This window comes from Streptomyces sp. NPDC029164, from assembly GCF_055563995.1.
On record NZ_JBVHWW010000002.1, the window covers coordinates 155,297 to 266,259 of the forward strand.

Below are 110,963 nucleotides of genomic sequence, written 5' to 3' on the forward strand. Positions count from 1 at the left end.
CATCCCGGAGTCCCGGCTGGCCCAGTTCAACGGCAACGCCGAGATCGCCATCCAGGCCGGCACGCTCGCCTCGGCGGCCCTCGGCGGCTGGGTGATCGTCTGGGTCGGCACCACGTCGCTCTTCTACTTCAACGCGATCACGTTCCTGCTCTCCGCCGTGCTGCTGTTCTTCATCGGCCGTCGTCCGGCCGGCCAGGCCGTCACCGAGGCCGCGGCCAAGGCCGCGTCGGCCGCCGCCGCCAAGCTGTCCGCCTCCCGCCCGCCGCTGGCCCGTCTCGCGGTGCTCTACATCATCGGCAACATCGTCATCATCGTCGGCAACAGCATCATGCTGGTCCTGGTCATCGAGGGCTTCAAGTCCAACGCCGGCTACCTCGGCATCGTCGACGCCCTGTTCGGCATCGGTGCGCTGTTCGCGGCCTGGGCCTTCAAGAAGATCAGCTCCAAGGCCACCGTGCTGAAGACCGCCCTGATCGGCTACCTCGCCTTCGCGGTGCTCCTGTCCCTGGAGTCCATCCACCTCTACGCGATGATGGCCGTCATCCCCTTCGCCGCCATCGCCTTCTGCGTGGCCCGCATCTCGGCCCGCACCGCCCTGATGAGCGCGGCGCCCGAGGAGAAGACGGGCTTCGTCTTCGGTGCCACCAACGCCTTCGGCCTCGCGGCCGGCACCACCGCCGTCGTCCTGATCTCGCTCCTGGTCGACTCCACCAACGTGAAGAACGGCTTCTACGCCCTCTCCGCCCTGGTCGTCGTCATCGCCACCATCACCGTCATCTCGCTCAGCAAGCACGACCGTGAGGTCGCCGCCGCCGAGGCCGCCGCTGCCGCCGCCGAGACCGTGTCCGAGCCCGCCGCCGCTGCTTCCACCGTGTCCGAGCCCGTCGCCGAGGCCGTCCCGGCCGAAGCCGTGCCGGCCAAGGTCTGAGGGGGGTCGGCACAGATGAAGCTGCTCGCGATCGAAGCCAGCCAGAACGCCACCTACTACGTCTCGCGCTACCGGCAGATCGAGGCCCTCGGGGCCGAGGTCCACGTCCTCAACGGCATCGGCACGGAGGACTTCTGGGACGCGGACCGCTACCGGATCGCCGGCTCCAAGCACATCGAGGACATCGTCACCGCCGCCAAGGTCTGGCACGCGGAGGAGGAGTTCGAGGGGGTCCTGACCTTCTCGGAGTCCGGGGTCGTCACGGTGGCGGTCGTCGCCGAGGCGCTCGGCCTGCCGAGCATCGGCCTCGAAGCCGCCCGCACCAGCCGCAACAAGTACCTGATGCGCCAGGCCCACGAGCGCGGCAGCGCGGCGCACCCCGGTTACCGCTACGCCCCCGACGTCGAGGCCGCCCTGGCGGCCGGGGAGGCGCTCGGCTACCCGCTGATCCTGAAGCCCACCCTGGGCGCGGCCAGCAACTTCGTGTTCAAGGTCGACGACCCCGAGGAGATGCGGGCCCGCTTCGCGGACGCCACCTCGGGCATCGAGACCATGACCTGGGCCCTGATGGAGGCCGACGGACTGGACCTCGGCCCGAACGGGATCATCGTCGAGGGCTACCTCGACGGTCACGAGCACCTCATCGAGGCGCTGGCCTGGGACGAGGAGGTGTACCTCGGCTCCATCGTGGACCGGATCACCGTGGAGAGCGGGACCTTCGACGACGACGTCCACCACGCGCCGAGCTCGCTGACCCCCGAGCAGATCGCCGCGGTCCACGAGGTGGTCCGGGACGCGGCCCACGCCCAGGGACTGCGCCGGTCCGTGCTCCACGCCGAGGTGAGGTTCCACCAGGGCAAGCCCTTCATCCTGGAGATAGCGATCCGTCCCGGCGGCGGCGGACTCGACCACATGGCGCGGATCAGCGCCGGCCACGACCCCATCCAGTGCGTGGTGGACGTGGCCCGGGGCACCGAGCCGGACGTCTCGCACTACGCGCCGACGGGTGTGCACACCGCCGCGATGTGCCTGATCAGCGGGGCCGGAACGGTCGAGTCCATCGAGGTGCCGACCGAGGTCGCCGAGGACCCCGCGCTGTTCTTCCTCAAGGTCACGGCCACGGCGGGGACCGTCATCAAGCGCCCGCCGGCGGGCAACAACATCCTCGGTTTCATCGGCGCCACCGGCACCTCCCTGACGGATGCGCTGACCACCGCGCACGTCGCGGCCGGCCGCATCCGCACCGAGATGAGGCCGGAGCATGGCTGAGTCCCCGCGGCGCACGGCCACCAAGCGCCACTACCTGATGTGCCGGCCCACCCACTTCGAGGTGAGCTACGCGATCAACCCGTGGATGAACCCGGACAAGCCGATGGACGCCGAGCTGGCGCTGGCCCAGTGGGAGCGGATCCGGGACCTCTACCTCGGCTTCGGCCACGAGGTCTCCTTCATCGACCCGGTCCCGGGCCTGCCGGACATGGTGTTCTCCGCCAACGGCGCCACCGTGATCGACGACAAGGTGCTCATCGCGAGGTTCCGCCACCGGGAGCGGGCGGCCGAGGCCGACGCGTACCGGGCCTGGTTCGAAGGGAACGGCCACACCGAGGTCCTCGTACCGGAGCACGTCAACGAGGGCGAGGGGGACTTCGCCCCCGCCGGCCGGCGCGTCCTGGCCGGTGCGGGATTCCGCAGCGACCCCGTCGCGCACGAGGAGCTCCGCGCGTTCTTCGGCCTGCCGGTGGTCGGACTGGACCTGATCGACCCCCGCTTCTACCACCTGGACACCGCACTGTGCGTCCTCGACGACGACCTGGTGACGTACTACCCCGCCGCGTTCTCCGAAGAGAGCCGGGAGGTGCTGCGGGAGCTCTACCCGGACGCGATCCTCGCGACCCGGGACGATGCCGACGCCTTCGGTCTGAACGCGGTCAGCGACGGACTGAACGTGGTCCTGACGGAGACCGCCACGCACCTGATCGGTGAGCTGCGCGAGCGCGGCTTCGAGGTGCACGGCGTGGACATGTCGGAACTGCTGAAGGCCGGTGGCGCGGTCAAGTGCATCACTCAGGAGATACGACACCGGTGATCGACTACGACGGCAGAAGTTTCCGCAACACCGGTTATCCGGCGGGCGAGGACGCCCCCGTCGGCCACTACCGCCAGGAAGGCGACCTGCTCTGGGCCGACTTCGACGGCGGCCCCGTCCGCCGGGGCTCGCTGAACGGCCGGGTGGAGCCCGACGGCAACCTCGAATTCGCTTACACGATGGTCCTCGCGGACGGCGAGGTGATCGCCGGCAGGTGCTGGAGCACCCCCGAGTTCCTCGACGACGGACGGATCCGGCTCAACGAGCGCTGGGAGCGCTACGGAGCCCACTCGGACAGCGGTGAATCCGCACTGGAGGAGGTAAGGACATGACCCCGCCCACCACCCCGCTCCGCGGGGGCAGCGTGACCTGGGCCTGCACCAGCGGTTTCAGCCCGGTCTTCATCTTCCCGTTCACCCCCGGCGAGTACTACGGGGTGGCCAACCTGCACGAGTTCCAGACGCTCATGTACCGCCCGCTGTACTGGTACGGCACCGGCGGCCAGCCGACGGTGGACTACGAGCGCAGCCTCGCCGAGCCCCCCGAGTGGAGCGAGGACGGACTCACGGCGACGATCACCGTCAAGCCGTACGCGTGGTCGAACGGCGAGACGGTCAACGCCGACAACGTGATGCTGTGGATGCACCTCCTGGAGGCCGAGAAGGACAGCTTCGGCGGCTACACGCCGGGCTTCTTCCCGGACAACCTGGCCGGCTACGAGAAGGTCGCCGAGGACAAGGTCAGCTTCACCTTCGACCGCGCCTACTCGCACAACTGGGTGCTGATGAACCAGTTCAGCACCATCACCCCGCTGCCGAAGGCCTGGGACCGCACCGGCGACGACCGCCCGGCCGACGCCACCCACGACCCGGCCCAGGCCTCCGCGGTCTACGCCTACCTGCGGGCCTGCAACGACGAGCGCAAGGGCTGGGACACCAGCCCCGTCTGGAGCGTGGTCAACGGACCCTGGAAGCTCAGCAGTTACACCATCGACGGCACCTCGGGCGAATGCGTCCTGGTGCCCAACGAGCGCTACTCCGGCCCCAACAAGCCCTACCTGGACGAGTTCCGGCTGGTTCCCACCGACTCGGACACCGACCAGTACGAGATGCTCCGCCGGGGCCCCGAGGCCGTCGACGGCGTACAGATCGGCTTCCTGCCCTTCGACGAGGTCACCGAGCCGGCCGAGGACCCGCAGCTCGGCGGGCCCAACCCGCTGGGCGAGCACTACGACCTCGTGCCCCAGCTCACTTACAAGATCCATTACTTTCCGATCAACTTCAACAACCCGACCGTCGCCGGAAAGATCTTCAAGCAGCTCTACTTCCGCCAGGCACTCCAGTCCAGCCTCGACTCCCGGGGCGCCATCCGCGACGTCTACAAGGGCTACGGCTACCCGACCACCGGGCCCATCCCGGCCCTGCCGGACAGCCCGCTGCTCTCGCCCGCCGCGCACGAGGACCCGTACCCCTTCGACATCGACGCGGCCCGCCGCTTCCTGACCGAGAACGGCTGGGACACCGGCACCACCCCGGGCATCTGCGTCCGCGAGGGGACCGGACCCGGCGAGGCCGGAGAGGGCATCCCGGCGGGCACCGCGCTGCGCTTCTCGATGCGGTACGCCAAGGGCCACGAGACGCTGACCGCGGTCATGCGCAAGTTCGCCGCGGACGCCGCGCAGGCCGGCATCGAGATCGAACTCACCGAGGTCGAGGCGAGCGTCCTGGTCCTGGAGGACACCACCTGCACCCCGGGCCCCGACAGCCCGTGCCTGTGGGAGTTCAGCGACTGGAACGGCGGCTGGGGCTACGGTCCCGGGTTCTACCCCACCGGAGAAGCCCTCTACTCGACCGGCTCCTCGGTCAACTTCGGCAGCTACAGCGACCCGAAGGCCGACGAGCTGATCGCGCGCACCGTGGTCAGCGACGACCTGGAGGACCTCCACGCCTACCAGGACTACATCGCGCAGCAGGTCCCGGTCATCTGGATGCCCAACTTCCCCTTCCGTCTCCTGGAGGTCGCCAAGGACCTCCGCGGCGTGGCCCCGGTCAACCCCTTCGGGCTGATCAATCCCGAGGACTGGTACTACGTCGGCGAGGAGCTGTGATGTACCAGAGGCTGCTCGACCACCTCGACGGGCACCAGGCCCGCTACCGGCTGATCGACCACCCCGCCGAGGGCCGCACGGACCTGGCGAGCGTGCTGCGCGGCCACCCGCTGGAGCAGGCCGCGAAGTGCATCGTCGTCCGCGTGAGCATCACCAAACGGGTCGGCAAGTACGTGCTCGCGGTGGTGCCCGGTGACCGGCAGGTCGACCTGGAGGCGGTCGGCGCGCTGTTCGGCGGCGGCCGGACGGCCTTCGCGACGCCCGAGATCGCCGAGCGCCTGGCCGGCAGCGTCTGCGGCACGGTGATGCCGCTCAGCTTCCACCCCGATCTGCACCTCGTCGTCGACGAGGGACTGATCCTCACCGAAGAGATCTACTTCAACGCGGCCCGCCTGGACCGCTCCGTGGCCCTGTCCACCCCCGACTACCTGGCCATCGCCCAGCCCCAGCTGGCGGCGATCGCGACGGCCGGCGACCGGGTCCTGACCCACTCCGCGAGGTGACGAAGATGACGGAAGACGCCAAGACGACCGATGACGGCGTGGTGATCCTGGTCGGCAGCGGACAGCGCGCCTACCGCGAGTACCTGCTCGCGGGCGCCGCCCGCCGACGGCCGGTCTGGATCCTGGACGCGGTGGACCCGACCTGGCAGAAGGAGTACGTCATCGGCTCGACCACCGTCGGGCTGCTGGACGAGGCGCGCCTGGTGCCCGACCAGGAGGGGCTGATCAAGGCCGCCGAGGCGGTGGCCGCCGAGCACCGCGTGATCGGGGTGTTCAGCTACGACGAGACGCTCGTGGTGACCACCGCGCTCATAGCCGAGCGGCTGGGCCTGCCCGGGCTGACCTCGCGGGGCGCCGACAACTGCCGCAACAAGCACCACACCCGGCAGCTGCTGACCGCCGCCGGTCTGCCCCAGCCGCACTTCGCCTACGTGACCGACGCCGATCAGGCACTCGCGGCGGCCGACTCCTTCGGCTACCCGGTCGTGCTCAAGCCCCGCGGCATGGGGGCGAGCATCGGCGTCATCCGGGTCGACGGACCCGGCGCGGTCCGCGCGGCCTTCGAGGTCGCCGACGCCGCCGGCCGCGGCGGGAACAGCGACTACGAGGGCGGGGCGCTGGTCGAGGAGTGCGTGATCGGGCCCGAGATCAGCATCGACGGCGCGGTCTTCGACGGCGAGTGGACCCCGCTCTTCCTCGCGCACAAGGAAGTGGGCCTGGAGCCCTACTTCGAGGAGACCGGGCACGTCGTCAGCGCCACCGATCCGCTGCTGGCCGACGAGGAGCTGCTGGGCATCCTCCGGGACGCCCACCGGGAACTGGGAGTCGGCCACGGCATCACCCACACGGAGGTGAAGCTGACCTCCCGCGGGCCGGTGATCATCGAGGTGAACGCCCGCCTGGGCGGCGACCTCATCCCGTACCTCGGCAGTCTCGCCACCGGGATCGAGCCGGGCGAGGTGGCCGCGGAGCTGGCGACCGGCACCCGCCCCGAGTGGACCCCGACCAAGGCCCGCACCGTGGGCATCCGCTTCCTCTACCCGCCCCGGAACGGCACCGTCCGCTCGGTCGACGTGCCCGCCGCTTCCGATACCCCGGGGCTGCTGGAGGCGAACGTCATGGTCGGGCCCGGGACGACGCTGCTGCTTCCGCCGGACGGCTACCTCAGCCGGTACGCCAACGTGATCTGCGCCGGCGACGACCGGCCGGGCTGCGAGGAGCACCTCGCCAAGGCCGCCGCACTGACCACGATCGTCCTCGACAGCTGACTCGTCGGCACCGGAACACGGAAAGGAGGTGTGTGATGTCGGCGAGGGTGACGGTAGTGGGCGGCGGTGTGATCGCCCTGCTCACGGCAGTCGAATGCGTGCTCGACGGACACAAGGTCACGATCGTGGACCAAGGCCCCATCCCGCACAGCAGAGCCACCTCTTTCGACCAGCACCGGATCCTGCGGGCCCTGCACCCTTCGGATCCGCAGGCCACGGCGGCCGCGCTGCGCGCGCACCACCGCTGGGTCGAACTGGAAGAGCTCTTCCTGACCCGCTTCTACGAGCAGGTCGGCGCCCTCACCGTGCTGCCGCCCGCGGCGGCGGCGGAAGCGGCGGCGATGCTCGGCAACGCCGGAGGCAGCGTCAGGGAACTGACCGCGGCCGGCCTGTCCGACCGCTATCCGCACCTGCGCGTGGACGGCGGTCTCGGCGCGGTACTCGAGGACGAGGCGGGAGTCCTGCTCGCCGAACGGGTCCTCGCCGCGTGCGTCGGCTGGCTGAAGTGGCAGTCCGGCATCGAGCTCATCGAGCACCGGGCCGTGACCGCCGTCGACGGCGAGAGCGGCACCGTACGGCTGGTGGACGGGCGGGTGCTGCACGCCGACGCGGTCCTGGTCGCGGTGGGCCCCTGGTCCCGCGGGCTGATGCCGGAGGGCATCGCCGAACGGCTGACGCTGTTCCGCCAGTCCCTCCTCTACTGCCGGGTGCCCCGGCACCAGGCCCAGGCCTGGGCGTCCACCCCGGCCATCCCCGCGCTCGGTACCAAGGGGGGAGCCTGGCTGATCCCGCCGGTGGCGGGCACGGCCCTCAAGCTGACCTCGGCCACCGCCTGCCGGGTGGTGGACGAACTCACCGACCACGCCACCGATCCCTACTGGCATCGCCGGCTGGAGAAGGAGTTCGGGGACCTGCTGCCCGGCTTCGGCCCGGCCTGGGTCACCGCCGCCAAGGACGCCTACTACTCCTCCTTCTCCGAGACCGGCGGGCCGCTGGTGGTCGCCCTCGGCGGCGACGCGTACGCGTACGCGGCCTGCGGTGGCACATCCTTCAAGTTCGCGCCGCTCATCGCGCGGTCGCTGGCTGACCGGCTGACCGGCCGGATCCCGTCACTGATCGGGCTCGGCGCGCTCGACGGGCCGCCGCTCGACGCGCTCGCCCCGCAGCTGGCGGGCCGGTGAGCGGGCGGCCGAGGGGGAAGCCGAAGCGAAGGAGGAAACGGTGGTCACGACGGACGACGTACGCAGGCTCGCGGTCAGCCTGCCGAGGACCGAGGAGCACCTGATCCGGGACCGCGTGAAGTTCCGGATCGGGCAGATCGTCTATCTCGCGCTCTCCCGGGACGAGACCGAGCTGGGCTTCGCCTTCCCCAAGGAGGAGCGGGCGGCGCTCGTCGCCGCGGAACCGGCGAAGTTCTCCATGCCCCGTGAGTCCGATCTGCGCTTCAACTGGGTCGAGGCCAGGATGGCGGCCCTGGACCTGGAGGAGCTGACGGAACTGGTCACCGAGGCCTGGCGGATGGTGGTGCCGGCCAAGGTGGCGCGCGCGCACCTGGCTCCGGCCGCACCGCCGCCCCCGCCCGCTCCCACCCTGGCCGAACTGCGCGCCTCGGCCGAGGTGTTCAACGGCTTCCCCGGGGTGGACCGGAGCTGGCTGGCCCTGCGCGAGGAGACCGCGCCCGGTCTCGACCTCTCCGTCGCCACCCACCGCACCGCCCTGCACCGCTGGCTGAACTCCTGGGGCTGCCGGATCCGCTACCCGCGGGAGGGGGAACCCGACCTGTTCGGTGCGGGGCTCGCCGCCTGGTGGGGGCGCCACCCCCTGCCGGACGCGCCGCTGTCCCGGCTCACCCCCCGCGACGTCTCCCGCCTCGCGCGGGCCTACGAGGAACTGGCCGCGCTGCCGATCGGCCGCCGCAGCCTCGGCCCGACCGCCGCGTCCAAGGCGCTGTACGCCCTGCGCCCCGACTCGGTCATGCCCTGGGACGCGGCCATCGCCGACCGGCTCTACGGCGTACGGGACGGGGCCGCCTTCGCCCGCCACCTGGAGACCGGCCGGACCTGGGCGCGCGCGGCGCTCGCGGAGGGCGGCGGCGCGGACGAGCGGACCCTGTGCGCCGGCATCGGCCGCCCCGGGATCTCCCTCGCCAAGATCCTCGACGAACACCTCTACCTCACGATCACCCACGCGGCGGCCAGGCAGCGTCCCGGGGCCGATGCCCGAGACGCCTGAGGGGCGACGTACGACAGCGCCCCGCGGCCGGAGCTGCGGGGCGCCTGCGCACCAAGGCGCCGGGGGCTAGCGGGAGACCCGCGCGAGCACCTCGGAGCGCGCCGCGGGCACCTGCTCCTCCTCCGTCGGGTCGGGCTGGGCCAGCGCGAACGCCCTGGCCATCGGCGTCAGCCCGTACTGCCCCGGGAGATCGGAGTGTTCGACCAGGCCCGCGTCGAGGAGGCGTTCGAGGAGGTCCTCCACCGGCTGGGCGGAGCGCTCGACCAGGACGGCGAGCGCGTCCGCGGACTCGTACACGACGTTGTCCACGGAGGGCGGGTTCTCGGAGCCGGCGAACTGGCGCAGCATCAGGCGGGCCCACGGGGTCAGCAGCCGGTAGGCGCTGTCGAGTCGGCTGCCCAGGCTGTCGTCCCCGACCTGGAGCCGGCCCAGGAAACGGCCGGGTTCCGGCCGTCCGTCGCCGAGCAGCTCGGCCACGGAGTCCTGCAGCATCCACTCGGGCCGCGCCGCGATCCGCCGCCCGGCCAGGTTCAGCGCGAGCGGCAGGTCCCCGCACGCGTCGGCGAGCCGCAGGCAGGCGCGCGGTTCGGTGCCGACCCGGTCCCCGCCGATCAGCTGGGCGAGCAGCTCCATCGACTCGTCGCGGTCCAGGGCGGGCAGCCTTATTCGGCCAATTCCGTCGAGGCCCAGGAGCCTTGAGCGGCTGGTGACGAGGATGCGGCTCTCGGGCGCCGCGGTGAGCAGTTCCCGTACCTGCCGCTCGTGCTGCACACCGTCCAGCACCACGAGCAGCCGGCGCCGGTGGAGCAGCGACCGGTACAGGCCGATGCGCTGCCCGGGATCGTTCGGGATGCGGTCGGCGGGGATGCCGAGCGCCTCCAGGAATCCGCCCGCGATGCCCGCCGCGTCCTTGCGTCCGTCGGCGGCCGGGTCCAGGTTCGCGTAGAGCTGTCCGTCCGGCAGGCCGGGCGCCAGTTCGTGGGCGAGCCGCAGGGCGAAGGACGACTTGCCCGCTCCGACCTGACCGCTGATCAGCAGCGGGCCCGGCGGGCGCTGTTCGCCGTAGCAGGGAGCCGTCAGGGCGCGGGCCCGCTGGAGCAGTTCGGCCCGTCCCACCAGGGGATGAGCCTCCATGGGCAGCTGGGCGGGCGGCGGCAGGACGGCGCGCACGTCGGCGGCGCGCAGCTCGTTCTCCTGGTGCTGCTGCACGGCCTTGGCCGCCGGGCGGGCCGCGCCCTCGTCGCCGTCGGCGCGTGCCGCCTCGTGCCAGCGGCGCTCCCAGGTGGCGCGGTCCCCGCCGCAGGCTTCCGCGAAGGCGAGCGCCACCTGAAGGGTCGGGAGGCGGTAGCCGGCGGCCGCGTCGGAGAGCACCGAGGCGGAGAACATGGCCCGGGTGGCCATGTCGCGGTAACCGGGACTGCCGGCCGCGGTCCGCAGCCTGCGCAACTCCCGGGCGAACGCGGTGACTGGTCCGGCATCGGGGGCCAGTGGTCGCTCCAGTCTTCCCACACCTTGCTCCTTTGGCACTCGTTCTGTGTGCTGCCAGCTCGTCCGGCCTGCCCATGAACTGTCTGTGTCGCCCTTCCTGATCTGCTACCGGATGCTTACCGCGTGCTAGGGGGAACCCCTATGATCCGGGTGACGTGACCTGGCCAGGGGTCGTGTTCTTGGGGGGTGGATAGCCGATGCCGGGGGCGGATGCGGAATCCGGGGAGAGACGAAGCGCGGATCCTGTGGGGGGAAGACCGCGTTTCCATGTGCTCGGATCACTTGAGGGGTGGGACGGAGAAGTACGGCTGAGGCTGGGAGGAGCGATTCAGGAACGGGTCCTGTGCATGCTCCTTCTCGAGGCCGGCCGGGTGGTGCCCGTCGCCCGATTGGTCGAGGCGACCTGGGAGAAGGACCCGCCGGTGACCGCGGCGCACCAGGTCCGCAAGGCCGTCGCCGATCTGCGGCGGCGCATACCGGCCGGCAACGAGGTGATCGCGACCGACGGGCCCGGATACCGCGTGGTGGTGGCCGACGACCAGGTTGACCTCCTGGAGTTCGACGCGCTGACCAGGGCGGCGGGCCAGGCCGTGCGGGAGGGCCGGCAGTCCGAGGCCGCCGAGGCCCTGCGGGCCGCCCTCGCGCTGTGGCGGGGCTCGGTGCTGTCCGGCGCGGGCGGGCCGGTGATCGAGGCCGCGGCGACCGCGCTGGAAGAGCGCAGGCTGGCGGCGGCCGAGCAGCGCTTCGAGCTGTGCCTGGCCCTGGGCGAGAGCGGCGAGATCATCTCCGCGCTACGCGCGCTGATCACCCAGCATCCGCTGCGGGAGACGCTCCGCGGCCAGCTGATGCTCGCCCTGTACCGCTCGGGGCGCCAGGCCGAGGCGCTCAAGGAGTACGGAGAGGTCCGCGAGCTCCTCGTCGACGAGCTCGGGATCGATCCGGGACCGCGGCTGGCCCGGCTGTACGAGGCGATCCTGCGGGACAGTCCCGAGCTGGCCGCGCCCGAGCGGCCGCGGCCCGTACCCGTGGCGCCCGTACCGGCCGCGCCCGTACGGCCGGAACCGGCCGAGCCGGCCCCCGTACCGCCGGCGCCCGAGCCGGCCGTTCCCGTACGGACGGCTCCCGAGGCCGCGGCGGCCGGGACGCCGGAACCGGTTCCCGGGGAGCCGGCGGCGCAGGCCGGCACGGCCGATGCCCCGTGCACCCTGCCGTACGACCTGCCCGACTTCACCGGCCGCGCCAAGGAACTGGCCGAACTCTTCGACTACGTACAGGACGAGGGCCGGGGCGCCGAGCGGTACTCCCGGATCGTGGCCATCGACGGCATGGGCGGCATGGGCAAGACCACCCTGGCCGTACGCGCCGCACACCGCCTGGCCGGGGGGTATCCGGACGGGCAGCTCCACATCGACCTGCACGGATTCACCCCGGGCGGCCGGCCCGTGTCACCGGCCAGCGCGCTCGACAGCCTGTTGCGGACCGTCGGTACGCCGGGCGACCGGATCCCCGAGGACCTGGAGGGCCGCACGGCCCTGTGGCGCTCGAAGCTGGACGGCCGGCGGATGCTGCTGCTGTTCGACAACGCGGTCGACGCCGCGCAGATCCGGCCACTGCTGCCGGCCTCGCCCGGCTGTCTGGTCCTGATCACCAGCCGGGGGCGGCTGCTGGACCTCGACGGCGTCGAGTGGGTGTCGATCGGGATGATGGAGCCCGAGGACAGCACCAGCCTGATGACCGAGACGCTCGGCACCACTCGGGTGGCCGCCGAGCCGGAGGCCTCCGCCGAACTGGCCGAGCTGTGCGGCCACCTGCCGCTGGCCCTGCGGATCGCCACCGCCCGGCTGCGCAACAGGCCGCGCTGGACGGTGCGTTACCTGGTCGAGCGGCTGCGCGACGAGAAACGCCGGATGGACGAGCTGAGTTCGGGCGAGCGCAGCGTCGCGGCGACCCTGCGCCTGTCGTACCTGGCGATGGACGAGGAGTACCGCACGGCGTTCCGCATCCTGAGCCTGTACCCGTGCGCGGGAACCGACGTGTACTCGGCGGCGGCCTTGCTGGGCACCGCCGTCCGGGACGCCGAGGACGCCCTGGAGTTCCTGCTCGACGTCCACCTGGTGCAGCAGCCCGATATCGGCCTCTACACCTTCCACGACCTGGTGCGCAGCTTCGCGCAGAGCCTGCGGGGACCGGCGACGGCGGAGGACGACGCGGCGGCCGTCGAGCGGCTGCTCGGCTACTACCTGACGACCTCCAACGCGGCCTGCGAGGTGCTGTTCCCCGGACGCGAGCGCCGGCCCACCGGCATCCCGCCCTACCAGGGCGAACGGCCGGCCTTCACGCTGGCCGAACAGGCCGTGAGCTGGTTCGACCGGGAGCAGGCCGGGCTGCTGGCGGCCGTGTCCCTCGCCGAGCGGTCCGGCCACGACCGGTACGCGGCCTGCCTGAGCCGCAACGTCGGCTTCCATCTGCACGCGCGCGGACAGCTCGACGAGTTCTGGAGCGTCGGGCACCTCGCGGTCGCCGCCGCCCGCCGGCTCGACGACCCGGCGCTCCTCGGCATCAGCCTGGCCAATCTGGGCGCGGCCTGCTGGAAGCTCGGCCGCTTCGAGGAAGGACTGGAGGTGGCCAGGGAGGCGCGCGACACCGCGATGCGCGCCGGTGACCGGCACACCGAGGCGCACAGCGAATCGACCATCGGGCTGCTGCTGTCGATGCTCGGGCGGTACGGGGAGGCGCTGCCCCTTCTGGAGCGCTCTCTCGGCATGTCCAGGGAGCTGGGCAACCCGCGCGCGGAGGCCGAGAACCTGACCACCCTCAGCACGCTGTACGAGCGGTGGGGCCGCTACCCGGAAGCGGCCCAGGCCGCCCGCCGGGCGATCGGGATCGGCCGCGACCTCGGCTACCGCAGCAACGAGATCGTGGCCCTCGCCGATCTGGCCTTCGCCCAGGTGGGCCTCGGCGACTACACGGACGCGCACGAGACCCTCAAGCGCGCCCGCGACCTGTGCGACGAGACCAGGTCGTCGGGGGACGTGGCCCTGGTGCTCGCGGTGTCCGCCCAGGTGGCGGAGGAACGGGGGGACGGCACGCAGGCCCGTTCGTTCGCCGAGCGGGCCCTGCTCCTCGGCCGTACGAGCGGCGCCCCGATCCGGCTCGCCAAGGTCGAGAACGTCCTCGGGCGGCTCCACATGACGTGGGGGGAGTACGAGGAGGCGCTCACCCTGCACGCGCACGCCCACAAGATCGCGGCCCCGATGAGCTTCCGGGCCGAGGAGGCGTCCGCGCTGGTGGGCCTCGCCCGTGCGGCGGAGGCGCTCGGCGAGTCGCGAGAGGCGGCCGGACACCGTGCGGCCGCCGAGGAGCTGTTCGAGTTCATGGGGCTGCCCGAGCACCGCCGGACGTACTGAGCCCGCACGTGGACGTGCCCCGCACCGGAATCCGGTGCGGGGCACATCCGCGTGGTGCGCGGGGAAGCGGCCGGCTCAGCGGGTGGTGGGGCCCGGGGAGGGGGCGCCCGGGCCCTTGTCGTCCGCGAGGACCTCGTACCCGGAGGGCTGACCGGCGTCCGCGGACTGGACCGTCACACCGACGCCGATCACGAGGGCCGCCGCGAAGATCCCGATCAGTCCGGCCAGCTTGCTGCGCATGTGTGGAACCCCCAGGTTGTGTACCGGTGCGGCTCCCGTGTGGTGCGGTGGCCGCTCTCGACAAGACACAGACTGGCCGAGGCCCTTACCGGTCCGTTCCCCTCTCGATACCGCTCGTGGCCGCGGAGCGGGAACGGCCGTTACCGGCCTGTTCCCGGTCCGGCTCGGTGGCGGCCGCGATCCGCGATCCCCGCGCGCTGACCAGCACGTCCGTCCGCGTGGTGCCCGATTCGTAGCCGGCGAGATCCAGCAGGGCCCGTACCGTCGCGCGGATCCCGGCCTGCTCCGTCTCGTGCAGCGCTACGGCGTTCCCCTCGGGGGTGATGCCGGCGACGAGGTGCATTCCGTCGACCGTGAGCGTCTCCACCCGGAACTTGGCTCCCGTCAAGAGCTCTTCGACGAGATAGGGGGCCGAATGCCGGGCGGTGACGGCCTGTTCGGCCCACCGGTCGAGCGCGGGCCGGTCGTGCACCGGCACGGTCCACCAACAGCCCGCCTTGTCGGCCGACTTGATGACCACCGGCAGCGGGAAGTCCTCCGCCAGCGAGCGCGCCTCGGCGACGGACCTCGCCTCCTCGGCGCGTACGGCCGAGGTCCGGCTCTCGTTGAGGATGCGCCGGATCGTCACCACGTCCGGCAGCCGCCCCGCGGGGGTCTCCCGGCACGCGGACAGTTCCCGCAGCACTTCCTCGGCGGCGGCCGCCGCCCCGCGGCCGAGACCCTTGCCGAGATCGCTCGCGAGGTACAGGACGTGCCCGATGCCGTGTTCGATGACCGTGTCCGTCAACAGGGCGCGCAGCGCGGCCGTGTCGTCGAAGTCCACCCGGAGGAGTCGCCGCGGGGGCAGCTCGGCGGGCAGCCGTGCCCGGGGTGGACACGGTCGGGTGTCCGACACCACCCAGACGTCCAGGCCCGCCACGACCGCGGCGCTTACGAGTCCTGGTCCGGGCCTGACGAGCACGACCCGTTCCGCGGACTGGTTGATGATCACAGAAATCTCCTCCATCGTGTCCCACGATGCTCGCGCCGGGCGTTCCCGGTCCCTTCCCGCCGCGTTCCCGGCCGCCGTCCGGAGCGCCGCCGGAGCGCCGCCGGAGCGCCGCCGGAGCGCCGCCGGAGCGCCGTCGGAGTGCCGTCGGAGGTCGCCCGGATGGCCCCGTCACAGGGCCGCCCGGCGCCCCGTGTCCGACAGTGGGGGAAGGCACCGAGCCCAGGGGGGCACCACACGCCGGAGGCGTACACACATGGGACTCTTCGACTTCCTGAAGTCCGACAAGAAGAAGGAACACGAGGCCGCCGAGAAGGCGAAGGAGCAGGTGGAGCAGCAGTCGGCCGGGCGGGCGACCCCTTCCGCGAGCTCGGCCGCCGACGCCGCCGCGGCCACCAGGGCCGCCGCCGAGCGGATGGCGGCCGCCGCACCGCCCAAGTCCAAGCCCGCCCCCGCGACGCCGAGCCCCTCGTCCGCCGCGCACAAGGCCGTGCCGGCCCCGCCCAAGCCGACCGCGATGCCGAAGCCCGGTCCCGCGCCCGCCGCGGCGGCGGGCGCCGCGCACACCCCCTCCCCCGCGTCGGCCGCGCACAAGGCCGTGCCCGCGGCACCGACGCCCAAGCCGGGGGCCACCGCGAAGAAGCGGACGTACACGGTCGGGCCCGGCGACTCGCTCTCCGCGATCGCCCGCCGCGAGCTGGGCAACGAGGCCCGCTGGCGCGAGCTCTACGCCATGAACAAGGGCGTCATCGGCTCCAATCCGGACCTGATCCGCCCGGGCATGGTCCTCACCCTCCCCGGCTGAGTCCCGCGCGCGCCGCGGCCGCACGCGGAAGGGGCCCGGATCCAGCGGGATCCGGGCCCCTTCCGCGTGTCCGAGCGTTCAGCGCTGCGTGTCGTCCGCAGCCGGACCGGACTCGCGTTCCTTGGCCGCGAGCTCGTCGTCGAAGCTCGCCGGAGCGGCGTCCTGCGTCGAGAGCTCCGTGGCGGCCGGCGGCTCGACGAGCCAGTCCGGGTTCGACTGCTGGTCCCACCACTTCCACGCGGCGAAGGCGGCGCCGGCCAGCACGCCGACCACGACGGCACCCTTGAGCAGGCCCTTGTAGCGCGCCCGCCGCTCATGGCGCCGCACCAGCTTCTGCACTTCCTTGGCCGACACCTGGCCGCGCAGTGCCGCGAAGGCCGCCGCCGACCGCGAGGCGGCCTCCTCGGCCACCGGCGTGGCGGCCGCGATCGCGCTCTCGAGCCGCGGCTGGGTGTAGTCGGCGGCCTGCCGCGCCGCGACGCGGGTCTGGTGCACCGCCTTCGTCGCCGCCCGGTCCACGTGCGGCGGCACGTGCGCGCGCGCCGCCTTGAGCCGGGGATGCAGATGGCTGTCGTAGGTCGTACGCGCTTGCCGGGCGGCCGCGTCGGCCGCGTACGACACCTTGGGTGCCAGCAGTTCGTTGGCCTCTTGGGCGTAGTGCACCGCGGCGTCCCTGGCGGATTCCGCGTACGGTGCCACCACTTCCGCCGCGTGCAGGAAACTCTCCCTGGCGCTCTCGGCTGCCAGGCGCACGCTGTCCTTGCGGGTCACGGGATCCTCCTCCTCGGTGGCGGACACAGTTCACCTTTCCACCCTTTGTCGGATCATGCCTCTCCTATCGCCGACCGGCATGCGTGACAGGGCATACGGGTGGACGATTTCAGTGCTGCGGAGCGCTCCGTGCGACCATCTGGACCGACAGTGATGACTATGGAAGGCAGATCCGTGGCCGAGAAGCTCTACGCCACCCTGAAGACGACCCACGGCGACATCGAGATCGAGCTGCTGGAGAACTTCGCTCCGAAGACCGTCCGGAACTTCGTGGAGCTCGCCACCGGCGCCCGGGAGTGGACCCGCCCCACCGACGGCCAGAAGACCACGGACCCGCTGTACGACGGCACCGTCTTCCACCGTGTCATCAGCGGCTTCATGATCCAGGGCGGCGACCCGCTCGGCAACGGCACCGGCGGCCCCGGCTACCAGTTCGCCGACGAGTTCCACCCCGACCTGGCCTTCACCAAGCCGTACCTGCTCGCCATGGCCAACGCGGGCCCGGGCACCAACGGCTCGCAGTTCTTCATCACCGTGGCGCCCACCGCCTGGCTGACGCGCAAGCACACCATCTTCGGCGAGGTCACCGACCCGGCCAGCCAGAAGGTCGTCGACGCCATCGCCGGCAGCGCCACGAACCCGCGCACCGAGCGCCCCCTGGACGACGTGATCATCCAGTCCGTGGTCGTCGAGAAGCGCTGACGGCCCCCGGGAACCTTTCCGCCCCGCCCGTCCGTCCTGCATGCGTATGAAGTGATGGGGCATACCGGACCGGCGGGGCGCACCCCTGCCTCGCCGCTGATCGAGGGAACCGATGGACACCGACCGTCTGCCGGGCTGCTACCGCCACCCGGACCGCGACACGGGGATCAGCTGCACCCGCTGCGAGCGCCCCATCTGCCCCGAATGCATGATCAGCGCGTCGGTCGGGTTCCAGTGCCCCGAGTGCGTCCGTGAGGGTTCCGGCACCGGGCACCGGCCGGCCGCCAACGCGCCGCGGACCATCGCGGGCGGGGTGGTCGCCTCCGATCCGCACCTCGTCACCAAGATCCTCATCGGGATCAACGTCCTGGTGTTCCTGGTGGGCGCGATCCATCCGGCCCTGGCGGTCCAGCTGGAGCTGATCGGCCGCTACCGGGAGTTCGCGTACGTCCCCGGCCCCATCGAGGGCGTGTCCACCGGTGAGTACCACCGGCTGCTGACCTCGGTGTTCCTGCACACCGAGCTGTGGCACATCGCGGGCAACATGATCGGCCTGTGGGTGATCGGCGGCCCGCTGGAGGCGGCGCTGGGCCGGGCCCGCTACCTGACGGCCTACCTGCTGTCGGGCCTGGGCGGCAGCGCCCTCGTCTATCTGCTGACCGCGCCGAACACCCCGACCCTCGGTGCGTCCGGCGCCGTCTTCGGCCTGCTGGGCGCCACGGTCGTGCTGGTGCGCCGGCTGCGGTACGAGATGCGCCCGGTGCTCGTGATGGTCGCGCTGATGCTGCTGCTGACCTTCGTCCCGCTCGGCACCGGCCTCAGTGTGTCCTGGCAGGCGCACGTGGGCGGCCTGGTCACCGGCGCCCTGGTGGCGCTGGGCATGCTCACGCCCGCCGTCGGCAGGACGCGCGCACTCGTCCAGTGGGGGACGTGCGCGGGGGTGTTCCTGCTGGTCACGGCCTTGGTCCTGGTCCGCACGGCGGAACTCACCTGATCACACCGGCGTCAACTCTCCACAGAGTTATCCACAGATCTTCTGTCTTTTCCTCAGGTGTGGATGACGCTGTGGATAACTCATGGGGAGAGCTTCCGTCAGCGGTCGAGAGGTGCTACTTCCACTGCGTGGACACGCCGAATCCCGCGGCGATGAAGCCGAAACCGACCACGATGTTCCAATTGCCCAGCGCCTCGATCGGCAGCTGGGTCTCGGTCACGTAGAAGACGACGATCCATGCGAGTCCGATCAGGAAGAACGCCAGCATGACCGGGGCGACCCAGCTGCGGTTCGTCAGCCGGATGCTCTGCGGCTGCCGCGTGGGCGGCGGCGTGTAGTCGTCCTTCTTGCGGATACGTGACTTCGGCACGAGGGGCTCTCCTGTCGATGCGCTGGGGACCTTGCCTGCCCCGGGCGTCCGTTAGCGTAGTGGACCTGTGGCGTTGAAGGAGAAGGGTACGTTGAGCAATTCCGACGACTCCTCCGCGGGTCCCCGTCGCCGGGCCAGACCGGTCCGGCTGCTGACGGCCGCCGTCTTCGCCCTGGCCGGGCTGCTCTTCGTCACCAGTTTCAACACCTCCAAGGGTACGAACATCCGGACGGACGCATCGCTCCTGAAGCTGTCGGACCTCATCAAGGAGCGCAGCCAGGACAATGCGGAGCTGGAGCAGAGCACCGGCGCGGCCCGCCGCCGGGTGGACGCCCTCGCCGACCGCGACGACGGCAGCACCAAGGCCGAGGACGCCAAGCTGGCCGCCCTCCGCGCGGTCTCGGGCACCGAGGAGCTGTCCGGCAAGGGGCTGACGGTCACCCTCAACGACGCCCCGCCGAACGCCACCGCCCGCATCCCCAACGTGCCCGAGCCGCAGCCCAACGACCTGGTGATCCACCAGCAGGACCTGCAGGCCGTGGTGAACGCCCTCTGGCAGGGTGGCGCCCAGGGCATCCAGGTCATGGACCAGCGGCTCATCTCCACCAGCGCGGTGCGCTGCGTGGGCAACACCCTGATCCTCCAGGGCCGCGTCTACTCGCCCCCGTACAAGATCTCGGCGGTCGGCGACCCGAACGCGCTGAAGAAGGCGCTGGCCGCCTCGCCGGCCCTGCAGAACTACCAGCTGTACGTGAACGCGTACGGGCTCGGCTGGAAAGTGGACGAGCACAGGGCGCTGACACTTCCCGGCTACTCCGGCACAGTGGACCTCCACTATGCGAAGCCGGTGGCTCCCACCCCGTGAGCGGGTCCGTCCCGACGTCGTACTGCGCCTGGTGGTACGGACGTTCAGCGAGGTGTGCCTGACGGCGGGCACGCTGATCGTGCTCTTCGTCGCGTACGTCCTGCTGTGGACCGGGGTGAAGGCCGACCGGGCCATGGACGGGGAGAGGGCCGGGCTGCGCGACCGCTGGGCGGCGGCGGCCGCGCCGCAGCCCGCGCCGTCCGTGCCGTCGGCGGCCCCCGCCGAACCGGCCGAACCGGCCGAACCGCCGCCCTACCCCGCCGGCCGGGCCTTCGCCGAGATGTACGTCCCGCGCTTCGGCCCGGACTGGGTCAAGCCCGTCCTGGAGGGCACGGACACCGGGCTGCTGAAGAAGGGCCTCGGCCACTACGCCGGCACCGCCCGCCTCGGCGCCACCGGGAACTTCTCGGTGGCCGGCCACCGGCGCACCTACGGTGATCCCTTCAAGGACTTCCCGGAGCTGCGCACGGGGGACGAGGTGATCCTCAAGGACGAGAGCACCTGGTACACGTACACCGTGCGGGGCGGGCCCCTGCGCACGCTGCCGACCCAGGTCGGGGTGGTCGCCCCGGTCCCGGAGAAGTCGCCGTTCACCACGCCCGGCCGCTACCTGACCCTCACGACCTGCGATCCGGAGTGGGGCCACAGCCACCGGCTGGTCGTCTGGGCGGAGCTGACCGGCACCCGCGCCGTGGCGCAGGGCCGGCCGGAGGGTTTGTCCGGGTGACCCTTCCGGGTGACCCACCCCGTCGGGCCGCTGCCTTTAGTCTGTTCGCGTACCGCCCCCGCGGTGCGTTGAACGAATGTGGACGAAAAGGAAACAGGCGGCATGTACGGCTGGATCTGGCGGCACCTGCCGGGCAACGCGTGGGTCCGCGCGCTGATCTCACTCGTACTGATCCTCGCGGTGGTCTTCGTGCTGTTCCAGTACGTCTTCCCGTGGGCCGAGCCGCTCCTGCCGTTCAACGATGTGACGGTGGACGAGGGATCGGGAGCCACTCCGTGAGCGCGCGCATTCTGGTTGTCGACAACTACGACAGCTTTGTCTTCAACCTGGTCCAGTACCTCTACCAGCTCGGCGCCGAATGCGAGGTGCTGCGCAACGACGAGGTCGGGCTCGCGCACGCGCAGGACGGTTTCGACGGGGTCCTGCTGTCCCCCGGGCCGGGCACGCCCGAGGAAGCGGGCGTCTGCGTCGACATGGTCCGGCACTGCGCGCGGACGGCCGTTCCCGTCTTCGGCGTGTGCCTCGGCATGCAGTCGATGGCGGTCGCCTACGGCGGCGTCGTCGGCCGGGCGCCCGAGCTGCTGCACGGCAAGACCTCGCCCGTGATCCACGAGGGGCTGGGCGTCTTCCAGGGCCTGCCCTCGCCGTTCACCGCGACCCGCTACCACTCCCTCGCCGCCGAGCCCGCCACCCTGCCCGACGCGCTGGAGGTCACGGCGCGCACCGAGGACGGGATCATCATGGGCCTGCGCCACCGGGAGCACGACGTCGAGGGCGTGCAGTTCCACCCCGAGTCCGTGCTGACCGAGTGGGGTCACCGGATGCTCGCGAACTGGCTGGTGCGGTGCGGCGACGCGGGTGCCGTGGAGCGCTCGGTGGGGCTGGCCCCGGTGGTGGGCAAGGCCGTCGCGTGACGACGGTCGCGCCGTCCGCGCCCACGGAGGGCCGGGCCGCGCGACGCAGGGCAGCTCAGGAGGCCGCGAAGCGGGCCGCCAGACGCACCCGCAGGCGGGGCGGACGGCGGCGCAGGCGGCCGGCGTCGGGCGGCCCGGTGGTCATCGCGAGCCGGCTGGGCGGAGAGCTGTTCATCACGATGGGGCTCGTGATGCTGCTGTTCGTCGCCTACCAGCTCTGGTACACGAACGTCGTGGCGGAGCGGGCGGCGAACGGGGCCGCCGGCTCGCTGCGCCAGACCTGGGCGCACCCGCCCGGCGGTGACGGGGCCGAGGCGCCGCCGGTGACGGCCTTCGAGCCCGGCCAGGGCTTCGCCATCCTCCACATCCCGAAGCTCGACGTGAAGGTGCCGGTGGCGGAGGGCATCAGCAAGCCCAAGGTGCTGGACCGGGGCATGGTCGGGCACTACGGCGAGGGCGCCCTGAAGACGGCGATGCCCTCGGACGAGCAGGGCAACTTCGCGGTGGCCGGCCACCGCAACACCCACGGAGAGCCCTTCCGCTACATCAACCGGCTGGTGCCCGGGGATCCCGTCGTGGTCGAGACCCGGGACGCGTACTACACGTACGAGATGACCTCGGCGCTGGCGCAGACACCGCCGACGAACGTGGCGGTGATCAAGCCCGTGCCGGAGGGATCGGGATTCACGTCCCCGGGCCGGTACATCACGCTGACCACCTGCACCCCCGAGTTCACCAGCACCTACCGGATGATCGTATGGGGCAGGATGACCGGGGAACGGCCCCGCAGCCAGGGCCCGCCGCCCGCGCTGACCAGTTAAGGACGAAACAAGCAGTGTCACGAGCCCGCCGCCGCGCCGCGGCCCCGCCCGCCGGCAACCGCAGTGTGCTCGCCGGGTTCCTGAGCCTGCTGGGCGAGGTCCTGATCACGGTGGGCCTGGTGCTGGGCCTGTTCGTCGCCTACTCGCTGTGGTGGACGAACGTCCTCGCGGACCGGCAGGCCTCCGCGAAGGGCGACGAGGTCCGCCAGCAGTGGCAGACACCGGACCGGCCCGCGGAGCCCGGGGCGCTGGACACCAAGGACGGCGTCGGCTTCCTGCACGTGCCGGCGATGAACAACGGCGAGGTGCTCGTCAAGCCGGGCACGGCGCCGGACATCCTCGACGACGGCGTGGCCGGGTACTACACGGAACCGGTGAAGTCGGCGCTGCCGTGGGACGAGAAGGGGAACTTCTCGCTCGCCGCGCACCGCGACGGGCACGGGGCGAAGTTCCACAACATCGACAAGGTGCGCAGCGGCGACGCGATCGTCTTCGAGACCCGGGACACCTGGTACGTCTACAAGGTCTTCGGGGAGCTGCGCCAGACGTCGAAGTACAACACCGACGTGATCAACCCGGTTCCGAAGGAGTCGGGGAAGACCGCCCCGGGCCGGTACATCACCCTCACCACCTGCACGCCGGTCTACACCTCGAAGTACCGGTACATCGTGTGGGGCGAGCTGGTCCGCACGGAGAAGGTGGACGCGAAGCGGACGCTGCCGGCCGAGCTGCGCTGAGGAAGGCCCCTGCGGGCCCCTGGGGCGCCTCCTGAGGCCCACGGGCCCCTCGGGGCCACCCGGGCCCCGCCCGGTCCCGCGCGGGGCGCAGACGCCCGCTCAGCGGCGGGGCGCGGAAGGGCGGGGTACGGAAGGCGGGTACGGAAAAGGTCCGGCCCTCCTCCCCGTCGTCGGGGGGAGGAGGGCCGGACCCTTCGTGCCGGGCTTCCGCGCTACCTGCGGCCGTTGCCGCCGGTCAGGCCGGAGATGATGCCGCCGCCGTCCTGCTGGCCCTGCGTGGTGGCGATGTTGACGGCCTGGCCCGAGGCGAGCGGGGTACCGGGCTGCGGGTTGGTGCCCACCACGATCGCGTTGTCGTCCGTCGGGCCGCCGACGATGCCGACCCTCAGGTTGGCGCGCTGCAGATCTTCCTTGTACTGGCCCAGCGTCCGGTTGGCGAAGTTCGGCACCACGGTCGCCGTCGCGGCCTTGACGATGGTGATGTTCACCGTCTTGCCCACCTCGAGCTGCTGCCCCGCCGCGAACTGCTGGAAGACCACCGTTCCCGGAGCGGCTCCGGGCTGCTCGTTCTCCGTCACGCTGCCGAGCTTGAGCTTGACGTCCTTGAGCGCCTTCTCCGCGTCGTCCCTGGTCTTGCCCTTGAGGTCGGGAACCACGGCCTTGGCCAGCTCCTTGGAGACCGTCAGCTTGATGACGGAGTTCTTCTCCGCCTCGCCGCCCTTCGGGTCCTGCTCCAGCACGATCCCGGGGGTCTGGTCGGACTCCTCGGTCTTGCGCTCGACCTGGAAGCCCCTGTCCTTCAGGGTCTTCTCGGCCTCCTCGTACGTGAGCCGCAGCACGTTGGGGACCTGCACCTTGGGCGCGCCCGAGGAGATCGTCACCGTGACCGTGGAACCCTTGTCGACCTTGACGTCGGCCGCCGGGTCCTGCTTGCAGACGTTGCCCTTGGGCTGGTCGTCGCAGGGCGCTTCGCCGCCCTTGACCACGTTCAGGCCGACGTTGGTGCCGCTTCTCTGCGCCAGTTCGAGGGTCTGGCCGACGAGCTTGGGCACGGCGGGCCGGTTGTCGGCCGTCTCGCTGAAGAGGGAGCGGCCGATGAGGATCGCGCCGACGAGGACGAGGACGCCGGCCAGCACGAGCAGGACCGTGGAGGCCTTGCTCTTCTTCTGCTGGCGGCGGTTCGGGCCCTGGTCGTAGCCGCCCTGGTCGCCGTAGCCGTAGCCGCCGTCGCCCGGGGGCGTCGGCGCCATCATCGCGGTCTGGCCGCCTTCGGTGGCGCGCAGGGCGGTGGTGGGCTGGTCGTAGCCGGGCTGCCCGTATCCGTGGCCCTGGTCGGGGTAGCCGTAGCCGGCCACGCCCATGGAGGCGGTGGCGGCGACGGGCTGCCCGTCGAGGCACGCCTCGATGTCGGCGCGCATCTCGTCGGCCGACTGGTAGCGGTAATCGGGGTCCTTGACCAGGGCCTTGAGGACGATGGCGTCCATCTCGGGCGTGATCTCGGGGTCGAAGTTCGACGGCGGCTGCGGCTCTTCCCGTACGTGCTGGTAGGCGACGGCCACGGGGGAGTCGCCGACGAACGGGGGCCGCACGCTGAGCAGCTCGTAGAGCAGGCAGCCCGCGGAGTAGAGGTCGGAGCGCGCGTCGACCTGCTCGCCCTTGGCCTGCTCCGGGGAGAGGTACTGGGCGGTGCCGATGACGGCGGCCGTCTGCGTCATGGTCATGCCGGAGTCGCCCATGGCGCGGGCGATGCCGAAGTCCATGACCTTGACCTGGCCCGTGCGCGTCAGCATCACGTTCGCGGGCTTGATGTCGCGGTGCACGATGCCGGCCCGGTGCGAGTACTCCAGGGCCTGGAGGATGCCGATGCACATCTCCAGGGTGCGTTCGGGCAGCAGCTTGCGGCCCGAGTGCAGCAGCTCGCGCAGGGTGGAGCCGTCGACGTACTCCATCACGATGTACGGGATGGAGATGTTGTCGACGTAGTCCTCGCCGGTGTCGTAGACGGCGACGATCGCGGGATGGTTCAGCGACGCGGCCGACTGGGCCTCGCGCCGGAACCGGGCCTGGAAGGACGGGTCACGGGCGAGGTCGGCACGCAGGGTCTTGACGGCGACGGTACGGCCGAGCCGGGTGTCGTGGGCGAGGTAGACCTCGGCCATGCCACCACGGCCGAGCACGTGGCTCAGCTCGTACCGGCCGCCGAGGCGACGCGGCTCTTCCATAACGTTGCAGCCCTCTCCGTCAGTCCCGACCGCACCTGTGTGTGGTCCGGCGGTGTGCTGTTCGCGCAAAGGCTACCGGCCGATCGTCCGTGATCGGTTCGTGGCCACAGGCTGATACTGGACCGGTACCGTACGCTCGGATCCGGGCGGAATTCAGTGAGGTGCGTCACTCCGCTCCGGCCCGTCATTGCTTGGTCACTTCTGGCTGTTGAGCACTGCCTTCATGACCGCCTGGGCGACGGGGGCGGCGAGACCGCCACCGCTGATGTCGTCGCGGGCGGTGCCCTCGCTGTCCTCGATGACGACGGCGACGGCGACGGGCGAGGTGCCGTCCGCGTTCTCCGCGTAGGAGATGAACCAGGCGTAGGGGCGCTTCTTGTTGCCCTCGCCGTGCTGCGCCGTACCGGTCTTGCCGCCGACCTTCACGTCCTTGATCTTGGCGTTGGAGCCGGTGCCCTTCTCGACGACGTTGACCATCATCTCCTGGACCTTCTGCGCGTTGGCGGCGGAGAGGGGCCGGCTCATCTCCTGCGGCTCGTGCTTCTCGATGACGTCCAGGTTGGGGGCCGTGAGCATGTCGACCATGTACGGCTTCATCAGCTTGCCGTCGTTGGCGATCGCGGCGGTGACCATGGCCATCTGCAGCGGGGTGGCCGCCGTGTTGAACTGGCCGATGGCGCTCTGGGCGTTGCCGTCCTTGCCCATCTTCTTGTCGTAGATGCTGGCGAAGGCGCGGACCGGAATGTCGATCTTGTCGTTGTTGAAGCCGAACTTCTCCGCGGTCTCCACCATGTTGTCGCGGGTGACCTTGTCGCCCATGTTGGCGAAGACGGAGTTGCAGGAGATGCGCAGGGCCTCGTTGAGGCTGGCCTTCTCACAACCGGTGTGGGAGTTGGGCAGCTTGGTCTGGGTGCCGGGCAGGATGTACGGCTCGGGGGTGTCCGTCGGGTCGTCGATGTTCTTGACGACGCCGTGCTCCAGGGCCGCGGCCGCGGTGACCACCTTGAAGGTGGAGCCCGGCGGATACGTCTCGCGCAGGGCGCGGTTGACGAGCTTCTTGTCCTCGCTGTCCTTCAGCTCGACCCAGGCCTTCTCGTCGGCCTTGGAGTTGCCCGCGAAGCTGGAGGGGTCGTACGAGGGGGTGGAGACCAGGGCGAGGATGGCGCCGGTGCGCGGGTCGATGGCGGCGACCGCGCCCTTCTTGTCGCCGAGCTCCTTGAAGGCGGCCCGCTGCGCGTCGGGGTTGAGCGTGGTGACGACGTTGCCGCCCTGCTTCTTCTCCCCGGTGAACATGCCGATGGTGCGGTCGAAGAACAGCCGGTCGTCGTTGCCGGTGAGGATGCCGTCCTCGAGCGATTCGAGCTGGGTGGAGCCGAAGGCCTGCGAGGCGTACCCGGTGACGGGCGACCACAGCGCGCCGTCCTTGTAGGTGCGCTTGAACTTGTAGTCGCTGCCGTCGGTGACCGCGGAGCCGGTGATCGGCTCGCCCCGGACGATGATGTTGCCGCGCTCGGTCGCGTACTGGGCGATCTGGACCCGGCGGTTCTCCTTGCGCGTGCTGAGTTCCTCGGCCTGGACGTACTGCAGCCAGTTCGTACGGATCAGCAGGGCGAGGACGAGCAGCCCGCAGAACAGCGAGATGCGGCGCAGGGGCTTGTTCATGACGGGCGGACCACCTGGGTCATCTCGGAGTCGGGGGACGGGGCGGGGGCCGGTGCGGGGCGGCGTGCGGTGTCGCTGATCCGGATGAGGACGGCGATGAGGATCCAGTTGGCCAGGACGGATGAACCGCCGGACGCGAGGAAGGGCATCGTCATGCCGGTGAGGGGGATGAGGCCCATGACTCCGCCGGCGACCACGAAGATCTGGAGCGCGAAGGCGCCGGAGAGGCCGATGGCGAAGAGCTTGCCGAAGGGGTCGCGGGCGGCGAGGGCGGTGCGGACGCCCCGCTCGATGATCAGGCCGTAGAGCAGGAGGAAGGCCATCACACCGGCGAGCCCGAGCTCCTCGCCGACGGTGGAGAAGATGAAGTCCGAGTTGGCGGCGAAGCCGATGAGGTCGGAGTTGCCCTGGCCCCATCCGGTGCCGAGGACGCCGCCCGAGCCGAAGCTCATGATCGACTGGCCGACCTGCTCGCAGGCGCCGGAGGTGGAGTAGCAGGCGAAGGGGTCGAGCCAGGCGGTGACGCGGGCCTTGACGTGGCTGGCGGTGGCCCCGACGACGGTGGCGCCGCCGACCGACATCAGCAGGCCGATGACGATCCAGCTGGTGCGCTCGGTGGCCACGTACAGCATGATCACGAACATGCCGAAGAACAGCAGCGAGGTGCCGAGGTCGTTCTCGAAGACGAGGACGAGCAGGCTCATCGCCCAGATCATCAGGATCGGGCCGAGGTCGCGGCCGCGCGGCAGATAGAGGCCCATGAAGCGGCGGCTGGCCAGCGCGAGCGCGTCGCGCTTCACCATGAGGTAACCGGCGAAGAAGATCGCGATGACGATCTTCGCGAACTCACCGGGCTGGATGGAGAAGCCGCCGACGCTGATCCAGATCTTGGCGCCGAAGACGTCGGCGCCGAGGCCCGGGATGACCGGCAGGATCAGCAGGACCAGGGCGCCGGCCATGGAGATGTACGTGAACCGCTGCAGTACGCGGTGGTCCTTGAGGACCAGCAGCACGGCGGCGAACAGGGCGATGGCCACCGCCGTGTACATCATCTGGCGGGGGGCCGACGGGGAGAAGGCGCCGAAGGACCGCTTCGCCAGGTTCTGCAGGCGGTCGGACTGGTCCAGGCGCCAGATCAGGACGAGGCCCAGACCGTTGAGGAGCGTGGCCAGCGGCAGCAGCAGCGGGTCGGCGTACTTGGCGTACCGGCGCACGACGAGGTGCGCGATCCCGGCGAGGCAGCCGAGGCCGAGGCCGTAGAGCACCATGCCGGGCGGCAGGCTGCCGTTGATCGCGAGACCCACGTTGGCGTAGGCGAACATCGGGATGACCACGGCGAAGACGAGCAGCAGGAGCTCGGTGTTCCGCCGGCTCGGCAGCTCGATGGCGCCGATGGTGGTCGTGTTGGTGACAACGCTCATGGTGTGGCAGGCCCCCTGCGCCCGCGTGTGACTGCTACTTCCCGCACAGGCCGACCAGCTGCTGCTCCTCGGGAGTCAGGCTGGGACCGGGTGTCGGAGTGTTCTGCGCCTCGGCGGTGCGGCGCTCTTCGTCCTTCTTGCAGGCGGAGGCCTGGACGCCGAGGTCGTCGAGCTTCCTCTTGGCGACGTCGAGGCTGCCTTCGCTGATGGTGGCCTCGACCAGCTTCCGCTTGAAGGGCGGCAGGTACTTCAGTTCGATGTCGGGGCGGTCGGTCTCCACCTTGGAGAGCTCCAGCGGGCCGAGCTTCGGGCTGATGCCGCGGAAGAGCGCGACGTGCTCGCCCTTCTTGCCGACGTAGAACTGGGTCTGGGTCCAGCGCCAGCCGGCGTACAGGCCGCCGCCGATGACGCCGGCGACGATGAGCAGGGTCAGCGTACGGGTGGTCCACTTGCGCCCTTTGCTGCGGCGCCTGCGGGGGTGGTCGTACGTGTCCTCGTAGCCGGAGTCGGCGTCGTAGCCGTCGGCTTCGCCGAAGCTGCCGTAGCCGCCGCCCTGGCCCTGCTCGGAGTACCCGTAGCCGGGGGCGTCGCCGCTGCCGGGGGGGCCGAAGGCACCGGCGGGCGGCGGGGCCTGGCGGCCGAGGCCCGAGGCCCGGCCGGCCGGCGTCTGCATGGCGTTGCCGCCGTCGAAGAGCTGGTGCTGGTTCTCGGCGACCGCGCCGACGACCACCGGGGTGTCGCTGACCTGGGCGGCGAGGGTGTCACCGCTGTCGGTGTCGAGGACGTCGGCGACGATGCAGGTGATGTTGTCGGGTCCGCCGCCGCGCAGCGCCAGCTGGATCAGCGACTGCACGGTCTCGCGGGGGCCGTGGTAGTCGGCGAGGGTCTCTTCCAGGGTCTGGTGCGAGACGACGCCGGAGAGCCCGTCGGAGCAGATCAGGTAGCGGTCGCCGGCCCGGACCTCGCGGATGGAGAGGTCGGGTTCGACGATGTCGCCGCTGCCCAGCGCGCGCATCAGCAGGGAGCGCTGCGGGTGGGTGGTGGCTTCCTCTTCCGTGATGCGGCCCTCGTCGACGAGGCGCTGCACCCAGGTGTGGTCCTGGGTGATCTGGGTGAGGACGCCGTCGCGGAGCAGGTAGGCGCGGGAGTCGCCGACGTGGACGAGGCCGAGGCGCTGACCGGTCCACAGCAGGGCGGTCAGGGTGGTCCCCATGCCTTCGAGCTGGGGGTCCTCCTCGACCATGACGCGCAGCTGGTCGTTGGCCCGCTGCACGGCGGTGGCGAGGGAGGTGAGGAGGTCGGAGCCCGGGACGTCGTCGTCGAGCTGCACGAGGGTGGAGATCACCTCGGAGCTCGCGACCTCGCCGGCGGCCTGGCCTCCCATGCCGTCGGCGATCGCGAGGAGACGGGGGCCGGCGTAGCCGGAGTCCTCGTTCCCCTCGCGGATCATGCCCTTGTGTGATCCGGCGGCGAACCGCAGGGACAGACTCATGCGCACCTCGCCGGTCGGCTCCGGGTACAACCGGTCTCGAGCCACACTGCCCACCCTCCGGTCGGGAGCGCGCGCGTGTCCGTGTCCTCGGTGGGACGGATCGCCGTCGCGCGCTCGCTCCGCTCGCTCATTCTCGTACTACTTCCGCAGCTCGATGACGGTCTTGCCGATGCGGATCGGTGCGCCCGGCGGAATGGGCGTCGGGGTGGTCAGCCGGGTCCGGTCGAGATACGTGCCGTTGGTGGACCCGAGATCCTCGACGATCCACTGGCCGTCACGGTCGGGATAGATCCTGGCATGGCGGCTGGACGCGTAGTCGTCGTCCAGCACGATCGTGGAGTCGTGGGCGCGGCCCAGCGTGATCGTCTGGCCGGCGAGGGCCACCGTGGTGCCCGTGAGGGTGCCCTCGGAGACGACGAGCTTGGTGGGCGCACCGCGGCGCTGGCGCTGCTGCGGAGGCGCGGCCTGGCGGCCGGCCTGCTGCGGGGCGCTCGTGGCGCCACCGCGGCGGGAGCCGCGCTGGGTCACTCTCGTCCCGAAGAGATCGCTGCGGATGACCTGGACGGCCACGATGACGAACAGCCACAGAACGGCTAGGAAACCCAACCGCATGACCGTCAGGGTCAGCTCTGACATTGCCCCCGCTTCACCCTTCGGCTTGCCGGTAAATGATGGTCGTGCTGCCCACGACGATCCGCGAGCCGTCGCGGAGCGTAGCGCGGGTGGTGTGCTGCCCGTCCACCACGATGCCGTTGGTGGACCCGAGATCCTGGATCGTCGAGGGCGTTCCGGTCCGGATCTCACAGTGCCGGCGGGATACGCCGGGGTCGTCGATCCGCACGTCGGCTTCCGTGCTTCGGCCGAGTACGAGCGTGGGACGCGAGATCTGGTGGCGGGTGCCGTTGATCTCGATCCAGTGCCGCCGGGGGCCGCCCGAGCCGGCCGCGGGGGCCGCTCCGGCGGGTCCGCCGGGGGCGGGCCTGCGCGCGCCCGCGCCGCCGGGAGGCGGCGCGCTGGGCATGGGCGGGGCGGCGACCGGCGGGTAGCCGTATCCGCCCTGCGGCTGGTTCTCCGGAGGGTAGCCGTAGCCGCCCTGCGGTGAGGGTGGCCCTGCCTGCGGCTGGGAGGCGCTGGAGGCGAGGGTGCGGCTGCGGACCCGATAGAGCCCGGTGTCGAGGTCGTCGGCCTTCTCCAGGTGGACCTTGATGGGGCCCATGAAGCTGTAGCGCTGCTGCTTGGCGTAGTCGCGGACGAGGCCCGCGAGCTCGTCGCCGAGCTGCCCGGAGTAGGGGCTCAGGCGGTCGTAGTCACCGGCGCTGAGCTCGACGATGAAGTCGTTGGGGACGACGGTCCGCTCGCGGTTCCAGATGGTGGCGTTGTTGTCGCACTCCCGCTGGAGGGCTCCGGCGATCTCCACCGGCTGGACCTCGGACTTGAACACCTTGGCGAAGGTGCCGTTCACCAGACCTTCGAGTCGCTGCTCGAACCGCTTCAGAACTCCCATGGGGCACCTCCTCCGTCGTTGTCGCCCTGTACTGCTTACTGATCGTATCCACGCGTGGCGGATTCGAGTGGTTCCCCATCGCTCCTGTGAGGACGAGTGTTGGTCCTCACAAGGGATCGTAGGGGCGCCGCAGGAACAGTGTCCCGCACCGGGAGCGGAGTGCGGGAGGGGCCGTCCACGGCGGGGTGCGGCTGTCCCGGGAAAGCGATTTCAAACCACCCCGCTCACCGTGCTAATGTTTCGACGTCGCCAGGGGAACGGCCCGAAAGGGAAGAACCACTGGGACGCTGCTCGGGCGAGTGGCGGAACGGCAGACGCGCTGGCTTCAGGTGCCAGTGTCCTTCGGGACGTGGGGGTTCAAATCCCCCCTCGCCCACATCGACGAGACGGTCGTCACTGCGAAAGCGGTGGCGGCCGTTTCGTGTTTCCCCGTCACTTCTGTTTCCCCGGTCCCTTCCGTGGCCCGGCCGAGGGTGATCCAGGACACGTCGCCGAAGTCGCCACCCCCCGTTCGACTTTCGTCGGGACGGGTGCGACGAAAGAGGGCAGTCGGGCGGGGGGACGGGTGTTTAGGGTCGGGCGGGTGGATGTGAAGGCGAAGGCGCGGGCGGGCTGGCAGTGGCTGAGGGGGCCGGAGCCCTGGACCCGGCGGATGCTGGCGGGGGACCTGGCGATCGGCGGGGTGCTCGCCATCCTCGGGCTGGGCGTGGACGAGCTCAGCGACGGGTCCGGTCTGCGGATGCTCATGAGTTCCGTGGTCGTGGTGGCGCTGACGCTGATGCGCCGGCGGCTGCCGGGGACCGCGCTCGTCGTCGCCTCGGCGGTGGGCGCCCTCCTCCCGGGGACGTTCTTCGTGACGCCCCTGCTGGCCTGGGCCGCGGGGCGGCGGATCGTCGGGGTGGGCCGGGCGGTGGCGGCCTTCGCGCTGGCCTTCGTCGCGGCGGTCGGCGCCAGCGTGACGGACCAGGCGGCGCAGATGCAGCCGCTGCTGGTGATCGTGTTCTCCACCCTGATGTTCCTGGCCATGATCGTGATGCCGGGTCTGGCCAGCCGGTACTGGTCGCAGCGGCGCACCCTGCTGCGGGCGCTCCACGAGCGCAACGGACAGCTGCTGCGCGAGCGGGCCATGGTCGCCGGGCAGGCGAGGCTGCGCGAGCGGCAGCGCATCGCCCAGGACATGCACGACAGCCTGGGGCACCAGCTGGCCCTGATCTCCGTGCACACCGGTGCGCTGGAGGTGGATCCGGAACTCACCGGCCGTCAGCGCGAGGCGGTGGGCGTGCTGCGGCAGGCCTCGGTGGCCGCGATGCACGAACTGCGCGAGGTCGTCGGCATCCTGCGCGACGGCGTGGAGGCGCCCGCGCCGGTGGAGGAGGCCCAGCCCGCGGCGCGCGGCGTGGCCGGGATCGCGGGGGTCGTGGAGGCGGCGCGGGGCTCGGGCACCGACGTACGGCTGACCACGTCGGGGCAGCCGAGGCCGCTGGTCGCGGCATGCGACCACGCCGCGTACCGGATCGTCCAGGAGGCGCTGACGAACGCGTACAAGCACGCTCCGGGGGCGCCGATCGCCGTCGAGCTGCGGTACGAGGACGACTCGCTGGTGGTGGAGATCGCCAACGGGCCGGCGGCCGGCCCGGCGGACGCCGAGGTGGTCTCGGGCGGGCAGGGACTGACGGGGCTGCGCGAGCGGGCGCGGCTGGTCGGCGGGATGGTGCACGCGGGCACCACCGAGGGCGGCGGGTTCCGGGTGGCCGGCGTGCTCCCGTACGGGACCGAGCCGGCCGGCGTGGAGGACGTGGCCGACGACTTCGGGCAGCGGGCCCACGCGCAGACGCACGCGTCGGCCGGGGTGCGGGGGCCGGCCGGGGAGCAGCCGATGGACTGGGCGGCGGTGGACCGGGAGCTGGCCGTACGGGTGCGCAGCCGGACCGGCGGCGTCGCGGTGGGCTGCGGGATCGCCTTCGCGGCGGTGGTGCTGCTGGTGATCGTGCTCGGGGCCGGGGCGGTGCTGCTGGCGGACTCGGCGGGCGACGCGATGATCGGCCGGGACGAGTACGACGCCGTGCACGTGGGCGAGCCGGAGCAGGCCGTCCGCGACCGGCTGCCGAGCGGCGAGAGCTTCATGACGGCGGGGGCGGTGCGCAAGGGGCCGGCCAGGCCGCCGGGCTCGGAGTGCCTGGCCCTGCTCGCGGAGGAATCGTCGGGAAGCTGGGGCACGGACCTGGTGTTCCGGTTCTGCTTCCAGGACGGCAAGCTCGTCGACAAGCAGGTCTACGAGGTCAAGCAGTAGGAGCACGGGTGACAGCCGAAGTGATCCGCGTGGTGATCGCCGACGACGAGCCGCTGATCCGGGCCGGGATCAGGATGATCCTGACCTCGGCGCCGGACATCGAGGTCGTCGCGGAGGCGGCGAACGGCCGGGAGGCGGTGGAGCTGGCCCGCTCGCACGCGCCCGCCGTGATGCTCCTTGACATCCAGATGCCGGTGATGGACGGGCTGACCGCGCTGGGGGAACTGCGGCGGGCCGCGCCGGAGGTGCGCGCGCTGATCCTGACCACCTTCGGCGAGAAGGAGAACGTGCTGCGGGCGCTCGGCCAGGGCGGCGCGGGGTTCCTGCTGAAGGACTCGGCGCCGGGCGAGCTGATCGGGGCCGTCCGGGCCGCCGCGGCCGGGGACGCCTACCTCTCGCCGGGGGCCACCCGGCACGTCGTGGACCAGCTGGCGTCGGGGAAGGCGGCCGTGCGCGGGGAGGAGGCCCGGCGGCAGGTGGCGGCGCTGAGCGAGCGGGAACGCGGTGTGCTGGCGCTGCTGGGCGAGGGGCTGTCCAACGCGGACGCGGGCCGGCGGCTGCACATGAGCGAGGCGACCGTGAAGACGTACGTGAGCCGGATCCTGGCGAAGCTGGGCTGCGAGAACCGGGTCCAGGCCGCACTGCTGGCCAGGGACGCCGGGCTGTAGATACGGTCAGCCCGTTCGAACGACGATCGATGAACGGGTGGGGGCGGCGCCGATGGCGGCGGTAGCGGGGCAGCGGATTCCGGACGTGGCGGGCTTCGCGCCGCGAACGGCGGCGGGTTCGCCCAAGGCGGAGGGCAGGGCGCTGCGCGCCCGCGTGCCGCGGTCGGCGCACGCCGGCTTCGTGGCGCCGGCCGGGCGGCCGGACGCGGTCCGGGCGGTGGAGGAGTCCAACGCGGGGCGGGTCGCCGAGCTGACTCCCATAAGGGTGGGCCGGATGGCCGCGAACCCCTTCGCGTTCCTGCGCGGGGCGGCCGGGCTGATGGCCCACGACCTGTCGAGCGGCCCGGTGACCGGGGTCGGCGCGCAGATCTGCGGCGACGCCCACGCGGCGAACTTCGGCCTGTACGGGGACGCCCAGGGGCGGCTCGTCATCGACCTGAACGACTTCGACGAGACCGTGTTCGGCCCGTGGGAGTGGGACGTCAAGCGGCTGGCGACCTCGCTGGTGCTGGCCGGCCGGGTGGCCGGCGCGGACGAGGGCACCTGCCGGGCGGCGGCGCTGGACGCGGTGGGCGCCTACCGGCGGACCATGCGGCTGCTGGCCAGGCTGCCCGCCCTCGACGCGTGGAACGCCATCGCGGACGAGGAGCTCGTCTCGCACACCGACGCCCGGGACCTGCTGGGCACGCTGGAGCGGGTCTCGGAGAAGGCCCGCAACAACACCTCCGCCCGGTTCGCCGCCAAGTCGACGCGGACGGGGCCGGACGGCGGGCTGTGCTTCGTCGACGCGCTGCCCGTGCTGCGCCGGGTCGGCGACGCGGAGGCGGCGGCCGTGGCCGCCTCGCTCGGCCCCTACCTCCGGACGCTGCAGGGCGACCGGCTCCCGCTGCTGGCCCGGTACGCGATCCAGGACGTGGCCTTCCGCGTGGTGGGGACCGGGAGCGTCGGCACCCGTTCGTACGTGGTGCTGCTGCTGGACCACCGCGGGGAGGCGCTGGTGCTCCAGGTGAAGGAGGCCCGGCCCTCGGTGCTGCTGCCGCACCTGCCCGCGCTGGGCTTCGTGTCGCCGCCCGAGGAGCACGAGGGCCGCCGGGTGGTCGCCGGGCAGAAGCGGATGCAGGTGGTCTCCGACATCATGCTGGGCTGGACCACGGTGGAGGGCCGGCCGTTCCAGGTACGGCAGTTCCGCAACCGCAAGGGCAGCGTGGACCCGGCCGCGCTGACCGTCGACCAGATCGACGACTACGGGCGGATGACCGGCGCCCTGCTGGCCCGGGCGCACGCGCACAGCGTCGACCCGCGGTTGCTGGCCGGCTACTGCGGCAAGAACGAGGAGCTGGACGAGGCGATGGCGGCCTTCGCGGTGGCCTACGCCGACCGGACCGAGGCCGACCACGCCGAGCTGGTGGCGGCGGTGCGGGCGGGCCGGATCGCGGCGGAGGCCGGGGTCTGACGGCGTCGGCGGGCCCGGTCGCCGCGGGCGGTGTTTCACGTGAAACACCGCCCGCGCGGACGGGCCGTAGGCTGGCCGGGTGAGCGAGCAGACCGAGCAGCCTGAGCAGACAGTCCCCGGTGATTCCGGCGACTCCTCCGTCACCAGTGAGGAGCGCCCGGAGGCGCGCCTGGAGCGGGCCGTACGGGCCGCCGAGCAGGCGCTGATCGAGTTCGAGATCGCGGTCGAGACCTTCCGCGTGGAGGTGGAGAATTTCTCCCGCCTGCACCACCAGAAGCTCGGCCCGATGTACTCCCGGCTCGACGAGCTGGACGCGCTGATCGCCGAGGCGAAGGCGGCCCGCAGCGGGGATCCCGAGGATCTGCGCCGGGCCCGGGAGGCACGCGCGCTGGTCATGCCGATGCCGGGCGTGGACGAGCTGTTCCACGACTGGCTGGGCTCGGACGGGATCTCCGACGACGCCGGCGCGATGCTCACCGACCGGCCCGTGCGGCCGCCGGAGCGGGTGCGCCCCACGGAGGAGGTCCGCCGCCTGTACCGCGAGCTGGTCCGTCAGGCGCACCCCGACCTCGCCCAGGAGGAGGCGGAGCGCGAGCGGCGCGACGCGTTCATCGCGCGGGTCAACGCCGCCTACGGGCGGGGCGACGAGGGGCTGCTGCGCGAGCTGGCCGAGGAGTGGGCGGCCGGACCGGCCCCGGAGGCGGCGGCCGCGCCGAGCGAGAGCGAGGAGCTGTACGCCCGCCTGGAGTGGCTGGCACAGCGCAAGGAGCTGCTGGCGCTGGTGGCCCGGGAGCTGGAGGACAGCGCGATCGGGTCGATGCTGCGGATGGCGCCCGAGGACCCGGACCGGCTGCTGGAGGAGATCGCGGAGCAGCTGCTGGCGCAGGTGTCCGAGCGCGAGGCGGAGCTGGCGGCGGCGCTCGCCGCGGAGTGAGCGGACGGGCCGTGCCGGCGGGGCCGAACGTGCCCGTCGGATAGGTTGGAAGGACCATCTGCGATGAGAGAAGGCGACGTATGAACTTCGGACCGCTTCCCTCGGTGGACGCCGCCGCGGTGCCCTCCGAAGGCTTTGTCCTGGACGTCCGTGAGGACGACGAATGGGCGGCCGGCCACGTCGAGGGCGCCCTGCACATCCCGATGAGCGACTTCGTCGCCCGCTTCGGCGAGCTCACGGAGGCAGTCGAGGACGGCCGCCGGGTCTACGTGATGTGCCGGGTCGGCGGCCGCTCCGCGCAGGTCACCCAGTACCTGGTGCGCCAGGAGATCGACGCGGTGAACGTCGACGGCGGGATGCAGGCCTGGGACGGTGCCGGGCGCCCGATGGTGACGGACAACGGGAACCCGGCCTTCGTGCTGTAGCCCCGGTCAGCCGAGGGCCCGGTCAGCCGAGGGGGTGGGCGGCCAGCAGGTCGCCCAGGGCCTCCTCGTGCGCGGCGGCGGGGCCGAGCTGGAGTTCCAGCTGCTTGGCCCAGGCGTGGTAGCGGTGGAGCGGGTAGTCGGTGTCGGCGCCGAAGCCGCCGTGCAGGTGCTGGGCGGTCTGCACGACCCGGCGTACGCCCTCCGCGGCCCAGATCTTGGCGACCGCGACGTCACCGGAGCTGGGCAGCGGTCCGCCGGCGCCGCCGGTCGCGGCGTCGAGCCGCCAGGCGGCCTGCCACAGGGTGACCTCCATGGCGCGCAGGTCGATGTAGCGGTCGGCGGCCTGGACGGCGACGGCCTGGAAGGTGGCCACCGGGAAGCCGAACTGCTCGCGCTTGCCGGTGTACTGGCTGGTCATCGTGAGGACGCTCGCGCCGAGCCCGAGGGCCAGTGCGCAGGTGCCGGTGGCGAGGAGCTGGCGGAGCCGCTCCCAGGCCCCCGGGGTGTCGATGAGGTGGGTCGCGTCCACCCGTACGCCGTCCAGGGCGAGTTCGGCGAGCCGCTCTCCGCTGGTGGAGACCTGCTCGGCGAGGGCGAGGCCCTCGGCGGTGCGCGGGACGAGCGCGAGGACGGCATCGCCCTCGCCGGTGTGGGCCGGTACGGCGATCCAGTCGGCGGTCTGCGCCCAGGGGACGGCGGTCTGCGTGCCGTCCAGGATCCACGCCCCGTCCTCGCGGCGGGCGGTGACGGCGAGTTCGGCCGGGTCGTGGCCGGAGCGGCCATGGGCGGCGGCGGTGAGCACGAGCGTGCCGCGCGCCGCGCCGGGCAGCAGGGCGGCGGCCAGTTCGGGGCTGCCGTGGGCCTGGACCGCCATGGCGGCGGCGCAGTGCTCCAGCAGCGGGACCCGGGCCAGCACCCGGCCCGCCTCGCGCAGCACCAGGCACAGGGCGATGGCGTCCAGGCCGGCGCCGCCGTGCTCCTCGGCGAGGACCAGGCCCAGCAGGTCGGACCCGGCGAGCCTGGCCCACAGCGGGCGGTCGAAGTCGTCGGCGACGGCGCCCGGGGTGAGCGCGGGGCTGGGCACGCCGTCGGGTGCGACGTCGGCGAACACGGCCCGGGCCGCCTCGACGGCGGCCTGCTGCTCCTCGGTGAAGGTGAAGTCCACTGCCTGTCCTCCCGCGCGCGTTCAGGTCTGACGGTGCGTCAAGATAGAACAGGTTCTGGAAATTGGACAGAGGAACTCCCGGAGGGGAACTCCCGGCGAGGACTCCCTAGCGGTCGAAGTCGATCTCCACTTCCTCCGTCAGCGGGTGCGACTGGCAGGCCAGCACGAACCCGGCCTCCGTCTCCTCGGACTCCAGGGCGAAGTTCCGGTCCATCCGGACCTCGCCCGACACCAGGAAGGCCCGGCAGGTGCCGCAGACCCCGCCCTTGCAGGCGTACGGGGCGTCCGCGCGGTTGCGCAGCACGGCGTCGAGCAGGGATTCCCCGTCCTGGACCGGCCAGGTGCCGGAGCGCCCGTCGAGCCGCGCGGTGACCCGCCCGTGCGAGGCGGCCGCCGAGGCCGCCGCGCGAGCCGGAGCCGTGACCTCCTCGACGTGGAAGATCTCCTCGTGCACCCGGGTCCGTACGACACCGAGCCCGCTGAGGGCGCGCTCGGCGCCCTGCACCAGACCGTAGGGGCCGCACAGGAACCAGCCCGTCACCTCCGCCACCGGAAGCAGCGCGGGCAGCAGGGCCGCCAGCCGCTCCTCGTCCAGCCGCCCGGAGGGCAGCCCGGACTCCTGCTCCTCCCGGGAGAGGACCGTCACCAGCTGGAACCGCGCCGGGTACCGGTCCTTGAGGTCGGCGACCTCCTCCAGGAACATCGTCGAGGCCGCCGTACGGTCGCTGCGCACCAGGCAGAAGCGGGCGTCGGGGCGGGCGGCCAGCAGGCTCGCGGCGATGGACAGCACGGGCGTGATGCCGCTGCCGCCGACGATCGCCGCATAGTGCCCCGAGGCCGGGGCGGCGGCGGGCGCCAGCACGAACCGGCCGGCCGGGACCATGACGTCGAGGACGTCCCCGGCGGCGATCTCCTTGTGGGCGAAGGTGGAGAACTCCCCGCCCTCCACCAGCCGTACCCCGACCCGCAGCTCCGCCGGTCCCGGGCCGTCCGGCGCCGGGGCGGGAGAGCAGATCGAGTAGGTGCGGCGGATCTCCGCGCCGCCCTCGGGGGCGGTGCGGCGCAGGGTCAGGTGCTGGCCGGGGGCGTGCCGGTACTCCTCGCGCAGTTCCGCGGGAACCCGGAGGGTCAGCGCCACCGAGTCGTCGGTGAGCCGGTCGACTGCCGCCACCGTCAGCGGGTGGAACGCGCCGTGGCGGGGGGCGGCCATCTACAGCTCCTTGAAGTGGTCGAACGGTTCGCGGCAGGAGGTGCAGCGGCGCAGCGCCTTGCACGCGGTGGAGGAGAACCGGCTGAGCAGTTCGGTGTCGGTCGATCCGCAGTTCGGGCAGCGGACCGACAGGGTGAGCGGGACCGGCCCGCCGGCCGCGTGCGGGCGGGGCGGGGCGATGCCGAACTCGGCGAGCTTGCGGCGGCCTTCGGCGCTGATGTCGTCGGTCGACCAGGCGGGGGCCAGCACGGTGGTCACCCGCACCTCGGGTATGCCGTGGCCGGTCAGGACCCGCTCGATGTCCGCCGACATGGCCTCGATGGCCGGGCAGCCGGTGTAGGTGGGCGTGAGGGTGACCTCGGCGTGGCCGTCCTCGTGCATCCGCACGCCGCGCACGACGCCGAGCTCGCCGAGGGTGAGCACGGGCAGCTCGGGGTCCGGGACGGAACCGGCCAGCTCGGTCAGCTCCGCCTCCAGGCGGGTGGTTCCGGCGTCGGTGGTCACCATGACGCCCCCGGGTGGCTGCGGTGCAGGTGCTGCATCTCGGCGAGCATCCGGCCGAACGGCTCGGTGTGCAGGCCCTGGCGGCCGGCGCCGGCGGCCCAGGCGCCGGTGCGCGGCCCCTCGGGCAGGGCGAGCCCGGCCCGCTCCAGCACGCCGGTCAGCGCGGTCAGCCAGCGCTCTTCCAGGGCGGCCCAGTCGACGCCGTCGATTCCGTCCACCGGCTGGAACATCTCCCCGGTGTACTTCCACAGGGCGTCGAGGGCGGTCCGCATGCGGAGCCGGCTCTCCTCGGTGCCGTCGCCGAGCCGCAGGGTCCACTGCTCGGCGTGGTCGCGGTGGTACGCGGTCTCCTTGACGGCCTTGGCCGCGAGCGGGGCGAACGGGCCGTCCCCGCGGGCCAGCTCCCCGTAGAGCTCGTGCTGGTGGAAGGAGAAGTAGAGCTGGCGGGCGATGGTGTGGGCGAAGTCGCCGTTCGGCTGCTCGACCAGCTGGAGGTTGCGGAAGGACCGCTCCTCGCGCAGGTAGGCCAGCTCGTCCTCGTCGCCGGCCATGGACAGCAGGATGCGGGCCTGGCCGAGCAGGTCGAGGGCGATGTTCGCGAGGGCGACCTCCTCCTCCAGGACGGGGGCGTGCCCCGCCCACTCGGCGAGGCGGTGGGAGAGGACCAGCGCGTCGTCGCCGAGCGCGAGAGCCGCCGCGACGGTGGTGCCGGGGGTGGCGGTGGTGCCGGTCGTGCCGGTGTCGGTGGCGCTCACAGGTGGCTCACCCCCTCCGGGATGTCGTAGAAGGTGGGGTGCCGGTACGGCTTGTCGGCGGACGGGGCGAAGAACGGGTCCCGCTCGTCCGGCGAGGAGGCGGTGATCTCGGTGGAGGGCACCACCCAGATCGAGATGCCCTCGCCGCGCCGCGTGTACAGGTCGCGGGCGTTGCGCAGGGCCATCTCCGCGTCGGGGGCGTGCAGGCTTCCCGCGTGCGTGTGCGAGAGGCCGCGGCGCGAACGCACGAAGACCTCCCACAGGGGCCAGTTCTGCGTCATACCCGTGCCTCCTCGTTCTGTTCGGCGTGCTCCGCCGCTTGCCTTGCCGCCTGCTTGTCCGCGTACGCCGCGGCGGCGTCGCGCACCCAGGCGCCTTCCTCGTGGGCCGTGCGCCGCTGGCCGATCCGCTGCTCGTTGCAGGGGCCGTTGCCCTTGAGCACGTCCCAGAACTCGGCCCAGTCGATGGCGCCGAAGTCGTGGTGCCCGCGCTCTTCGTTCCACTTCAGGTCCGGGTCGGGCAGGGTCAGGCCGAGGGACTCGGCCTGCGGGACGGCGATGTCCACGAACCGCTGGCGCAGCTCGTCGTTGGAGTGGCGCTTGATCCGCCAGGCCATCGACTGAGCCGAGTGCGCCGACTCGTCGTCCGGCGGGCCGAACATCATCAGCGAGGGCCACCACCAGCGGTCGACCGCGTCCTGCGCCATGGCGTGCTGGGCCTCGGTGCCCCGCGAGAGGGCGAGGAGCAGCTCGTACCCCTGGCGCTGGTGGAAGGACTCCTCCTTGCAGATCCGGACCATGGCGCGGGCGTAGGGCCCGTAGGAGCAGCGGCAGATCGGCACCTGGTTGGTGATCGCCGCGCCGTCCACGAGCCAGCCGATGGCGCCGACGTCGGCCCAGGTCAGGGTGGGGTAGTTGAAGATCGAGGAGTACTTCTGCTTCCCCGAGTGGAGCTTGTCGAGCAGCTCGTCGCGGCTGGTGCCGAGCGTCTCGGCCGCGCTGTAGAGGTAGAGCCCGTGGCCGGCCTCGTCCTGCACCTTGGCCATCAGGATCGCCTTGCGGCGCAGCGAGGGCGCGCGGGTGATCCAGTTCGCCTCGGGCTGCATGCCGATGATCTCGGAGTGGGCGTGCTGTGCCATCTGACGGACCAGGGAGGCGCGGTATTCGTCGGGCATCCAGTCGCGCGGCTCCACGCGCTCGTCCGCCGCCACGGCGGCGTCGAACGCCGCCGCGAGCTGTGTGCCCAGGTCAGCAGTCATGCCCGTCCCGTCCGTCCTGTCTGCCCCGAGGGCCGTGTCCGGCCCCGTCTCCGGGGTCACTGCCACCATTCCGGCCCCTTGTCAGTGTCTGCCGTCCGCCCGACCGACCGATCGTTCGGTTCATCCGCTTCAATGGTGAGTCGGCGGCCCGTAGGGTGTCAACCTCTGTGGTCAACCCTGTGGACGCCGGACGATCGGGGCGGGATGGATTCGAACGGGCACGAGCTCGCCGAAGGGGCCGCTCCGGCGCCGCCCCGGGCGCCCGGAATAGCCGGTCTGTCCACTCCGTACCGGGTCGTGACGGCCCTGGTTCTGGGGGCGGTGACCGTGGCGGCCTGCACCCACCTCGCCCTCGTCTTCCTGCACGTGGCACCGTCCAACACCGTCAGCAAGCAGCACGCGCGGACGATCGACAGCTGGATCTATCCCGAGTTCGAACAGAACTGGAAGCTCTTCGCCCCCAACCCGCTCCAGCAGAACATCGCCGTGCAGGCGCGTGCCGAGGTGCGCACCGCCGGCGGCGAGCTGATCACCACCGACTGGCGCGACCTGAGCGCCGAGGACACCGCCGCCATCCGGCACAGCCTGCTGCCGAGCCACACCCGGCAGAACGAGCTGCGCCGGGCCTGGGACTTCTTCACCGGCTCCCACGACGAGGACAACAAGGCGACGGGCGAGCGCGGCGAGCTGTCCCAGGAGTACCTGCGGCGGATCGCCGTGAACCGGCTCTCCCCTCAGCACCCGGGCGGGCACCTCCTGCGGATCCAGCTGCGCTCGGCGACGACGTCGGTGCCGGCGCCGGAGTGGAGCACCGAGACCACCGACACCCAGACCTATTACCGGGAGCTTCCGTGGTGGACGGTGTGACGCGGGCCCGCGCGGTGCTCGGGCGGGCGGCCGCGAAGGTCACCGGAGAGGCCCTCGGCCCGTACCAAAGCGCCGTGGTGCGCATCGGCTTCGCCGGGACCTGGCTGTTCTTCCTGCTGCGCGAGTTCCCGAACCGCGCGGAGCTGTACGGGCCGGACGGGCCGTGGAGCTGGCGCCTCGCGGAGCGGCTGACCGAATCCAACGGTGCCTTCACGGTGCTGATGTGGTCCGACTCGACGCTGTGGTTCGAGATCGTCTACGCCGTCTCGGTGCTGGCGAGCGTGGGGCTGCTGCTGGGCTGGCGCACGCGGGCGACGTCCGTGGTGTTCATGGTCGGGGTGCTGTCGCTGCAGAACCGCAGCGTGTTCATGGGCGACGGCGGGGACAACGTCATCCACCTGATGGCGATCTACCTGGTGCTGACCCGGTGCGCGCAGGTGTGGTCGCTGGACGCGCGGCGGGCCCGGCTGCGGGGGTCGGCCTGCGCGGGAGCCGCCGGGCCGGTGCTGTGGGGCGTGCTCGGGGCGGTCTTCGCGTACGGGGCGGCGACCGGGCGGTTCGGCTACGGCTGGCTGGCGGCCTTCGCGGCGGTGTGGGTGCTCTGCGGGCTGTGGTGGCTGGTGGACCGCCACGAGCCGGAGGGCGAGGGGCGGGCGGTCCTGGACGTCCTGGCCAACCTGCTGCACAACGCCGGCCTGCTGGTGATCATGGCGGAGGTCTGCCTGATCTACGCGACGGCGGGCTGGTACAAGATCCAGGGCTCGCGGTGGCAGGACGGTACGGCGCTGTACTACCCCCTGGGGCTGGACTACTTCACCCCGTGGCCGGGGCTGTCGGCGCTGGTGGCGGGCAGCGGGACGCTGGTGATGCTGCTGTCGTACGGGACGGTGGCGGTGCAGGTCGCGTTTCCGTTCACCCTGTTCAACCGGCGGATCAAGAACGTGCTGCTGGCCGTGATGATGCTGGAGCACGTGGGGATCGCGGTGCTGCTGGGGCTGCCGTTCTTCTCCTTGGCGATGATCGCCGCCGACGCGGTGTTCTTGCCGACGGGGTTCCTGGTCTGGCTGGGCGCCCGCGCGGCCGCCGTGCGACCCAGCCGCGCGGTGCCCGTCGCCGAGCCGGTCGCGGTGGCGGGTGAACCCGAGCCGGTCCCGCGCTGACCCGCGGGTCCCGCGCTGACCCGCCGCTGCCGCGCCGCTGCCGGGGGCCGGCCCCCGGACCCCGGTCCTCGAACGCCGGACGGGCCGGATGGTGCGGCGAGGCGGGCCCGCACCGCTGGGCGTGACCCGGTGGACCGTAGGGTCGGGGCATGAGTGAGCAGGCGGGTGCAGACCGGACGGTGCGGGAGTGGCGGGAGGCCGCAGGGCAGGGGGATCTTGTTCTGCTCGACGGGTTCCACGCCCTGAAGCACGCCCTCCGCTTCGGCGCCGACATCCGCATGGCCCTCGCCGACGACCCCGCCGAGGTCCGCGCGCTCGCCGCCGAGCTGGCCCCCGACGTGGAGGCCGACGTGGCCCGGCTGGTGCGCCGGGCCGGCCTCAAGGAGCTGCTCCCTCGCGTCCACCCCACCGGCGTCGCGGCCCTCGCCGTACGCCCCGACCGCGCGGCCGCTCTCGCCGGGCTCGGGCGGGTGCCCAGGTCCGCGCCCGTCGTCGTCCTCGACAACCCCCGCAACCTCGGCAACGTCGGCGCCGTCGTCCGCCTCGCCGCCGGCTTCGGCGCCACCGGCGTGGTCACCCGCGGCGACCTCGACCCCTGGCACCCGAACGTGGTCCGGGCCGGGGCCGGTCTGCACTACGCCACCACCGTCGAGCGCCTCGCGCTGGACGAGCTGCCGCCCGGGCCGCTCTACGCGCTCGACCCCGAGGGCGTGGACATCCGCACCCTCACCCTCCCGGACGACGCCCTGCTCGCCTTCGGCTCGGAGCGCCACGGGATCTCACCGGAGCTCCGGGACCGGGCGGACCACCTCGTCTCCCTGCCCATGCGCCCGCAGGTCTCCAGCTACAACCTCGCCACCAGCGTGGCCATGGCCCTCTTCCACTGGGGCGGCCCGCCGCCCGGCGAACAGGGCGGCGAGGACGCCTAGCCCGCCCCCGGCCAGGATCAGCGCGGCCGCGCCGAGCGTGGCCGCGCCCGGGTGGACCAGCGGCTCGCCGCGCAGCGCCTGCCAGGTCAGCAGGGCGAGCACCGCCGCGTACACCGCACCGGACACGAAGACCAGCCGGACGCGCACCCGCCCGTCGCGCAGCCGGCGCAAGCGCGGGGCGAGGGCGGTCAGGACGAGCACGAGCAGCGGGAGCAGCTGCAGGGCGTGCATGCCGAAGAAGTGCGGGATGCGCAGGTCACCGCCGGTGGTGGACCAGCCGGTGAGGAACATTCCGGGGCCGCCGTCGGGCACGCCCACGCTGTGCCCGCCCTGCTCCAGTACTTCGGCGCCGGCGGCGTCGAGGCGCTGCTGCTCGGCGGTGGGCGGGGTCATCAGGAAGGCGAGTCCGGCACCGGTCAGCGCGAGGACCGTGGAGAGCCGGATCGACCACGCGGTGGCCCGGTCGGCGATCGGGGCGCGCCAGAGCAGGGCGGCGACGACGAGCGTGCCGAGCCACAGCACGACCACGGAGTTGGCCATGAGCGAGTAGACCTGGTCGTCGAAGGGCGTCGCGCTGTTGAAGTGGCTGCGCACCCCGCGCAGGACCTGCAGGGTGATCAGCACCATTTCCACGGCGCTCGCGGCGACCACGGCCGTCGCGGCCCACCGGACGGTGCGGCGCAGCCGCGGCCTGGCCTCGTCCAGCAGCGAGATCATCCAGGCCAGGCTGAGGCAGTAGGCGACGAACGAGACCGAGAACTTGAACGGCTTGGCCCAGATCGGCGCCCCGGTCAGCACGCGGTCGTCGACCAGGAGCCCGACGGCGGAGCCGAGTGCCCACACGACCATCACCAGGGCGAACACCACCAGCGGGCGGTGCCGGGTACGCCAGGCGGGCCACAAGGACGTCATCTTCATCATTCATACCCCCGTCATGAATGGATAGCGACACTCTCTGCTATCTGATAGCCCCACTATCTATGATGGGGGCGGACAGGGCAAGCCAAAAAAAGGTGAACGCACGTGCGCATCGGAGAGCTGAGCCGGCGGACCGGGGTACCGGTGCCGACGATCAAGTACTACGTCCGGGAGGGCCTGCTCCCGCCGGGCGAGCTGACCAGCCCGAACCAGGCCAGCTACGGGGACGGGCACGAGCGGCGGCTGCGGCTGGTGCGCGCGCTGCTGGAGGTCGGCGGCCTGTCGGTGGCGGCCATCGGCGAGGTACTCGCGGCGATCGACGACAAGGAGCGGCCGGTCCACAAGGTGCTGGGCGCCGCCGCCCAGCGGCTGGTGCCCGATTACGGTGACGGCCGCGGCGACGGCGGCGGTGCGCCGGACGCGGAGACCGTACTGGCGCGGGAACGGGTGGCGCGGCTGATCGAGGCGCGCGGCTGGTGCGTCGAGCCCGGCAACAAGGCGGCCGAGGCGCTGGTGTCCGCGCTCGCCTCGCTCGCGCGGGTGGGGCACGGAGGCTTCGCCGACGCGCTCGACGACTACGCGGAGGCGGCCGAGCGGGTGGGTCGCGCGGACCTGGACTACGTCGCCCGCCGGGTGGCCCGCGAGGACCTGGTGGAGGCGGTGGTCGTCGGCACGGTGCTGGGCGACGCGGCTTTCGCCGCCCTGCGCAGGATGGCCCAGGTGGACGCCTCCGCCCGCATCTTCGGGCAGGAGGCGTCCAGGGCCTGATCAGGGGGAGCGGTCCTACGCCTGGCGGCGGACCTCCACCACCCGGAAGCGGTTCGCCACGAAGGCGCCGTCGCACAGCGCGGCGTTGGCCGCCGGGTTGCCGCCCGAGCCGTGGAAGTCCGAGAACGCGGCGGTCTGGTTGACGTACACCCCGCCGGTCAGGTTCAGCGAGAGCTGCGCGGACTCCTCCAGGCAGACCTCCTCGATCGCCCGCTCGGTGTCCGCGGACGTCGTGTACGCGCCCACCGTCATGGCCCCCTTCTCCCGCACCGTGCGGCGCAGCAGGTCGAGGGCGTCGGCGGTGGTGTCCACGGCCACGGCGAAGGCGACCGGCCCGAAGCACTCCGAGAGGTAGGGCGCGTCCGGGTCCGGCTTGGCCGCGTCCAGCTTGACCAGGACGGGGGTGCGGACCACGGCGTCCGGGAACTCCGGATTCACGACCTCCCGGGAGGCCAGCGCGACCTCGCCCAGTCCGGCCGCCGCCTCCAGGCGGGCCTTGACGTCCGGGTTGACCAGCGCGCCGAGCAGCGCGTTGGCCCGGGCGTCGTCGCCCAGCAGGCCGCCGACCGAGGCGGCGAGGTCGGCGACGACCTCGTCGTAGGTCTTGGGGCCGGCGTCCGTCGCGATGCCGTCGCGCGGGATCAGCAGGTTCTGCGGGGTGGTGCACATCTGGCCGCTGTACAGGGACAGCGAGAACGCCAGGTTGGACAGCATCCCCTTGTAGTTGTCGGTGGAGTCCAGGACGACGGTGTTGACGCCGGCCTTCTCCGTGTACACCTGCGCCTGGCGGGCGTTGGTCTCCAGCCAGTCGCCGAACTCCGTGGACCCGGTGTAGTCGATCAGCTTGATCTCGGGACGGACCGCGAGGGTCTTGGCGATGCCCTCGCCCGGGCGCTCGACCGCGAGCGCCACCAGGTTCGGGTCGAAGCCCGTCTCCGCGAGCACTTCCCGGGCGACCTGGACGGTCAGCGCGAGCGGCAGCACGGCCCGCGGGTGCGGCTTGACCAGCACCGCGTTGCCGGTGGCGAGGGAGGCGAAGAGGCCCGGGTAGCCGTTCCACGTCGGGAAGGTGTTGCAGCCGATCATGAGGGCGATACCGCGCGGGACCGCGGTGAAGCTCTTGCCGAGGTTCAGCGGGTCCTTCTTGCCCTGGGGCTTCGACCAGTCGGCCTGCCCCGGGACCCGGGTCTGCTCCTCGTAGGCGTAGGCCACGGCCTCCAGGCCGCGGTCCTGCGCGTGCGGGCCGCCGGCCTGGAACGCCATCATGAACGCCTGGCCGCTGGTGTGCATGACCGCGTGGGCGAACTCGTGGGTGCGGGCGGAGATGCGGGCCAGGATCTCGATGCAGACCAGGGCGCGCGCCTCGGGTCCCGCGTCGCGCCAGGCACCCATGCCGGCCTTCATCGCGGGCAGCAGCACGTCCGGGTCGGCGTGCGGGTACTCGACGCCGAGCTCCGGGCCGTACGGGGACACCTCGGAGCCCGTCCAGCCGTCGGTGCCGGGCTGGCCCAGGTCCAGCCGCGTGCCGCGCAGGGCCTCGAAGGCGGCGAGCCCGTCGGCCGGCGCGGTCTCGCCGTACGCCTTGGGGTGCTCGGGATGCGGGGACCAGTAGGCGCGGCTGCGGATCGCCGACAGGGCCTGGTCCAGGGTGGGCCGGTGCTTGGCGGACAACTGGGGGACGGTGAGCTCGGCGGCCATCAGGGACCAACTCCTCGTTGAGCCGGGCGAAGAAGAGCAGACTGGAGCTAGAGTAACCGAACGATCGGTCGGGACAAGAGGGCCCGGCAGGCCTGTGGATAAGTCGGTGCGGGAGGATCAGGACATGACAGCAATCGAGCGGTCCCGCACTGTGGCGGTCGTCGGCGCCGGCACCATGGGCCAGGGCATCGCCCAGGTCGCCCTTCTCGCAGGTCACCGCGTGCTGATCTACGACATCGACGCCGCACTCGCCGCCGACGGCGTGGGCTTCGTGCAGGACCGCGTCGAGCGGATGGCCGCCAAGGGCCGTCTGGACCGGGCCGAGGCCGAGGACGCGATCGGCCGGATCGCTTCGGCGACCGCCCTCCCGGACCTCGCCGGGACCGCCCTCGTCATCGAGGCGGTGGTCGAGAACGTCACCGTCAAGCAGGCGCTCTTCGCCGCACTCGAAGAGGTGGTCGCGCCGGACGCGCTGCTGGCCACGAACACCTCCTCGCTCTCCGTCACCGAGCTCGCCGCCGGCCTCGCGCACCCCGGCCGCTTCCTCGGCCTGCACTTCTTCAACCCGGCGCCGCTGCTCCCGCTCGTCGAGGTGGTCAGCGGTTCCGCGACCGACCCGGCCGCCGCCGAGCGCGCGTACGCCACCGTCCTCGGCTGGGGGAAGACGCCGGTCCGCTGCGCCGACACCCCCGGCTTCATCGTCAACCGGATCGCCCGCCCCTTCTACGCCGAGGCCTTCGCGGTGTACGAGGAGCAGGGCGCCGACCCGGCCACCATCGACGCCGTGCTCCGCGAGAGCGGCGGCTTCAAGATGGGCCCGTTCCAGCTGACCGACCTGATCGGCCAGGACGTCAACGAGGCCGTGACCCGCTCCGTGTGGGAGTCCTTCTTCCGCAGCCCCAAGTTCACCCCCTCGCTCGCGCAGCGCCGGCTGGTCCAGTCGGGCCGCCTCGGCCGCAAGTCGGGCCACGGCTGGTTCCCGTACGGCCCGGAGGCCGTCGCCGCGCAGCCGCACACCGCCGGTCCCGAGGAGGCCCCGGCCAAGGTCACCGTGGTCGGCGACCTCGGGCCCGCGGCGGAGCTGGCCGACCTGCTGGAGGAGGCCGGGGTCGCGGTCACGGCCACCGAGCACGGGGGCCCGTACATCCAGCTGCCCGGCGAGGGCCAGCTGGTCCTCGCGGACGGGAAGACCTCGGTCGAGTTCGCGGACGTCGTGTACTTCGACCTCGCGCTCGACTACCGGGGCACCACCCGGATCGCGCTCTCCGCCAGCGAGGACACCAGCGAGCGGACCCTCGCCGAGGCGATCGGCCTCTTCCAGAAGCTGGGCAAGCAGGTCTCCGTCATCGGCGACGTCCCCGGCATGATCGTCGCCCGGACCGTGGCGATGCTGATCGACCTCACCGCGGACGCCGTGGCCCGTGGTGTGGCCTCGGCCGAGGACATCGACACGGCGATGCGGCTCGGGGTCAACTACCCGGTGGGCCCCGCCGAGTGGCACGACCGGCTCGGCCGGGACTGGGCCTACGACCTGCTCCACCACCTGGACGAGCGCTGTCCCGGCGGCCGGTACGCGCCCTCGCTGGCGCTGTTCAAGCTGGGCTACGCCGCGGGTGACGAGGAGGAGGCCGAATGACCACGGTCAAGCGGGACACGTACACCCCCGAGACGCTGCTGTCCGTCGCCGTCCAGGTCTTCAACGAGCGCGGCTACGACGGCACCTCGATGGAGCACCTCTCCAAGGCCGCGGGCATCTCGAAGTCCTCGATCTACCACCACGTCACGGGCAAGGAGGAGCTGCTGCGGCGGGCCGTCAGCCGCGCCCTCGACGGCCTCTTCGCGGTCCTGGAGGAGCCGGGGGCGGTCCGCGGCCGGGCGGTCGAGCGCGTCGAGTACGTCACCCGCCGCACGGTCGAGGTGCTGGTCTCCGAGCTGCCGTACGTGACGCTGCTGCTGCGGGTGCGCGGCAACACCCGGACCGAGCGCTGGGCGCTGGAGCGCCGCCGCGAGTTCGACCACCAGGTGGCCGAGCTGCTGAAGGCCGCCGCGGCGGACGGCGACCTGCGGGCGGACGTGGACATCCGGCTGGCCACCCGGCTGCTCTTCGGCATGGTGAACTCCCTCGTCGAGTGGTACCGCCCGCACCCGGGAACCAGCCAGGACCAACTCGCGGACGCGGTGGTCAGCATGGCCCTGGACGGCTTGCGCACCGCCCGCTGACCAGCGGGTACCCCCCTTCGGCGCTCCACCGGGCGCTTCTGTAACCTGAGCGGGATTTCAGTCTTGAGCGCGTTCAAAACGGCGCTTTCAGGACCATCGCACCGAACGAAAATGGGGGGACCGGTGCGCAGTCGCCGTCTCGTAATCTCAGCCGCCGCCATCGTCGCGGCCGTCGTCGGTGTCCTGCCGGGCACGGCCCAGGCCGCGGATCCGTCCGCGCCGGCCGTCCGGCAGGTCACCAAGCCCGCCGACCCGAAGAAGGTCGGCGCGTCCAACTTCCGGACCTTCACCAGCGGCGCCGACAAGTCCGTCCGGAAGGGGCCCGCCGGCGTCGCCCGGGCAGCAGGCGTCGCCGCCACCGGAAATCCGGACCTGAAGGTCGCCCTGAGCGCCACCAACACCGGCGCGCACTCCCTCCAGCTGTGGGCGGACGTCACGAGCGCCGATGCCGCACTCGAGGTCACCGTCTCCTGGGGCGACGGGAAGGTGGAAAAGCTCGCCGCCTCCGGCTCCACCCAGCTGTTGCCGCTGCACACCTACGCCGAGGTCGGCGAGTACAAGATCACGGTCGGCGTGAACGACGTCGCCAACAAGGTGTACATCGAGAACGAGCTCGCGGTCGTGACCTCGGGTTCCGAGTTCACGCCGCACGAGCCCACGCGTCTGCTGGACACCCGGGAGGGGTTCCGCGCGCCGAAGGCCAAGGTCGCCCCGTACAGCTCCGCCCGGGTGAAGGTCGGCGGCTACGGCACGATCCCGGCCGGCGTGCAGGCCGTGGTCCTCAACGTCACCGTCACGAACACGACCAGCGGCGGGCACATCACGGCGTACGACACGGGCAACGAGCGGCCGAACGCCTCGAACATCAACTTCGAGCCCGGTCAGACCGTTCCGAACCTGGTCGTCGTACCGGTCGGCAACGACGGCTCCGTGGACCTCTACAACGGTGGCTGGGAGTCGGTCGACCTGATCGCCGACATCACCGGTTACTTCACGCAGGCGGCGGCCAACGGCTACACGCCGATGGACCCGACCCGCTTCGTCGACACCCGCGAGGGCCTCGGCACGAACAAGGGCCAGGTCCCCGGTCAGACGAGCTTCGGCACGCAGATCGCCGGCCTGCGCGGGGTGCCCCAGGGCGTCAAGGCCGTGGCGCTCAACGTGACGGTGACCGGTCCGAAGGAGGCCGGCCACCTGATCGTCTACCCGGGCGGAGGCCGGATCCCGCTCGCGTCCAACGTGAACTTCACCGGCGGCCAGACCGTCGCCAACGCGGTGATCGTGCCGGTGGGCGCCGACGGGTCCATCAACATCCGCAACAACGCATGGGCCGGCGCCGATGTCATCGTGGACGTCGTCGGCTACTACAGCCCCGCAGGCCAGGGTGCCTTCATGCCGCTCTCGCCGATGCGCTTCGTCGACACGCGCAACCCCGAGGGCGCGATCATCCCGCTCCGCGGAGCGATCGCCGGCCGCGGCTACGCCGCCGTGCCGTTCTTCACCGAGGACAACGCCGTCTTCACCGGGTACGTGCTGAACACCACCGTGACCAACACGGCCGGCGGTGGCTTCCTCTCGGTCGCCCCGGACCCGAACTCGGCCGAGCAGTACGGCAACGGCACCGCGGTCACGCCGCCGCGGCCCGGCGCCTCGACCCTGAACTGGACGAAGGGCAAGACCGTCCCGAACCTGGTCCAGGCCAGTGGGGGCAAGCACGGCATCGTCGACTTCTGGAACCAGGGCTGGGAGAAGGCCGACCTCGTGGTCGACATCTCCGGTTACTACGAGAACCCGGTGATCAACCCGTAGGACCCGTAGGACCCGTAGGACCCGTGGCACCCGCGGCACCCGCAGGTGTCGGACGCAGCGCCCCGGGAACGGCCCTCCAGGCCCTTCCCGGGGCGCTGTCGCGCATACGGCCCAGTCCTCGTTCCTGCTCGCTCCTGCTCGCTACTCCTCGGCGATCGCCGGGGCCCCGGCGATCGGTCCCGGCCCGCCCGGACCCGTGTCCAGGAGATCCGTTTCCTCGAAGACCAGCAGGGTGCGCGTGGAGAGGACCTCCGGGATGGCCTGGAGGCGGGTCAGGACCAGCTCGCGCAGCGTCCGGTTGTCCGGCGTGTGCACCAGCAGCAGGACGTCGAAGTCCCCGCTGACCAGGGCGATGTGGGCGGCCCCCGGAAGCTCGCGCAGCTGCTCGCGGACCGTCCGCCAGGAGTTCTGGACGATCTTCAGGGTGATGTAGGCGGATGCGCCCTGGCCCGCGCGTTCGTGATTGACGCGGGCCGTGAAACCGCGGATCACCCCGTCGTCGATGAGCCGGTTGATGCGGGCGTAGGCGTTCGCGCGCGAGACGTGCACCTGCTCCGCCACCGACCGTATCGACGCGCGGCCGTCCGCTTGGAGCAGCCGCATGATCGAGCGGTCGATCGGGTCCAGGGGGCGGGGCGTGACCGGCGGGACGGGAGGGCCACCAGGTGTGCCCGGTGCGCCCCCCGGTGGAACCGGTGCGGAACCAGCTCCGGCCATTTGTTCATCCGGCATTGCCCGATGCCTCCCTCTTCTGGACGTCCTGCATCCATCCCAGGGCCCCGGCGCCAGTTTGTCCACAGCCTGGAGTCGCCTGTAGCCAAATTGCGCGGACAACCGAACAATCGGTAGGTGAGGCGCCTCACACCCGGGGCTGTCCCTGCCCGCTTCCCACGAGGAGGTGTACGCCGCCATGACGGTCCAAGAGCTGCCCGGTGCCGGTGCGTCCCACCGTCCCACCCCGCCTCCCGCCTGGAGGCCCCGTACGGACGCCGCCCCGCTGCTCCCGGACGCCGAGCCCTACCGGGTCCTGGGTACCGAGGCGGCCGACCGGCTGGACCCCGCGCTGATGCGGCGCTGCTACGCCGAGCTGGTGCGCGGCCGCCGCTACAACGCCCAGGCCACGGCACTGACCAAGCAGGGCCGGCTCGCCGTCTATCCCTCCACCGTCGGCCAGGAGGCCTGCGAGATCGCGGCCGCCATGGTCCTGGAGGACCGGGACTGGCTCTTCCCGAGCTACCGCGACACCCTGGCGGCCGTGGCGCGCGGACTGGACCCCGTACAGGCGCTGACCCTGCTGCGCGGCGACTGGCACACCGGCTACGACCCGCGTGAGCACCGCATAGCTCCGCTGTCCACCCCGCTCGCCACCCAGCTGCCGCACGCGGTGGGCCTGGCGCACGCGGCCCGGCTGCGCGGCGACGACGTCGTCGCGCTCGCCATGGTCGGCGACGGCGGCACCAGTGAGGGCGACTTCCACGAGGCGCTGAACTTCGCCGCCGTCTGGCAGGCCCCCGTGGTCTTCCTCGTGCAGAACAACGGTTTCGCGATCTCCGTCCCGCTCGCCAAGCAGACCGCCGCCCCGACGCTGGCCCACAAGGCCGTGGGGTACGGGATGCCCGGCCGGCTGGTCGACGGCAACGACATCGCGGCGGTGCACGAGGTGCTGTCCGAGGCGGTCCGGCGGGCCCGGGCCGGCGGCGGTCCGACGCTGATCGAGGCGGTCACGTACCGGATGGAGGCCCACACGAACGCCGACGACGCGACCCGCTACCGCGGTGACGCCGAGGTCGAGGCCTGGAAGGCGCACGACCCGATCGTTCTCCTGGAGCGCGAGCTGACCGCGCGGGGGATCATCGACGAGGCGGCCGTCCAGGCGGCGCGCGACGCGGCCGAGGTGATGGCCGCGGCGCTCCGCGAGGGGATGAACGCGGACCCGGTGGTGGACCCGATGGACCTGTTCGCGCACGTGTACGCGGAGCAGACCGACCGGCTGCGCGAGCAGGCGGCCATGCTCCGTGCAGAGCTGGAAGCCGAGGACCAGGCGTGACGACGGTGGCGGCGGCGAAGTCCGCGAAGCCGGGGGCCAAGCCCTCGACGATGGCGCAGGCCCTGACCCGGGCCATGCGCGACGCCATGGCCGAGGACCCGACGGTCCACGTCATGGGCGAGGACGTCGGCACGCTCGGCGGGGTCTTCCGGATCACGGACGGGCTCGCGAAGGAGTTCGGCGAGGACCGGTGCACGGACACCCCGCTCGCCGAGGCCGGGATCCTGGGTGCGGCGGTCGGCATGGCCATGTACGGGCTGCGGCCTGTGGTGGAGATGCAGTTCGACGCCTTCGCCTATCCGGCGTTCGAGCAGCTGATCTCGCACGTGGCGAAGATGCGCAACCGCACGCGCGGCGCGATGCCGCTGCCCATCACCATCCGTGTGCCGTACGGCGGCGGGATCGGCGGCGTGGAGCACCACTGCGACTCCTCCGAGGCGTACTACCTGGCGACGCCCGGCCTTCACGTGGTGACCCCGGCGACCGTCGAGGACGCGTACGGGCTGCTGCGCGCGTCGATCGCCAGCGACGACCCGGTGGTCTTCCTGGAGCCGAAGCGGCTCTACTGGTCGAAGGCCGACTGGTCGCCCGAGGCGCCGGCGGCCGTGCCGGGCATCGGCAAGGCCCTGGTCCGGCGGGCGGGCACGAGCGCGACGCTGATCACCTACGGGCCTTCGCTGCCGGTCTGCCTGGAGGCGGCCGAGGCGGCGCGCGAGGAGGGCTGGGAGCTGGAGGTCGTGGACCTGCGCTCCCTCGTCCCCTTCGACGAGGAGACGGTCGTGGAGTCCGTACGCCGTACCGGGCGCGCGGTGGTCGTCCACGAGGCGAACGGCTTCGGCGGACCGGGCGCGGAGATCGCCGCTCGCGTCACGGAGCGGTGCTTCCACCACCTGGAGGCGCCGGTGCTGCGGGTGACGGGCTTCGACATCCCCTACCCGCCGCCGATGCTGGAGAAGCACCACCTGCCCGGTGTGGACCGGATCCTGGACACCGTGGCACGCCTGCAGTGGGAGAACTGATGCCGCAGGTCATGGAATTCAAGCTGCCGGACCTCGGTGAGGGTCTCACCGAGGCGGAGATCGTGCGCTGGCTGGTGGCGGTCGGCGACGTCGTCGCCATCGACCAGCCGGTCGTCGAGGTCGAGACGGCCAAGGCGATGGTGGAGGTGCCCTGCCCGTACGGCGGAGTGGTCACCGCCCGCTTCGGCGAGGAGGGGCAGGAACTGCCGGTCGGGGCTCCGCTGATCACCGTGGCGGTGGGTGCGGCGTCGCTCCCCGACGCTCCGGCGGCCCCGGCGGCCGAAGCCGAAGGCTCCGGCAACGCGCCCCGGCCCCTGATCGGTTACGGCTCGGACCACTCGCGCCCGGCGCGTCGGCGACGGGTGCGACCCGTCACCGCCGCGGTGTCGGCGCCCGTGGCCGCGCCCGTGGCCGCGGCCCCGGCGGCGTCGGTGGCTCCAGCGGCTCCCACCGGGCCGGTGCCCGTCATCTCGCCGCTGGTGCGCAAGCTGGCCAAGGACAACGGCGTCGACCTGCGTGCCCTGCACGGCTCGGGCCCGGAGGGGCTGATCCTGCGGGCGGACGTCGAGGCGGCGCTGACGGCGCTGCGGGCACCGGAGCCGGTGTCGGCGCCGGTGTCGGCGCCGGTGTCGGCGCCGGTGTCGGCGCCGGCCGCCCCGGCCGCGCGGCAGGGCGAGCGGATCCCGCTCAAGGGAGTACGGGGCGCGGTCGCCGAGAAGCTGTCGCGCAGTCGGCGGGAGATCCCGGACGCCACCTGCTGGGTCGACGCGGACGCCACCGAGCTGATGGCGGCCCGCGCCGCGATGAACGCGGTGGGCGGCCCCAAGATCTCGGTGCTGGCGCTGCTGGCCCGGATCTGCACGGCGGCGCTGGCCCGCTACCCGGAGCTCAACTCCACGGTGGACCTGGAGGCGAAGGAGATCGTCCGGCTCCCGGCCGTGCACCTGAGCTTCGCCGCGCAGACCGAGCGGGGCCTGATGGTCCCGGTGGTCCGGGACGCGCAGGCCCGGAACCCGGAGTCCCTGTCGGCGGAGTTCGCCCGCCTGACGGAGCTGGCGCGGACCGGGAAGCTGGCGCCGGCCGACCTGACGGGCGGCACCTTCACCCTGAACAACTACGGGGTGTTCGGGGTCGACGGCTCCACGCCGATCATCAACCACCCGGAGGCGGCGATGCTGGGCGTCGGCCGGATCATCGACAAGCCGTGGGTCCACGAGGGGCAGTTGGCGGTCCGCAAGGTCGTCCAGCTGTCGCTGACCTTCGACCACCGGGTCTGCGACGGCGGCACGGCGGGCGGCTTCCTCCGCTACGTCGCCGACTGCGTGGAATCCCCGGCGGTCCTGCTGCGCAGCCTGTAGCCGGAAAATCCGGCCCGCCCGGAGTTTGAGGGCACGGGGTCCGGGCGGAGCCCTTGGGGGCACCTCCCAGCGGTGGCTGGGGGAGGAACGGTGAAGGGCAGGTAGGGGACCGCTCCGCACAGCGGCACCCGCCGCCCCCCCCCGTCACGGGAGGGGCGGCGGTGTCCAGGCCGCGTGGGCGAGGATCGCCCGGACGGTGGCTCCCGACGGGGCCAGTCGCAGGGCGCGGTTGCGGGCGGCCACCGGCATCCGCCCGGACGAACCGCCCTGGCCGACGCGGCCGTCGAAGTCCTGGCCGAGTCCGGCATGCGCGGGCCGACCCACCGCGCCGTGGACCGGGCCGCCGGGCTGCCGCCCGGCGCCACCTCGGGCTCCTTCCGCACGCGGGCCGCCCTGCTGACCGCCCTCGTTCGCCGCCTCGTGGCCCGGGACCGGGCCGAACTGCAGGCGGCGGGCGAGGCCGCGCACGTCCCGCGGTCCGCGCCGGAACCGGTCGACGGATTCGCCGCCCTGGCCCGCCGCCCCGCTACACCTGCGCCGTCGAGAGCGTCCGGATCCGGAGCTGCGCGAGATCCCGGTCGCGCGCGAGAACGTCGGCCGTGACGCCGTGCGGGCCTTCCTCGCCGCGCAGGGCGCCGGCGCGGATCCCGACGCCCGCACGCTCACCTTGCTCGCCTGCGTGGAGAGGCCTTCTCCCGGGACGCGCCGGAGGGGCTGGTGGCTGCCGCGCTCAGACCGTGAGCAGCAGTTTGCCCACGTGGCTGCTCGACTCCATGACCCGGTGGGCCTCGGCGGCGGCCGCGATCGGGAACGACGCGTGGACCACCGGGCGGATCCGGCCCGCGGACACCAGCGGCCACACGTGCTCCCGTACGGCCGCGACGATGGCCGCCTTCTCCTCCAGCGGGCGGGCCCGCAGCGTGGTGGCGGTGATCGCCGCACGCTTGGAGAGCAGCGCGCCGAGGTTCAGCTCGGCCTTCACGCCGCCCTGGAGCCCGATCACCGCGAGCCGGCCGTTCACGGCCAGGGCGTCCACGTTCCGGGAGAGGTACTTCGCGCCCATGATGTCCAGGATCACGTCCGCGCCGGTCCCGCCCGTCGCCGCCTTCAGCTCCGCCACGAAGTCCTGCTCGCGGTAGTCGATCAGGATGTCCGCGCCCAGCTCCTTGCAGCGCGCCAGCTTCTCCGGGCCGCCCGCCGTCACCGCGACCGTGGCGCCCACGGCCTTCGCCAGCTGGATCGCCATCGTCCCGATCCCGCTGGATCCGCCGTGCACGAGCAGGGTCTCGCCGGGCCGCAGTCCGGCCACCATGAACACGTTGGACCACACGGTCGTGACGGCCTCGGGCAGCGCGGCCGCCGTCACCAGGTCCACGCCCGCCGGGACCGGCAGCAGCTGGCCCGCCGGAACGGCCACGCGCTGCGCGTACCCGCCGCCCGCCAGCAGGGCGCACACCTCGTCGCCCACCGACCAGCCGGACACCCCCGGCCCGATCGAGGCGATCCGCCCGGAGCACTCCAGCCCCGGATAGGGCGAGGTGCCGGGCGGCGGGTCGTAGAACCCCTGGCGCTGGAGGAGGTCGGCGCGGTTCACGGCGCTCGCCGCTACCTCGACGAGGACCTCGCCGTCGCCCGCCACCGGATCGGGTACGTCGGTCCAGACGAGGGCCTCGGGGCCGCCGGGCTGCTCGATGGTGATCGCATGCATGGCCCGGAGGCTACGCGAACTCGCCCCTAGTCGGCAGAGCCCAGCGTCAAGGGCGGCGTGCCGGACGGAGCCGCCCGGACGATGGTGATGAGACGGTCCGTCAGCTGGATCGGGCTCGCGTGCGGGTCGTCGTAGGCGAGCAGTCGGTGTCCGCGCAGCACGTTGACCACCAGGTCGTCGGTGTCCCGCACCGACTTGCCCACCTCGGACTTGCGGGCGGGCCGTTCGATCAGGTCGAGGCCGCTGCCCTGGTGGATCAGGTCCTCCATCACGGTGCCCGCGCTCGGGCTGAGCACCGAGAGGCCCAGCAGCCGGCCGGCCGCGCTCGCGCTCGTGATGACGGCGTCGGCACCGGACTGGCGCAGCAGCGGGGCGTTCTCCTCCTCGCGCACCGCCGCGACGATCTTCGCCCCGCGGTTGAGCTGCCGCGCCGTCAGCGTGACGAGGACCGCCGTGTCGTCCCGCTGGGTGGCGATGACGATCTGACGGGCCTTCGGCAGCTCGGCGCGCAGCAGTACCTCGGAGCGGGTGGCGTCGCCGACCACACCGGTGAGCCCCTCGGCGTTGGCCATGTCGACCACCTTGGCGCTCGGGTCGACGATGACGACCTGCTCCTTGCTGAGGCCGGTGGCCAGCAGCGTCTGGAGGGCCGAGCGGCCCTTGGTGCCGAAGCCGACGACGACCGTGTGCTCACGCAAGTTCTTCCTCCAGCGCTTCAGCCGCCACTCTTCCCGTGTCCGTTCCGTCAGGACTTCCAGGGTGGTGCCAACCAGGATGATCAGGAACAGCACCCGCAGCGGAGTGATCAGCAGGATGTTCACCAGCCGCGCGCTGTCGCTGTACGGGACGATGTCGCCGTAGCCGGTCGTCGACAGCGTCACGGTCGCGTAGTAGAAGCAGTCGAGGAAGTCGACCTTCTCGTTGGCGTTGTCGTGGTAGCCGTCGCGGTCCAGCCACACGATGAAGACCGTCAGGAAGAGCACGAACAGGGCCATCAGCAGGCGCTTGGTGACCTGCTTGAGCGGCTGTTCGACGATCCGCTTGGGCAGTTTGATGCGCCGGGAGACGAGCCTTTCGTCGGCCTCGCGGGCCATGGCGTCCTGGCCGTGAAGTTTCACGTGAAACATCCTCCGGAAGCCCACGGCAGATCGAGGATCTCCAGCTCCTGACCGGAGCGCGCGCCCTTGGGCGGTACGACGGCCAGCGCGTCGGCGGCCGCCACGCCGCGCAGCATCGCCGGGCCGTGGTAGCGCAGCGGCACCGCGTGCTCGTCGCTCAGCAGCACCGGGACCAGCCGCGTGTCGTACGGGTGGCCGGGTACGTCGCCCTGGACCGGCGCCGTGTAGCGGGGGCGATTGCGGCGGCCGGCGAGGGCGCGCAGCAGGGGCTCGGCGAGGGTCAGCAGCCCGGAGACGGCGGCCAGGGGGTTCCCGGGCAGCCCGACCAGGTGCCGCCCGTCCGCCCGGTCGCCGATGCGGGCCAGCAGCATCGGGTGCCCCGGGCGTACGGCCACCCCGTCGACCAGCAGCTCGGCGCCCGCCTTGTGCAGTACGGGGTGAACGTGGTCGACGGGCCCGGAGGCGGTGCCGCCGGTGGTCACCAGCACATCGGCGGTGGACCCGGTGACGGCCTCCAGCAGGGCGGCGGCCCCCGCCGGATCGTCGCCGAGCCTTCGCGTGCCGATGACCTCGGCGCCCAGCCGGGCGAGCCAGGGGCCGAGCATCGGGCTGAGCGCGTCGCGGATCAGTCCGTCGTGCGGGCGGCCCTCGGTGAGCAGTTCGTCGCCGAGGACCAGGATCTCCACGCGGGGCCGGGGCCGGGTGGCCAGTTCGTCGTACCCGGCGGCCGCGGCGAGCCCGAGCACGGCCGGGGTGACCAGGGAACCGGCGGGCAGCAGCAGGTCCCCGGAGCGGCACTCCTGGCCGCGCGGGCGGATGTCCTGGCCGGTGAGGACGGGACGGTCGGCGAAGAGCTGGGTGCCCGCCTCGCGGCAGTGCTCGGTGCGGATGACGGCAGTGGTGTCGGAGGGGATCCGGGCGCCGGTGGCGATCCGTACGGCCTCGCCGTCCGCGAGGGGCGCGGGCCGGTCGGAACCGGCCAGGACCCCGGCGCCGGTCCGGACGCTCCAGGGGCCGGGACCGGCGACGGCCCAGCCGTCCATGGCGGAGGTGTCGAAGGACGGCAGGTCGGTCAGCGCCTCCAGGGGCGCGGCCAGGACCTCGCCGAGGGCGTCGGCGAGGGGAACCCGGTGCGTACGGGCCCGCACCCCGGCCCCGGCGTGGACGGCGGCCTCCCGGGCGCGGGGCCAGGAGGCGGCCCGGTGGTCGCCCGCCCCGCCGCCCTCGGGGGCGCGGCTGACGAGGGCCAGGGCCTCGTCGAGGGCCCGTTCGGCGGAGTTCGCGGGGGTCATCCGGAACCGTTCTGTTCGGCGGCGGCGCCGCCCGCTGCGTCGGGTCCCGCATCGGCCTCGGCCTCGGCGGCCCAGCGCAGCGCCAGGTCGGCGGCCTTGCGGGAGGCTTCGGCGACGGCCTGGGCGGGGTCGGCGCCGGTGGCGGCGGCTTGGGCGGCCGCGTAACCGACCAGGAAGGTGGTCAGCGGGGCGGCGGGGCGGGCGACGCCGTGGGCGGCGTCCCGGGCGAGGTCGAGCAGGGTCTTGACGTCGACGTCGAGGTCGATGCCCAGCTCGTTCTTGGCGGCGGTCATCCATTGGTCCAGCACGGTTCCATGCTCCCTGATCCGGGCCCGGGCGGCGGCGAGATCGTCCCAGGTGTCGCAGTCGAACGAGGCGAGCGGCTGCGCCGTGACGCGGGCGAGGTCCAGCTCGGAGGTGAGCGCGCGGAGCGGGAGTCCGGTGAGCGTGCCGTGTTCCGTGGCCAGCAGGGCGATCTCGCGGCGCAGCGGCTCGGCGCGGTAGGCGGCGACCAGCGGCTGGTCCCGGCCGTCGGGGTCGCGCAGCATCGCCCCGTCCGGGCCGGGCGCGTCGAGCAGGGCCCGGACGGTCCCGCGGTCCAGGAACGGCAGGTCCGCGGAGAGTACGAGGACCAGCGCGGCGGTGGTCCCGCGCAGCCCGGCGTCCAGCGCCGCCACCGGGCCGCCGCCGGGCGGGTCCTCCCGGGTCCAGCGGACCGGGCGCGCGGTGGGCCGGCGGCCGCCGACCACGACGGTGGTCCGGGCGTCGGGGCAGGCGTCGAGGACGCGGTCGAGGAGGGCGCGGCCGCCGACGCTCAGCGCGGGCTTGTCCGCCCCGCCGAGGCGCTGCGCGGCGCCGCCGGCCAGCACGATCGCGTCGTAGCTCATGCCCATGAGTATGCGGGGTGCGCGGACCATGCCCCCTGCGGGGAGCCGCACTTACCTCGGGCTTGTCCGGCGGGCCGGTGCGGGGCCGGCCGGTGCGGGGCCGGCCGGTGCGGGGCCGGCCGGTGCGGCGGGCTGAAAGAGAGAAGGGTCCGGATGCGTGGTGCATCCGGACCCTTCGCGTTACAGATACGGGCCCGAGCGGATCGCGCCGTGGCCGCCGTCATCGTCGTCGTCGTGGGGGCCGCCCGGCGGGAGGGCGCGCCGCATCTGTTCCAGCTGGGCCCGCGCTGCCATCTGCTGCGCGAACAGGGCCGTCTGGATGCCGTGGAAGAGACCCTCCAGCCAGCCCACCAACTGTGCCTGCGCGATGCGCAGTTCGGCCTCGGAGGGAATGGCCTCCTCGGTGAACGGGAGGGACAGGCGCTCCAGTTCCTCCACGAGTTCCGGGGCCAGACCGTCCTCCAGCTCCTTCACCGAGGCGGCATGGATGTCCTTGAGCCGGACCCGGCTCGCCTCGTCGAGAGGCGCGGCACGTACCTCTTCCAGGAGTTGCTTGATCATGCTGCCGATGCGCATGACCTTGGCGGGCTGTTCGACCATCTCCGTCACCGGGACCTCGCGCGACTCGTCATCGGCGTCGCCGACGGCCGTCCCGTCCTGTCCCACGATCAGGACGTGCGGGGGACTGTCCTGCGACCGTTCACTCCTCGGCATCTCCATGCCGTCATTCTCTCGCACACCTTCGTTCTCACACGGTGTGCCCCCGTACAGTCGTGATCCACCCTGTACGGGGGCACCAGGATTACTGCGCGGTCCGGCGGGCCAGGGCGCCGCTGGAGCGGGTGACCAGCGCCGCCAGCAGGGCCGCGCCGAGCGGAACCACGATGATCAGCTGGGCGAGGGTCTCCCACGGCACGGAGATCGGCACGTAGGGCACGGCCTCCTGCGCCGACACGTAGCCCTTGTTCAGGCCGTGCTGGTAGAGCGCGTCCAGTTCCCGTCGCTGCACCATGCGCAGCCCGACCGCGGGCAGGATCCCGGCCGCCGAGCCCAGGACGACGCCCATCAGGGCGACCACCCCGCACTGGAAGCCGCTCAGCGTCCGCCGCACGCGCGGCGCCGCTCCCACGGCCGCCAGGGTCTTCAGGTCGGCCTCGGCGTCGGCCTGGGCGAGTCCGGTGGCGATGCCGGCCGCGCCGATGGTGACCAGGCCCGCGAAGACGGTCAGGGCGAGCAGCCCCAGGCTGTCGTTGCCCTGGTAGCCCTCTTCGATGGCCATGTCGGCCTCGATGCCCATGCGGTCGATCTCGCCGGCGATCTTCTGCCGCTGCTCGCTGCTCGCCGTCCCGTCGAGGGTGAAGTACGAACCGGTCGCCGCGGTGGCCAGTCCGGCGGCCTTGGCCGCGGCGGGCGGCAGGACCAGCTGGATGCCCCAGCCGTCGGCGGTCTCGGGTGCCAGGTGGACGGGCAGGATCTTGTCCTCACCGGCCGGATCCTCGCCGAGCGGGGGGGACGTGCTGACGCCCTCCTTGGCGATGACCACCCGCAGGTTGATCTTGCCGTCCTTGACCTGGCGCTTGTCGAAGGAGACGGCGCGGCCCTCCTTGAGGGCGGCCACGGAGCCCGGGTCGGTGACCGCCAGCACGCTCAGCAGCTTCTCGTCGGCGACGACCACCGTGTTCTGGGTGACGCGCCGGTTCTCCGCGCAGCGCCAGTCCTGGCGCAGGACCCGGGCCTGCTCCTCGGTGAAGGCGTCGGGCCCCCCGGGGGTGTCGTAGAGCGGGCAGCGCTGCTCCTTGGGCTTGATGATCTCGACGCGGCCGCAGCCGGGTTCCCGGGAGTACGACTCGCAGCTCGGCTTGCCGACGACCAGCCGGTCGAAGTCCGCACGGACCGCCACCGGGAGCTCCTTGGAGAGGGCCACGCGCAGGGCCGGCACCTCCTTGGACGCGCTGTTCTCCCTGGCGTGCAGCACCCCGGCGCCGTGCGGCAGGTCGGCGACGTACTCGTGCCGCATCTGCAGGTCCCGGCTGTGTTCGTACGTCGCCACCGCGACGGTGCCGGCGACGGCGGCCAGGACCGCGGCCACGGCGGGCGCCGTACGCCCGCGGTTGCGCACGGCGTCGCGCAGCGCGAGCCGCGGCGACAGCGGCAGCCAGCGCCCGAGCCGGCCGAACAGGCCGACCAGGACCGGGGTGAGGGCGACGATGCCGAGCTCGGCGAGGGCGCTGCCGCCCGCGACGACGGTGGCGCCCATCTTCGACGCGGTGCCGTACAGGGCGATCACGGCGCCCGCGGCGACGGCGATCAGGCCGAGGACCGGAAGCACCCGGTTGGCGCGGCGCACTCCGCGGCGGCCGGTCAGCGAGGCCAGCACGGTCTGCCGGGACGCGGTGACGGCGGGGACGATCGCGGACAGCAGACCGGTCACCACGGCGAGCAGGGCGATCCCGGCCAGTTCCAGCGGGCGGAAGTCGAGGCCGCCGAAGCGGACGGCGAGCTGCTCCTCCAGCACGGGACGCAGCGCGATGGTGAGCACCACGCCGACGACGGTGCCGACGACCGCGGACGCGGCGCCGATGACGAGGCCGCCGGAGAGCACGATGGAGCGGATGTGGCGCCGGTCGCCGCCGTTGGCGCCGACCAGGCCGAGCTGGCGGCGCGAGCGCCGGGCGCCGACCGCGAAGGCCGGTCCGGCGAGCAGGCAGATCTCCAGCATGGCGAGGCCCACGACGGTGGCCAGGACGGCCATGTCGGAGGCGCTGCTCGCGTCCAGCTGGTACTGCTCCTTGGGTTCCTGCTGGAAGAGCGGTACGTCGGCGTCGGCGGGCGGGTTCAGGAGGACGGCGCGGGAGACGACCACCAGGGACTTGGTGTTGGCCGCCTTGACCATGTTCCACGTGAAACCTTCGCCGCCGACCTTGACCAGGTAGGTGACGTTGGGGTGGAGGCCGAGGGCGCCGGAGGCCTCAAGGTCCCGGTCGAGCGGGGCGATCAGGGTCCCCGGCGGGGCGAGGATCTCGTCCTCGGCGAGCTCGCTGGGGAGCTCGTACGCCCCGACGATCTTGTACGAGGTGGTCGCGCCGCGCGGGGTGACCGTGGAGCCGACGAAGAGGCCGGAGTTCTTCAGGAAGGCGGTGGTGGCGGCGACCTCGCCGGCGCGCTCGGGCAGCCGGCCGCGTTCGAGCGTGAACATGCCGTCCACCAGCGGGCTCCGCGTGTCGATTTCGCGCAGATCGGTGTCGAGCAGACCGTGCTTGGTGCGGATCTTGCCGAAGCCCACGGAGTCCTTGACGACCTGGGCCCCGGCCGGGAGCGCGGACGTGTCCAGCTCCTGCGGGGTCTCCGGCGTCATCGACGCGCCGTCGAGCTTCTCGAAACCGCCGACGGGCGCGGAGCTGGTGCCGTCCGGCAGCTGGTAGATGGCCACGCTCATGTGCGAGTGGCTCACGCGGGCGTCGGCGGTCCCGATCTTGCGCGAGAGGGTCTGCTCGGGGGAGAGCTCGGCGCTGCGCAGGGTGAGGTCGGCGGCGCTCACGCCGACGATCGGCAGGGCGATCATGGCGAGGACCAAGGCGCTGCGGCCCTTGGAGCGCCAGGCGTCGCGGCGGGCGATGCGCAGGGCCGCGACCCAGGAGTGGTACCAGCCTTGGAGCGAGGAGGTCACTGGCCGGCCGCCTGCCCGGAGAGGAGCGAGTCGGGCCGGCTGCGCAGGGTCTCGTCGACGACGCTGCCGTCACGCAGGAAGACCACGCGGTCGGCCCAGGCGGCGAACCGCGGCTCGTGCGTGACGAGGACCCCGGCCGCGCCCGCGTCGCAGCGGGAGCGCAGCAGGGAGAGGACGGACTCGCCGGTCTCGGAGTCGAGGGCGCCGGTGGGCTCGTCGGCGAGGACGAGGCGGCGGTCGCCCACGAGGGCGCGGGCGATGGCCACGCGCTGCTGCTGGCCGCCGGACATCTCGTCGGGGAAGCGGTCGGCGAGCGTGCCGAGGCCCATCTCCTCCAGCGCGGCGAGCGCGGACACCCGCGCCTTGCGGGCGGAGGTCCCGTCGAGTTCCCGGGGCAGGGCCACGTTCTCGGCGGCGGTGAGGGCAGGGATCAGGTTGTAGTCCTGGAAGACGTACCCGATGCTGCGGCGGCGCAGGGCAGCCAGCTGCTTGCGGCTCGCCGCGGTGATGTCGGTGCCCTCGACCATGACCCGGCCGCTGCTCGGGGTGTCGAGGCCGCCCGCGAGGGTCAGCAGCGTGGACTTGCCGGAGCCGGACGGGCCCATGACGGCGACGAGTTCGCCGGGGAAGACCGAGAGGTTGATCCCCCGCAGGGCGTGCACTTCGGTGGCGCCGCTGCCGTGGGTGCGGACGAGTTGGTCCAACTGCAGTACGGGCTGCTGGGGCTGGTGCTGATCGGGCATGAGGGGTCCCCCCTGGAACGGTGGTTCAGCCTCGCCGCGTACGGGCGGTGCGGGGCCGGTCGGTGGTGGTCGGTGCCGGGCTCTCGGCTGCGGTGGCCTGGGGTGGTTCGGCTTCACCGGCTCTCCGGTCGGCCGGCAGGGAGAGCCGTACGAGCCGGGCTTCGCTGTGGTCGAGCCAGCGGGCTTCGGCCTCGGTCTGGAAGATCAGCTGTTCCAGGACGAGCAGCCAGGCCACGTCGTCGCGTTCGCGGGACTGCCCGCTCTCGACCGCGGCGAGCGCCGTGGCCTTGAGCCGGGTGTAGTCCTGCATCGCCTTGATGGTGGCGTGGCGCTGGGACTGGATGACGGCGCGGATGTCCACTCCGGGCGCGCCCACGGCCATCGCGAGCTTGATGGAGAGCTCGTCGCGGGGCGGATTGGCCCGGTCGACGGGGCGCTCGTACCACTCGCGCAGCTCGGTGCGCCCGGTGTCGGTGATGGCGTACAGGGTGTGCCCGGCGGCGTCCTCGCCGCCGGGGGCGACGAGACCGTCGCGTTCGAGGCGGGCGAGGGTGGTGTACACCTGCCCGACGTTGAGCGGCCAGGTGGAGCCGGTGCGGGATTCGAACTCGGTGCGCAGCTGGGAGCCGTACCGAGGACCCCGTTCCAGTAGGGCGAGAAGCCCGTGACGGATCGACATACTGAGTATGTATACCGAGTATGTTCACGCTCGGCAACCATCCTCAGGCGTACGCCGGAAGGCGGACGCCTGCGCGCGGCTCGCCGCCGCGCCCTCCTAGATGCTCCGGCGCAGGCGCACGCCGAGGTAGCCCAGACCCAGTCCCATCAGGGCGAATCCGGTGCCGAGCGGCAGTATGTGCGCGGCCAGGTCGGCGGCCCGGTCGTTCGGTTCGGTGCCCAGGGCGGTGACCTCCCCCTGCGGGCCGCGCGGGCTCGGGGCCACGGCCGGTGGGGACGGTGGGAGTGGCGGCGGTGGAGCCGGGGGTGTGGGCCGGACGTGCGGGCGGACCGGCAGCGGCCGGGCGGCCACGGCCGGCTCCGGGTTGGCGGGCTCGCCCACCGGCCGGCCGGGCCGCTCCCGCCCGACCCCGGCGAAGCTGCCGGCGAGCTCGCGGTGTGCCTCGTCCGACGGCGAGGCGGAGCGGGTGGGTGAGGCGGGCAAGGCGGGGGAGGCGGCAGAGGTGCGCGAGGCGGCAGAGGTGTGCGAGGCGGCGCCGGGGGACAGCGCGAAGGGGCCGGCGTACGCGGAAGCGGCGGGCGCGAGGGCGGCGGCGGCCAGTGCCGCGCAGGCCAGCCAGCGCGGCGGACGGAAGCCTTGGATCACGGGGAGCCCCTCCCGTCCCGAGCGGCCGAGTCGTTCGCTCAGCGTCAGAGATATGCGCCCAGAGTTACATAGTGGGGCAAAACCGGCATCCCGGGCGCCCTATTGGGGTGCCCGGGATGCCGGTGTGTCGTGAGGTGTGTCGCGAGGCGCCTCTACCGTGGACTGCTCGGGACTGCTCGGGGCTGCCCGGGACTGCCCGGGACTACTCCGGATTGCCGGTCGACACGGTCAGCGTGTACTCCGTGCCTTCCTTGTCGATCTTGTCGCCGGCGGCCGGCGACTGGATCAGCACCGTGTCCTTGCCGTAGACGGCCTCGTCCTTGTATTCGATCTTGTACTTGCCGCGCGAGGCCTGGATGCACTCCTTCACGGAGAGCAGGTTCTTGTACTTGAGGTCCGGCGCCGAGTACTTGCCGGCCTCGCTGTAGTGCTTCACCGGCTCCGAGCACTTCTTCGGGTCGATCGTGCGCGTGGTGTCGGGCCCCTTGAACCCGGCCTTGGCCGAGGCGGACGCGGACGTGGAGGCCCCCGGGTCCGCCGTGGTGCCCCCCTTCTTGTCGTCGCCGTTCATCGCGATCGCCGCGATCAGGCCGCCGACGGCCAGCAGCGCCACCGCGACCGCGCCCGCGACCACCGGCATGTTCCGCTTGCCGTCGCCGCCCGCCGCGGACGGGTTCTGCGCGGCCACCGGGGAGATCGTGTACGGCTGCCCGGTCTGCTGCAGCGCGTACGGCTGCGGCGCGGGCGTGTGCGGGTAGGCGTAGCCGCCCTGCGCGTGCGGCTGCGGGGCGGGCGTCGGCGCGTACGGGGCGGGCGTCGGGGTGTGCGGGGCCTGGTACGGCTGCTGCACCGACTGCGGCGCCGCCTGGAACCCGGAGTCCACCGGCGGGAACACGGCCGAGCCCACGCCCGCACCGCTGCTCAGCGGCCCCTGGCCCTGGATGATGACCGGCGCCCCGGTCTGCCCGGAGGCCAGCACCCGCGCCACCTCGTCGCCCATGGCCGCGGCCGTGGGGAAGCGCTCGTTCGGGTTCTTCTTGAGGGCCCGCGCCACCAGCGCGTCCATCGCCGGGGTGAGCGAGCGGTTGACGGAGGACGGGGCGACCGGCTCCTCCTGCACGTGCGCGTACGCGATGGCCAGCGGCGAGTCCGCGTCGAAGGGGATCCGCCCGGTCAGCAGCTGGAACAGCATGATGCCGACCGAGTACAGGTCGGAGCGGGCGTCGACCCCGCGCCCCAGCGCCTGCTCGGGCGAGAGGTACTGCGGGGTGCCGACGACCATGCCGGTCTGGGTCATCGAGGTGACCCCCGACTGCATGGCGCGGGCGATGCCGAAGTCCATCACCTTGACCACGCCGCGCTTGTTCACCATGACGTTGCCGGGCTTGATGTCGCGGTGGACGAGCCCCATCTCGTGGCTGGTCTCCAGGGCGGCCAGCACGTCGGCCGTCACCTTCAGGGCCTTGTCCGCCGGCATGGCCCCGTACTGTCGGATGTCCGCCTCCAGCACCGAGCCGAGGGGCTGGCCTTCCACGTATTCCATGACGATGTAGGGCATCACGGCGCCGTCGCCCGCGCCGGAGCCGCTGAACGTCACTTCGCCTTCACCGGTGTCGAATACCGAGACGATGTTCGTGTGCGACAGTTTCGCTACAGCCTGCGCCTCGCGGCGGAACCGCTCGCGGAAGGACTGTTCGCGGCCGAGGTCGCTGTGCAGGGTCTTGATGGCGACCTGCCGGTCGAGCGCCGAGTCGTACGCCAGGTAGACGGACGCCATGCCGCCCGCCCCCAGCAAGTCCCTTAGCTGGTAACGGCCACCGGCCAGAGAGCCGCCCGCGTACTGGCCCTGAGTGCCGTCCTGGCTCATGACTGTTGCTTCCCCTCGGGATGTGTCCCTACGCCGTTGGCCGGGCGCATATGGCGCCCAGTCTGCCCGAGGGCAAGCAGACGTCAAGCCAGGTGCCCGTTCCGTGACCACATGGGCACAGGGTGGTCTTGTCCGAACGGTGACCGGTTCCGAGGCTGTAGCGTTCGTCGGAACACCAAAGAAGAGGACTACCGCTCAGCGGCGGCCGAGAGAGACGACGGCGAGGACTGATGGCACCCGAACCCGAGGGAAACGGCGCCGGGATGACCGATGGTCCTGAGCACTGGGGCGCCGGCGGCCTGGTGGGAGACGGCCGTTACCGGCTGACGCACCGGCTGGGCCGGGGCGGCATGGCCGAGGTCTTCGCGGCCGAGGACGTACGGCTGGGACGCACCGTCGCCGTGAAGCTGCTGCGCGCCGACCTGGCCGAGGACCCGGTGTCCAAGGCCCGCTTCACCCGCGAGGCGCAGTCCGTCGCCGGGCTGAACCACCACGCCGTCGTCGCCGTGTACGACTCGGGCGAGGACCGGGTCGGCCCGAATACCGTCCCCTACATCGTGATGGAGCTGGTCGAGGGCCGCACCATCCGCGACCTGCTGGTCAGCGCCGAGGCCCCGGGCCCCGAGCAGGCGCTCATCATCACCTCGGGCGTGCTCGAGGCCCTCGCGTACTCGCACCAGCACGGCATCGTGCACCGCGACATCAAGCCGGCGAACGTCATCATCACCGAGGCCGGCGCGGTGAAGGTGATGGACTTCGGCATCGCCCGCGCCCTGCACGGCGTCCAGTCGACGATGACCCAGACCGGCATGGTCATGGGCACCCCGCAGTACCTGTCGCCCGAGCAGGCCCTCGGCAAGGCCGTGGACCACCGCTCCGACCTGTACGCGACCGGCTGTCTGCTCTACGAACTCCTCGCGCTGCGGCCCCCGTTCACCGGCGAGACCCCGCTGTCGGTGGTCTACCAGCACGTCCAGGACGTGCCCGTGCCGCCTTCGCAGCTGCCGGAGGGCCACCACATCCCGCAGGAGCTCGACGGGCTCGTCATGCGCTCCCTCGCCAAGGACCCGGACGACCGGTTCCAGAGCGCCGAGGAGATGCGCGGGCTGGTCCAGTACGCGCTGCAGATGCTGCACGACCAGGGGGCGAACACCGGCACCTGGAACACCGGTCCGGTCACCATGGCCCTGCCGCACGGCCGGGGCGGCGGGGGCGCCACCACCGTCATGCCCGTGGCCGGGACCGGCGGGCAGCGGCAGTACCCCGCGCACTCCTCGACCTCGCAGTTCCAGCAGCCGATGGTGCCGCCGCTGAACCCGGACGACGGCTCGGCGTTCCCCGGCGGCCGCGGCCCCGGTGGCAACGGCGGCGGCTACGACGGCTACGACGACCGCGGCGGCAGCGGCAGCCGCTGGAAGATGTGGCTGTTCGCGGTGCTCGCGATCGTCGCGATCGCGGGCGGCGTGGCCTTCGCGGTCAACAGCGTGGGCAGCAAGGGCGACGAGAAGCAGACGCCGGGCACCAAGCCGAGCTCCAGCGCCGCGCCGAGCGCGTCCAAATCCCCGGACGCCCAGCCTTCGCAGCAGGCCACGGAGAACACGCCGTCGAACAACGACAACCAGCCCACGCCGAGCCGCAGCCGGACGCAGAGCTTCAGCCCGTCGAACTCGCCGACCGTCTCGCACTCGCCGACCGGTTCGACCTCGCCGTCCAACACGGCGACGACGAAGCCCTCGACGACCCCGTCGACCAAGCCCACGCCGACGGCGGCGACGAAGCCCCCGGAGACGGGCGGCCCCGGCGGCCTGTCCGAGGAATGACGGACGGGGAATTCAGAGCGATCAGAGCGCGTGCTGGTACTGCCGTTCGGGATTCCCGGCGAGCGAGTGCACGGTGATGAACTGGGGTTCGATCCGCAGGCAGACGGGGTCGAACACCGCGCCGTCCACGGAATGCAGACCCGGACCGAATAGTTCCAGTTCTGCGGTGGTCGGCTCGATGAGCTGCGCCGTTCCGGTGAACTGCACCGACCAGAGCCGCGGGTCCGGGGAATTGAAGTTGTCCGCCCCATAGGCCACCACACTGCCGTTGCACGCCTGGTGGCAGCCGAAACGGGAGTGCATTCTCCGTACCACCCCGCCGTCCACCACGATGTGGCGGGCGAGGGCGAGGAAGGCAGACACGGCGCGCCCGGGGAACGCCGGCCGCGGGCCGCCTAGCGCTTCTCGGCCTGCAGGCGGGCCACGTAGGCGGCGGCCTGGGAGCGGCGCTCCATGCCCAGCTTCGAGAGCAGGCTGGAGACGTAGTTCTTGATGGTCTTCTCGGCCAGGTGCAGCCGCTCGCCGATGACGCGGTTGGTCAGGCCCTCGCCGATCAGGTCGAGGATCCTCCGCTCCTGCTCGGTGAGGTGGGAGAGCCGGTCGTCGCGCTTGCCGTTCTTGCCGTCGCGCAGCCGCTCCAGTACGCGGGCGGTGGCGACCGGGTCCAGCAGGGACTTGCCGGCGGCCACGTCGCGCACCGCGCTGAGCAGCTCGTTTCCGCGGATCGCCTTCAGTACGTAGCCCGAGGCGCCGGCCATGATCGCGTCGAACAGTGCCTCGTCGTCGGCGAAGGAGGTCAGCATCAGGCACTTGACGTCCTCGTTCATGGAGCGCACCTCGCGGCACACCTCCACACCGCTGCCGTCGGGCAGCCGGACGTCGAGGACGGCGACGTCGGGGCGGGTGGCGGGGATGCGGACCAGAGCGTCCGCGGCCGTACCGGCCTCGCCGACGATCTCGATGTCCTGTTCGACCGACAAGAGCTCGTGGACGCCCCGACGTACCACTTCGTGGTCGTCCAGGAGGAATACCTTGATTTTTCCGGCTTCGCGCACGAAGTCAGTTTCACACACTCACCCCTTCCCTGCCGGAGTTACCCGGGATAACGTGCCGTTGTTCCCGGCCCCTGCAAGGCTGTGACCAGTGGTTGTTCCCGTTGTCGCGGATTTACTTGGAAATCCAAGCAAAAACGCAGGTCAAACGGGGTTTCGCAGTTATGCGGCGCACTGGGTAACGTGCATTGCGCAGGGCACTCGCCGGGGCACCTGTCACGCCTGAATCCCGTACGCGACGCGCACACACCCCGTGCGCTCGTCACGGATGCAGGTGAGCCGCACTGGACCCCGGAGAACCCGGGTGCCGGACCGACGGAGGAGCACACGTGACCGTGGAGAGCACTGCCGCGCGCAAGCCGCGACGCAGCAGCGGCACCAAGCGGGCGGCAGGCGCGGCGAGCGCCGCCAAGCCCGCCGCTGCCACCGCGCAGACGCAGGATGTCGTACCTCAGCTCGTACAGCTGCTGACGCCCGAAGGGGACCGCGTCGACAACGCGGAGAACGCCGAGTTCGCCCCCTTCGTCGCCGACATCACCACCGAGGACCTGCGCGGGCTGTACCGCGACATGGTCATGACCCGCCGGTTCGACGGTGAGGCGACCGCCCTGCAGCGTCAGGGCGAGCTGGGCCTGTGGGCCTCGCTCCTCGGCCAGGAAGCCGCGCAGATCGGCTCCGGCCGGGCGCTGAACGACCAGGACTACGTCTTCCCGACGTACCGCGAGCACGGCGTGGCCTGGTGCCGCGGGGTCGACCCGACCAACCTGCTCGGCATGTTCCGCGGCGTGAACCACGGCGGCTGGGACCCGAACACCAACAACTTCCACCTCTACACGATCGTCATCGGCTCGCAGACGCTCCACGCGACCGGTTACGCGATGGGCGTGGCCAAGGACGGCGCGGACGCGGCCGTCATCGCCTACTTCGGCGACGGCGCGTCCAGCCAGGGCGACGTGATGGAGGCCTTCAACTTCTCCGCCGTCTACAACTCCCCCGTGGTGTTCTTCTGCCAGAACAACCAGTGGGCGATCTCCGAGCCGACCGAGCGCCAGATGCGCGTGCCGCTCTACCAGCGCGCGCAGGGCTTCGGCTTCCCCGGCATCCGCGTCGACGGCAACGACGTGCTGGCCTGCCTGGCCGTGACCCGCTGGGCCCTGGACCGGGCGCGCCGCGGCGAGGGCCCGACGCTGGTCGAGGCGTTCACGTACCGGATGGGCGCGCACACCACCTCCGACGACCCGACCAAGTACCGGCGGGACGAGGAGACGGCGGCCTGGGAGTCCAAGGACCCGATCCTGCGCCTGAAGGCCCACCTGCTGGCCACGGGCGGCGCCGACGAGGCGTTCTTCGCCGAGCTGGAGGCCGAGAGCGAGGTCATGGGCAAGCGCGTGCGCGAGGCCGTGCGCTCCATGCCCGACCCGGACACCATGGCGATCTTCGAGAACGTCTACGCGGACGGGCACGCGCTCGTCGACGAGGAGCGCGCGCAGTTCGCCGCCTACCTCGCGTCCTTCGAGTCGGCCGAGGAGGGTCACTGATGGCTGTCGAGAAGATGTCGATCGCGAAGGCGCTCAACGAGTCGCTGCGCAAGGCCCTGGAGCAGGACCCGAAGGTCCTGATCATGGGTGAGGACGTCGGCAAGCTGGGCGGTGTCTTCCGGATCACCGACGGCCTGCAGAAGGACTTCGGCGAGGAGCGGGTCATCGACACCCCGCTCGCCGAGTCGGGCATCGTCGGCACCGCGATCGGCCTGGCCCTGCGCGGGTACCGGCCGGTCGTGGAGATCCAGTTCGACGGTTTCGTCTTCCCCGCGTACGACCAGATCGTCACGCAGCTCGCGAAGATGCACGCGCGGGCCCTGGGCAAGATCAAGATGCCGGTCGTCATCCGCATCCCGTACGCGGGCGGCATCGGCGCGGTCGAGCACCACAGCGAGTCCCCGGAGGCGCTCTTCGCGCACGTCCCGGGCCTCAAGGTGGTCTCCCCGTCGAACGCGAGCGACGCCTACTGGATGCTCCAGCAGGCGATCCTCAGCGACGACCCGGTGATCTTCTTCGAGCCGAAGCGCCGCTACTGGGACAAGGGCGAGGTCGACGCCGACGCCATCCCCGGTGAGCTGCACAAGGCGCGCGTGGCCCGCGAGGGCTCGGACCTCACCCTGGCCGCCTACGGTCCGATGGTGAAGGTCTGCCTGGAGGCGGCGGCCGCGGCCGCCGAGGAGGGCAAGTCGGTGGAGGTCGTCGACCTGCGCTCGATGTCCCCGGTCGACTTCGACGGTCTGCAGACCTCGGTCGAGAAGACCCGCCGGCTGGTCGTCGTGCACGAGGCCCCGGTGTTCCTGGGCATGGGTTCCGAGATCGCCGCCCGCATCACGGAGCGGTGCTTCTACCACCTGGAGGCGCCGGTGCTGCGCGTGGGCGGATTCCACGCCCCGTACCCGCCGGCCCGCCTGGAGGACGAGTACCTGCCGGGCCTGGACCGGGTGCTCGACGCCGTCGACCGCTCGCTGGCGTACTGAGGAGCCACGTTCATGACGATCCGCGAATTCAAGATGCCCGACGTGGGCGAGGGCCTCACCGAGGCCGAGATCCTCAAGTGGTACGTCCAGCCGGGTGACACCGTCACCGACGGTCAGGTCGTCTGCGAGGTCGAGACGGCCAAGGCCGCCGTGGAACTGCCGATCCCGTTCGACGGTGTCGTGCACGCGCTCCTCTTCGAGGAGGGCACCACGGTCGACGTCGGCCAGGTGATCATCTCGGTGCAGACGGAGGCCGGCGCCGGTGCCGGGGCGCCGGTGCAGGAGGCGGCCCCGGCCGCCGCAGCGACGCCTGCCGCCCCGGCCGTCGCCGCCGAGGCGGAGGAGCCGGCCGCCGCGGCCCGCCAGCCCGTCCTGGTCGGCTACGGCGTCTCCACCGCGTCCACGAAGCGCCGCCCGCGCAAGGCGGTCGCGGGGGCACCCGCGCAGAACGGCACCGCCCCGGCGGCGCCCGCGGTTCCCGCCGCGGCTCCGGTCCTCCCCGCGGTCCCGGCGCAGCCGGGCGGCGAGCGGCCGCTGGCCAAGCCGCCGGTGCGCAAGCTCGCCAAGGACCTTGGCATCGACCTGGCCTCGGTGGTCCCCACCGGTGACGGCGGGGTCGTGACCCGGGAGGACGTCCACGCGGCGGCCGCCGCGGCGATCGCCCCGCAGGCCGTGCCCGCCGCGGCCCCGGCAGCGGCCCCCGTCGCGGCTCCGGCCGTCCAGGCGGCCGAGGTGCCGGCGTCGGCGCGGGAGACCCGCATCCCGGTCAAGGGCGTCCGCAAGGTCACCGCCCAGGCCATGGTCGGCTCGGCCTTCACGGCGCCGCACGTCACCGAGTTCATCACGCTCGACGTGACGCGCACGATGAAGCTGGTGCAGGAGCTCAAGGACGACCCGGACCTCGCGGGGCTGCGCATCAACCCGCTGCTCCTCATCGCGAAGGCCGTCCTGGTGGCCATCCGCCGCAACCCGGACGTCAACGCGTCCTGGGACGAGGCGGCCCAGGAGATCGTGCTCAAGCACTACGTGAACCTGGGCATCGCGGCGGCCACCCCCCGCGGGCTGATCGTCCCGAACATCAAGGACGCCCACGCCAAGACGCTCGGCGAGCTGTCGACGTCCCTGTCCGAGCTGGTCGCCACGGCCCGCGACGGCAAGACCTCGCCGGCCGACATGCAGAACGGCACCATCACCATCACCAACGTCGGCGTCTTCGGCGTCGACACCGGTACGCCCATCCTGAACCCGGGCGAGTCCGCGATCCTCGCGGTCGGCGCGATCAAGCTCCAGCCGTGGGTCCACAAGGGCAAGGTGAAGCCGCGGCAGGTCACGACCCTGGCGCTGTCGTTCGACCACCGTCTCATCGACGGCGAGCTCGGCTCCCGCTTCCTGGCCGACATCGCGGCGGTCCTGGAACACCCCCGCCGCCTGATCACCTGGTCGTAACGCCCCGCACCACGCTCCACCCGATGGCTCCACCCGATGGCCGGCCTCCCCCGCGGAGGCCGGCCATCGGCCGTCGGCGTGCGCGGTTGTGCGGAGCCGGGTGTATCTCCAGGGGCACTCTGACCGGCAGCGGCCGGGAAGGCCCTGGTCAGGGCGAAGGGGTTGTGTGATCATCGCCGGATGATCTTCCGTGCCGCCTCCACAGACCCCGCAGACCTCGACCGTGCCATCGCCTACCCGGAGGACGGTCCCGTCCCCTCCCTGAGCGCCGAGAAGATCCGCGAGGAGCTCGCCGAGAACCAGTTCCGCCCCGAGTGGATCTGGTTCGCCGAGGACGAGGACGGCGAGATCCTGGCCCGCGCCCTGTGGTGGGGCCGCTCCGACAGCGAGCAGCCCATCGCGCTCGACTGCCTCCAGGTCCGCTCCTCCGTGGCCGACCCGGCAGCGGTCGCCGCCGGGCTGCTGGAGGCCGGCCACGCCGCCTTCGGCCGGCTGCCCGGCTACAACATCTCCCTGCCCCGCGGCTGGCGGGCCGACCCGGAGCTGGCCGCGGCGATCGCCTGGCGCCAGGAGGCCGCGTACAAGACCGGCCTGACGCGCGAGATCGAGCGCCTGCGCTACGAGTGGACCCCGGCCGCCGGGACGGCGGAGCCCACCGGGCGGCTCGTCTTCCGCGACGGCACCGACGAGGAGTTCCTCGACGCCTTCGTCCGGCTGTCCACCGGCAGCCTCGACCTGCACACGCAGACCGAGCTCCAGTCGATGGACGCGGAACAACTGGCCCGTGAGGACGTGGAGTTCTACCTCGACTGCCCCGGCGAGCGTTCCTGGTGGCGGCTCGCCCACCTCCCTGACGGCACCCTCGCGGGCCTGGCCATCCCGTCGGCGACCCCGTACCACCGCAACGTCGGCTACCTGGGCGTCGTACCGGAGCAGCGCGGCCAGGGCCTGATCGACGAGATCCTGGGCGAGATCACCCGCTTCCACGCGGCCGAGGGCGCGCGCCGCATCACCGCGACCACGGACACCGTCAACGTCCCTATGGCGGCCGCCTTCGACCGCGCCGGCTACGAGGTCACCGAGATCCGCCTCGTCCTGGAGAGCCCCTCGATCTGACCCGGGCCGTGTGCCCGGCCCCGCGGCGGCGGTAATCTCCCGCCCGGGGAAGGGGGTCGGGTGTCCATCGCCGAATTGCAGGTGTACTCCGTCGAGGAGGCCGACGTCACGGGCGGCGTGTGCGTGGTCCGGTGCGTCGGCGGGGTGGCCCGGGCCGGACAGGTCTACGCCGTCGGGGAGTCGCGGATGGGCCTGCGCCACATCGAGCGGTACGGGCGGCCCGTCGGCTCCTTCGACGCCGGACACACCGCGAAGGTCCACCTCACGGGCGCCATGGTCGCCCTGCTCAGCCGCGGGCAGGTGCTGACGTCGGTGCCGCCCGACGGGCACTCGCTGGAGGACCTGGAGGCCTGGCTGGCCACCGGGCCGCCGCTGCGGGACGAACCCCAGCCGCGGACCCTGCGCGTCCTCGCCGGAGTGCGGATGCGCGACGACCGCCTCCCGGACGAGGTCCGGCTGCGCTGGGGCCGGATCGCGCTGGCCGCCACCCACCGGTGCGCGCGGGCCGAGGGCACGCCCGAACTGGTCCGGGCTCCCGAACTGGCCTGCGTACAGGGCTACTTGATCCAGCAGTTCGGCCCGGACCGCGGTGGCGACCCGGCGGCCCTGGCCCGGGAGCTGCTGGCCCTCATCGACCTCACCCCGGCGCAGGCGGCGGCGCAGGGCCGCGGCTGGCGCGACCTCCCGCACCACCGCATCCGGCACCTGCGCCGCATCAAGAGCCTGATCCCCTGGCTGACCGCCGTACGCCCCCACCTGCCGGACGCCGACCCGGTGGCGGAGGCGGTCGACGCCTGGTCGGCGGTCCGGCCCGACCTGCCGTGACCGGGTCCGGGCCGCTGACCGGGCCTAGCCCGCGGCGCGTGCGGCGTTGCCGAGGACCTTGGTCGGGGTGACGCGGACGACCACGCGGACGTCCGACGCCGGGGCGTCCCGGTACTCCTTGCCGGCGCCCGGGCCGAGGTACTCCTCGGCGATGCGGACGGCCACCGCCCGGCCGACGTCCTCGGTGACGGTGGCGGTGCCGCGGATCTCGGCGTAGAGGAAGGGATTGGCGAGGTCGAAGACGGTGACGCCGACCCGCCCGTCCCGGACGATGTTGCGCTCCTTGCGGCGGCCCTGCTCGGTGGAGATCAGCAGGTCGCCGCCGTCGCGGGTCACCCAGATCACCGAACTCTGCGGACTGCCGTCGGGGTTGATGGTCGAAAGCACGGCGGGGTGCGGAGAGTCGAGCAGACCCCGCACGGTCTCATTCAGCTCAACAGTCATGGCGGCGAGGCTAGTCGGGGCGTGTGGCGGGCCGCTCCCCGTTTCCGGTGGCGTCCGGTGACTAACCGAAGTCGCTCAGTTCCAGGGGATGTTGCGCCACGGACTCGCCGGATCGGTGGTCAGCTCCACGTGGGCGGCGAGGGCGCTCGTGTACCAGGTGCCGAACTCCTCCTCGTCGAAGTGCAGGCACCGGCCGAGGACGTACCCGGCGGAGAAGTCCTCCCACGAGCGGTACGTCTGGCGGGCCGCCTCCCCGGCGCGCAGTACGGCCTTCTCGGCCTCGTGGAGGGTGCCGTAACGGCAGCCGATGCCCCAGCGGGCCATCTGGGAGGCCCGGCCGAGGTCCCAGGCCTCCACCGAACGGACCCAGCCGTCCTCGGGGAGCAGTCCGTCGGCGCGGAAGCGCTGCTCGTAGCGGGCGATCCGGCCGATGAGGCGCTTGACCCCGGCGATCTCGCCCTCCACCTCGGCGGTGGGGCGCGGCTGGGCGACGGTGACCCCGTCGGGGGTGAGCTGCGGCTCGGCGGACCGCTCGGCGCTGCGGCGCAGGCTCGCCTCCGCGGCGTGCCGCCAGTGCTCGACGTCGACGGGTCCCGCGAAGTCGGAGGCGAGGACGCGGCGGACGCGGAGCGCGAACTCCCAGACGGGGCTGACCATGTCCACGCTCAGGAGCTGCTCCAGGGTGGACAGCCAGTCGGCGCGGTCGGTGATGCTCCAGCTCTTCCCGACGCGGCGGCGCTCGTGCTGGTAGCCGCTGCCGTGGTAGGCGAGGGCGTTCCAGAACTCACCGTTGGTCACGGCGAGATGGCCGCCGATGGCGAGGCCGTGCGCGATGGGCCCGTGCAGCGGGCCGCCGGTGAAGAGGGCGTGGACCTTCCCGTCGAGCAGGCCGTACAGGGGCGCGGCGTCCGCGTGCGCCCGCCAGCGGGCCAGGTCGGCGGGGGTGGTGGTGAGGTAGGCCTCGGTGGGGGTGCCCGGGTTCACGGCGAGGAAGGCGGGATCCCCGGGTCCCCAGACCTTGGAGAACCAGCCCAGGCTCCGGGACTCGAAGACCGTCTCGGGGGTGGGGGCGGGCAGCATGCCGGCGGTGTGGACGACGAGCATGCGGTCCGGGGTGGCGTGGAAGAACACGGAGTCGGGGTGCGCGTCGGACTGCACGCGGTGCTGGAGCAGGTAGAGCTGGGCGCGGGCGAGCACGTCGAAGTACGCGGCCCAGTCGCCGGCGGTCTTGGCCTCGTACAGCTCTCTCTCGATGACGCTCGGCGCGATCCAGGTGCCCATACGGGGACCTTATACGGGCCCCTGCGCGGGCGGTCGGGCCCGTACGGTCCTCACCCTGATCGGCGGTTTCCGGCATAGGCTTCGAGGCATGACCAGGCTCCTGTGCGCGAAGTCCCTCCACCCGGCGGCGCGATGAACGACGTCACGGCGAAGGACGTCACGGCGAACACCGTCACGATGTACTGGCGGCCGGGGTGCGCGTTCTGCATCAAGCTCCGCACGCAGCTGCGCCTGGCCCGGATCCCGTACCGGAAGGTCAACATCTGGCGGGACCCCGAGGCGGCGGCCTTCGTCCGCAGCGTCGCCGACGGCAACGAGACCGTTCCGACGGTGGTCGTCGGCGACCGCCCGGCCATGGTGAACCCCTCGGTCCGCCGCATCCGCGAGGCCCTGCCCGCCCTCCCGCTCCCGGTTCCCCCGCTCCCCGTCGAGTAACCCCGAGCGCAGCCGCCGCCCGGCCCCGGGGGAGGTCCGGGCGGCACGCCCCCCCGTGCCACCGCGCGACCGTGCGAACCCCCTTGACGCCCCCCGGTGAGGGAGGGACGCTCGCGGGTCTCGCATCCGAGCGGTTGCACACTGGGGGGCCGGTATGCCGGAGGAGTCTGTCCAGACGGTGGGGGAGCTGCGGGCGCGGCTCGCGGCTCGGGGGGCGCGCTGGTCCGTACTGGAGCACCTGGCCGACGAGGAGCCGGTGCCGCGGCCCTCGCTCGGTCTGGAGCCCGGGGCGAACCTGACGCCCGCCGAGGACGTGGGGCTCGTCGATCTGCGGGCACTCCTCGGGCACGCGAGCGGCAATCCCCATCTGACCCGGCGCCGCGCCGCCCACGGGTTCCTGGCGGGCCCGCCGACGGCCGGCGCGGCCCGGCCCGCCGCCGTGGACTGGCGCAACCGCTGGGGTTGGCCGTGGATCACCAAGGTCAAGGACCAGAACCCGTGCGGTTCCTGCTGGGCCTTCGGCGCCGTCGGCCTGGTGGAGTCCATGGCCCGCATCGAGCACTGCGTATGGGCGGAGCGCTCCGAGGGGGACGTGCACGACGGCCTGCGCTTCACCTGCGGGCAGGGTTCCCATCCGGAGACCGCGCTCGACTGGATCAAGGACAACGGCGGGCTCGCCGACCCGGACTGCTGGCCGTACAGCACCCCGCCCGCCGGTCTGCCCGCCGCCCGCCGCGACGCCTGGCGCGCCGAGTACACGCCCAGCTGGGACCGGTCCGGGCGCACCGTCCGGATCCCCGACTACGTGCGGCTGGGCGACGTCGAGCAGCAGAAGGTCTGGCTGGACACGGTCGGCCCGCTGACCGCCTGCTTCGACGTGTACGACGACTTCTTCGGCCTCGGCTCCGGCGTCTACCACCGCACCGGTGACCAGCTCGCGGGCGGCCACTGCGTGCTCATCGTCGGCTACGACGACGCGGCCGGCTGCTGGCTGTTCAGGAACTCCTGGGGGACCGGCTACCACGTCGGCGGCTACGGCCGGATCGCCTACGGCGAGGTCGGCATCGACCACTGGGCCAAGTGCGGCCTGCGCGGCACCAACATCGACCCGTGGACCAAGCGCCGCCTGCACACCGGCAACGTCTACGAGAGCGGCAACGGCCGCGCCCACCGCAACTTCGAGCTCCTCGCCACCACCACCGGCGGCCGTCTCCAGCACTGGTGGCGCGAGGGCGACGCCCCCTTCGCGTGGGCCCGCGCGGACACCTTCGCGAACGACGCCTGCGGCCAGCCCGCCTTCACCGGGACCACCTACAACCGCAACATGGAGTCCCTGCACGTGACCACCGGCGGCCGGCTGCGCCACTGGTACTTCGAGCAGTCCGTGCGCGTCTGGCGCGACGGCGGCGCCTTCGGGCCGGGCGACGCGGCCGTCGGCTCGACCCCGGCCTTCATCCAGAGCGACTACGGCAAGCCGGGCAACTTCGAGGTGGTCGTACGCACCGCCGACGGCCGCCTGAACCACTGGTGGCGCATCAACGGCGCCCCCTGGACCTGGAACGACGCCGGGCACTTCGCCTCCGGCATCGCCCACTTCGGGCCCGCCCTCGTCCAGACCCGCGGCCGTCACCTCGACCTCGTCGCCGCCCGTACGGACGGCCGCATGCAGCTGTGGTGGCGCGACGATCCGAACGGCTTCACCTGGCGCGCCGGGGAGGTCTTCGGCAGCGGCACGGCGGCCGTTTCCGCGCCCTGCCTGATCGAGGGGCAGTACGGGGCGGCCGACGAGGACACTGCGGGGAACTACGAGCTGTGCGTGGCCGTCGCCGGCGGCCGCGTGGAGCACTGGTGGCGGGGCAACGCGGCCGGCTCGGCCTGGACCCGCAGCGCCGTCTTCGGGCAGGACGTCGCCGCGGTCACCGGGATGCTCCAGGGCAGCTTCGGGTTCAACCTGGAAGTCGTCGTCCTGCGCACCGACCGCCGCCTCCAGCACTACTGGCGGGACCGCGCGGGCTGGCACGAGGGGGCTGTCATCGGCCCCGTCGGCTGAGATCCGGCAGCGGAGAGGACCGGGCGGGCGTGGAGGTACGGAGCGTCGTGCTGAGCCCCGGTGAGCCGTACGAGCTGCGGCTCACCGGACGCGGCGCGCGCGGCTACGTGTGGACCTGGCAGGTCACGGGGGACGCGGACGTGGTGGCGGTGGCGGAGGGGCCGCCGGCCGCCGGCGACCGCCTCCCCGGGGCCGCGGTCGAGCGGACGTACGTCGTACGGGGCCTGCCCCCGGGCGGCGGCCGGGCCCGGATCCGCTTCGCGCAGATCCGGCCGCCCTACCCGCAGGAGGCCCCGTACGACGAGTTCGTGCTGGACGTGGAGGTCACCCCGCGGACGGGCGGCGCCTGAGGACCCGGTGCTGCACGGCCTCCAGCGGACCCCGCTCGAAGCGGCGCAGCCACAGCCGGGACGCGGCGACCAGCGTCAGGCTCACCGCCGCCCACAGGCCCATCACCCACCAGGGGCCGCTGCCGCCCAGCCGGTCGGCGAGCCCGAGTCCGATGCCGTAGCAGAGCAGCATGCACAGCAGGTTCTGGCCGACGTAGCAGGACAGGGCGGTGCGGCCGACGGAGCCGAGGGCGTCGGCGCCGGGCACCCGGAAGCGGTCGAGGGCGCAGCCGATCAGGCCGATGTACCCGACGGCGATCAGCGGGGCGGTGCCGTAGCGGCTCAGGAGGAAGAAGTCGGTGCCGCCCAGCGTGGCGGCGGCGCCCAGCGGCAGGCCGGCGCCGAGGCCCCAGGCGGCCATCCGGACCCGGATCCGGTGCCCGACGGCGGTGGGCGCGAAGGCGCCGGCGCGGTGCAGCCGGACGCCGAGGAGGAAGAGGAAGACCAGCAGGCCGAAGGAGAAGACGGGCTCGATGCGCAGCACGAGGGCGTGGTCGAGCCGGAAGGCGATCTGGTCGGCCCAGCTGCCGTGGGCGTAGACCCGGACGGCCTCGGGGTCGGGGGCCTCGGGCCCGGAGGCCGGACTGGCGAGCTCCCCGAGCGTCACGAGGCCGACGAGGGCCAGGTGCAGCCCGCCCGCGGTCCACATCGCCACCCGCCGCACCTTCTCGGAGCGGGCGAGCAGCCAGGCCACCAGCAGGGCGGTGACGGCGTACCCCATCAGCACGTCCCAGGCGAAGACGAGGACGAAGTGGACCGTGCCCTCCAGGAAGAGGAACGCGGCCCGCCGCGGGTAGCGCCCGGGCCACGGCTCGCCGCGGCGCGCGGCGGAGTCGTACTGGATGGCCAGGCCGACGCCGAACAGGATCGTCAGCAGGGACAGGAACTTCCCGTCGGCGAGGAACCGGAACACGGTCTCGGCGAGGTGCGCCGCGGAGGGGTCCGCGATCGGGTCGGGCGCTCCCAGACCGCCCTGGAGCACGCTCCACTCCGAGCCGGGGGAGGTGAAGATCCAGACGTTGGTCATGAGGGTGCCGAGGATGGCGGCGCCGCGCAGGACGTCGAGGAGGGGGAGCCGGGTCGTGGTCACCTCGGGGGCGACGAGGGTCGTGTGGGCCATGACTCCAGCGTCCCGGCGCGCGGGGCCCCGTACGTCCTGCGGGTGGACGAGGCCCGCGTACATCCTTCGACGCACCGGCGCGGGGCGGAGGTCCACATCCCGGACGGGGCGGCCGGTGCACCCCTCATGTATCTATCCTGTGCGCATGCCGTCCGCCGCGCCTCCCGCCCAGAGCGCCACCCCCACCCCCAGCACTCCCCCCACCGCCGCCGAACGCGTCTACCGGCACGTCAAGGAGGGGGTTCTCGACCGCCGCTACGAAGGCGGCACCCTCCTCACCGAGGGCGAACTCGCCGAGGCCGTCGGGGTGTCCCGCACCCCGGTCCGCGAGGCGCTGCTGCGCCTGGAGACCGAGGGGCTGCTGAAGCTGTACCCGAAGAAGGGCGCGCTGGTGCTGCCGGTCTCCGCGCAGGAGATCACGGACGTGCTCGAAACCCGGCTGCTGGTCGAGGAGTTCACCGTACGCAGAGCCGTACCGGCGCCGCCCGGCCTGCTGGACCGGCTCGCGGCCCTGCTGGAGGAACAGCGCCGGCACGCCGCCGGGGGCGACCTCGCCGCGATGATGGCCGCCGACCGCGGCTTCCACGCCGAGATCGTGCGCAACGCCGGCAACCAGATCCTGTGCCGGCTCTACGACCAGCTCCGCGACAGGCAGCTGCGGATGGGCGTGGCCCTGCTGCACGCCCACCCCGACCGGCTGGAGCGCACCCTGGCCGAGCACGCCGAGATCCTGGACGCGCTGCGGGCCGGGGACGCGGACACGGCCGCCGCGGTGGTCCGCGGGCACATCGGGCGGGTCGGGGAACTGGTCCGGGGGCCGGGCCGGTGACCGCCCCGGTGACCGCGCGGGGGACCGAGCCGGGGAGCGAGCCGGGGAGCGCGCGGGGGAGCGCGCCGCAGCTGTTCCGGGACCCTCCCGGCGGCGGACGGGCCGTCGCCGTCTGGTCCATCGGCGTCGCCGTCTACTTCGTGGCGGTGATCTTCCGTACCAGCCTGGGCGTGGCCGGTCTCGACGCCGCCGACCGCTTCCACGTCAACGCCTCGGCGCTGGCCACCTTCTCCCTCCTCCAACTGCTCGTCTACGCGGGCATGCAGATACCCGTGGGCCTGATGGTCGACCGGCTCGGCACCAAGAAGGTGCTGACGCTCGGCGCGGTGCTCTTCACCGTCGGCCAGCTCGGCTTCGCGCTCTCCCCCTCCTACGGGATGGCGCTCGCCGCGCGGGCGCTGCTCGGCTGCGGCGACGCGATGACCTTCATCTCGGTACTGCGGCTCGGCACCCGGTGGTTCCCGGCCCGGCGCGGGCCGCTGATGGCGCAGCTCGCCGGGCTGGTCGGCATGGCGGGCAACCTCGTCTCCACGCTCGTCCTCGCCCCCGTCCTGCACGGCGTCGGCTGGACCGCGGCCTTCGCGGGGAGCGCGGTGGCCGGGCTGGTGGTGCTGGTGCCGCTGGTGCTGTTCCTGCGGGACCACCCGGAAGGGCACGGTCCGGCGCCGGTGCAGCGCGGGTCCGGCGGCTCCGGCGGCTCCGGTGGCCCCGGTGGCTTCGTCCGCCGTCAGATCCGCGAGTCCTGGGCCGAACCCGGCACCCGCCTCGGCCTGTGGGTGCACTTCACGACGCAGTTCCCCGCGATGGTGTTCCTGCTGCTGTGGGGCATGCCGTTCCTGGTGGAGGCGCAGGGGCTGTCGCGGACCACCGCGGGCGGACTGCTGACGCTGGTGGTCGCCTCCAACATGGCGCTCGGGCTGGTCTACGGCCAGGCCGTCGGCCGCCGTCAGTCCGCGCGGATCCCGCTCGCGCTGGGCACGGTCGGCCTCACGGCCCTCCTCTGGGCGGCCGTCCTCGCCTACCCGGGGGACGCGGCGCCGATGTGGCTGCTGATCATCCTGTGCCTGGTCCTCGGCGGCTGCGGTCCGGCGTCGATGATCGGCTTCGACTTCGCCCGCCCGGCCAACCCGCCGGAACGCCAGGGCACCGCCTCCGGGATCACCAACATGGGCGGCTTCATCGCGTCGATGACCACCCTGCTCACCGTGGGCGTGCTGCTCGACGCCACCGGCGACAACTACCGCATCGCCTTCTCGACCGTGTTCGTCCTCGAAGCGCTGGGCGTCTCCCAGATCCTCCGGCTGCGCCGCCGCGCACTGGCCCGGGAGGCGGAACCGGAGCGGGTGCCCCGGGCGTGTCCCCTGCCGGACGCCGCAGGGCGCGAGAGGCCGTAGGGCCGCAGTCCCGGGAGGGAGCGGCCGCAGGAGGGGGAACCGCAGGAATGCGGACGAAGCTGCCCGCCGCCACCGTCGACCAGCGCGCCGAGCGTGCCCCGCCCTTCCGCGAGGCGTACGGGATCAGACCCGCCGCGTTCCGCCGGGCCGCGGCAGAAGCCCGCCCGTACGGCGGCCCGTACGGCGGCTCCTGCGGCGGCGTTCCTACGGGGTGACGGAGAACTGCGTGAGGATGGCCTCCGCCAGCTCCGCGTCTCCCTCCACCTTCACCCGGTCCGCGACGGAACGAGCCCGCACCCGCCCCGCCGCCAGCCGGACGTACGTCTCCCAGTCCAGCGTCAGCGTCACCGCCGGGCCCAGCGACGGCGCCTTGTCGACCGTGCCGCGGCCGTCGGCGTCCACCCGTACCGTCCGCATGAACTCCAGCGGACCGTGCACGTCGACGACCACCGCCGAGTGAGCCGGCGCGCCCGCCCGCTTCGCCACCACCTTCGGCAGCCCGGCCAGCAGCATGTCCCGCGCCACGTACGCACCCGGCGCGTCCCAGTTCCCCGGCACGCCCAGCGCCGCCCGCAGGTCCTGTTCGTGGATCCACACGTCGAACGCGCGCAGCCGCAGCGCGTGCTCCAGCGTCACCTGGTCACCCAGCGGACCCCGCACCATCGTGTCCGGATCCCGCTTCTCGTTGCGCAGCTGCCGCGAGCGCCGGATGACGGTGTACTCCAGCTCCGAGGTCATCTCCGGCGCGGTGTGGTGACGCCGCACGTCGACCTGCACCTCCATGTACCGGCTGAACTCGTCCACCACGTGCCGCAGGTCCCGCGCCACCGTGTGGATCGGCCGCGGATCCCCGAGCTGCTCGCATTCGATGCCGATGATGTGTGACACGACGTCACGGACCGACCAGCCGGGGCACGGCGTCGCCCGGTTCCACTCGCCCTCCGGCAGGGGGAGGACCAGCTCGGATATCGCCTCGATGGAGTGCGTCCACGCGTCGGCATAGGGCTGAAGGCTGGGATGGACGGTCAACGGGACCCCTCGCGGTGCTGTTCAGTGGCGCGTTTTCGGAAGCAGTGGACTCAGTTTCCAAAACTACGCTGCCGGTGAGCACCCCGGCAGTGCTTTCGTGTGACGATCGTAGGCCCGAGTTGACGGCTTGAACGCCAGGACGGTGGTAGTGTGCGCGCCTCGCTGATCCAAATCGCAGTGAACGAGGGCGAGTCGGTGACTTCCCGACGTGCCCGCGTGGCCGAGCTCGTACGGGAGCAGGAGGGCTCCGACCTCGTCGTGCTGCCGGAACTGTGGCCCGTGGGCGCCTTCGCCTACGAGCAGTTCGAGACCGAGGCCGAACCCCTGGACGGCCCGACCTACGAGGTCATGTCCAAGGCCGCCCGCGACGCCGGGGTCTGGCTGCACGCGGGCTCGGTCGTGGAGCGCGCGGGCGACGGCTCCCTCTACAACACCGCCCTCGTCCTCTCCCCGGCGGGCGAGCTGGCCGCCACCTACCGGAAGATCCACCGCTTCGGCTTCGACCAGGGCGAGGCGGTGCTCATGTCACCGGGCGACTCCCTGACCACGGTGGAGCTGCCGGAGCAGACCCTCGGCATCGCCACCTGCTACGACCTGCGCTTCCCGGAGCTGTTCCGCGGCCTGGTCGACGCCGGGGCCACCACGATGGTCGTCGCGGCGGGCTGGCCCGCGCGCCGCCGCTCGCACTGGACGCTGCTCAACCGGGCCCGCGCCGTCGAGGACCAGTCGTACGTCCTGGCGTGCGGGCTGGCCGGCACCCACGCGGGCGTCGAACAGGCCGGGCACAGCCTGGTGGTGGACCCGTGGGGCGAGGTCCTGGCGGAGGCCGGTCCCGGCGAGGCCGTCCTCACGGTGGACCTGGACCCGGCCAAGGTGGCCGAGACCCGCGCCCAGTTCCCGGCCCTGAAGGACCGCCGCCTGGGTCGCGGCGGCCAGGCGTGACCGCAGGGATGACGACCGCAGGGATGACGACCGCAGGGGTGACGACCGCAGGGGTGACGACCGCAGGGGTGACGACCACTGGCGTGACGACCGCAGGCGTGACGTACGAGTGGACCGGGGAGGCGGGGCGGCGGCTGGACGCGCTCGCCCGCGTCTACCAGGAGGTCTACGCGGAACCCCCGTACCGCGAGGGCCCCCGGGACGCCGCCGATTTCCGCGTGCGCGCCGGGCGGCAGGCCATGCGGGACGGCTTCCGGCTGGTCCTGGCGCGGGACGGAGACGAGCTCGTCGGCTTCTCGTACGGCTACCGGCTGCCCGCGGACACCGGGTGGTGGAAGGCCCTGGAGGAGCCGCTCGACGACGCATTCGCCGAGGAGGACGGGCGGCGGACCTTCAACGTGGCCGAACTCGCCGTGCGCGGCGCCTGGCGACGGCAGGGGATCGCGGCCGCCATGCACCGGCTCCTGATCGCGGACCGGGAGGCCGAGCGGATCACGCTGACCGTGCGCCCCGACCCCGAGGCCGCGCCCGCGCGGACGGCCTACGCCTCGTGGGGCTACCGGAAGGTCGGCCGGGCCCGGTACGGGGACGGGCACCCGGCCTGCGACGTGATGGTGCTGCCCGTGCCCGGCCGCGGCCCGGCGACCGGGCCGTAGCGCGGGACCGTCCGCCGGGCTCAGGCGGTGCGGAACCAGACCATGACCGCGAGGATGGTGGGCGCCGGGCAGGCCAGGACGCCCAGGAGGAGCAGCCGGCTCGACACGGCCAGCCGGCGGACGCCGGGGGCGAAGGCCAGAGCGGTGAGTGCGGCGGCCGCGCCCACCGGCACCAGGAGGAGACGCAGCAGCAGGCCGCCCACCGGCTGCCCGGCCGCCGCGCCCCAGACGAGCGCGATGGAGAAGAGACTGGCCAGCCAGAGGAGCGAGAGGCCGGTGACCGTCCACAGCAGGGCCGCGATCACGGCGACGGCGGGCCGCTCCTTGGGGGTGGGCTTCGCCGGCTGCCACGGGCCGTACAAGGCCGCGTACGTGCTGGGGTTCACCGTGGGCTCCTTCCGAGGGGACGTGCGCGATCCGTGGGTACGTGCACGATCCTCGTCTCCCCCCACGGCCCCGGCATGAGCGCGCATGCTCACTTCCCCACGCACGCGTACTCACTCCGGTGGCGGGGGAGCCCGTCCTCCCGCTCCTTCTCCGCCATCCGGATCCCCGAGCTCCAGCCCGTCCCGGACCCGCAGCGCCTTCCCGTCGACGAGGAAGGCGTGGCGCCCGTCCTCGTCCTCGATCCAGTAGTCGTCCCCGACGGCCGGCACTTTGTCCCGTACGAGGTATTTCATGCGCTGATCAGTGCCCGCGATAGGTTTCCGCCATGCCACTCCTCTACGTGACCGACCTGGCCTACCCGGCGCGCGGCCGCCGCTACTGCGACGAGGACATATTCCTCACCTCCCGGCTGCGGGCCGGCTTCGGCCTGGCCCTGTGCCACCCCGCGGACGCGGAGGCGCTCCTCCCGCTCGGCTTCGACGCCGTGATCGTCCGCAACAGCGGCCCGGTCCTGCACTACCAGGAGGCCTACGACTCCTTCCGCGCCGCCGCCCTCGCCGCCGGCACGCCGGTCTACAACCCCCTCACCGGCCGCGCGGACATGGCGGGCAAGCAGTACCTCCTCGACCTGACGGCCGCCGGTTACCCGGTCATCCCGACGATCGACGACCCGGCGAGGCTCTCGGAGCTGCCGCGGGTCCCCACCTACGCGGTCAAGCCGAAGCAGGGCGCCGACTCCATCGGCCTCACCTTCACCGCGACACCGGACGGCCCGGCCGGGGCCGTGCTGATCCAGCCGCGCATCGACTTCACGTACGAGGTGTCCTTCTACTTCGTCGACGACGCCTTCCAGTACGCGCTGTACGCCCCGGATCCGGCCCGCCGCTGGGAGCTGGAGCGCTACGCCCCGACCGAGGCGGACCTGGCCTTCGCCCGCGCCTTCATCGACTGGAACACCCTCGACCACGGCATCCAGCGCGTCGACGCCTGCCGGGCCCCCTCGGGCGAACTGCTCCTCGTCGAGCTGGAGGACCTCAACCCCTACCTCTCCCTGGACCTCCTCCCGGCGGACGTCCAGAACGCCTTCATCACATCGCTCACCAGATCTCTCCACTCCTTCCTCGGCTGATGTCAGTGCCGGGTGCCAGGCTTTTCCCATGGACAAGCAGACGTTCTGGCAGTTGATCGAGACGGCCCGCGCGGGCACGGCGGCGGACGAGGTGGCGGGGCGGGCGGCGGAGCTGCTGGCGGCCCGTCCGGCGGCGGAGATAGCCGCGGCCCAGCAGGTGCTGTGGGACCTGCTGGCGGAGTCCTACCGCAGCCCGCTCTGGGCCGCGGCCTACGTGATCAACGGCGGCTGCTCGGACGACGGCTTCGACTACTTCCGCGGCTGGCTCCTCACCCAGGGCCGGGCGGCCTTCGAGGCGGCCCTGGCCGACCCGGACTCCCTGGCGGCCCACCCGGCGGTCCGCGAGGCCGCGGCCGAGGGCCACGAACTGTGGGACGAGGAGGCCCTCTCGATCGCCTGGACCGCCTACGAGTCCGCCACCGGCCGCGAACTCCCGGCGGACTCCTTCACGATCAGCTACCCGCCGCTGGACCCGTCCTGGGACTTCGACTTCGACGACACGGCCGAACTCGCGCCCCGCCTGCCCCGCCTGAGCACCCTCTTCGCCTACTCGTAGCGGTGCAGGAGCGATTCGCGCTCCTGCCGGCGGATGTCCTCGACCGTCAGCCCCGGCATGTCCAGGTGGGAGAGGGTGACCTCGGCGGAGCTCGGTACGGCGTCCTCGGCGAGCCACTGTCCGGGCTGCCACGCGCCGCTGCGCAGGAACGCCTTCGGGCAGTGCTGGTACGCCTCCTCGACCTCCACGACGATCGCGCTGCGCGGCGGCTTGCCGACGGCGGTCAGCTGCTCCAGCAGCCGGGGGTCGGAGCAGACGCAGGCGCGTCCGTTCACGCGCAGCGTGGTGGCCCGGCCGGGGATGACGAAGATCAGCCCGGCCCGTCCCGTCTCCACGATGTTGTGGGCGGTGTCGAGCCGCTTGTTGCCGGTGGCGTCGGGGACGGCGAGGGTGAACTCGTCGAGGACGGCCACGAACCCGGGCGGCCCGCCCCGTGGCGTGACGTCGCAGGTCCCGTCGGCCCCCGCACTGGCCACGAACACCAGCGACGACCGCCCGATGACCGCCCGCGCGGCCTCGTGGATCCGGTCCACGGCCTTGCGCCGGGCCATCTCCCCGGGCTCCTCGTACAACTCCCGCAACTGGCCCGCGCTCCGCACGGCGGTGGCGTTCAAGGCATCGAATATCGTCACGCCCCCGGACGCTACCGGGTGATCACCGCCTAGAGCCCGCTGGTGTCGAGATCGATCTCGAAGGGCTCGGGCAGCCGCACGGTCGTCCCGAAGGGGTGGGGGCCGTCGACCTTCGTGTACCCGAGCCGCCCGGGCCCCGCGAACAGCGTGACGGTCTTGTCCAACCGGTCGACCAGTAGATAGAGCGGCGCGCCGTACTCGGCGTACCGCTTCCGCTTGACGGTCGGGTCGGTCTCGGCGTTCGACTCGGACGTGATCTCGACGACGAGCAGCACCTGGTCCGGCAGCAGAGCACTCCCGCCCTTGGCCAGTGCCTTGGGGGCGACGGCGAGGTCGGGGACGTACCAGTTCGGCGAACCTGGAAGGTCCAGGTTGCCCGAACCGGTGACGCAGTCAAGCTCCTTGACCCGGGGGCGGATCTGATCGCGGATCTCTTCAGCCGCGTTCTCGCGGTCCCAACTCGGCGTCACGTTGCTGATGACCCCTTCGACGATCTCGGTGCGGTCCCCGCTGTGGTGCTGCATGGCGTACTTCAGTGCGCGCTCGGGGTCGATGCCCTCGCTGTAGTCGTGCGCGGTGGTCATGCCGGACGCCTCCTTCGCTGCCTGCTTTCAGGCTTCCACGTGTCCCGTGCGCCCGTCGTCACCCCCGCGGGTGCACTTGGACCTGTGACCCGGTGTTCATACCCGGATGGCAAGCTTGAAGGATGAACGATGCTGCCACGGCGCCCACCCCTGCGCCCGCGCCCCGACGTGCCCGTGTCCGTGCCCCCGAGCTGATCGGCAAGGGCGGCTGGCTGAACACCGGAGGGAAGGAGCTAACCCTCGCCGACCTGCGGGGACGGATTGCGATCCTGGACTTCTGGACCTTCTGCTGCATCAACTGCCTGCACGTCCTCGACGAGCTGCGCGAGCTGGAGGAGAAGCACCGCGACACCGTCGTGATCATCGGGGTGCATTCGCCGAAGTTCGTGCACGAGGCCGAGCACGCCGCCGTCGTCGATGCCGTCGAGCGGTACGAGGTGCACCACCCCGTGCTGGACGATCCGGAGCTCGCGACCTGGAAGCAGTACGCCGTGCGGGCCTGGCCGACGCTCGTCGTGATCGACCCCGAGGGGTACATCGTCGCCCAGCACGCCGGTGAGGGGCACGCGCACGCCATCGCCAAGCTGGTCGAGGAGCTGGAGGCCGAGCACGAGGCCAAGGGGACGCTGCGGCGCGGGGACGGGCCGTACGTGGCGCCGGAGCCGGCCGCGAGCGACCTGCGGTTCCCCGGGAAGGCGGTGCTGCTGCCGGGCGGGAACCTGCTGGTGTCGGACACCACGCGGCACCAGCTCGTCGAGCTGGACGCGGGCGGCGAGAGCGTCGTACGCCGCATCGGCACCGGCGAGCGCGGCTTCGGCGGTGACAGCTTCAGCGAGCCGCAGGGCCTCGCGCTGCTGCCCGACGGCAAGGTCGTGGTCGCCGACACCGTCAACCACGCGCTGCGCACCTACGACCCGGCCACCGGGCACGTGGAGACCGTCGCCGGCACCGGGCGCCAGTGGTGGCAGGGCTCGCCGACCTCAGGCCCCGCCCTGGAGGTGGACCTGTCCTCGCCGTGGGACGTGGCCTGGTGGGAGGGCAAGGTCTGGATCGCCATGGCCGGTGTGCACCAGCTGTGGACCTGGGATCCGGAGGCCGGCACCGTCGCCGTCGCCGCCGGGACCACCAACGAGGGGCTGCTCGACGGGCCCGCCGCCGAGGCCTGGTTCGCCCAGCCCTCGGGGCTCGCGGCTGCCGGGGACCGGCTGTGGATCGCCGACTCCGAGACGAGCGCCCTCCGGTACGTCCACCCCACCGGCACCGGCTACGCCGTCACCTCCGCCGTCGGCACCGGCCTGTTCGACTTCGGGCACCGGGACGGGGACGCGGGCCAGGCCCTGCTCCAGCACCCGCTCGGGGTGACCGCCCTGCCCGACGGCTCGGTCGCGGTGTCCGACACGTACAACCACGCGCTGCGCCGCTACGACCCCGCCACCGGGCAGGTGTCCACGCTCGCCACCGATCTGCGCGAGCCCAGCGACGCCGTGCTGGTCGGCGACGACATCGTGGTCGTCGAGTCGGCCCGGCACCGGCTGACCCGGCTGCGGCTCCCGGAGGAGGCCGTACGGGTCGAGTCCGTGGCGCACCGGACGCAGCGGGCCGCCACCGAGGTGGCGCCCGGCACGCTCCGGCTCGACGTGGTGTTCCAGGCGCCGGGCGGGCAGAAGCTCGACACCCGCTACGGGCCGTCCACCCGGCTGCTCGTCTCCTCGACCCCGCCCGAGCTCCTCGCCGGGGGCGAGGGAGCCGGGACCGATCTGTTCCGGGAGCTCGCGCTGAACCCGGAGGTCACCGAGGGCGTGCTGCACGTCTCCGCGATGGCGGCGTCGTGCGACGACGACCCCGCCAACGAGTACCCGGCCTGCCACGTCCACCAGCAGGACTGGGGCGTGCCGGTCCGGGTCACCGCCGACGGCGCCTCCCGGCTGCCCCTCGTCCTCGCGGGCATGGACGAGGCCGCCGCGGAGTGACGTACCGCCCGCCTTCCTGGGGGGTCAGCCCTCCAGGAAGGCGACCAGGGCGTTGGCGAGGAGGTACGGGTCGTCCGCGCCGCACAGTTCGCGGGCGCTGTGCATCGACAGGATCGCGACGCCGATGTCCACGGTCTGGATGCCGTGGCGGGCGGCCGTGATCGGGCCGATGGTCGTGCCGCACGGCATGGAGTTGTTGGAGACGAAGGTCTGCCACGGCACGCCGGCCCGCTCGCAGGCGCTCGCGAAGACCGCGCGCCCGCTGCCGTCCGTCGCGTACCGCTGGTTGACGTTGACCTTCAGGATCGGGCCGCCGTTGGCGCGCGGGTGGTGCGTCGGGTCGTGCCGTTCCCCGTAGTTGGGGTGCACGGCGTGCCCGGTGTCGGAGGACAGGCAGATGGTGCCGGCGAAGGCCCGCGCGCGGTCCTCGTACGAGCCCCCGCGTGCGAAGACTGAACGTTCCAGCACGTTCCCCAGCAGCGGGCCGTCCGCGCCGGTGTCGGACTGCGAGCCGTTCTCCTCGTGGTCGAAGGCGGCGAGCACCGGGATGTGGTCGAGCTTCTCGGAGCCCGACACCGCCGCCAGCGCCGCGACGCCCGCGTGTACCGACAGCAGGTTGTCCATGCGCGGGCCGGCCACCAGCTCGCGGTCGCGGCCCAGGTACGCGGGCGGTTCGATGGAGTGGACCATCAGGTCCCAGCCGGCCACCGAGCCCTGTTCCAGGCCCTCTTCCTCTTCCAGGAAGGAGATCAGGTCACCCTCGTGCACGTCGCCCAGGCCCCAGATCGGCTGCATGTGCCGCTGCTTGTCGAGCTTGAGGCCGTCGGTGTTCACCGACCGGTCCAGATGTACGGCGAGTTGGGGTACGCGCAGCAGGGCGCGGTCCACGTTGACCAGGCGCTCGCTGCCGTCGCGCAGGGTCAGCCGGCCGGCGAGGCCCAGGTCGCGGTCCAGCCAGGTGTTGAGCAGGGTGCCGCCGTAGATCTCGACGGCGATCTGCCGCCACCCCTGGGAGCCCGTGTCCGGCTGCGGCTTGACCCGCAGGTTCGGGGAGTCGGTGTGCGCGCCGACGATCCTGAACGGGGTGTGCGCGGCCGCGCCTTCGGGGACGTACCAGGCGATGAGCGCACCGCCGCGGAGCACGAACTTGCCCCCGGTGCCCGCATCCCAGGCGTCCGTTTCCGACAACTGCCTGAAGCCTGCCTTCTCCAGCCGCTCGGCCGCGTTGGCCACGGCGTGGTACGGCGACGGACTGGCCGTCAGGAAGGTCATCAGATCGTCGGTGTGGCCGCGGTCGAAGCGGGCGGGAGAGCTCATGTGGTTCACCTTAACGACGGTCGTGTTCGCCATGGCCGGACTGCGACGGATGGCCGGAGGTCAGGGTCCGCAGGGTGGTTGGTCTGCGGTCCCGTCGGTTCTCAGCCCGGCGGTCGCTCGAATCGGCGCTGCAGTTGTCTGCGCTCGCCCCGGCGGATGCGCGGGAGCATCTCCGGGGTCTGCGGGGAGCGCTGCGCGCGTCTCTTGCGTCCGGCGCAGAAGATACAGGCCTCACCGGGGGGTGCGTCGGGGTCGATGGGTGCACCGGGGTGTTCGGAGCAGCCCGAGGCGTTGCGGGGCCGGGAGAGTTCGCGGGCGACGATGAAGGCGCGGTGGAGGTCGTCGGCGATGCGGACGAAGTCCTCGGCGGGGGAGGACAGGCCCAGGTGGAACCGCTGGTCCTCGACGGTGCGCACGCATGCGCGCAGTGCCTGGAGGGTGTACGGGCCCTCGGGTACGGGGTACCCGAGGCGGCGCTGTTCCCCGGCGGGGGCGGCGGCGGGGCCGCCGTGCCGGCGCTGTCCGAGGCGCCGCCGGTCGTTGCAGATGAGGCAGCGGCCCCAGCCGTCGGGCGCCTCGGGGTCGAGGGCGCCGTTGGGGTGCTCGGAGCAGCCGGTGTAGCTCCTGGCGGGGGCGAGTCCGGCGGCGGTCTGGAAGGCCACGTACAGCGCGTCGGCGATGGTGTCGTACTCGGCGGGGTGGGCGCCGTCGTACAGCTCGCGCAGGTGGTCGCCGAGACTGCCCAGGCTCGCCTGCAGCTCCTTGAGGGCGTACGGGCGCCCGGTGGGGACGGAGTACCCCCTGCTGCCGTGCTGATCCTGTGGACTCATGCGTACGAGCGTCCCATGAACGACTGACATAGGGGAAAGCCGCAGGACAGGGGCCCCGGGGCGACAGGTCCGGGCATGCGCCAGCGGCCGGGACCCCGTGTGGGGGACCCGGCCGCTGTGCGTACACGGCGTACTGGTGTGGCGGGCGGGAGGCTCCCGCGAGCGGCCTAGAAGGCGGCTTCGTCGAGCTCCATGAGGGAGTTGTCGACGGCCTCGGCCAGCGCGCGCTGGACGGAGACGCCCGGGAGGACCTCGGCCGCGAAGAACTTCGCGGCGGCGATCTTGCCGGTGTAGAAGGGGACGTCCTTCGCGGAGGCGGTCGCAAGCTTCTCGGCGGCCACGGCGGCGCCCCTGAGCAGCAGGTATCCGACGACCACGTCGCCGGAGGCCATCAGCAGGCGGGTGGTGTTCTGGCCGACCTTGTAGATGTTCTTGACGTCCTCGCCGGTGGCGGTGAGGTCGACGATCATCTGGCCGACGATGGCCTCCAGGTCCACGGCGGCCTTGGCGAGCGCGTCGCGGGCGCCGGCCAGCTCCTCGCCGCCGACGGCCTCGGCCAGGAACTTCTTGATCGTCTCGGAGAGGAGGTTCAGCGAGGCGCCCTGGTCGCGGACGATCTTCCGGAAGAAGAAGTCCTGGCCCTGGATGGCCGTGGTGCCCTCGTAGAGGGTGTCGATCTTGGCGTCGCGGATGTACTGCTCGATCGGGTACTCCTGGAGGTACCCGGAGCCGCCGAAGGTCTGCAGGGACTGCGCGAGCTGCTCGTACGACTTCTCCGAGCCGTAGCCCTTGACGATCGGCAGGAGCAGGTCGTTCAGGCCTATGAGGGCGGAGGCGTCCTCGCCCGCGGCCTGCTTGACCTGGATCTCGTCCTGGACGGTCGCGGTGTGCAGGACGAGGGCGCGCATGCCCTCGGCGTACGCCTTCTGCGTCATGAGCGAGCGGCGCACGTCGGGGTGGTGCGTGATGGTGACCTTGGGCGCGGTCTTGTCCATGAAGTTCGCCAGGTCCGGACCCTGCACGCGCTCCTTGGCGTACTCCAGCGCGTTCAGGTAACCGGTGGAGAGCGTCGCGATGGCCTTCGTGCCGACCATCATGCGGGCGAACTCGATGATCATGAACATCTGGCGGATGCCGTCGTGCTTGTCACCGATCAGCCAGCCCTTGGCGGGGTGCTGGTCGCCGAAGGTCATCTCGCACGTGTTGGAGGCCTTGAGGCCCATCTTGTGCTCGACGTTCGTCGCGTAGACGCCGTTGCGCTCGCCCAGCTCGCCGGTCTCCCAGTCGAAGTGGAACTTCGGGACGAGGAAGAGGGACAGGCCCTTGGTGCCCGGGCCGTGGCCCTCGGGGCGCGCGAGGACATAGTGGAGGATGTTCTCCTCCATGTCGTGCTCACCGGACGTGATGAAGCGCTTGACGCCCTCGATGTGCCAGGAGCCGTCCTCCTGCTGCACGGCCTTGGTGCGGCCGGCGCCCACGTCCGAGCCGGCGTCCGGCTCGGTGAGGACCATGGTGGAGCCCCAGCGCTTCTCGACGGCGATCTGGGCGACCTTCTTCTGCGCCTCGTTGCCCTCCTCGTGGAGGATGCCGGCGAACGCCGGGCCGGAGGAGTACATCCAGATGGCCGGGTTCGAGCCGAGCAGCAGCTCCGCGTAGGCCCAGATGAGGGAGCGGGGCGAGGTGGTGCCGCCGATCTCCTCGGGCAGGCCCAGGCGCCAGTACTCCGAGTCCATGAAGGCTTCGTAGCTCTTCTTGAAGGAGGCCGGGACCGGCGCGGTGTTGGTGGCCGGGTCGAAGACCGGCGGGTTGCGGTCGGCGTCCGCGAAGGACTCGGCCAGCTCGTTCTCGGCGAGGCGGGTGAGCTCGGACAGGACGCTCTTGGCGGTCTCGGTGTCCATCTCCTCGAACGGACCGGTGCCGTACTGCTTGTCGCGGCCGAGCACCTCGAAGAGGTTGAACTCGATGTCGCGGAGATTCGACTTGTAGTGCCCCATGGCGACGGCTCCGTTAAAGGTTCGGGGAGACAGGTTCCTCGTACATACCAATCGGTAACAACATGATGCTACCCGTCGGTAATAACGGCAACCCTTCCAAGCGGACTGTGACCAGGGTCAAAGCTCGCACCAGACGGTCTTGGTGCCCAGCCCCCGGGTGACCCCCCACCGCAGCGCGACGGCGTCGAGCAGGGCCAGCCCGCGCCCGGACTCGTCGTCCTCGGCCGCCTCCCGCCGTACGGGGCGTCCGTGCGGATCGCGGTCGGTGAGCTCGACCCGCGTACGGGTTGCCCTTCCGCCGCCGCTGATGCGCAGGGTGACCGGCGTGCCTTCGCCGAGGTGCGTGATCACGTTGGTCAGCAGCTCGCTGACGCAGAGCTCGGCGTCGGGCGATGTCTCGCCGAGGTGCTCGCGCACGGCGTAACGGGCGAGGGGGACCGCCTTGGGCACGGCGAGCAGCCGGATGGTGAGGCTGGTCACGGCTTGGCCAGGGCGGTGGCCAGTCGCTGCGCGGTGGCGGGGTTGCAGTTGCCGAGGGAGATGAGGGGCGGGATGTCGTAGCTGCCGGCGTAGGAGGGGAGGTGCAGGTCGAGGGAGGGCAGCGTGATCCCGTGCGCGGCGAGGGCTGCGCGGAGCCGGTCGAGGACCTCGATGGCCTCGCGGTCGTGGACGTGGTCGCTCATGGGGGGATTCCTTCGAGACAGGGAGTGACGAACCGCTCACAGGCTGGCGTGCCCCGGCGTACCGTTGGAAGGGTTTCGAGTTCCGCTGGACAAGTGGCAAATGGCGGTGGTGGGTTGTGCCCCCTCGTAAGGACACCAACGCGTCGGCGAACGTGCCGTCCTTCTACGGTGCCGAGCTGCGCTACAAGCGAGAGGCGGCCGGGCTCACGCTGGAGCAGTTGGCGGACGGCAGCTTCAGGGGCGTCCCGTTCCTGAGCCAGATCGAGCGGGGCGAGCGCCGGATGCCGCCGGATCTGGCCCGGCACGTGGACGCGAAGCTGGGGACGGACGGGTTTTTCGAGCGCCGCTGTGAAGATGCGCGCAAGGCGAAGCAATCCGGGCACGCGGAGTACTTCGCGGACGTCGCGGAGATGGAGCCGGGCGCCCAGACGATCGAGGACTGGGCGCCGATGCTCGTGCCGGGGCTATTGCAGACAGCCGCTTACGCGCGGGCTCTCACCCGGGCCGCGATGCCCCGGGCCCTCGACAGTGAGGTCGAGGAGAAGGTGGCCGCGCGCATGGCGCGGGCTCGCCTCTTCAGCCAGGAGAACCCCCCTGAGTACTGGGGGATCCTGGATGAGTCGCTGCTCCGGCGGCCGGTGCTGGAAGCAGCGGCGATGGCCGAGCTGTTCGAGCACATCGCCAGCGTGGTCAGAACCACTCGCTCCATTTTGCAGATCGTTCCGGAAACCGATGCCGCCCACCCGTTCATGATGGGAATGGCCAGGTTGATGACCTTCGGGGACGCGCCCCCCGTTGTGTACACCGAGAGTCTGCACAGCGGGCAACTCATCGACTTTCCGGCGCTCGTACAGAAGTACCGCAGGTCGTACGATCTGCTCAGGGCTGCCGCGCTGTCACCTGAGGCCTCCCTGGCGAGGATCGACGCAGCTGCAGAGGACTTCCGACATGGCAAGCACCGACATTGACTTGACGTCCGCCTGCTGGCGCAAGAGCAGCTACAGCAACGGCACCGGCGGTGAATGCGTCCAGGTGGCTGACGGCCTGGACGGGATGGTGCCCGTCCGGGATTCCAAGGTCGAGGACGGGCCCGTCCTCGTGGTCTCGGCGGCGGCCTGGGCACCCTTCGTGGCCGAGCTCAAGGCCCGCTGACCGGAACTGGACGCACCGGGGGGCCGCCGTCTCGGTAGGCTTCGCCTCATGTACGGCTATGACCAGAACCCGGGCGCCCAACAGCAGGGCTACGCGCAGCCCCAGCCCCAGCAGGGGTACGGGCAGCAGCCGCCGCTGTACCCGGAGCCGTCGCCCCCCTCCCTCGCCGACGCGGTGCGGGCCTTCACCACGGGGTCCCTGTCCGCGGAGGACTTCCAGCAGATCTTCGCCACCTCGAAGGTCTACTGCCCGCGCGGCGAGACCCCCGGATTCCTGGCGCTGCACAACACGCAGCAGCCGGTCATCCCCATGTTCACCACGCTCAAGGAGCTCCGCCGGTACGCCGGCAAGGAGTCCAAGTACTTCGTGATCACCGGCGCCGAGGTGATCGACCTGCTGCCCACCGGGTACGGCTTCGTCCTCGACATGGAGGGCGACCACCGGATGGTCTTCGACGCCAAGGCGGTCGAGCAGATGGTCGACTTCGCCATGCGCCGCATGTACGGCTAGCCGTACCGGCTGAAGTCCGACGGGGGGCGGGGCGATGCTGCGGGTGCACTTCACGGCCGAGGACCTGCTCAACGTCACCTTCGTGAGCGAGCCGCTGCCGATGGTGGAGCTGGCCATGGCGCTGGTCGCCTGGCAGCGCACCGACGAACCGGCGGTTTTCGGCCGGTGGCGGGGCAGGGTCGGCCGGGAGCTGCCGGGCCGGGTGCGCCCGCTGCTGGACCTGCTGCGCCCGGACGGTGACAACCCCCAGTTCGTCGAGCCGTACACGGGCACGCTGGACGAGGGGCTCGCCGCCGTACGGGAGGCCGCGCCGGCGCTGACCGGCGCGCAGCTCGCCCGCGCCGCGGCCCGGGCGCCCGGACCGGATTCCTGGCTGCGGGCGCTGTGGGGCCGGGACCGGGTGGCGTGGGACCAGCTGGGCGGGGCGCTCAGGGCCGGCCACGAGGCCGTGGTGGCCCCGCACTGGCCCCGGATCCGGCAGTCCTTCCAGGCGGACGTCGCCTGGCGCGCGCGGCTGCTGGCCACGCACGGCATCAAGGCCTGCCTGGCGAGTACGCACCCGCGGGCCGAGTGGTCGGGCACCGTCCTGGAGGTCGACCGGCCGCCGCACTACGAGGTCCGGCTCGGCGGGCGCGGGCTGCTGCTGATGCCCTCGCCGTTCTGGACCGGGCGTCCGCTGGTCGCGGAGGGCCCGGGCGGGCCGCAGGGGCCGCCCGTGCTGATGTACCCGGCGCTGACCCCGCTGCCCCTGGTCGGAGCCGGGCCCGCGGAGGGCGCCCTGGACGCCCTGCTGGGCCGCACCCGGGCGGCCGTGCTCCAGCAGCTGGTGCGCCGGCGCACGACGAGCGAACTGGCCCGGGACCTCGACATCAGCCTGCCCTCGGTCTCCGAGCACACCCGCACCCTGCGCGCGGCCGGGCTGATCACCACCGAGCGGGACGGCAGGGCGGTGCTGCACTCGGTGACGGGCCTGGGCGTGGACCTGCTGCGCAGCGGCGGCTGACGCACCCTTCGGCCCTGCCCGAAACCATCGCGGCCGCGGCCGGCGCTCCCGAGTATCGGTGCTGCGGGGGACGCCCGCTCCTACGGACAGGGAGACTGCGATGTCACGTACGTCGTTTCGCATGAAGCTCGCGGCTGTGGCGGCCACGGGGGTGATGGCGCTGGGTACGGGGGTCCTGGCGGCGTCGCCCGCGCAGGCCGCCGGGTGCGGGGTGAGCGGGGGGACGCTGTACTGCGGCAACACCCCGAACATCGACATGTACCGGTGGGCGGGCTTCGGTGCGCCGTACGCGGACACGCTGAAGACCAACCCGAGCCGGTTCGACTGCTGGACCACGGGTGACCGGCACGGCGGCGGCAACAACACCTGGTACGGCGCCCGCGGGGACGTACGGGGCGCGTTCGGGTTCGTTCCGGCTCAGTACGTGAACACGTCCTCGGCCTTCGACGCGCACCCGGACTGGTACGGGCTCGACCACTGCTGACCTGCGCCTGAGCACACGGTGGCCCCGGGGGAATTCCCCCGGGGCCACTTCTGTTCTGTGGGGTGTGGCAGAAAGTTCGAGTTTCAACTAAACTCGAAGCAGAAGGAGGTCCTGACCATGCCCGCAGTGACTGTTGAGAACCCGTTGACCCTTCCGCGCGTGGCCGAGCCGCAGGCCGCCGTCCCGCGCAAGGTGCTGGCCGTCGTCTCCGCTCCCGGTGGGTTCGAGGGCGAGGGATTCCCGGTGCGGCGCGCCTTCGCCGGGATCAACTACCAGTACCTCGACCCGTTCATCATGATGGACCAGATGGGCGAGGTGGAGTACGCGCCGGGAGAGCCCAAGGGCACCCCCTGGCACCCCCACCGCGGCTTCGAGACCGTCACGTACCTGATCGACGGAACCTTCGTCCACCAGGACAGCAACGGCGGCGGCGGAGTCATCAACGGTGGCGACACCCAGTGGATGACCGCCGGATCGGGCCTCCTGCACATCGAGGCCCCGCCGGAGTCGCTCGTCGTGTCCGGCGGGCTCTTCCACGGCCTCCAGCTGTGGGTGAACCTCCCGGCCTCCGACAAGATGATGCCCCCGCGCTACCAGGACATCGGCGGCGGCCAGGTCCAGCTGCTGACCACCCCGGACGGCGGCTCCCTGCTCCGCGTGATCGCCGGTGAGCTCGACGGCCACCAGGGCCCGGGCATCACCCACACCCCGATCACGATGATCCACGCGACCGTCTCGCCGGGCGCGCAGATCACCCTGCCGTGGCGCGAGGACTTCAACGCCCTGGCGTACGTCATGGCCGGACGCGGGTCCGTCGGCGAGGACCGCCGGCCCCTGCGGACCGGTCAGACGGCCGTCTTCGGCGAGGGCGGCTCGCTCACGGTGCGGGCGGACGAGTCCCAGGACTCCCACGCCCCCGACCTGGAGATCGTGCTCCTCGGCGGTCGTCCGATCCGGGAGCCGATGGCGCACTACGGTCCGTTCGTCATGAACAGCCAGCACGAACTCCAGCAGGCCTTCGACGACTTCCAGGCCGGCCGGCTGGGCCGCATCCCCACCACCGCGCGCACCGGGCTCGGCCACCGCGGCGCCGGCGACGCGGAGGACTGACCGGCTCCGACGGGCTCCCGGCAGGGAGCCCGTCCCGCCCTACGCGGCGTCCGCCGGGTCCACGGGACCGGGCGGGCGCCGTCCCGGCCCCGGCGTCCCGGCCCCGGCGTACCGGTCCCGGCCCCGGCGTACCGGTCCCCTCACGGCCCTCCCGCCGGCCCGGGGCTCACGGCGCCTGGGCGGGACCCGTCTTCGACTGCTCGTGCAGCTCGAACCAGATCGACTTGCCCTCGCCCCGCGGGTCCACGCCCCAGGTGTCGGCGAGCATCTCCATCAGCAGCACCCCGCGGCCGCTGGAGGACATCTCGCCGGGGTGCCGCTTGTGCGGGAGCTCGTCGCTCCCGTCCGCGACCTCCACGCGCAGCCGGCGCGCGCCCAGTTCGCCCACCGCCTCCGCCACCAGCAGCGCGTCGCCGTCCGTGTGCAGCAGCACGTTCGTCACGATCTCGGAGACCATCAGCACCGCCGAGTCCACCTGGTCCGCGTCGGCCCAGTCGTGCAGCAGCTCGCGGACCTGGCGCCGGGCGCCCGCGATCCGCTCCGGTTCGTCCTGGGCCACCGTCAGCGCCGTGCGGCGCGCCGGGCGGGCCGGGTGCGCCGGCGGGGTGCCGCAGGCGCAGCCGTCGCCCTCACCCTCGCGGCACAGCAGCACCACGGCTATGTCGTCCTCGCGGCGGTCGGCCAGCGGGCCCGTGGTGTGGTGCGAGGACGGCCCGTGCACGGCCTGCACCAGCAGGTCGGCCAACCTTTCGAGGTGCGGGGGCTCGAAGCGTCCGGCGGCCGGGCCCTCCGGCTCGTGCGCGCCGGCGGGGACGTGGGTGTCGGACTCCAGGACGGCGCGCAGCCGCGCCCAGCCCGTGTCCAGGTCGTGCCCGCCGGTCTCGATGAGCCCGTCGGTGCACAGCATCATCGTCTCGCCGGGTTCCAGGGTGAACCGGGTGGTGGGGTAGTCGGTGTCGGGGACGATCCCGAGGGGGAGCCCGCCCGCGGTGGGGCGCATCAGGACGGTGCCGTCCGTCATCCGGATCGCGGGGTCGGGGTGGCCCGCGCGGGCCACCTCCAGCATTCCGGTCTTCGGGTCGCACTCCACGTACAGGCAGGTCGCGAACCGCGGGCTCTGGAAGTCCGCGTCCACCTCGGCGCCCGGTCCCGGGCCCATGCCCGCGTCCTCGTGCGGGTCGGACTCCTGTGAGACGCACAGCCCGGCCAGGAAGCGGGAGGCGCGGGAGAGCACCGCGTCCGGCCGGTGGCCCTCGGACGCGTACGCCCGTACGGCGATCCGCAGCTGGCCCATCAGCCCGGCCGCCCGGACGTCGTGGCCCTGTACGTCGCCGATGACCAGCGCGAACCGGCCCGAGGGCAGCGGGATCATGTCGTACCAGTCGCCGCCCACCTGGAGCCCGCCGCCGGTCGGGACGTACCGCGCGGCGATCTGCATGCCGGGGATCTCGGGGCCGAGCTGCGGCATCATCGACCGCTGCAGGCCGGTGGTGAGCTCCCGCTCGGATTCGGCCACCCCGGCGCGCTGGAGCGCCTGGGCCAGCATCCGGGCCACGGTCGTCAGGACGGACCGCTCGTCGGGCGAGAAGGACGCCGGGTGCTTGAACGCGGCCATCCAGGCGCCCATGGTCCGCCCGGCCACGGTCAGCGGCAGGAAGGCCCAGGACACCCGGTCGAAGCGCTGGACGAGCGGCCAGGTGGCCGGGAACCGCCGTTTGTAGTCCTCCGGCGTGGCCAGGTAGATCGCCCGGCCGGTACGGACGACCTCCGCGGCCGGATAGTCCGTCTCCAGCAGCATGTCCGTGAAGGGTTCCTCGTCCCCCGGATCGTGCCCGTGGTGCCCGATGATCGACAGCCGGTCCCCGGCCACGCCGAAGACGGCCAGCCCGTCCGGGCTGAAGCCCGGCATGGACAGCGAGGCCGCGACCCGCAGCACCTCGGCCGTGGACCGGGCCTCCGCCAGCGCGCGCCCCGCGTCCAGCAGGAAGGCCTCTCGGGAGCGCCGCCAGTCGCCCGTGATGGGTGTGTGGGCGGCCGTCGTGCCGGGCTGCGGCTCGGCGATCTCCTGGATGGTGCCGATCAGCTCGTAGTCCACGCGCCCGTCGGCGGAGCGGCTCTCCAGTGGCTTGGAGCGGCTGCGCACGGTCCGCAGGACCCGCCCGTCCACGTCCATGATCCGCAGCCGGGCCTCGGCGAGGGTGCCCTCGGCGACCGCCAGGTTCACGATCCCGTTGATCTCGTTCCAGTCCACCGGGTGGAAACGGGACCGCACGGAGACCTCCGGCAGCACCACGGGCTCGGCGGGCAGCCCGAGGAGCCGGGCGGCCTCACCGTCGAGGGTGACCGTTCCGGAGGCGTTGTCCCACCGCCACAGGCCTGTCGCGATGGCGGCCAGGACGTCCTCGGTGCGCACCCGGCCATCTTTACAGGTCATATCCGTCAAGTGCCTGTCAGGAGGGACCGCCGGACGCATTTGCGCAGGCTGGAGGGAGTGCCCGCCCCGTCACCCTCCCGGACGGTAACCTTGGGACGGTTGAATCCACCCTGGTATCGCGTAGAACTGGATGACTGATGCATCGGTACAGGTCCCACACCTGCGGCGAGCTCCGCGCTTCTGACGTCGCCGCCGACGTCCGGCTGAGCGGCTGGCTGCACAACCGTCGAGACCTGGGCGGCATCCTCTTCATCGATCTGCGGGACCACTACGGCATCACGCAGCTCGTCGCCCGGCCGGGCACCGCGGCGAACGAGGCGCTGAGCAGCGTCACCAAGGAGACCGTCGTCCGCATCGACGGCAAGGTCGTCTCCCGCGGCGCCGACAACGTGAACCCCGAGCTGCCGACCGGCGAGATCGAGATCGAGGTCTCCGAGGTCGAGGTGCTCGGCGCCTCCGCCCCGCTGCCGTTCACGATCAACACCGACGACGGTGTGAACGAGGAGCGGCGCCTGGAGTACCGCTTCCTCGACCTGCGCCGCGAGCGCATGCACCGCAACATCATGCTGCGCTCGGCGGTCATCGCCTCCATCCGCTCGAAGATGGTGGCCCTCGGCTTCAACGAGATGGCGACGCCGATCCTCACCGCGACCTCCCCCGAGGGCGCCCGTGACTTCGTGGTGCCGTCCCGCCTGAACCCGGGCAAGTTCTACGCCCTGCCGCAGGCCCCGCAGCAGTTCAAGCAGCTGCTGATGATCTCCGGCTTCGACCGGTACTTCCAGATCGCGCCCTGCTTCCGCGACGAGGACGCCCGCGCCGACCGCTCGCCGGGCGAGTTCTACCAGCTCGACGTGGAGATGTCCTTCGTCGAGCAGGAGGACGTCTTCCAGCCGATCGAGCGCCTGATGACCGAGCTCTTCACCGAGTTCGGCAACGGCCACGAGGTCACCTCGCCGTTCCCGCGGATCCCGTTCCGCGAGTCGATGCTCAAGTACGGCAACGACAAGCCCGACCTGCGCGCCAAGCTGGAGCTCGTCGACATCACCGACGTGTTCGAGGGCTCGGAGTTCAAGGCGTTCGCCGGCAAGCACGTCCGCGCGCTGGCCGTCCCGGACACCGCCGCGCAGCCGCGCAAGTTCTTCGACGGCCTCGGCGAGTACGCGATCTCGCTGGGCGCCAAGGGCCTCGCTTGGGTCCGCGTCGGCGAGGACGGCGCCCTGACCGGCCCGATCGCCAAGTTCCTCACCGAGGAGAACGTCAAGGTCCTCACCGAGCGCCTGGGCCTGGCCCCCGGCCACGCGGTGTTCTTCGGCGCGGGCGAGTTCGACGAGGTCTCCAAGATCATGTCCGGCGTTCGCGTCGAGGCGGCCAAGCGTGCGGGCCAGTTCGAGGAGAACGTCTTCCGCTTCTGCTGGATCGTCGACTTCCCGATGTACGAGAAGGACGAGGAGACCGGCAAGATCGACTTCTCGCACAACCCCTTCTCCATGCCGCAGGGGGGCATGAAGGACCTGGAGGAGAAGGACCCGCTCGACATCCTGGCGTGGCAGTACGACATCGTCTGCAACGGCATCGAGCTGTCCTCCGGCGCCATCCGCAACCACGAGCCCGAGGTCATGCTGAAGGCCTTCGAGATCGCGGGCTACGAGGCGGAGACCGTCGAGCGCGAGTTCGCCGGCATGCTGCGCGCGTTCCGCCTCGGCGCCCCGCCGCACGGTGGCATCGCCCCGGGCGTGGACCGCATCGTGATGCTGCTGGCCGACGAGCCGAACATCCGCGAGACCATCGCCTTCCCGCTGAACGGCAACGCGCAGGACCTGATGATGGGCGCGCCGACGGTCCTGGAGGAGGCCCGTCTGCGCGAGCTGAACATCGCGCTGCGCAAGCCGGTCGAGACGAAGGCGGCGGAGCGGCCGGTCTCGGACGCGGTCGCCCCGGACGCCGGGTCCCCGCGGGCCTGAGCCCGCTGATGTGCCGAAGGCGGCGCCCCCTCTCCTCGCGGGAGGGGGCGCCGCCTTTTGCCTGCGTACGGCCGGGGGCCAGGGGCTAGAACCGGTCGAGGATGCCCTTGAGCAGGGCGGCGGAGGTCAGGTCCGCGGGGGCCGGGCCGGCGTGGAAGAAGCCGGCGTTCTCGGCGTCCAGCTTGCGCAGGAAGTCGAAGGCCTTGTTGTCGTGCTCGCCGAACGCGACGAACTGCCAGTGGATGCCGGGCGCGGTGGCGGCGGCGTCGGTGATCGCCTGACGGGCGGGCTGGCGGTTGTCGGGGGCGCCGTCGGTCTGGAAGACGACCAGGGCCGGGCCCTCGCCGCCGTCCTTCTGGTAGCGCTCGACGACGGCCTCGACGGCCACGTGGTAGCTGGTGCGGCCCATCCGGCCGAGCTCGGCGTGGCGGGCCTCGACCCAGGACCCGTCGTGGGAGTCGAGGGCCAGGTCGGCGGTGCCGTCCACCTCCGTGGAGAAGAACACGGTGTGCACGGTCGCCTCGTCGTCGAGGTGCGCGGCGAGGGCGAGGGCGTGGTCGGCGAGGTACTGCGCGCTGCCGTCCTTGTAGAAGCCGCGCATCGACCCGGACCGGTCCAGGACGAGGTACACCCTCGCCCGAGCCCCGGCCTTGCCCTTCCCGCGGAGCACCTGGCCGGCGGCCTTGTAGGCGCCGGCGATCCCGGGCGCCCGACGCCGTACGGCGGCGGGCGCGTGTGCGGCCGCTGGGGTGGCGTCCGGGGTGGCCCCCTCGACCTCGTCCCCCTCCGGCGCGGGTACGTCGGCCTCGGCGGCCACCGGCTCCGCCTCGGGCTCGATGGCCTCGGCTGCCGCCGGCTCGTCCTGCGCCTGCGGCTCCGCCTCGGGCTCCGCCACGGCCTCGGTCTCTGCCTGCTCCGCGGCCGCGGGTGCGTCGGCCTCGGCGGCCAGGGGTTCGTCCTCCGCCTCCGGCGCGAGTACGTCGGCCTCGGCCTCGGCCGCCACCGGCTCGGCCTCGGGCTGCTCCGCGGCGGCGGGGGCGTCCGCCTCCGGCGTGGTGGTCTCCTCGGCAGGCGGCTCGTCCTGCGCCTCGGGCGCGGGTGCGTCGGCCTCGGCGGCCAGGGGCTCCGCCTCCGGGGCGGTGGCTTCGGCTGCCGCCGGCTCGTCCTGCGCCTGCGGCGCGGTGTCGGGCTCCGCAGCGGCCTCTGCCTCCGCCTGCTCCGCGGCGGCCGGGGCGTCTGCCTGCGGCTCCGCAGGAGCGGTGGTGTCGGCCTCGGCGACAGCCGGCTCAGCGGCCGCGGCGCTCCGCGGCTCCGGCTCGGCCGCCGGTGCGGCCTCCGCTTCCGGCTCTGCGGCGCCGGCCTCCGGCTCAGCGTCCGCCCCCGGCGCGGGGGCTTCGGCGGCGGCCGGCTCGTCCTGAGCCTGCTCCGCAGCCGGGGCCAGGGGCTCCGCCTCCGGCGCGGGTGCGTCGGTCTCGGGTGCGGCCTCTGCGGCAGGCGGGGTGGTTTCGGGGGCGGGCGTCGCCGCAGGCGAACCGGCGGGCGGGGCGGATTCCGGGCCGGGCGTCGCCGCAGGCGAGGGCGCACGGCGGGCTTCCGGGACCGTGGGGTCCGCGGCCGGGGCGGGGGCCGTGAGGACCGTCCCGGGCTCGCGGTCCCGCGGAGCGGACTGAGGAGGAACAGTGGGGTTGTCGAAGGACGCCGCCACCAGATCGGCGGCCACGTCCAGGGGGGTACGTTCCGCCTGGTTGGGGACAGCGGCCGAGGGGGCGTCCGTAGTCTCCGGAACGGGTTCTTCAGTCCGTCCGAACACCTTGCGCAACAAGCTCCGAATACCCATGGGCCAGGCCTTTCGCATGAGTGCGTGCGTCATTTGTCCGTGCTGCGCGGATGATCCCTGCCCAGAGTGGACACGTAAGGTTATCGGCCGCCCGGCTGGATCTTCGGCAGGGTCGCCTTTCGTGGCGTCCGGCTTCCAAACACGCCCACACCGTGCCCGAACTGCCGCTCCGACGTGCCGGGTTCACCGACCGTTCATCCCCGCGCCGCCACTTCGGCGCAACCCGGGCCTAGCGTCACGGCTGGATTGTTCCGACACGTTGTCGGCGCCCACGCAGCTACTCGGAGGACACTCGTGCGCAAGCTTCTGCCGCTCATCGGCAACCCGCATGGGAGCGGCCGGTCCGCTCTCACCTGTCGCTACCGCTGTGGCGACGCCTGCTTCCACGAGGTGCCGAACACAAGCGACAACGAGTACGCGGGCGACGTCATAGCCCGCGCGTACTCTCGCCGCTCGATGCTGCGTTCCGCCGCCGTCGTGACGGTCGCCACCGCCGCCGGCTCCGCCGTGGCCCTCAGTGGCCCGGGGCAGAGCGCCAACGCCACCCCGTCCGGTGAGGCCGCGGCCGCCGGCGCCGGCAAGGGTGGCGAGGCCGCCCGCGGCCTGCGCTTCAAGGCCGTCGCGCCCAACACCGACGACAAGGTCACCGTCCCCGAGGGCCACGAGCACAACGTGGTCATCCGCTGGGGCGAGCCGATCATCAAGGGCGCTCCGGGCTTCAACCCGGACCAGCAGACCGCCGCCGCGCAGGCCGGTCAGTTCGGCTACAACAACGACTTCCTGAGTCTCCTCCCGCTCGGCGGCGACTACGAGCGCCAGCAGCTGCTCGTGGCCAACCACGAGTACACGGACGAGATCCTCATGTTCAAGGGCTACGACCCGGCCAAGCCGACCCGCGAGCAGGTCGAGATCGCCTGGGCCGCGCACGGCCTGTCCGTCGTCGTCGTCCAGGAGGACCACCGCAGCGGCAAGCTGACCGCGGTCACCCGCCACCAGCTCAACCGCCGCCTGACCGCCACCAGCGAGTTCAAGCTGACCGGTCCGGCCGCGGGCGGCGCCCTGCTGAAGACCTCCGTCGACGCCACCGGCACCAAGGTGCTCGGCACCCTCAACAACTGCGCCGGCGGCACCACCCCGTGGGGCACCACCCTCCACGGCGAGGAGAACTTCAACCAGTACTTCGGCAACGCCGGCCAGGTCACCGACCCGACCGCCGCCGCCCGCCTGAAGCGCTACGGCGTGACCGCCGGCGCCACCGAGCGCAAGTGGGAGCTCTTCGACAAGCGCTTCGACGTGGCGCAGGAGCCCAACGAGTCGCACCGCTTCGGCTGGGTCGTCGAGCTGGACCCGTACGACCCGAACTCCGTCCCGCGCAAGCGCACCGCGCTGGGCCGCTTCAAGCACGAGGCCGCGCAGCCCCGGCTGACCGAGGACGGCCGCCCGGTCGTCTACATGGGCGACGACGAGCGCTTCGACTACTTCTACAAGTTCGTCTCGTCGAAGCAGATGAAGAAGGGCCACTCGCGCGCGGCGAAGGAGCACAACCTCACGCTGCTCGACGAGGGCACCCTGTACGTCGCCAAGCTCACCGGCGACTCCCCGGCCGCCGGGTTCGACGGCTCCGGCAAGCTCCCCGCCGACGGCGAGTTCGACGGCTCCGGCGTGTGGATCAAGCTGGCCACGGGCAACGTCTCGCACGTCGAGGGCATGACCGCCGAGGAGGTGTACG

105 protein-coding genes, 1 tRNA gene and 2 pseudogenes (2 of these 108 running past the window's edge) are annotated in these 110,963 nt (G+C 72.3%); 60 read left to right on the forward strand and 48 right to left on the reverse strand.

Going from position 1 to position 110,963, the window contains the following annotated elements; genetic code table 11:
* The 9 genes in view from ACZ4VT_RS03220 to ACZ4VT_RS03260 are tightly spaced (at most 40 nt apart) and all read left to right on the forward strand, a layout consistent with a single transcriptional unit that may run on beyond the window.
* On the forward strand, window positions 1–928 hold the 3' portion of the coding sequence (locus tag ACZ4VT_RS03220) for an MFS transporter (RefSeq protein ID WP_467946105.1). 395 nt of this gene lie to the left of the window's left edge; only the last 928 of its 1,323 coding nucleotides appear in the window; the start codon falls outside the window, past its left edge; its stop codon occupies window positions 926–928.
* Window positions 929–943: 15 nt separating this feature from the next.
* Complete coding sequence (locus ACZ4VT_RS03225) at window positions 944–2,197, forward strand: ATP-grasp domain-containing protein (protein WP_467946106.1); 1,254 nt, start codon at window positions 944–946, stop codon at window positions 2,195–2,197.
* On the forward strand, window positions 2,190–3,014 hold the full coding sequence (gene ddaH / locus ACZ4VT_RS03230) for a dimethylargininase (RefSeq protein WP_467946107.1): 825 nt from the start codon (window positions 2,190–2,192) through the stop codon (window positions 3,012–3,014). The genes ACZ4VT_RS03225 and ddaH overlap by 8 nt, the downstream gene beginning before the upstream one ends.
* Complete coding sequence (locus tag ACZ4VT_RS03235; protein ID WP_362799244.1) at window positions 3,011–3,346, forward strand: avidin-fold protein; 336 nt, start codon at window positions 3,011–3,013, stop codon at window positions 3,344–3,346. The genes ddaH and ACZ4VT_RS03235 overlap by 4 nt, the downstream gene beginning before the upstream one ends.
* The gene (locus ACZ4VT_RS03240) at window positions 3,343–5,121 is read left to right on the forward strand and encodes an ABC transporter substrate-binding protein (protein WP_467946109.1); all 1,779 of its coding nucleotides are present in this window, start codon (window positions 3,343–3,345) and stop codon (window positions 5,119–5,121) included. Before ACZ4VT_RS03235 ends, ACZ4VT_RS03240 begins: the two co-directional genes overlap by 4 nt.
* Complete coding sequence (locus tag ACZ4VT_RS03245) at window positions 5,121–5,624, forward strand: YbaK/EbsC family protein (protein ID WP_301368898.1); 504 nt, start codon at window positions 5,121–5,123, stop codon at window positions 5,622–5,624. Before ACZ4VT_RS03240 ends, ACZ4VT_RS03245 begins: the two co-directional genes overlap by 1 nt.
* 5 nt (window positions 5,625–5,629) lie before the next feature.
* The gene (locus ACZ4VT_RS03250; protein ID WP_467946111.1) at window positions 5,630–6,892 is read left to right on the forward strand and encodes an ATP-grasp domain-containing protein; all 1,263 of its coding nucleotides are present in this window, start codon (window positions 5,630–5,632) and stop codon (window positions 6,890–6,892) included.
* Between the two features lie 35 nt (window positions 6,893–6,927).
* Window positions 6,928–8,073 (forward strand): NAD(P)/FAD-dependent oxidoreductase, encoded by a 1,146-nt coding sequence (locus tag ACZ4VT_RS03255; protein WP_467946113.1) that lies wholly within the window; start codon window positions 6,928–6,930, stop codon window positions 8,071–8,073.
* A 40-nt stretch (window positions 8,074–8,113) separates the two neighbouring features.
* The gene (locus tag ACZ4VT_RS03260; protein WP_467946115.1) at window positions 8,114–9,124 is read left to right on the forward strand and encodes an MmcQ/YjbR family DNA-binding protein; all 1,011 of its coding nucleotides are present in this window, start codon (window positions 8,114–8,116) and stop codon (window positions 9,122–9,124) included.
* 66 nt (window positions 9,125–9,190) lie between these two features.
* On the opposite strand, the gene ACZ4VT_RS03265 is transcribed toward ACZ4VT_RS03260, so the two are convergent.
* A complete protein-coding gene (locus ACZ4VT_RS03265; RefSeq protein ID WP_467946117.1) occupies window positions 9,191–10,633 on the reverse strand; it encodes an NB-ARC domain-containing protein in 1,443 nt (480 codons plus the stop codon).
* A 326-nt stretch (window positions 10,634–10,959) separates the two neighbouring features.
* On the opposite strand from ACZ4VT_RS03265, the gene ACZ4VT_RS03270 reads away from it, so the two are divergent.
* Window positions 10,960–14,019 carry an AfsR/SARP family transcriptional regulator gene (locus ACZ4VT_RS03270; RefSeq protein ID WP_467946119.1) on the forward strand — a complete coding sequence of 1,020 codons (3,060 nt, stop codon included), beginning with the start codon at window positions 10,960–10,962 and terminating at the stop codon, window positions 14,017–14,019.
* A 75-nt stretch (window positions 14,020–14,094) separates the two neighbouring features.
* On the opposite strand, the gene ACZ4VT_RS03275 is transcribed toward ACZ4VT_RS03270, so the two are convergent.
* Together ACZ4VT_RS03275 and ACZ4VT_RS03280 are read right to left on the reverse strand one after the other, a co-directional pair.
* Window positions 14,095–14,259 carry a hypothetical protein gene (locus tag ACZ4VT_RS03275; protein ID WP_362799221.1) on the reverse strand — a complete coding sequence of 55 codons (165 nt, stop codon included), beginning with the start codon at window positions 14,257–14,259 and terminating at the stop codon, window positions 14,095–14,097.
* 85 nt (window positions 14,260–14,344) lie between these two features.
* Window positions 14,345–15,265, reverse strand: coding sequence for an ATP-grasp domain-containing protein (locus ACZ4VT_RS03280; protein WP_467946121.1), 921 nt, complete (start codon window positions 15,263–15,265; stop codon window positions 14,345–14,347).
* 238 nt (window positions 15,266–15,503) lie between these two features.
* Between ACZ4VT_RS03280 and ACZ4VT_RS03285 the strand changes: the two genes are divergently transcribed.
* Window positions 15,504–16,052 (forward strand): LysM peptidoglycan-binding domain-containing protein, encoded by a 549-nt coding sequence (locus tag ACZ4VT_RS03285; protein ID WP_467946123.1) that lies wholly within the window; start codon window positions 15,504–15,506, stop codon window positions 16,050–16,052.
* Window positions 16,053–16,130: 78 nt separating this feature from the next.
* On the opposite strand, the gene ACZ4VT_RS03290 is transcribed toward ACZ4VT_RS03285, so the two are convergent.
* Entirely contained in the window at window positions 16,131–16,823 is a 693-nt protein-coding gene (locus tag ACZ4VT_RS03290) for a DUF5324 family protein (protein WP_467946124.1), read from the reverse strand.
* A 174-nt stretch (window positions 16,824–16,997) separates the two neighbouring features.
* Between ACZ4VT_RS03290 and ACZ4VT_RS03295 the strand changes: the two genes are divergently transcribed.
* Together ACZ4VT_RS03295 and ACZ4VT_RS03300 are read left to right on the forward strand one after the other, a co-directional pair.
* Window positions 16,998–17,525 (forward strand): peptidylprolyl isomerase, encoded by a 528-nt coding sequence (locus ACZ4VT_RS03295; RefSeq protein WP_376615653.1) that lies wholly within the window; start codon window positions 16,998–17,000, stop codon window positions 17,523–17,525.
* A gap of 112 nt (window positions 17,526–17,637) precedes the next feature.
* Complete coding sequence (locus ACZ4VT_RS03300; RefSeq protein ID WP_467946126.1) at window positions 17,638–18,519, forward strand: rhomboid family intramembrane serine protease; 882 nt, start codon at window positions 17,638–17,640, stop codon at window positions 18,517–18,519.
* Between the two features lie 115 nt (window positions 18,520–18,634).
* On the opposite strand, the gene crgA is transcribed toward ACZ4VT_RS03300, so the two are convergent.
* Window positions 18,635–18,889, reverse strand: a complete 255-nt coding sequence (gene crgA, locus ACZ4VT_RS03305) for a cell division protein CrgA (RefSeq protein WP_030383881.1) — start codon at window positions 18,887–18,889, stop codon at window positions 18,635–18,637.
* Window positions 18,890–18,980: 91 nt separating this feature from the next.
* Between crgA and ACZ4VT_RS03310 the strand changes: the two genes are divergently transcribed.
* The 6 genes and pseudogenes from ACZ4VT_RS03310 (at window position 18,981) to ACZ4VT_RS03335 (ending at window position 22,953) form a co-directional block, all read left to right on the forward strand.
* Entirely contained in the window at window positions 18,981–19,754 is a 774-nt protein-coding gene (locus ACZ4VT_RS03310; RefSeq protein ID WP_467946128.1) for a DUF881 domain-containing protein, read from the forward strand.
* Entirely contained in the window at window positions 19,726–20,481 is a 756-nt protein-coding gene (locus tag ACZ4VT_RS03315; protein WP_467946130.1) for a class E sortase, read from the forward strand. Before ACZ4VT_RS03310 ends, ACZ4VT_RS03315 begins: the two co-directional genes overlap by 29 nt.
* A 102-nt stretch (window positions 20,482–20,583) precedes the next feature.
* Window positions 20,584–20,760 carry a hypothetical protein gene (locus tag ACZ4VT_RS03320; protein ID WP_030225149.1) on the forward strand — a complete coding sequence of 59 codons (177 nt, stop codon included), beginning with the start codon at window positions 20,584–20,586 and terminating at the stop codon, window positions 20,758–20,760.
* Window positions 20,757–21,395, forward strand: coding sequence for an aminodeoxychorismate/anthranilate synthase component II (locus ACZ4VT_RS03325; protein ID WP_467946132.1), 639 nt, complete (start codon window positions 20,757–20,759; stop codon window positions 21,393–21,395). Before ACZ4VT_RS03320 ends, ACZ4VT_RS03325 begins: the two co-directional genes overlap by 4 nt.
* Window positions 21,396–21,535: 140 nt before the next feature.
* Window positions 21,536–22,216, forward strand: a pseudogene (locus ACZ4VT_RS03330) (class E sortase); the annotation flags it as partial.
* A 14-nt stretch (window positions 22,217–22,230) separates the two neighbouring features.
* Window positions 22,231–22,953, forward strand: coding sequence for a class E sortase (locus tag ACZ4VT_RS03335; RefSeq protein ID WP_467946133.1), 723 nt, complete (start codon window positions 22,231–22,233; stop codon window positions 22,951–22,953).
* Between the two features lie 212 nt (window positions 22,954–23,165).
* Here the strand turns inward: ACZ4VT_RS03335 and pknB are convergent, their stop codons facing one another.
* The 6 genes from pknB to ACZ4VT_RS03365 form a co-directional block, all read right to left on the reverse strand.
* Complete coding sequence (gene pknB / locus ACZ4VT_RS03340) at window positions 23,166–25,175, reverse strand: Stk1 family PASTA domain-containing Ser/Thr kinase (RefSeq protein WP_467946135.1); 2,010 nt, start codon at window positions 25,173–25,175, stop codon at window positions 23,166–23,168.
* A gap of 195 nt (window positions 25,176–25,370) precedes the next feature.
* Entirely contained in the window at window positions 25,371–26,837 is a 1,467-nt protein-coding gene (locus ACZ4VT_RS03345; RefSeq protein WP_467946136.1) for a peptidoglycan D,D-transpeptidase FtsI family protein, read from the reverse strand.
* On the reverse strand, window positions 26,834–28,258 hold the full coding sequence (locus tag ACZ4VT_RS03350; RefSeq protein WP_467946138.1) for an FtsW/RodA/SpoVE family cell cycle protein: 1,425 nt from the start codon (window positions 28,256–28,258) through the stop codon (window positions 26,834–26,836). The genes ACZ4VT_RS03345 and ACZ4VT_RS03350 overlap by 4 nt, the downstream gene beginning before the upstream one ends.
* Before the next feature lie 34 nt (window positions 28,259–28,292).
* Window positions 28,293–29,750, reverse strand: coding sequence for a PP2C family protein-serine/threonine phosphatase (locus tag ACZ4VT_RS03355; RefSeq protein ID WP_467946140.1), 1,458 nt, complete (start codon window positions 29,748–29,750; stop codon window positions 28,293–28,295).
* Between the two features lie 138 nt (window positions 29,751–29,888).
* Window positions 29,889–30,386 (reverse strand): FHA domain-containing protein FhaB/FipA, encoded by a 498-nt coding sequence (locus tag ACZ4VT_RS03360; protein WP_215014477.1) that lies wholly within the window; start codon window positions 30,384–30,386, stop codon window positions 29,889–29,891.
* A 10-nt stretch (window positions 30,387–30,396) separates the two neighbouring features.
* Complete coding sequence (locus ACZ4VT_RS03365) at window positions 30,397–31,254, reverse strand: FhaA domain-containing protein (protein ID WP_467946142.1); 858 nt, start codon at window positions 31,252–31,254, stop codon at window positions 30,397–30,399.
* Window positions 31,255–31,547: 293 nt separating this feature from the next.
* Here ACZ4VT_RS03365 and ACZ4VT_RS03370 point away from each other — a divergent pair.
* From ACZ4VT_RS03370 to ACZ4VT_RS03395, 6 genes are all read left to right on the forward strand, one after another.
* Window positions 31,548–31,630: transfer RNA gene (locus tag ACZ4VT_RS03370), tRNA-Leu, on the forward strand.
* A gap of 207 nt (window positions 31,631–31,837) precedes the next feature.
* Window positions 31,838–33,544 carry a sensor histidine kinase gene (locus tag ACZ4VT_RS03375; RefSeq protein WP_467946143.1) on the forward strand — a complete coding sequence of 569 codons (1,707 nt, stop codon included), beginning with the start codon at window positions 31,838–31,840 and terminating at the stop codon, window positions 33,542–33,544.
* An 8-nt stretch (window positions 33,545–33,552) separates the two neighbouring features.
* Window positions 33,553–34,212, forward strand: coding sequence for a response regulator (locus tag ACZ4VT_RS03380; protein WP_467946145.1), 660 nt, complete (start codon window positions 33,553–33,555; stop codon window positions 34,210–34,212).
* A gap of 52 nt (window positions 34,213–34,264) precedes the next feature.
* Complete coding sequence (locus ACZ4VT_RS03385) at window positions 34,265–35,665, forward strand: DUF2252 domain-containing protein (RefSeq protein WP_467946147.1); 1,401 nt, start codon at window positions 34,265–34,267, stop codon at window positions 35,663–35,665.
* Between the two features lie 169 nt (window positions 35,666–35,834).
* Window positions 35,835–36,599, forward strand: a complete 765-nt coding sequence (locus ACZ4VT_RS03390) for a hypothetical protein (RefSeq protein ID WP_467946423.1) — start codon at window positions 35,835–35,837, stop codon at window positions 36,597–36,599.
* An 80-nt stretch (window positions 36,600–36,679) separates the two neighbouring features.
* The gene (locus ACZ4VT_RS03395; protein WP_030383866.1) at window positions 36,680–37,024 is read left to right on the forward strand and encodes a rhodanese-like domain-containing protein; all 345 of its coding nucleotides are present in this window, start codon (window positions 36,680–36,682) and stop codon (window positions 37,022–37,024) included.
* Window positions 37,025–37,046: 22 nt separating this feature from the next.
* Here the strand turns inward: ACZ4VT_RS03395 and ACZ4VT_RS03400 are convergent, their stop codons facing one another.
* From ACZ4VT_RS03400 to paaA, 6 genes are all read right to left on the reverse strand, one after another.
* Window positions 37,047–38,189, reverse strand: coding sequence for an acyl-CoA dehydrogenase family protein (locus ACZ4VT_RS03400; RefSeq protein WP_467946148.1), 1,143 nt, complete (start codon window positions 38,187–38,189; stop codon window positions 37,047–37,049).
* A gap of 106 nt (window positions 38,190–38,295) precedes the next feature.
* On the reverse strand, window positions 38,296–39,399 hold the full coding sequence (locus ACZ4VT_RS03405) for a 2Fe-2S iron-sulfur cluster-binding protein (protein WP_467946150.1): 1,104 nt from the start codon (window positions 39,397–39,399) through the stop codon (window positions 38,296–38,298).
* On the reverse strand, window positions 39,400–39,906 hold the full coding sequence (gene paaD / locus ACZ4VT_RS03410; protein ID WP_467946152.1) for a 1,2-phenylacetyl-CoA epoxidase subunit PaaD: 507 nt from the start codon (window positions 39,904–39,906) through the stop codon (window positions 39,400–39,402). It lies immediately after the preceding gene.
* Window positions 39,900–40,658 carry a 1,2-phenylacetyl-CoA epoxidase subunit PaaC gene (gene paaC, locus ACZ4VT_RS03415; protein WP_467946154.1) on the reverse strand — a complete coding sequence of 253 codons (759 nt, stop codon included), beginning with the start codon at window positions 40,656–40,658 and terminating at the stop codon, window positions 39,900–39,902. Before paaC ends, paaD begins: the two co-directional genes overlap by 7 nt.
* The gene (gene paaB / locus ACZ4VT_RS03420) at window positions 40,655–40,939 is read right to left on the reverse strand and encodes a 1,2-phenylacetyl-CoA epoxidase subunit PaaB (protein ID WP_030009045.1); all 285 of its coding nucleotides are present in this window, start codon (window positions 40,937–40,939) and stop codon (window positions 40,655–40,657) included. The genes paaC and paaB overlap by 4 nt, the downstream gene beginning before the upstream one ends.
* Window positions 40,936–41,985 (reverse strand): 1,2-phenylacetyl-CoA epoxidase subunit PaaA, encoded by a 1,050-nt coding sequence (gene paaA / locus ACZ4VT_RS03425; protein WP_467946156.1) that lies wholly within the window; start codon window positions 41,983–41,985, stop codon window positions 40,936–40,938. Before paaA ends, paaB begins: the two co-directional genes overlap by 4 nt.
* A 135-nt stretch (window positions 41,986–42,120) precedes the next feature.
* Between paaA and ACZ4VT_RS03430 the strand changes: the two genes are divergently transcribed.
* The 3 genes from ACZ4VT_RS03430 to ACZ4VT_RS03440 all read left to right on the forward strand — a co-directional run bounded on the left by ACZ4VT_RS03430 (window position 42,121) and on the right by ACZ4VT_RS03440 (window position 44,872).
* On the forward strand, window positions 42,121–42,783 hold the full coding sequence (locus ACZ4VT_RS03430; protein WP_467946158.1) for a DUF5819 family protein: 663 nt from the start codon (window positions 42,121–42,123) through the stop codon (window positions 42,781–42,783).
* Window positions 42,771–43,943 (forward strand): HTTM domain-containing protein, encoded by a 1,173-nt coding sequence (locus ACZ4VT_RS03435; RefSeq protein WP_467946160.1) that lies wholly within the window; start codon window positions 42,771–42,773, stop codon window positions 43,941–43,943. Before ACZ4VT_RS03430 ends, ACZ4VT_RS03435 begins: the two co-directional genes overlap by 13 nt.
* 149 nt (window positions 43,944–44,092) lie before the next feature.
* Window positions 44,093–44,872, forward strand: coding sequence for a TrmH family RNA methyltransferase (locus tag ACZ4VT_RS03440; protein WP_467946161.1), 780 nt, complete (start codon window positions 44,093–44,095; stop codon window positions 44,870–44,872).
* On the opposite strand, the pseudogene ACZ4VT_RS03445 reads toward ACZ4VT_RS03440, so the two are convergent.
* Window positions 44,828–45,721: pseudogene (locus tag ACZ4VT_RS03445) on the reverse strand (hypothetical protein); the annotation flags it as partial. The gene ACZ4VT_RS03440 and the pseudogene ACZ4VT_RS03445 sit on opposite strands and share 45 nt — an antisense overlap.
* A gap of 174 nt (window positions 45,722–45,895) precedes the next feature.
* On the opposite strand from ACZ4VT_RS03445, the gene ACZ4VT_RS03450 reads away from it, so the two are divergent.
* Window positions 45,896–46,558 (forward strand): MerR family transcriptional regulator, encoded by a 663-nt coding sequence (locus ACZ4VT_RS03450; RefSeq protein ID WP_467946163.1) that lies wholly within the window; start codon window positions 45,896–45,898, stop codon window positions 46,556–46,558.
* Window positions 46,559–46,573: 15 nt separating this feature from the next.
* Here ACZ4VT_RS03450 and paaN read toward each other — a convergent pair whose 3' ends face one another.
* Window positions 46,574–48,256, reverse strand: a complete 1,683-nt coding sequence (paaN, locus tag ACZ4VT_RS03455; RefSeq protein WP_467946165.1) for a phenylacetic acid degradation protein PaaN — start codon at window positions 48,254–48,256, stop codon at window positions 46,574–46,576.
* Between the two features lie 124 nt (window positions 48,257–48,380).
* Here paaN and ACZ4VT_RS03460 point away from each other — a divergent pair, with 124 nt between their 5' ends.
* From ACZ4VT_RS03460 to ACZ4VT_RS03470, 3 genes are all read left to right on the forward strand, one after another.
* Window positions 48,381–49,892, forward strand: a complete 1,512-nt coding sequence (locus ACZ4VT_RS03460; RefSeq protein WP_467946167.1) for a 3-hydroxyacyl-CoA dehydrogenase — start codon at window positions 48,381–48,383, stop codon at window positions 49,890–49,892.
* Window positions 49,889–50,476 carry a TetR/AcrR family transcriptional regulator gene (locus ACZ4VT_RS03465; protein WP_376612168.1) on the forward strand — a complete coding sequence of 196 codons (588 nt, stop codon included), beginning with the start codon at window positions 49,889–49,891 and terminating at the stop codon, window positions 50,474–50,476. Before ACZ4VT_RS03460 ends, ACZ4VT_RS03465 begins: the two co-directional genes overlap by 4 nt.
* Before the next feature lie 123 nt (window positions 50,477–50,599).
* A complete protein-coding gene (locus ACZ4VT_RS03470; protein ID WP_467946169.1) occupies window positions 50,600–52,285 on the forward strand; it encodes a hypothetical protein in 1,686 nt (561 codons plus the stop codon).
* A 141-nt stretch (window positions 52,286–52,426) separates the two neighbouring features.
* Here ACZ4VT_RS03470 and ACZ4VT_RS03475 read toward each other — a convergent pair whose 3' ends face one another.
* Window positions 52,427–53,017 (reverse strand): Lrp/AsnC family transcriptional regulator, encoded by a 591-nt coding sequence (locus ACZ4VT_RS03475; RefSeq protein WP_467946171.1) that lies wholly within the window; start codon window positions 53,015–53,017, stop codon window positions 52,427–52,429.
* 178 nt (window positions 53,018–53,195) lie between these two features.
* On the opposite strand from ACZ4VT_RS03475, the gene pdhA (ACZ4VT_RS03480) reads away from it, so the two are divergent.
* Genes pdhA (ACZ4VT_RS03480) through ACZ4VT_RS03490 form a run of 3 tightly spaced genes read left to right on the forward strand, consistent with a single transcriptional unit; the run spans window position 53,196 to window position 56,709 of the window.
* A complete protein-coding gene (gene pdhA / locus ACZ4VT_RS03480; RefSeq protein ID WP_467946173.1) occupies window positions 53,196–54,332 on the forward strand; it encodes a pyruvate dehydrogenase (acetyl-transferring) E1 component subunit alpha in 1,137 nt (378 codons plus the stop codon).
* A 50-nt stretch (window positions 54,333–54,382) separates the two neighbouring features.
* Window positions 54,383–55,351, forward strand: a complete 969-nt coding sequence (locus ACZ4VT_RS03485; RefSeq protein WP_467946424.1) for an alpha-ketoacid dehydrogenase subunit beta — start codon at window positions 54,383–54,385, stop codon at window positions 55,349–55,351.
* A complete protein-coding gene (locus tag ACZ4VT_RS03490; RefSeq protein WP_467946175.1) occupies window positions 55,351–56,709 on the forward strand; it encodes a dihydrolipoamide acetyltransferase family protein in 1,359 nt (452 codons plus the stop codon). The genes ACZ4VT_RS03485 and ACZ4VT_RS03490 overlap by 1 nt, the downstream gene beginning before the upstream one ends.
* Window positions 56,710–56,853: 144 nt before the next feature.
* Here the strand turns inward: ACZ4VT_RS03490 and ACZ4VT_RS03495 are convergent, their stop codons facing one another.
* The 11 genes from ACZ4VT_RS03495 to ACZ4VT_RS03545 form a co-directional block, all read right to left on the reverse strand.
* On the reverse strand, window positions 56,854–57,177 hold the full coding sequence (locus ACZ4VT_RS03495) for a hypothetical protein (protein ID WP_467946176.1): 324 nt from the start codon (window positions 57,175–57,177) through the stop codon (window positions 56,854–56,856).
* Window positions 57,178–57,439: 262 nt separating this feature from the next.
* The gene (locus ACZ4VT_RS03500; protein WP_467946178.1) at window positions 57,440–58,417 is read right to left on the reverse strand and encodes an NAD(P)H-quinone oxidoreductase; all 978 of its coding nucleotides are present in this window, start codon (window positions 58,415–58,417) and stop codon (window positions 57,440–57,442) included.
* Between the two features lie 26 nt (window positions 58,418–58,443).
* A complete protein-coding gene (locus ACZ4VT_RS03505) occupies window positions 58,444–59,544 on the reverse strand; it encodes a potassium channel family protein (RefSeq protein WP_467946179.1) in 1,101 nt (366 codons plus the stop codon).
* Window positions 59,532–60,827 carry a molybdopterin molybdotransferase MoeA gene (locus tag ACZ4VT_RS03510; protein WP_467946181.1) on the reverse strand — a complete coding sequence of 432 codons (1,296 nt, stop codon included), beginning with the start codon at window positions 60,825–60,827 and terminating at the stop codon, window positions 59,532–59,534. Before ACZ4VT_RS03510 ends, ACZ4VT_RS03505 begins: the two co-directional genes overlap by 13 nt.
* On the reverse strand, window positions 60,824–61,714 hold the full coding sequence (locus ACZ4VT_RS03515; RefSeq protein ID WP_467946183.1) for an NTP transferase domain-containing protein: 891 nt from the start codon (window positions 61,712–61,714) through the stop codon (window positions 60,824–60,826). Before ACZ4VT_RS03515 ends, ACZ4VT_RS03510 begins: the two co-directional genes overlap by 4 nt.
* Before the next feature lie 180 nt (window positions 61,715–61,894).
* Window positions 61,895–62,434, reverse strand: a complete 540-nt coding sequence (locus tag ACZ4VT_RS03520; protein WP_319731183.1) for a bacterial proteasome activator family protein — start codon at window positions 62,432–62,434, stop codon at window positions 61,895–61,897.
* A gap of 82 nt (window positions 62,435–62,516) precedes the next feature.
* The gene (locus ACZ4VT_RS03525; RefSeq protein WP_467946426.1) at window positions 62,517–65,276 is read right to left on the reverse strand and encodes an FtsX-like permease family protein; all 2,760 of its coding nucleotides are present in this window, start codon (window positions 65,274–65,276) and stop codon (window positions 62,517–62,519) included.
* Between the two features lie 101 nt (window positions 65,277–65,377).
* The gene (locus ACZ4VT_RS03530; protein WP_467946185.1) at window positions 65,378–66,124 is read right to left on the reverse strand and encodes an ABC transporter ATP-binding protein; all 747 of its coding nucleotides are present in this window, start codon (window positions 66,122–66,124) and stop codon (window positions 65,378–65,380) included.
* A 25-nt stretch (window positions 66,125–66,149) separates the two neighbouring features.
* Window positions 66,150–66,803 (reverse strand): PadR family transcriptional regulator, encoded by a 654-nt coding sequence (locus ACZ4VT_RS03535; protein ID WP_467946187.1) that lies wholly within the window; start codon window positions 66,801–66,803, stop codon window positions 66,150–66,152.
* Window positions 66,804–66,899: 96 nt separating this feature from the next.
* Window positions 66,900–67,448 carry a hypothetical protein gene (locus ACZ4VT_RS03540; protein WP_467946189.1) on the reverse strand — a complete coding sequence of 183 codons (549 nt, stop codon included), beginning with the start codon at window positions 67,446–67,448 and terminating at the stop codon, window positions 66,900–66,902.
* 202 nt (window positions 67,449–67,650) lie between these two features.
* Complete coding sequence (locus ACZ4VT_RS03545) at window positions 67,651–69,315, reverse strand: Stk1 family PASTA domain-containing Ser/Thr kinase (protein ID WP_467946191.1); 1,665 nt, start codon at window positions 69,313–69,315, stop codon at window positions 67,651–67,653.
* 230 nt (window positions 69,316–69,545) lie between these two features.
* Here ACZ4VT_RS03545 and ACZ4VT_RS03550 point away from each other — a divergent pair, with 230 nt between their 5' ends.
* Window positions 69,546–71,135, forward strand: a complete 1,590-nt coding sequence (locus tag ACZ4VT_RS03550) for a protein kinase domain-containing protein (protein ID WP_467946193.1) — start codon at window positions 69,546–69,548, stop codon at window positions 71,133–71,135.
* 21 nt (window positions 71,136–71,156) lie between these two features.
* On the opposite strand, the gene ACZ4VT_RS03555 is transcribed toward ACZ4VT_RS03550, so the two are convergent.
* Window positions 71,157–71,498, reverse strand: a complete 342-nt coding sequence (locus tag ACZ4VT_RS03555; RefSeq protein ID WP_467946194.1) for a pyridoxamine 5'-phosphate oxidase family protein — start codon at window positions 71,496–71,498, stop codon at window positions 71,157–71,159.
* A gap of 32 nt (window positions 71,499–71,530) precedes the next feature.
* Complete coding sequence (locus ACZ4VT_RS03560; protein ID WP_467946196.1) at window positions 71,531–72,190, reverse strand: response regulator; 660 nt, start codon at window positions 72,188–72,190, stop codon at window positions 71,531–71,533.
* A 326-nt stretch (window positions 72,191–72,516) separates the two neighbouring features.
* Between ACZ4VT_RS03560 and pdhA (ACZ4VT_RS03565) the strand changes: the two genes are divergently transcribed.
* From pdhA (ACZ4VT_RS03565) to ACZ4VT_RS03585, 5 genes are all read left to right on the forward strand, one after another.
* Window positions 72,517–73,725: a pyruvate dehydrogenase (acetyl-transferring) E1 component subunit alpha gene (gene pdhA / locus ACZ4VT_RS03565; protein ID WP_467946198.1), complete on the forward strand. Its 1,209-nt coding sequence runs from the start codon at window positions 72,517–72,519 to the stop codon at window positions 73,723–73,725.
* Window positions 73,725–74,705, forward strand: coding sequence for an alpha-ketoacid dehydrogenase subunit beta (locus tag ACZ4VT_RS03570; RefSeq protein WP_467946200.1), 981 nt, complete (start codon window positions 73,725–73,727; stop codon window positions 74,703–74,705). The genes pdhA (ACZ4VT_RS03565) and ACZ4VT_RS03570 overlap by 1 nt, the downstream gene beginning before the upstream one ends.
* Before the next feature lie 12 nt (window positions 74,706–74,717).
* Entirely contained in the window at window positions 74,718–76,151 is a 1,434-nt protein-coding gene (locus ACZ4VT_RS03575; protein WP_467946202.1) for a dihydrolipoamide acetyltransferase family protein, read from the forward strand.
* Window positions 76,152–76,331: 180 nt separating this feature from the next.
* Window positions 76,332–77,267 carry a GNAT family N-acetyltransferase gene (locus ACZ4VT_RS03580; protein ID WP_467946204.1) on the forward strand — a complete coding sequence of 312 codons (936 nt, stop codon included), beginning with the start codon at window positions 76,332–76,334 and terminating at the stop codon, window positions 77,265–77,267.
* Window positions 77,268–77,327: 60 nt separating this feature from the next.
* On the forward strand, window positions 77,328–78,092 hold the full coding sequence (locus ACZ4VT_RS03585; RefSeq protein ID WP_467946206.1) for a hypothetical protein: 765 nt from the start codon (window positions 77,328–77,330) through the stop codon (window positions 78,090–78,092).
* Between the two features lie 24 nt (window positions 78,093–78,116).
* On the opposite strand, the gene ACZ4VT_RS03590 is transcribed toward ACZ4VT_RS03585, so the two are convergent.
* The gene (locus tag ACZ4VT_RS03590; RefSeq protein ID WP_467946208.1) at window positions 78,117–78,536 is read right to left on the reverse strand and encodes a PPOX class F420-dependent oxidoreductase; all 420 of its coding nucleotides are present in this window, start codon (window positions 78,534–78,536) and stop codon (window positions 78,117–78,119) included.
* Between the two features lie 75 nt (window positions 78,537–78,611).
* Window positions 78,612–79,817 (reverse strand): DUF1266 domain-containing protein, encoded by a 1,206-nt coding sequence (locus ACZ4VT_RS03595; protein WP_467946210.1) that lies wholly within the window; start codon window positions 79,815–79,817, stop codon window positions 78,612–78,614.
* A gap of 132 nt (window positions 79,818–79,949) precedes the next feature.
* Here ACZ4VT_RS03595 and ACZ4VT_RS03600 point away from each other — a divergent pair, with 132 nt between their 5' ends.
* From ACZ4VT_RS03600 to ACZ4VT_RS03610, 3 genes are all read left to right on the forward strand, one after another.
* A complete protein-coding gene (locus ACZ4VT_RS03600) occupies window positions 79,950–80,252 on the forward strand; it encodes a glutaredoxin domain-containing protein (RefSeq protein ID WP_467946211.1) in 303 nt (100 codons plus the stop codon).
* Between the two features lie 154 nt (window positions 80,253–80,406).
* Entirely contained in the window at window positions 80,407–82,302 is a 1,896-nt protein-coding gene (locus tag ACZ4VT_RS03605) for a C1 family peptidase (protein ID WP_467946212.1), read from the forward strand.
* A gap of 29 nt (window positions 82,303–82,331) precedes the next feature.
* Entirely contained in the window at window positions 82,332–82,652 is a 321-nt protein-coding gene (locus tag ACZ4VT_RS03610) for a hypothetical protein (protein WP_467946214.1), read from the forward strand.
* Here the strand turns inward: ACZ4VT_RS03610 and ACZ4VT_RS03615 are convergent.
* Entirely contained in the window at window positions 82,627–83,811 is a 1,185-nt protein-coding gene (locus tag ACZ4VT_RS03615; protein ID WP_467946216.1) for a DUF418 domain-containing protein, read from the reverse strand. The genes ACZ4VT_RS03610 and ACZ4VT_RS03615 overlap by 26 nt on opposite strands.
* A 145-nt stretch (window positions 83,812–83,956) precedes the next feature.
* Between ACZ4VT_RS03615 and ACZ4VT_RS03620 the strand changes: the two genes are divergently transcribed.
* The 3 genes from ACZ4VT_RS03620 (at window position 83,957) to ACZ4VT_RS03630 (ending at window position 86,249) form a co-directional block, all read left to right on the forward strand.
* A complete protein-coding gene (locus ACZ4VT_RS03620) occupies window positions 83,957–84,640 on the forward strand; it encodes a GntR family transcriptional regulator (RefSeq protein WP_467946218.1) in 684 nt (227 codons plus the stop codon).
* A gap of 71 nt (window positions 84,641–84,711) precedes the next feature.
* Window positions 84,712–86,034 carry an MFS transporter gene (locus ACZ4VT_RS03625; RefSeq protein ID WP_467946428.1) on the forward strand — a complete coding sequence of 441 codons (1,323 nt, stop codon included), beginning with the start codon at window positions 84,712–84,714 and terminating at the stop codon, window positions 86,032–86,034.
* Window positions 86,035–86,081: 47 nt separating this feature from the next.
* Entirely contained in the window at window positions 86,082–86,249 is a 168-nt protein-coding gene (locus ACZ4VT_RS03630; RefSeq protein WP_467946220.1) for a hypothetical protein, read from the forward strand.
* Here the strand turns inward: ACZ4VT_RS03630 and ACZ4VT_RS03635 are convergent.
* Window positions 86,239–87,063: a maleylpyruvate isomerase family mycothiol-dependent enzyme gene (locus ACZ4VT_RS03635; RefSeq protein ID WP_467946222.1), complete on the reverse strand. Its 825-nt coding sequence runs from the start codon at window positions 87,061–87,063 to the stop codon at window positions 86,239–86,241. The genes ACZ4VT_RS03630 and ACZ4VT_RS03635 overlap by 11 nt on opposite strands.
* Before the next feature lie 150 nt (window positions 87,064–87,213).
* Between ACZ4VT_RS03635 and ACZ4VT_RS03640 the strand changes: the two genes are divergently transcribed.
* Both ACZ4VT_RS03640 and ACZ4VT_RS03645 read left to right on the forward strand, forming a co-directional pair.
* Window positions 87,214–88,005: a carbon-nitrogen family hydrolase gene (locus ACZ4VT_RS03640; protein WP_467946224.1), complete on the forward strand. Its 792-nt coding sequence runs from the start codon at window positions 87,214–87,216 to the stop codon at window positions 88,003–88,005.
* A gap of 83 nt (window positions 88,006–88,088) precedes the next feature.
* Window positions 88,089–88,661, forward strand: coding sequence for a GNAT family N-acetyltransferase (locus ACZ4VT_RS03645; RefSeq protein WP_467946226.1), 573 nt, complete (start codon window positions 88,089–88,091; stop codon window positions 88,659–88,661).
* A gap of 20 nt (window positions 88,662–88,681) precedes the next feature.
* Here ACZ4VT_RS03645 and ACZ4VT_RS03650 read toward each other — a convergent pair whose 3' ends face one another.
* Both ACZ4VT_RS03650 and ACZ4VT_RS03655 read right to left on the reverse strand, forming a co-directional pair.
* Window positions 88,682–89,047, reverse strand: coding sequence for a hypothetical protein (locus ACZ4VT_RS03650; RefSeq protein WP_467946228.1), 366 nt, complete (start codon window positions 89,045–89,047; stop codon window positions 88,682–88,684).
* A 111-nt stretch (window positions 89,048–89,158) separates the two neighbouring features.
* The gene (locus tag ACZ4VT_RS03655) at window positions 89,159–89,341 is read right to left on the reverse strand and encodes a hypothetical protein (protein ID WP_467946437.1); all 183 of its coding nucleotides are present in this window, start codon (window positions 89,339–89,341) and stop codon (window positions 89,159–89,161) included.
* Between the two features lie 32 nt (window positions 89,342–89,373).
* Here ACZ4VT_RS03655 and ACZ4VT_RS03660 point away from each other — a divergent pair, with 32 nt between their 5' ends.
* Together ACZ4VT_RS03660 and ACZ4VT_RS03665 are read left to right on the forward strand one after the other, a co-directional pair.
* Window positions 89,374–90,177: an ATP-grasp domain-containing protein gene (locus ACZ4VT_RS03660; RefSeq protein WP_467946229.1), complete on the forward strand. Its 804-nt coding sequence runs from the start codon at window positions 89,374–89,376 to the stop codon at window positions 90,175–90,177.
* A 28-nt stretch (window positions 90,178–90,205) separates the two neighbouring features.
* Window positions 90,206–90,733, forward strand: a complete 528-nt coding sequence (locus tag ACZ4VT_RS03665) for a DUF4240 domain-containing protein (protein ID WP_467946231.1) — start codon at window positions 90,206–90,208, stop codon at window positions 90,731–90,733.
* Here the strand turns inward: ACZ4VT_RS03665 and ACZ4VT_RS03670 are convergent.
* Window positions 90,724–91,365 (reverse strand): MSMEG_1061 family FMN-dependent PPOX-type flavoprotein, encoded by a 642-nt coding sequence (locus tag ACZ4VT_RS03670; protein WP_467946233.1) that lies wholly within the window; start codon window positions 91,363–91,365, stop codon window positions 90,724–90,726. The two genes, ACZ4VT_RS03665 and ACZ4VT_RS03670, sit on opposite strands and share 10 nt — an antisense overlap.
* A 29-nt stretch (window positions 91,366–91,394) precedes the next feature.
* Window positions 91,395–91,949, reverse strand: coding sequence for a Uma2 family endonuclease (locus tag ACZ4VT_RS03675; RefSeq protein WP_467946235.1), 555 nt, complete (start codon window positions 91,947–91,949; stop codon window positions 91,395–91,397).
* Between the two features lie 122 nt (window positions 91,950–92,071).
* Here ACZ4VT_RS03675 and ACZ4VT_RS03680 point away from each other — a divergent pair, with 122 nt between their 5' ends.
* A complete protein-coding gene (locus ACZ4VT_RS03680) occupies window positions 92,072–93,919 on the forward strand; it encodes an NHL domain-containing thioredoxin family protein (RefSeq protein ID WP_467946237.1) in 1,848 nt (615 codons plus the stop codon).
* Between the two features lie 24 nt (window positions 93,920–93,943).
* On the opposite strand, the gene ACZ4VT_RS03685 is transcribed toward ACZ4VT_RS03680, so the two are convergent.
* The 5 genes from ACZ4VT_RS03685 to ACZ4VT_RS03705 form a co-directional block, all read right to left on the reverse strand.
* On the reverse strand, window positions 93,944–95,236 hold the full coding sequence (locus tag ACZ4VT_RS03685) for a M18 family aminopeptidase (protein ID WP_351289848.1): 1,293 nt from the start codon (window positions 95,234–95,236) through the stop codon (window positions 93,944–93,946).
* A 101-nt stretch (window positions 95,237–95,337) separates the two neighbouring features.
* On the reverse strand, window positions 95,338–96,066 hold the full coding sequence (locus ACZ4VT_RS03690) for a hypothetical protein (RefSeq protein WP_467946239.1): 729 nt from the start codon (window positions 96,064–96,066) through the stop codon (window positions 95,338–95,340).
* 167 nt (window positions 96,067–96,233) lie between these two features.
* Entirely contained in the window at window positions 96,234–98,060 is a 1,827-nt protein-coding gene (locus ACZ4VT_RS03695) for an acyl-CoA dehydrogenase (RefSeq protein WP_467946241.1), read from the reverse strand.
* A 117-nt stretch (window positions 98,061–98,177) separates the two neighbouring features.
* Window positions 98,178–98,540 (reverse strand): ATP-binding protein, encoded by a 363-nt coding sequence (locus ACZ4VT_RS03700; protein WP_467946243.1) that lies wholly within the window; start codon window positions 98,538–98,540, stop codon window positions 98,178–98,180.
* A complete protein-coding gene (locus ACZ4VT_RS03705) occupies window positions 98,537–98,743 on the reverse strand; it encodes a hypothetical protein (protein WP_467946245.1) in 207 nt (68 codons plus the stop codon). The genes ACZ4VT_RS03700 and ACZ4VT_RS03705 overlap by 4 nt, the downstream gene beginning before the upstream one ends.
* A gap of 116 nt (window positions 98,744–98,859) precedes the next feature.
* Between ACZ4VT_RS03705 and ACZ4VT_RS03710 the strand changes: the two genes are divergently transcribed.
* The 6 genes from ACZ4VT_RS03710 to ACZ4VT_RS03735 all read left to right on the forward strand — a co-directional run bounded on the left by ACZ4VT_RS03710 (window position 98,860) and on the right by ACZ4VT_RS03735 (window position 103,002).
* Window positions 98,860–99,711: a helix-turn-helix domain-containing protein gene (locus ACZ4VT_RS03710; protein ID WP_467946247.1), complete on the forward strand. Its 852-nt coding sequence runs from the start codon at window positions 98,860–98,862 to the stop codon at window positions 99,709–99,711.
* A complete protein-coding gene (locus tag ACZ4VT_RS03715; RefSeq protein ID WP_467946248.1) occupies window positions 99,692–99,895 on the forward strand; it encodes a DUF397 domain-containing protein in 204 nt (67 codons plus the stop codon). Before ACZ4VT_RS03710 ends, ACZ4VT_RS03715 begins: the two co-directional genes overlap by 20 nt.
* Before the next feature lie 48 nt (window positions 99,896–99,943).
* Window positions 99,944–100,405, forward strand: coding sequence for an SseB family protein (locus ACZ4VT_RS03720; RefSeq protein WP_467946250.1), 462 nt, complete (start codon window positions 99,944–99,946; stop codon window positions 100,403–100,405).
* 34 nt (window positions 100,406–100,439) lie between these two features.
* Window positions 100,440–101,408 carry an ArsR/SmtB family transcription factor gene (locus ACZ4VT_RS03725; RefSeq protein WP_467946252.1) on the forward strand — a complete coding sequence of 323 codons (969 nt, stop codon included), beginning with the start codon at window positions 100,440–100,442 and terminating at the stop codon, window positions 101,406–101,408.
* A 121-nt stretch (window positions 101,409–101,529) separates the two neighbouring features.
* Window positions 101,530–101,892, forward strand: a complete 363-nt coding sequence (locus ACZ4VT_RS03730; RefSeq protein ID WP_467946254.1) for a hypothetical protein — start codon at window positions 101,530–101,532, stop codon at window positions 101,890–101,892.
* A 117-nt stretch (window positions 101,893–102,009) separates the two neighbouring features.
* Window positions 102,010–103,002: a pirin family protein gene (locus ACZ4VT_RS03735; RefSeq protein ID WP_467946256.1), complete on the forward strand. Its 993-nt coding sequence runs from the start codon at window positions 102,010–102,012 to the stop codon at window positions 103,000–103,002.
* Between the two features lie 166 nt (window positions 103,003–103,168).
* Here ACZ4VT_RS03735 and ACZ4VT_RS03740 read toward each other — a convergent pair whose 3' ends face one another.
* Complete coding sequence (locus ACZ4VT_RS03740; protein WP_467946258.1) at window positions 103,169–105,415, reverse strand: SpoIIE family protein phosphatase; 2,247 nt, start codon at window positions 105,413–105,415, stop codon at window positions 103,169–103,171.
* Window positions 105,416–105,573: 158 nt separating this feature from the next.
* Between ACZ4VT_RS03740 and aspS the strand changes: the two genes are divergently transcribed.
* Window positions 105,574–107,397 carry an aspartate--tRNA ligase gene (aspS, locus tag ACZ4VT_RS03745; protein ID WP_467946260.1) on the forward strand — a complete coding sequence of 608 codons (1,824 nt, stop codon included), beginning with the start codon at window positions 105,574–105,576 and terminating at the stop codon, window positions 107,395–107,397.
* Between the two features lie 85 nt (window positions 107,398–107,482).
* Here the strand turns inward: aspS and ACZ4VT_RS03750 are convergent, their stop codons facing one another.
* Window positions 107,483–109,117, reverse strand: a complete 1,635-nt coding sequence (locus ACZ4VT_RS03750; protein WP_467946262.1) for a VWA domain-containing protein — start codon at window positions 109,115–109,117, stop codon at window positions 107,483–107,485.
* Window positions 109,118–109,528: 411 nt separating this feature from the next.
* Here ACZ4VT_RS03750 and ACZ4VT_RS03755 point away from each other — a divergent pair, with 411 nt between their 5' ends.
* Window positions 109,529–110,963, forward strand: the 5' portion of a protein-coding gene (locus tag ACZ4VT_RS03755) for a PhoX family protein (RefSeq protein WP_467946264.1). 653 nt of this gene lie beyond the right edge of the window; only the first 1,435 of its 2,088 coding nucleotides appear in the window; the start codon lies at window positions 109,529–109,531; the stop codon falls past the right edge of the window.

Bases quoted from the DNA above. Each gene is read 5' to 3' on its own strand.
- ACZ4VT_RS03225 (WP_467946106.1), top strand. From the start codon at position 944: ATGAAGCTGCTCGCGATCGAAGCCAGCCAGAACGCCACCTACTACGTC.
- ddaH (WP_467946107.1), top strand. From the start codon at position 2,190: ATGGCTGAGTCCCCGCGGCGCACGGCCACCAAGCGCCACTACCTGATG.
- ACZ4VT_RS03240 (WP_467946109.1), top strand. From the start codon at position 3,343: ATGACCCCGCCCACCACCCCGCTCCGCGGGGGCAGCGTGACCTGGGCC.
- ACZ4VT_RS03245 (WP_301368898.1), top strand. From the start codon at position 5,121: ATGTACCAGAGGCTGCTCGACCACCTCGACGGGCACCAGGCCCGCTAC.
- ACZ4VT_RS03250 (WP_467946111.1), top strand. From the start codon at position 5,630: ATGACGGAAGACGCCAAGACGACCGATGACGGCGTGGTGATCCTGGTC.
- ACZ4VT_RS03255 (WP_467946113.1), top strand. From the start codon at position 6,928: ATGTCGGCGAGGGTGACGGTAGTGGGCGGCGGTGTGATCGCCCTGCTC.
- ACZ4VT_RS03270 (WP_467946119.1), top strand. From the start codon at position 10,960: ATGCTCCTTCTCGAGGCCGGCCGGGTGGTGCCCGTCGCCCGATTGGTC.
- ACZ4VT_RS03275 (WP_362799221.1), bottom strand. From the start codon at position 14,259: ATGCGCAGCAAGCTGGCCGGACTGATCGGGATCTTCGCGGCGGCCCTC.
- ACZ4VT_RS03280 (WP_467946121.1), bottom strand. From the start codon at position 15,265: ATGGAGGAGATTTCTGTGATCATCAACCAGTCCGCGGAACGGGTCGTG.
- ACZ4VT_RS03285 (WP_467946123.1), top strand. From the start codon at position 15,504: ATGGGACTCTTCGACTTCCTGAAGTCCGACAAGAAGAAGGAACACGAG.
- ACZ4VT_RS03300 (WP_467946126.1), top strand. From the start codon at position 17,638: ATGGACACCGACCGTCTGCCGGGCTGCTACCGCCACCCGGACCGCGAC.
- ACZ4VT_RS03315 (WP_467946130.1), top strand. From the start codon at position 19,726: ATGCGAAGCCGGTGGCTCCCACCCCGTGAGCGGGTCCGTCCCGACGTC.
- ACZ4VT_RS03320 (WP_030225149.1), top strand. From the start codon at position 20,584: ATGTACGGCTGGATCTGGCGGCACCTGCCGGGCAACGCGTGGGTCCGC.
- pknB (WP_467946135.1), bottom strand. From the start codon at position 25,175: ATGGAAGAGCCGCGTCGCCTCGGCGGCCGGTACGAGCTGAGCCACGTG.
- ACZ4VT_RS03345 (WP_467946136.1), bottom strand. From the start codon at position 26,837: ATGAACAAGCCCCTGCGCCGCATCTCGCTGTTCTGCGGGCTGCTCGTC.
- ACZ4VT_RS03350 (WP_467946138.1), bottom strand. From the start codon at position 28,258: ATGAGCGTTGTCACCAACACGACCACCATCGGCGCCATCGAGCTGCCG.
- ACZ4VT_RS03355 (WP_467946140.1), bottom strand. From the start codon at position 29,750: ATGAGTCTGTCCCTGCGGTTCGCCGCCGGATCACACAAGGGCATGATC.
- ACZ4VT_RS03360 (WP_215014477.1), bottom strand. From the start codon at position 30,386: ATGTCAGAGCTGACCCTGACGGTCATGCGGTTGGGTTTCCTAGCCGTT.
- ACZ4VT_RS03365 (WP_467946142.1), bottom strand. From the start codon at position 31,254: ATGGGAGTTCTGAAGCGGTTCGAGCAGCGACTCGAAGGTCTGGTGAAC.
- ACZ4VT_RS03385 (WP_467946147.1), top strand. From the start codon at position 34,265: ATGGCGGCGGTAGCGGGGCAGCGGATTCCGGACGTGGCGGGCTTCGCG.
- ACZ4VT_RS03395 (WP_030383866.1), top strand. From the start codon at position 36,680: ATGAACTTCGGACCGCTTCCCTCGGTGGACGCCGCCGCGGTGCCCTCC.
- ACZ4VT_RS03405 (WP_467946150.1), bottom strand. From the start codon at position 39,399: ATGGCCGCCCCCCGCCACGGCGCGTTCCACCCGCTGACGGTGGCGGCA.
- paaD (WP_467946152.1), bottom strand. From the start codon at position 39,906: ATGGTGACCACCGACGCCGGAACCACCCGCCTGGAGGCGGAGCTGACC.
- paaB (WP_030009045.1), bottom strand. From the start codon at position 40,939: ATGACGCAGAACTGGCCCCTGTGGGAGGTCTTCGTGCGTTCGCGCCGC.
- paaA (WP_467946156.1), bottom strand. From the start codon at position 41,985: ATGGTGGCAGTGACCCCGGAGACGGGGCCGGACACGGCCCTCGGGGCA.
- ACZ4VT_RS03430 (WP_467946158.1), top strand. From the start codon at position 42,121: ATGGATTCGAACGGGCACGAGCTCGCCGAAGGGGCCGCTCCGGCGCCG.
- ACZ4VT_RS03440 (WP_467946161.1), top strand. From the start codon at position 44,093: ATGAGTGAGCAGGCGGGTGCAGACCGGACGGTGCGGGAGTGGCGGGAG.
- paaN (WP_467946165.1), bottom strand. From the start codon at position 48,256: ATGGCCGCCGAGCTCACCGTCCCCCAGTTGTCCGCCAAGCACCGGCCC.
- ACZ4VT_RS03460 (WP_467946167.1), top strand. From the start codon at position 48,381: ATGACAGCAATCGAGCGGTCCCGCACTGTGGCGGTCGTCGGCGCCGGC.
- ACZ4VT_RS03465 (WP_376612168.1), top strand. From the start codon at position 49,889: ATGACCACGGTCAAGCGGGACACGTACACCCCCGAGACGCTGCTGTCC.
- ACZ4VT_RS03475 (WP_467946171.1), bottom strand. From the start codon at position 53,017: ATGCCGGATGAACAAATGGCCGGAGCTGGTTCCGCACCGGTTCCACCG.
- pdhA (WP_467946173.1), top strand. From the start codon at position 53,196: ATGACGGTCCAAGAGCTGCCCGGTGCCGGTGCGTCCCACCGTCCCACC.
- ACZ4VT_RS03485 (WP_467946424.1), top strand. From the start codon at position 54,383: ATGGCGCAGGCCCTGACCCGGGCCATGCGCGACGCCATGGCCGAGGAC.
- ACZ4VT_RS03490 (WP_467946175.1), top strand. From the start codon at position 55,351: ATGCCGCAGGTCATGGAATTCAAGCTGCCGGACCTCGGTGAGGGTCTC.
- ACZ4VT_RS03500 (WP_467946178.1), bottom strand. From the start codon at position 58,417: ATGCATGCGATCACCATCGAGCAGCCCGGCGGCCCCGAGGCCCTCGTC.
- ACZ4VT_RS03505 (WP_467946179.1), bottom strand. From the start codon at position 59,544: ATGTTTCACGTGAAACTTCACGGCCAGGACGCCATGGCCCGCGAGGCC.
- ACZ4VT_RS03510 (WP_467946181.1), bottom strand. From the start codon at position 60,827: ATGACCCCCGCGAACTCCGCCGAACGGGCCCTCGACGAGGCCCTGGCC.
- ACZ4VT_RS03515 (WP_467946183.1), bottom strand. From the start codon at position 61,714: ATGAGCTACGACGCGATCGTGCTGGCCGGCGGCGCCGCGCAGCGCCTC.
- ACZ4VT_RS03520 (WP_319731183.1), bottom strand. From the start codon at position 62,434: ATGGAGATGCCGAGGAGTGAACGGTCGCAGGACAGTCCCCCGCACGTC.
- ACZ4VT_RS03525 (WP_467946426.1), bottom strand. From the start codon at position 65,276: ATGATCGCCCTGCCGATCGTCGGCGTGAGCGCCGCCGACCTCACCCTG.
- ACZ4VT_RS03530 (WP_467946185.1), bottom strand. From the start codon at position 66,124: ATGCCCGATCAGCACCAGCCCCAGCAGCCCGTACTGCAGTTGGACCAA.
- ACZ4VT_RS03535 (WP_467946187.1), bottom strand. From the start codon at position 66,803: ATGTCGATCCGTCACGGGCTTCTCGCCCTACTGGAACGGGGTCCTCGG.
- ACZ4VT_RS03545 (WP_467946191.1), bottom strand. From the start codon at position 69,315: ATGAGCCAGGACGGCACTCAGGGCCAGTACGCGGGCGGCTCTCTGGCC.
- ACZ4VT_RS03550 (WP_467946193.1), top strand. From the start codon at position 69,546: ATGGCACCCGAACCCGAGGGAAACGGCGCCGGGATGACCGATGGTCCT.
- ACZ4VT_RS03570 (WP_467946200.1), top strand. From the start codon at position 73,725: ATGGCTGTCGAGAAGATGTCGATCGCGAAGGCGCTCAACGAGTCGCTG.
- ACZ4VT_RS03575 (WP_467946202.1), top strand. From the start codon at position 74,718: ATGACGATCCGCGAATTCAAGATGCCCGACGTGGGCGAGGGCCTCACC.
- ACZ4VT_RS03580 (WP_467946204.1), top strand. From the start codon at position 76,332: ATGATCTTCCGTGCCGCCTCCACAGACCCCGCAGACCTCGACCGTGCC.
- ACZ4VT_RS03590 (WP_467946208.1), bottom strand. From the start codon at position 78,536: ATGACTGTTGAGCTGAATGAGACCGTGCGGGGTCTGCTCGACTCTCCG.
- ACZ4VT_RS03595 (WP_467946210.1), bottom strand. From the start codon at position 79,817: ATGGGCACCTGGATCGCGCCGAGCGTCATCGAGAGAGAGCTGTACGAG.
- ACZ4VT_RS03600 (WP_467946211.1), top strand. From the start codon at position 79,950: ATGAACGACGTCACGGCGAAGGACGTCACGGCGAACACCGTCACGATG.
- ACZ4VT_RS03605 (WP_467946212.1), top strand. From the start codon at position 80,407: ATGCCGGAGGAGTCTGTCCAGACGGTGGGGGAGCTGCGGGCGCGGCTC.
- ACZ4VT_RS03615 (WP_467946216.1), bottom strand. From the start codon at position 83,811: ATGGCCCACACGACCCTCGTCGCCCCCGAGGTGACCACGACCCGGCTC.
- ACZ4VT_RS03620 (WP_467946218.1), top strand. From the start codon at position 83,957: ATGCCGTCCGCCGCGCCTCCCGCCCAGAGCGCCACCCCCACCCCCAGC.
- ACZ4VT_RS03630 (WP_467946220.1), top strand. From the start codon at position 86,082: ATGCGGACGAAGCTGCCCGCCGCCACCGTCGACCAGCGCGCCGAGCGT.
- ACZ4VT_RS03655 (WP_467946437.1), bottom strand. From the start codon at position 89,341: ATGAAATACCTCGTACGGGACAAAGTGCCGGCCGTCGGGGACGACTAC.
- ACZ4VT_RS03660 (WP_467946229.1), top strand. From the start codon at position 89,374: ATGCCACTCCTCTACGTGACCGACCTGGCCTACCCGGCGCGCGGCCGC.
- ACZ4VT_RS03665 (WP_467946231.1), top strand. From the start codon at position 90,206: ATGGACAAGCAGACGTTCTGGCAGTTGATCGAGACGGCCCGCGCGGGC.
- ACZ4VT_RS03675 (WP_467946235.1), bottom strand. From the start codon at position 91,949: ATGACCACCGCGCACGACTACAGCGAGGGCATCGACCCCGAGCGCGCA.
- ACZ4VT_RS03680 (WP_467946237.1), top strand. From the start codon at position 92,072: ATGAACGATGCTGCCACGGCGCCCACCCCTGCGCCCGCGCCCCGACGT.
- ACZ4VT_RS03685 (WP_351289848.1), bottom strand. From the start codon at position 95,236: ATGAGCTCTCCCGCCCGCTTCGACCGCGGCCACACCGACGATCTGATG.
- ACZ4VT_RS03690 (WP_467946239.1), bottom strand. From the start codon at position 96,066: ATGAGTCCACAGGATCAGCACGGCAGCAGGGGGTACTCCGTCCCCACC.
- ACZ4VT_RS03695 (WP_467946241.1), bottom strand. From the start codon at position 98,060: ATGGGGCACTACAAGTCGAATCTCCGCGACATCGAGTTCAACCTCTTC.
- ACZ4VT_RS03705 (WP_467946245.1), bottom strand. From the start codon at position 98,743: ATGAGCGACCACGTCCACGACCGCGAGGCCATCGAGGTCCTCGACCGG.
- ACZ4VT_RS03715 (WP_467946248.1), top strand. From the start codon at position 99,692: ATGGCAAGCACCGACATTGACTTGACGTCCGCCTGCTGGCGCAAGAGC.
- ACZ4VT_RS03720 (WP_467946250.1), top strand. From the start codon at position 99,944: ATGTACGGCTATGACCAGAACCCGGGCGCCCAACAGCAGGGCTACGCG.
- ACZ4VT_RS03725 (WP_467946252.1), top strand. From the start codon at position 100,440: ATGCTGCGGGTGCACTTCACGGCCGAGGACCTGCTCAACGTCACCTTC.
- ACZ4VT_RS03730 (WP_467946254.1), top strand. From the start codon at position 101,530: ATGAAGCTCGCGGCTGTGGCGGCCACGGGGGTGATGGCGCTGGGTACG.
- ACZ4VT_RS03735 (WP_467946256.1), top strand. From the start codon at position 102,010: ATGCCCGCAGTGACTGTTGAGAACCCGTTGACCCTTCCGCGCGTGGCC.
- aspS (WP_467946260.1), top strand. From the start codon at position 105,574: ATGCATCGGTACAGGTCCCACACCTGCGGCGAGCTCCGCGCTTCTGAC.